This window comes from Mycolicibacterium grossiae, from assembly GCF_008329645.1.
Classification (GTDB): Bacteria; Actinomycetota; Actinomycetes; order Mycobacteriales; family Mycobacteriaceae; genus Mycobacterium; species Mycobacterium grossiae.
On sequence record NZ_CP043474.1, the window covers coordinates 2,117,104 to 2,232,446 of the forward strand.

At 69.5% G+C, this 115,343-nt stretch carries 83 protein-coding genes, 2 tRNA genes, 4 pseudogenes and 1 riboswitch (2 of these 90 only partly in view); of the genes and pseudogenes, 43 read left to right on the forward strand and 46 right to left on the reverse strand.

The genetic code is table 11. The annotated features are described in order from the left end of the window. A pseudogene (locus tag FZ046_RS10230) lies at positions 1 to 3,371 on the forward strand (HAD-IC family P-type ATPase); its annotated part reaches 931 nt to the left of the window's first position; the annotation flags it as partial. Here the strand turns inward: FZ046_RS10230 and FZ046_RS28300 are convergent. Then, entirely contained in the window at positions 3,344 to 3,496 is a 153-nt protein-coding gene (locus tag FZ046_RS28300) for an Rv1535 domain-containing protein (RefSeq protein ID WP_407664478.1), read from the reverse strand. The pseudogene FZ046_RS10230 and the gene FZ046_RS28300 sit on opposite strands and share 28 nt — an antisense overlap. Positions 3,497 to 3,526: 30 nt before the next feature. Here FZ046_RS28300 and FZ046_RS10235 point away from each other — a divergent pair, with 30 nt between their 5' ends. After that, entirely contained in the window at positions 3,527 to 3,796 is a 270-nt protein-coding gene (locus tag FZ046_RS10235) for a hypothetical protein (RefSeq protein ID WP_070353582.1), read from the forward strand. A gap of 76 nt (positions 3,797 to 3,872) precedes the next feature. Here the strand turns inward: FZ046_RS10235 and FZ046_RS10240 are convergent. The 4 genes and pseudogenes from FZ046_RS10240 to menJ form a co-directional block, all read right to left on the reverse strand. After that, positions 3,873 to 4,833, reverse strand: a pseudogene (locus FZ046_RS10240) (esterase family protein). 160 nt (positions 4,834 to 4,993) lie between these two features. Continuing rightward, on the reverse strand, positions 4,994 to 5,254 hold the full coding sequence (locus FZ046_RS10245; RefSeq protein ID WP_170292415.1) for a response regulator transcription factor: 261 nt from the start codon (positions 5,252 to 5,254) through the stop codon (positions 4,994 to 4,996). Next, entirely contained in the window at positions 5,179 to 7,758 is a 2,580-nt protein-coding gene (locus FZ046_RS10250) for an AAA family ATPase (RefSeq protein WP_083298271.1), read from the reverse strand. The genes FZ046_RS10245 and FZ046_RS10250 overlap by 76 nt, the downstream gene beginning before the upstream one ends. A gap of 91 nt (positions 7,759 to 7,849) precedes the next feature. After that, positions 7,850 to 9,079, reverse strand: coding sequence for a menaquinone reductase MenJ (menJ, locus tag FZ046_RS10255; RefSeq protein ID WP_070353583.1), 1,230 nt, complete (start codon positions 9,077 to 9,079; stop codon positions 7,850 to 7,852). A gap of 59 nt (positions 9,080 to 9,138) precedes the next feature. On the opposite strand from menJ, the gene grcC1 reads away from it, so the two are divergent. From grcC1 to FZ046_RS10270, 3 genes are all read left to right on the forward strand, one after another. Beyond that, complete coding sequence (grcC1, locus tag FZ046_RS10260; RefSeq protein ID WP_170292416.1) at positions 9,139 to 10,146, forward strand: nonaprenyl/(2E,6E)-farnesyl/geranylgeranyl diphosphat synthase; 1,008 nt, start codon at positions 9,139 to 9,141, stop codon at positions 10,144 to 10,146. 78 nt (positions 10,147 to 10,224) lie between these two features. After that, complete coding sequence (gene htpX / locus FZ046_RS10265; protein WP_070353585.1) at positions 10,225 to 11,103, forward strand: zinc metalloprotease HtpX; 879 nt, start codon at positions 10,225 to 10,227, stop codon at positions 11,101 to 11,103. A gap of 73 nt (positions 11,104 to 11,176) precedes the next feature. Continuing rightward, entirely contained in the window at positions 11,177 to 11,713 is a 537-nt protein-coding gene (locus FZ046_RS10270; RefSeq protein ID WP_070353586.1) for a hypothetical protein, read from the forward strand. 2 nt (positions 11,714 to 11,715) lie between these two features. Here the strand turns inward: FZ046_RS10270 and FZ046_RS10275 are convergent, their stop codons facing one another. Continuing rightward, complete coding sequence (locus tag FZ046_RS10275; RefSeq protein ID WP_070353587.1) at positions 11,716 to 12,741, reverse strand: NAD(P)H-dependent glycerol-3-phosphate dehydrogenase; 1,026 nt, start codon at positions 12,739 to 12,741, stop codon at positions 11,716 to 11,718. 100 nt (positions 12,742 to 12,841) lie between these two features. Then, a complete protein-coding gene (locus tag FZ046_RS10280; protein WP_070353588.1) occupies positions 12,842 to 13,333 on the reverse strand; it encodes a YajQ family cyclic di-GMP-binding protein in 492 nt (163 codons plus the stop codon). A 90-nt stretch (positions 13,334 to 13,423) separates the two neighbouring features. On the opposite strand from FZ046_RS10280, the gene FZ046_RS10285 reads away from it, so the two are divergent. Further along, positions 13,424 to 13,506: transfer RNA gene (locus FZ046_RS10285), tRNA-Tyr, on the forward strand. Positions 13,507 to 13,714: 208 nt separating this feature from the next. Here FZ046_RS10285 and FZ046_RS10290 read toward each other — a convergent pair. Further along, positions 13,715 to 14,137: a hypothetical protein gene (locus FZ046_RS10290; RefSeq protein WP_125939726.1), complete on the reverse strand. Its 423-nt coding sequence runs from the start codon at positions 14,135 to 14,137 to the stop codon at positions 13,715 to 13,717. Between the two features lie 489 nt (positions 14,138 to 14,626). After that, complete coding sequence (locus FZ046_RS27370; RefSeq protein ID WP_170292417.1) at positions 14,627 to 14,788, reverse strand: hypothetical protein; 162 nt, start codon at positions 14,786 to 14,788, stop codon at positions 14,627 to 14,629. A 206-nt stretch (positions 14,789 to 14,994) separates the two neighbouring features. Beyond that, a riboswitch (glycine riboswitch) is annotated at positions 14,995 to 15,095 on the forward strand. Positions 15,096 to 15,145: 50 nt separating this feature from the next. On the opposite strand from FZ046_RS27370, the gene FZ046_RS10295 reads away from it, so the two are divergent. Further along, positions 15,146 to 16,516, forward strand: a complete 1,371-nt coding sequence (locus tag FZ046_RS10295) for an L-serine ammonia-lyase (protein WP_070353590.1) — start codon at positions 15,146 to 15,148, stop codon at positions 16,514 to 16,516. Between the two features lie 6 nt (positions 16,517 to 16,522). Here the strand turns inward: FZ046_RS10295 and FZ046_RS10300 are convergent, their stop codons facing one another. The 4 genes from FZ046_RS10300 to FZ046_RS10310 all read right to left on the reverse strand — a co-directional run bounded on the left by FZ046_RS10300 (position 16,523) and on the right by FZ046_RS10310 (position 20,164). After that, a complete protein-coding gene (locus FZ046_RS10300) occupies positions 16,523 to 17,017 on the reverse strand; it encodes an SEC-C domain-containing protein (protein ID WP_070353591.1) in 495 nt (164 codons plus the stop codon). Between the two features lie 45 nt (positions 17,018 to 17,062). Further along, the gene (locus FZ046_RS27375) at positions 17,063 to 17,218 is read right to left on the reverse strand and encodes a hypothetical protein (RefSeq protein ID WP_170292418.1); all 156 of its coding nucleotides are present in this window, start codon (positions 17,216 to 17,218) and stop codon (positions 17,063 to 17,065) included. 78 nt (positions 17,219 to 17,296) lie between these two features. Further along, complete coding sequence (locus FZ046_RS10305; RefSeq protein ID WP_149484240.1) at positions 17,297 to 17,608, reverse strand: hypothetical protein; 312 nt, start codon at positions 17,606 to 17,608, stop codon at positions 17,297 to 17,299. Positions 17,609 to 17,695: 87 nt separating this feature from the next. Beyond that, a complete protein-coding gene (locus FZ046_RS10310; protein ID WP_070356205.1) occupies positions 17,696 to 20,164 on the reverse strand; it encodes a phosphoketolase family protein in 2,469 nt (822 codons plus the stop codon). 292 nt (positions 20,165 to 20,456) lie between these two features. Here FZ046_RS10310 and FZ046_RS10315 point away from each other — a divergent pair, with 292 nt between their 5' ends. Next, on the forward strand, positions 20,457 to 20,789 hold the full coding sequence (locus FZ046_RS10315) for a hemophore-related protein (protein ID WP_070356206.1): 333 nt from the start codon (positions 20,457 to 20,459) through the stop codon (positions 20,787 to 20,789). Positions 20,790 to 20,820: 31 nt separating this feature from the next. On the opposite strand, the gene FZ046_RS10320 is transcribed toward FZ046_RS10315, so the two are convergent. Together FZ046_RS10320 and FZ046_RS10325 are read right to left on the reverse strand one after the other, a co-directional pair. Continuing rightward, positions 20,821 to 22,233, reverse strand: coding sequence for an NAD(P)-binding protein (locus FZ046_RS10320; RefSeq protein ID WP_070356207.1), 1,413 nt, complete (start codon positions 22,231 to 22,233; stop codon positions 20,821 to 20,823). Positions 22,234 to 22,289: 56 nt separating this feature from the next. Beyond that, positions 22,290 to 23,126 (reverse strand): LLM class flavin-dependent oxidoreductase, encoded by an 837-nt coding sequence (locus FZ046_RS10325; RefSeq protein ID WP_070356208.1) that lies wholly within the window; start codon positions 23,124 to 23,126, stop codon positions 22,290 to 22,292. A 111-nt stretch (positions 23,127 to 23,237) separates the two neighbouring features. Here FZ046_RS10325 and FZ046_RS10330 point away from each other — a divergent pair, with 111 nt between their 5' ends. Both FZ046_RS10330 and FZ046_RS10335 read left to right on the forward strand, forming a co-directional pair. After that, positions 23,238 to 24,026 carry an SDR family NAD(P)-dependent oxidoreductase gene (locus FZ046_RS10330; protein WP_070356209.1) on the forward strand — a complete coding sequence of 263 codons (789 nt, stop codon included), beginning with the start codon at positions 23,238 to 23,240 and terminating at the stop codon, positions 24,024 to 24,026. 8 nt (positions 24,027 to 24,034) lie between these two features. Beyond that, positions 24,035 to 24,982: a phosphotransferase family protein gene (locus FZ046_RS10335; RefSeq protein ID WP_070356213.1), complete on the forward strand. Its 948-nt coding sequence runs from the start codon at positions 24,035 to 24,037 to the stop codon at positions 24,980 to 24,982. A 156-nt stretch (positions 24,983 to 25,138) separates the two neighbouring features. On the opposite strand, the gene FZ046_RS10340 is transcribed toward FZ046_RS10335, so the two are convergent. From FZ046_RS10340 to FZ046_RS10350, 3 genes are read right to left on the reverse strand one after another with little or no spacing between them, the layout of a single operon-like run. Next, complete coding sequence (locus FZ046_RS10340) at positions 25,139 to 26,437, reverse strand: acyl-CoA dehydrogenase family protein (protein ID WP_070356210.1); 1,299 nt, start codon at positions 26,435 to 26,437, stop codon at positions 25,139 to 25,141. Positions 26,438 to 26,464: 27 nt separating this feature from the next. Beyond that, on the reverse strand, positions 26,465 to 27,235 hold the full coding sequence (locus FZ046_RS10345) for an enoyl-CoA hydratase/isomerase family protein (protein WP_070356211.1): 771 nt from the start codon (positions 27,233 to 27,235) through the stop codon (positions 26,465 to 26,467). A 1-nt stretch (position 27,236) separates the two neighbouring features. After that, positions 27,237 to 28,445: an acetyl-CoA C-acetyltransferase gene (locus FZ046_RS10350; RefSeq protein WP_256277904.1), complete on the reverse strand. Its 1,209-nt coding sequence runs from the start codon at positions 28,443 to 28,445 to the stop codon at positions 27,237 to 27,239. Between the two features lie 215 nt (positions 28,446 to 28,660). Between FZ046_RS10350 and stpK7 the strand changes: the two genes are divergently transcribed. Genes stpK7 through FZ046_RS10370 form a run of 4 tightly spaced genes read left to right on the forward strand, consistent with a single transcriptional unit; the run spans position 28,661 to position 33,356 of the window. Further along, on the forward strand, positions 28,661 to 30,469 hold the full coding sequence (gene stpK7, locus FZ046_RS10355) for a serine/threonine protein kinase StpK7 (RefSeq protein ID WP_149484241.1): 1,809 nt from the start codon (positions 28,661 to 28,663) through the stop codon (positions 30,467 to 30,469). After that, positions 30,459 to 31,085: a rhomboid-like protein gene (locus FZ046_RS10360; protein ID WP_070355837.1), complete on the forward strand. Its 627-nt coding sequence runs from the start codon at positions 30,459 to 30,461 to the stop codon at positions 31,083 to 31,085. Before stpK7 ends, FZ046_RS10360 begins: the two co-directional genes overlap by 11 nt. Positions 31,086 to 31,143: 58 nt before the next feature. Continuing rightward, entirely contained in the window at positions 31,144 to 32,292 is a 1,149-nt protein-coding gene (locus FZ046_RS10365; RefSeq protein ID WP_070355836.1) for a glycosyltransferase, read from the forward strand. Continuing rightward, positions 32,289 to 33,356: a glycosyltransferase family 4 protein gene (locus FZ046_RS10370; protein ID WP_211372270.1), complete on the forward strand. Its 1,068-nt coding sequence runs from the start codon at positions 32,289 to 32,291 to the stop codon at positions 33,354 to 33,356. Before FZ046_RS10365 ends, FZ046_RS10370 begins: the two co-directional genes overlap by 4 nt. On the opposite strand, the gene FZ046_RS10375 is transcribed toward FZ046_RS10370, so the two are convergent. Then, positions 33,316 to 34,383, reverse strand: a complete 1,068-nt coding sequence (locus tag FZ046_RS10375) for a glycosyltransferase family 9 protein (RefSeq protein WP_211372271.1) — start codon at positions 34,381 to 34,383, stop codon at positions 33,316 to 33,318. The genes FZ046_RS10370 and FZ046_RS10375 overlap by 41 nt on opposite strands. A 1-nt stretch (position 34,384) precedes the next feature. On the opposite strand from FZ046_RS10375, the gene FZ046_RS10380 reads away from it, so the two are divergent. The 3 genes from FZ046_RS10380 (at position 34,385) to FZ046_RS10390 (ending at position 39,268) form a co-directional block, all read left to right on the forward strand. After that, positions 34,385 to 36,196: a glycosyltransferase gene (locus tag FZ046_RS10380; RefSeq protein ID WP_211372272.1), complete on the forward strand. Its 1,812-nt coding sequence runs from the start codon at positions 34,385 to 34,387 to the stop codon at positions 36,194 to 36,196. Between the two features lie 2 nt (positions 36,197 to 36,198). Further along, positions 36,199 to 37,944, forward strand: a complete 1,746-nt coding sequence (gene asnB / locus FZ046_RS10385; protein WP_070355834.1) for an asparagine synthase (glutamine-hydrolyzing) — start codon at positions 36,199 to 36,201, stop codon at positions 37,942 to 37,944. A gap of 61 nt (positions 37,945 to 38,005) precedes the next feature. Then, a complete protein-coding gene (locus FZ046_RS10390) occupies positions 38,006 to 39,268 on the forward strand; it encodes a sensor domain-containing phosphodiesterase (RefSeq protein ID WP_070355833.1) in 1,263 nt (420 codons plus the stop codon). 6 nt (positions 39,269 to 39,274) lie between these two features. Here the strand turns inward: FZ046_RS10390 and FZ046_RS10395 are convergent, their stop codons facing one another. Then, entirely contained in the window at positions 39,275 to 41,053 is a 1,779-nt protein-coding gene (locus FZ046_RS10395) for a thiamine pyrophosphate-requiring protein (RefSeq protein WP_070355832.1), read from the reverse strand. Positions 41,054 to 41,166: 113 nt separating this feature from the next. Between FZ046_RS10395 and FZ046_RS10400 the strand changes: the two genes are divergently transcribed. The 3 genes from FZ046_RS10400 to FZ046_RS10410 are packed head-to-tail and all read left to right on the forward strand — an operon-like array spanning position 41,167 to position 44,555. Beyond that, entirely contained in the window at positions 41,167 to 42,156 is a 990-nt protein-coding gene (locus tag FZ046_RS10400) for a DUF3533 domain-containing protein (RefSeq protein ID WP_149484242.1), read from the forward strand. A gap of 28 nt (positions 42,157 to 42,184) precedes the next feature. Then, positions 42,185 to 43,564, forward strand: coding sequence for an alpha/beta hydrolase domain-containing protein (locus FZ046_RS10405; protein WP_070355830.1), 1,380 nt, complete (start codon positions 42,185 to 42,187; stop codon positions 43,562 to 43,564). A 55-nt stretch (positions 43,565 to 43,619) separates the two neighbouring features. Then, positions 43,620 to 44,555, forward strand: a complete 936-nt coding sequence (locus tag FZ046_RS10410; protein ID WP_070355829.1) for an NAD(P)/FAD-dependent oxidoreductase — start codon at positions 43,620 to 43,622, stop codon at positions 44,553 to 44,555. Here FZ046_RS10410 and FZ046_RS10415 read toward each other — a convergent pair. Further along, positions 44,540 to 45,013, reverse strand: coding sequence for a DUF5994 family protein (locus tag FZ046_RS10415; protein WP_083298546.1), 474 nt, complete (start codon positions 45,011 to 45,013; stop codon positions 44,540 to 44,542). The genes FZ046_RS10410 and FZ046_RS10415 overlap by 16 nt on opposite strands. Before the next feature lie 379 nt (positions 45,014 to 45,392). Between FZ046_RS10415 and FZ046_RS10420 the strand changes: the two genes are divergently transcribed. Then, positions 45,393 to 45,596, forward strand: a complete 204-nt coding sequence (locus FZ046_RS10420; protein ID WP_070355828.1) for a cold-shock protein — start codon at positions 45,393 to 45,395, stop codon at positions 45,594 to 45,596. A gap of 108 nt (positions 45,597 to 45,704) precedes the next feature. Here FZ046_RS10420 and FZ046_RS10425 read toward each other — a convergent pair whose 3' ends face one another. The 4 genes from FZ046_RS10425 to selD are packed head-to-tail and all read right to left on the reverse strand — an operon-like array spanning position 45,705 to position 50,338. Beyond that, positions 45,705 to 47,795, reverse strand: a complete 2,091-nt coding sequence (locus FZ046_RS10425; protein WP_070355827.1) for a xanthine dehydrogenase family protein molybdopterin-binding subunit — start codon at positions 47,793 to 47,795, stop codon at positions 45,705 to 45,707. Next, positions 47,795 to 48,784 carry an FAD binding domain-containing protein gene (locus FZ046_RS10430; protein WP_070355826.1) on the reverse strand — a complete coding sequence of 330 codons (990 nt, stop codon included), beginning with the start codon at positions 48,782 to 48,784 and terminating at the stop codon, positions 47,795 to 47,797. The genes FZ046_RS10425 and FZ046_RS10430 overlap by 1 nt, the downstream gene beginning before the upstream one ends. Then, positions 48,781 to 49,296: a 2Fe-2S iron-sulfur cluster-binding protein gene (locus FZ046_RS10435; protein ID WP_070355825.1), complete on the reverse strand. Its 516-nt coding sequence runs from the start codon at positions 49,294 to 49,296 to the stop codon at positions 48,781 to 48,783. The genes FZ046_RS10430 and FZ046_RS10435 overlap by 4 nt, the downstream gene beginning before the upstream one ends. A 40-nt stretch (positions 49,297 to 49,336) precedes the next feature. Next, on the reverse strand, positions 49,337 to 50,338 hold the full coding sequence (selD, locus tag FZ046_RS10440; RefSeq protein ID WP_246182958.1) for a selenide, water dikinase SelD: 1,002 nt from the start codon (positions 50,336 to 50,338) through the stop codon (positions 49,337 to 49,339). Between the two features lie 38 nt (positions 50,339 to 50,376). Here selD and FZ046_RS10445 point away from each other — a divergent pair. The 3 genes from FZ046_RS10445 to FZ046_RS10455 all read left to right on the forward strand — a co-directional run bounded on the left by FZ046_RS10445 (position 50,377) and on the right by FZ046_RS10455 (position 53,530). Then, positions 50,377 to 50,468, forward strand: a tRNA-Sec gene (locus tag FZ046_RS10445). Positions 50,469 to 50,546: 78 nt separating this feature from the next. Then, the gene (selA, locus tag FZ046_RS10450) at positions 50,547 to 51,827 is read left to right on the forward strand and encodes an L-seryl-tRNA(Sec) selenium transferase (RefSeq protein WP_149484243.1); all 1,281 of its coding nucleotides are present in this window, start codon (positions 50,547 to 50,549) and stop codon (positions 51,825 to 51,827) included. Next, complete coding sequence (locus tag FZ046_RS10455) at positions 51,815 to 53,530, forward strand: selenocysteine-specific translation elongation factor (RefSeq protein ID WP_070351247.1); 1,716 nt, start codon at positions 51,815 to 51,817, stop codon at positions 53,528 to 53,530. Before selA ends, FZ046_RS10455 begins: the two co-directional genes overlap by 13 nt. On the opposite strand, the gene FZ046_RS10460 is transcribed toward FZ046_RS10455, so the two are convergent. Continuing rightward, positions 53,524 to 54,534, reverse strand: a complete 1,011-nt coding sequence (locus tag FZ046_RS10460; protein ID WP_070351248.1) for a TerC family protein — start codon at positions 54,532 to 54,534, stop codon at positions 53,524 to 53,526. The two genes, FZ046_RS10455 and FZ046_RS10460, sit on opposite strands and share 7 nt — an antisense overlap. A gap of 121 nt (positions 54,535 to 54,655) precedes the next feature. Between FZ046_RS10460 and fdh the strand changes: the two genes are divergently transcribed. The 5 genes from fdh to FZ046_RS10490 all read left to right on the forward strand — a co-directional run bounded on the left by fdh (position 54,656) and on the right by FZ046_RS10490 (position 61,876). Continuing rightward, positions 54,656 to 57,919, forward strand: coding sequence for a formate dehydrogenase (fdh, locus tag FZ046_RS10470; RefSeq protein ID WP_246182959.1), 3,264 nt, complete (start codon positions 54,656 to 54,658; stop codon positions 57,917 to 57,919). Then, positions 57,916 to 58,827 carry a 4Fe-4S dicluster domain-containing protein gene (locus FZ046_RS10475; protein WP_070351250.1) on the forward strand — a complete coding sequence of 304 codons (912 nt, stop codon included), beginning with the start codon at positions 57,916 to 57,918 and terminating at the stop codon, positions 58,825 to 58,827. Before fdh ends, FZ046_RS10475 begins: the two co-directional genes overlap by 4 nt. A gap of 5 nt (positions 58,828 to 58,832) precedes the next feature. Further along, positions 58,833 to 59,846 (forward strand): NrfD/PsrC family molybdoenzyme membrane anchor subunit, encoded by a 1,014-nt coding sequence (gene nrfD, locus FZ046_RS10480; RefSeq protein ID WP_070351251.1) that lies wholly within the window; start codon positions 58,833 to 58,835, stop codon positions 59,844 to 59,846. Positions 59,847 to 59,868: 22 nt separating this feature from the next. Next, positions 59,869 to 60,414, forward strand: a complete 546-nt coding sequence (locus tag FZ046_RS10485; RefSeq protein ID WP_070351252.1) for a YceI family protein — start codon at positions 59,869 to 59,871, stop codon at positions 60,412 to 60,414. A 172-nt stretch (positions 60,415 to 60,586) separates the two neighbouring features. After that, positions 60,587 to 61,876: a threonine/serine exporter family protein gene (locus tag FZ046_RS10490; protein ID WP_070351253.1), complete on the forward strand. Its 1,290-nt coding sequence runs from the start codon at positions 60,587 to 60,589 to the stop codon at positions 61,874 to 61,876. Between the two features lie 6 nt (positions 61,877 to 61,882). On the opposite strand, the gene FZ046_RS10495 is transcribed toward FZ046_RS10490, so the two are convergent. Together FZ046_RS10495 and FZ046_RS10500 are read right to left on the reverse strand one after the other, a co-directional pair. After that, positions 61,883 to 62,344 (reverse strand): hypothetical protein, encoded by a 462-nt coding sequence (locus FZ046_RS10495; RefSeq protein WP_246182960.1) that lies wholly within the window; start codon positions 62,342 to 62,344, stop codon positions 61,883 to 61,885. Between the two features lie 57 nt (positions 62,345 to 62,401). Next, positions 62,402 to 62,638 (reverse strand): hypothetical protein, encoded by a 237-nt coding sequence (locus FZ046_RS10500; RefSeq protein ID WP_070351255.1) that lies wholly within the window; start codon positions 62,636 to 62,638, stop codon positions 62,402 to 62,404. Positions 62,639 to 63,013: 375 nt separating this feature from the next. Between FZ046_RS10500 and FZ046_RS10505 the strand changes: the two genes are divergently transcribed. Together FZ046_RS10505 and FZ046_RS10510 are read left to right on the forward strand one after the other, a co-directional pair. Further along, positions 63,014 to 64,756, forward strand: a complete 1,743-nt coding sequence (locus FZ046_RS10505) for an ABC transporter permease (RefSeq protein WP_070351256.1) — start codon at positions 63,014 to 63,016, stop codon at positions 64,754 to 64,756. A gap of 10 nt (positions 64,757 to 64,766) precedes the next feature. Beyond that, positions 64,767 to 66,053 (forward strand): ABC transporter ATP-binding protein, encoded by a 1,287-nt coding sequence (locus FZ046_RS10510; RefSeq protein ID WP_070351257.1) that lies wholly within the window; start codon positions 64,767 to 64,769, stop codon positions 66,051 to 66,053. Here the strand turns inward: FZ046_RS10510 and FZ046_RS10515 are convergent. After that, positions 66,043 to 66,936 (reverse strand): cytochrome c oxidase assembly protein, encoded by an 894-nt coding sequence (locus tag FZ046_RS10515; RefSeq protein ID WP_246182961.1) that lies wholly within the window; start codon positions 66,934 to 66,936, stop codon positions 66,043 to 66,045. The genes FZ046_RS10510 and FZ046_RS10515 overlap by 11 nt on opposite strands. Before the next feature lie 95 nt (positions 66,937 to 67,031). On the opposite strand from FZ046_RS10515, the gene FZ046_RS10520 reads away from it, so the two are divergent. Further along, positions 67,032 to 68,039 carry a VWA domain-containing protein gene (locus tag FZ046_RS10520; protein WP_070351365.1) on the forward strand — a complete coding sequence of 336 codons (1,008 nt, stop codon included), beginning with the start codon at positions 67,032 to 67,034 and terminating at the stop codon, positions 68,037 to 68,039. 8 nt (positions 68,040 to 68,047) lie between these two features. Here FZ046_RS10520 and FZ046_RS10525 read toward each other — a convergent pair whose 3' ends face one another. The 4 genes from FZ046_RS10525 to FZ046_RS10540 form a co-directional block, all read right to left on the reverse strand. Continuing rightward, complete coding sequence (locus FZ046_RS10525) at positions 68,048 to 69,517, reverse strand: LCP family protein (protein ID WP_070351259.1); 1,470 nt, start codon at positions 69,515 to 69,517, stop codon at positions 68,048 to 68,050. Then, positions 69,514 to 70,506 (reverse strand): VWA domain-containing protein, encoded by a 993-nt coding sequence (locus FZ046_RS10530; protein ID WP_070351260.1) that lies wholly within the window; start codon positions 70,504 to 70,506, stop codon positions 69,514 to 69,516. Before FZ046_RS10530 ends, FZ046_RS10525 begins: the two co-directional genes overlap by 4 nt. Positions 70,507 to 70,536: 30 nt before the next feature. Beyond that, positions 70,537 to 70,815 (reverse strand): hypothetical protein, encoded by a 279-nt coding sequence (locus FZ046_RS27380; protein WP_070351261.1) that lies wholly within the window; start codon positions 70,813 to 70,815, stop codon positions 70,537 to 70,539. Between the two features lie 150 nt (positions 70,816 to 70,965). Beyond that, on the reverse strand, positions 70,966 to 71,322 hold the full coding sequence (locus FZ046_RS10540) for an ArsR/SmtB family transcription factor (RefSeq protein ID WP_083297950.1): 357 nt from the start codon (positions 71,320 to 71,322) through the stop codon (positions 70,966 to 70,968). 26 nt (positions 71,323 to 71,348) lie between these two features. Here FZ046_RS10540 and mgtA point away from each other — a divergent pair, with 26 nt between their 5' ends. After that, entirely contained in the window at positions 71,349 to 73,994 is a 2,646-nt protein-coding gene (gene mgtA, locus FZ046_RS10545; protein WP_099045797.1) for a magnesium-translocating P-type ATPase, read from the forward strand. A gap of 66 nt (positions 73,995 to 74,060) precedes the next feature. Here the strand turns inward: mgtA and car are convergent, their stop codons facing one another. Beyond that, the gene (gene car / locus FZ046_RS10550) at positions 74,061 to 77,582 is read right to left on the reverse strand and encodes a carboxylic acid reductase (RefSeq protein ID WP_149484244.1); all 3,522 of its coding nucleotides are present in this window, start codon (positions 77,580 to 77,582) and stop codon (positions 74,061 to 74,063) included. Positions 77,583 to 77,875: 293 nt separating this feature from the next. Next, positions 77,876 to 79,309: an APC family permease gene (locus FZ046_RS10555; protein WP_070351263.1), complete on the reverse strand. Its 1,434-nt coding sequence runs from the start codon at positions 79,307 to 79,309 to the stop codon at positions 77,876 to 77,878. A 106-nt stretch (positions 79,310 to 79,415) separates the two neighbouring features. Here FZ046_RS10555 and FZ046_RS10560 point away from each other — a divergent pair, with 106 nt between their 5' ends. The 6 genes from FZ046_RS10560 (at position 79,416) to FZ046_RS10585 (ending at position 85,738) form a co-directional block, all read left to right on the forward strand. Continuing rightward, the gene (locus FZ046_RS10560) at positions 79,416 to 80,633 is read left to right on the forward strand and encodes an ROK family transcriptional regulator (RefSeq protein ID WP_211372274.1); all 1,218 of its coding nucleotides are present in this window, start codon (positions 79,416 to 79,418) and stop codon (positions 80,631 to 80,633) included. A gap of 25 nt (positions 80,634 to 80,658) precedes the next feature. Then, the gene (gene nagB / locus FZ046_RS10565) at positions 80,659 to 81,432 is read left to right on the forward strand and encodes a glucosamine-6-phosphate deaminase (protein ID WP_070351264.1); all 774 of its coding nucleotides are present in this window, start codon (positions 80,659 to 80,661) and stop codon (positions 81,430 to 81,432) included. Between the two features lie 205 nt (positions 81,433 to 81,637). Beyond that, positions 81,638 to 83,206: a serine/threonine-protein kinase gene (locus FZ046_RS10570; protein ID WP_070351265.1), complete on the forward strand. Its 1,569-nt coding sequence runs from the start codon at positions 81,638 to 81,640 to the stop codon at positions 83,204 to 83,206. A gap of 116 nt (positions 83,207 to 83,322) precedes the next feature. Further along, positions 83,323 to 83,607, forward strand: coding sequence for a WXG100 family type VII secretion target (locus FZ046_RS10575; protein WP_070351266.1), 285 nt, complete (start codon positions 83,323 to 83,325; stop codon positions 83,605 to 83,607). A gap of 3 nt (positions 83,608 to 83,610) precedes the next feature. Beyond that, entirely contained in the window at positions 83,611 to 83,907 is a 297-nt protein-coding gene (locus FZ046_RS28305; RefSeq protein WP_407664457.1) for a WXG100 family type VII secretion target, read from the forward strand. 1,207 nt (positions 83,908 to 85,114) lie between these two features. Continuing rightward, a complete protein-coding gene (locus FZ046_RS10585) occupies positions 85,115 to 85,738 on the forward strand; it encodes a PH domain-containing protein (RefSeq protein WP_125939647.1) in 624 nt (207 codons plus the stop codon). Positions 85,739 to 85,761: 23 nt separating this feature from the next. On the opposite strand, the gene FZ046_RS10590 is transcribed toward FZ046_RS10585, so the two are convergent. Then, positions 85,762 to 86,631 carry an aldo/keto reductase gene (locus FZ046_RS10590; RefSeq protein ID WP_070351369.1) on the reverse strand — a complete coding sequence of 290 codons (870 nt, stop codon included), beginning with the start codon at positions 86,629 to 86,631 and terminating at the stop codon, positions 85,762 to 85,764. Between the two features lie 569 nt (positions 86,632 to 87,200). Here FZ046_RS10590 and FZ046_RS28155 point away from each other — a divergent pair. After that, positions 87,201 to 87,798 (forward strand): annotated as a pseudogene (locus FZ046_RS28155) (DUF3375 family protein); the annotation flags it as partial. Between the two features lie 21 nt (positions 87,799 to 87,819). Continuing rightward, positions 87,820 to 88,067, forward strand: a pseudogene (locus FZ046_RS28310) (hypothetical protein); the annotation flags it as partial. Between the two features lie 157 nt (positions 88,068 to 88,224). On the opposite strand, the gene FZ046_RS10600 reads toward FZ046_RS28310, so the two are convergent. The 8 genes from FZ046_RS10600 to pglW are packed head-to-tail and all read right to left on the reverse strand — an operon-like array spanning position 88,225 to position 109,146. Beyond that, a complete protein-coding gene (locus FZ046_RS10600; protein WP_170292419.1) occupies positions 88,225 to 89,532 on the reverse strand; it encodes an McrC family protein in 1,308 nt (435 codons plus the stop codon). Then, on the reverse strand, positions 89,532 to 91,631 hold the full coding sequence (locus FZ046_RS10605) for an McrB family protein (RefSeq protein WP_125939648.1): 2,100 nt from the start codon (positions 91,629 to 91,631) through the stop codon (positions 89,532 to 89,534). The genes FZ046_RS10600 and FZ046_RS10605 overlap by 1 nt, the downstream gene beginning before the upstream one ends. A 9-nt stretch (positions 91,632 to 91,640) precedes the next feature. After that, positions 91,641 to 93,725, reverse strand: a complete 2,085-nt coding sequence (locus FZ046_RS10610; protein ID WP_070351269.1) for a DEAD/DEAH box helicase — start codon at positions 93,723 to 93,725, stop codon at positions 91,641 to 91,643. Beyond that, a complete protein-coding gene (gene brxD / locus FZ046_RS10615) occupies positions 93,725 to 95,005 on the reverse strand; it encodes a BREX system ATP-binding protein BrxD (protein ID WP_070351270.1) in 1,281 nt (426 codons plus the stop codon). Before brxD ends, FZ046_RS10610 begins: the two co-directional genes overlap by 1 nt. Then, positions 95,002 to 97,683, reverse strand: a complete 2,682-nt coding sequence (pglZ, locus tag FZ046_RS10620) for a BREX-2 system phosphatase PglZ (protein ID WP_070351271.1) — start codon at positions 97,681 to 97,683, stop codon at positions 95,002 to 95,004. The genes brxD and pglZ overlap by 4 nt, the downstream gene beginning before the upstream one ends. Beyond that, on the reverse strand, positions 97,680 to 101,348 hold the full coding sequence (locus FZ046_RS10625) for a DUF6079 family protein (protein ID WP_070351272.1): 3,669 nt from the start codon (positions 101,346 to 101,348) through the stop codon (positions 97,680 to 97,682). The genes pglZ and FZ046_RS10625 overlap by 4 nt, the downstream gene beginning before the upstream one ends. Then, on the reverse strand, positions 101,345 to 104,914 hold the full coding sequence (pglX, locus tag FZ046_RS10630; protein ID WP_070351370.1) for a BREX-2 system adenine-specific DNA-methyltransferase PglX: 3,570 nt from the start codon (positions 104,912 to 104,914) through the stop codon (positions 101,345 to 101,347). The genes FZ046_RS10625 and pglX overlap by 4 nt, the downstream gene beginning before the upstream one ends. After that, positions 104,914 to 109,146 (reverse strand): BREX system serine/threonine kinase PglW, encoded by a 4,233-nt coding sequence (pglW, locus tag FZ046_RS10635; protein ID WP_070351273.1) that lies wholly within the window; start codon positions 109,144 to 109,146, stop codon positions 104,914 to 104,916. The genes pglX and pglW overlap by 1 nt, the downstream gene beginning before the upstream one ends. A 364-nt stretch (positions 109,147 to 109,510) precedes the next feature. On the opposite strand from pglW, the gene FZ046_RS10640 reads away from it, so the two are divergent. Continuing rightward, a complete protein-coding gene (locus FZ046_RS10640; RefSeq protein WP_070351274.1) occupies positions 109,511 to 113,308 on the forward strand; it encodes a GTPase in 3,798 nt (1,265 codons plus the stop codon). Further along, entirely contained in the window at positions 113,305 to 114,906 is a 1,602-nt protein-coding gene (locus FZ046_RS10645; protein ID WP_170292420.1) for a GTPase, read from the forward strand. Before FZ046_RS10640 ends, FZ046_RS10645 begins: the two co-directional genes overlap by 4 nt. Before the next feature lie 147 nt (positions 114,907 to 115,053). Here FZ046_RS10645 and FZ046_RS27385 read toward each other — a convergent pair whose 3' ends face one another. Both FZ046_RS27385 and FZ046_RS10650 read right to left on the reverse strand, forming a co-directional pair. Next, positions 115,054 to 115,200 (reverse strand): hypothetical protein, encoded by a 147-nt coding sequence (locus FZ046_RS27385; RefSeq protein WP_170292421.1) that lies wholly within the window; start codon positions 115,198 to 115,200, stop codon positions 115,054 to 115,056. Between the two features lie 59 nt (positions 115,201 to 115,259). Further along, on the reverse strand, positions 115,260 to 115,343 hold the 3' end of the coding sequence (locus FZ046_RS10650) for a protein NO VEIN domain-containing protein (protein ID WP_125939650.1). 408 nt of this gene lie beyond the right edge of the window; 84 of the gene's 492 nt are visible here — the last part of the coding sequence; its start codon lies off the right edge, out of view; it ends in the stop codon at positions 115,260 to 115,262.

Genomic DNA, 115,343 nt, shown 5'->3' on the forward strand with positions numbered 1-115,343 from the left:
TCAACGGTGCCGCCACCACCGCGCTCGTCGCGGCGCCGAAGGCGGCCCGCAACTCCCGCGAGGCCTTCGCCGGCACCCTCGGCCGCGGGCTCGCCGAACACCACGGCGTGCTGCCGCTGAACTCCGACGCGCTGCGCATGCTGGACCGCGTCGACGCCGTCCTGGTCGACCCCCGGGCGCTGTGCACCGACGAGTTGCGGGTCGGCCGCATCCGCGGCGTCGCGGACCACCGCCGCGCCGAGGCGTGGCAATGGGCGCAGGACCGACTCGACGCGCTCGGCGCCGGCTGGCACGACGTGCCCTGGGCCGAGGGTCGGGTGCTGATCCGCCACGCCAACCATCCGCTCGCCCCGGCGCTGCTGCGCGAGGTGCGGCGCAGCGACGCCGCCGTCGTCTCGGTGGACGTCGCGGGCCTCGACGATCTGCGGCCCGCCTTCGACGACCTGCACGCCCACGACGGCGACCTCGACGCCGGCCTGGCCGACGCCGTGCGCGCGCTGCAGCGGGATGGCCGCACGGTCGCCGTGGTCTCCGTGGACGCCGCGCAGGCGATGGCCGACGCCGACGTCGCGATCGGCGTCACGGCCGACGGCGCCTGGTGGCACGCCGACCTCGTCGCCGCCGACCTGGCCGGTGTGTGGCGGATCCTGCACGCACTGCCGGCCGCCCGCCGGGCCAGTGAGCGCGGCGTCCAATTGGCTACCGGCGCTTCGCTTCTCGGCGCTCTTCTGATGGTTCCGGGTGTCCGCGGACGCGGTCCCGGGCCGGTGACCGTCGGCGCGGGCACCGGTGGCTGGATCGGCTACCGCATGGCGCGCACGGTGCTCGCGGCCGAGGTTCCGGCCGAACGGCCGACGCGGGAGTGGCACGCGATGTCGGCGGAGCAGGTGCGCGACCTGCTCCCGGCGAGCGACCCGTCGGACCGGTTGCGCGACGCGCCGCGGCCGTCGCGGGTGCATCGCGCGGCGCGCGGCGTCGCGCCGGTGCGCGACAACCTGGCCGACTTCGCCTCGGCCATACGCGAGGAGCTGTCCGACCCGCTGACGCCGGTGCTGGCGATCGGCTCGGCGGCCAGCGCGGTGCTGGGCTCGCCGATCGACGCGATCCTGGTCGGCTCGGTCCTCACCGGCAACGCCGCGCTCGCGGCCGTGCAGCGGCTGCGCGCCGAACGCCTGCTGCACCGGCTGCTGGCGGTGCAGGACCCGCCGGCCCGGCTCGTGCTGGGTGACGACGGTGACGACTACGCGACCGCCGACGCGACGGCGCTGCGGCCCGGTGATGTCATCGAGGTCCGCCCGGGCGAGGTCGTGCCCGCCGACGCCCGGCTCGTCGAGGCGACCGACCTCGAGGTGGACGAGTCGTCGCTGACCGGTGAATCGCTGCCGGTGCCCAAGCGGCTTGCGGCCACGCCCGCGGCTGCGGTCGCCGAACGCGCGTGCATGATCCACGCGACGACGACGGTCGTCGCGGGCACCGCGGTGGCGATCGTGACCGCGGTGGGCGGGCAGACCGAGGCGCGGCGCGCCGAGCTGACCCCGGGTGCGCAGACCGACGCGATCGGCCTGCAGGCCCAGCTGAGCGAGCTGACGAACAAGGCGTGGCCGGTGAGCCTGGCAGGCGGCGGCGTCGTGACGGCGTTGAGCCTGCTGCGCCGCGGCAACCTGCGCCAGGCAATCAGCAGCGGCGTCGCGGTCAGCGTCGCCGCGGTACCGGAGGGGCTGCCGCTGGTGGCCACCCTCGCCCAGCAGGCGTCCGCACGGCGGCTGTCGGGGCTCGGCGCCCTGGTGCGCAGTCCCCGCTCGGTCGAGGCGCTCGGCCGCGTCGACGTCGTCTGCTTCGACAAGACCGGCACGCTCAGTGAGAACCGGTTGCGCGTGACGTCCGTCGACGCCCTCAACGGCGAGGACCGCGACGGCGTGCTGCGCGCCGCCGTCCGGGCGACGCCCAGGGCCAACGGTGACGGGCACGAACACGCCACCGACGCCGCCGTGGCGGAGGCCGGTATCGACGTCGACGGCGTCGACGTGGACGCCGACGCGCACCTGCCGTTCCGCTCCGGCCGTCCGTTCTCGGCGTCGATCCACGGCACCCAGCTGACGATCAAGGGTGCCCCCGAGATGCTGCTCGGCGCGACCGACGCCGACGCCACCGAGCGCGTCGCGGCGATGGCCGCGGACGGACTGCGCGTCCTGGCCGTCGCGACCCGCGAGCTGACCGACGCCCAGGTGCGGGATGCTCGCGCGGACGCCGATGCGTTCGACGAGCTGTGCCGTGGCGGCCTGCACCTGATCGGTCTGCTGGGCCTCGCGGACACCCCCCGTCCGGAGTCGGCGGCGGTGCTGGCCGGGCTCGCCGCACACGGCATCGAGGCTCGGCTGATCACCGGCGACCATCCCGTCACGGCGAGCGCCATCGCCGCCGAACTCGGTCTGCCCGTCACCCTCGACCAGGTCATCACCGGCAACGACTGGGAGGCGCTGTCGCGGCGCGACCAGGAGCGCGCCGTGCGCGAGCGGATCGTGTTCGCGCGGATGTCGCCCGAGCACAAGGTCCAGATCGTCGAGACGCTGCAGCGGCTGGACCGCGTGGTGGCGATGGTCGGCGACGGCGCCAACGACGCTGCGGCGATCCGGGCCGCCACCGTCGGGATCGGCGTTGCCGCCCGCGGCAGCGACCCCGCCCGCACCGCGGCGGACGTCATGCTGCTCGACGGCCGCATCGGAGCGCTGCTCGACGCGCTCGACGAGGGCAGGCAGCTGTGGCAGCGGGTGCAGGCCGCGGTGGCCGTGCTGCTCGGCGGCAACGCCGGCGAGGTCGGCTTCGCCATCCTCGGCACCGCGCTGACCGGGCGGGCGCCGCTCAACACCCGCCAACTGCTGCTGGTCAACATGCTCACCGACGCCTTGCCGGCGGCGGCGCTGGCGGTGAGCCGGCCGACGTCGTCGGCGTCCGGGGCGGGCAACGGTCCCGACGAGCGTGCGCTGTGGCGGACGGTCGGCGTGCGGGGCGCGACCACGGCGGGCGCGGCGACGGCCGCGTGGGCGATGGCCGGCGTGACCGGCCGCCCGCAGCGGGCGTCCACGGTGGCGCTGGTGGCTCTGGTGGCGACGCAGCTCGGTCAGACGCTGATCGATTCGCGCAGCCCGCTGGTCGTGGGTACGGCGCTGGGTTCACTCGCGGCGCTCGGCGCGCTGGTCAGCACGCCGGGCGTGAGTCAGCTGCTGGGCAGCACGCCGCTGGGCCCCGTGGGTTGGGCGCAGGCGCTGGGCACCGCGGCCGGCGCGACGGCGATCGCGGCGGTCGCCCCCCGCGTCCTCGCCCGGTCGGGCAGCGAAGCAGCGGGTCAGTCGTCGACTTCGAGCACTCCGACTCGCCAGAGCACGGCGTACAGCTCGCGCAACGGCCACGTCAACGCCGTGGTGACGACGTCCGTCAACGGATCGGAGCCCGCGGAAACAGCCACGTCTGCCACGCTGGGAGAAGCAGGCGACCGCACGTCGAATACGCCATGACGAGGAGATGACGAATGGTCGAAGTGTCACGGCCCGACAGTCACCGCGACGCCGTCGAACGGGTCCGCGAGGCCAGTGGCTTCGCGGTGAATCTGCCGCTCGTCGGTCGGGTCACCGTGCCCCGCCCCGAGCACCTGGCGTACTACGGCGCGCTCGGCGCGCTGGTGGCGCTGGAACTCATCGAGTGGCCGATCGCCCTGGCGATCGCCGCAGGTCACGTCCTGATGGAGAACCAGCACAGCGAGATCGCCCGCGATCTCGGCGAGGCGCTCGAGGACGTTTGACCCGTCGACGTCGGCCCCCGAAACGCCGGCGAGCCGGGCCCGCGACACGTCGCGAACCCGGCTCGTCGGATGTACGTCAGGCGCCCAGCGTGCGCTGGATGTCGCCCTTCATCGCGTTCAGCTGTGCCCCCCAGGTACCCCCAACCGTGGGTGCCGTTGGGCGGGAAGTTGAACGTGGCGTTGCTGCCGCCATCGGCGGTGTAGGCCTGCTGGAACGCCCGGTTGCTGTCCTGGGTGATGGTCTCGAGCAGCTGGCCGGGGATGTCCCCGCCGCCACCGAGGTCGCCCGGGCGGCCGTTGCCGGTGTAGACCCAGATCCGGGTGCCGTTGGAGACCAGCCGGCCGGCCTGCAGCGTCGGGTCATTGCGCTGCCAGTCCGGGCCGCCGCCGGGACCCCACATCGCCGTGGCGTCGAAGCCGCCCGCGTCGCGCATCGCGAAGCCGACCAGCGTCGGCCAGATGCCCTGGCTGAGGTTCAGGAAGCCCGAGAGCGACGCCGCGTAGGCGAACTGGTTCGGGTGGTAGGCCGCCAGAATGAGCGCGGCGCTGCCGGACATCGACAGGCCGACGACGGCGTTGCCGCTCGGCGAGATGCCCTTGTTGGCCGACAGGTAGGCCGGCAGCTCCGAGGTGAGGAACGTCTCCCACTGGTAGTTGTAGGTCTGGCCGTTGCCGACCGCCGGGTTCTCCCAGTTGGTGTAGAAGCTGGACATGCCGCCGACGGGCATCACCACGGACACGCCGGACTGGTAGAAGGTCTCGAACGCGGCGGTCTCGATGTCCCAGCCGCTGTTGTCGTCGCGGGCGCGCAGACCGTCGAGCAGGTAGACGGCCTTGGGGCCGCCGCCCTGGAAGCGCACGGGGATGTCGCGGCCCATCGCGGCCGACGGCACCATCAGGGTCTCGACCGGCAGACCGGGGCGCGAGTAGGCGGCCGCGGTCGCGGACCCGCCGGCCACGGCCACCAGGCCGGGCAGCATCAAGCCGACCGCGACGGCGGCGAACAGCCGACGCAGCCAGGTGGATTTTGGAGTCATCAGTTCTTGCACATCCTTTGCGGCGTGCGCCCGCGGCGCTGCCGGATTGATTCGGTGGATCGCCGGCACGGTTCGATACCTGGCCGCCGGACGAGGCGCTGCCTGCTCAGCGCCTCAACCATGACGTCGGGCTGATAACCGCTTTCGTTACGGTCAATCCTTACGATTCCGTCATGTCCTCGCGGAAGCGCAGCGCGAGCTGGGCGCGCGACCGGATGCCGAGCTTGCGGTAGATCTGCGTCATCCTCGCCTCGACGGTCTTCGGGCTGACCAGCAGCGTCTTCGCCACGTCCCGATTGGTGAGCCCGCGGGCCACCAGTTCGGCGATCGCGCGTTCCTGCTCGGTCAGTCCGCGGTCCGTCGCGGGGTGCAGCCGTTCCCGCTCGACACGGGCGCGGTCGGCCCATGCGGTCGCACCCATGCGCTCGAACTCGGCGAGGCACGCCGCCAGCGTGTCCTCCGCCTCGGGGTGACGCCGGCGCCGCTGCAACTCGCCGAGCAGCAGCTGCGTCCTGGCCCGTTCGAAGGGCAGCGGCAACCGGTCGTGCACCGCCATTGCGTCGGTCGCGACGTGACGTCGCCGCGCGCGGCGAGGCACATCGCGCGGGCCCGCAGGCCGGCGGCCACGAGCCGCGGCCGGGACAACCGGTGACCGGCGCGCTCGAGCGCGACGATCAGCGGCTCGGCCTCCGACGTACGACCCAGTCCGATCAACGCCTCGACCGCGTCGGGCACCCACCACAGGTTGGGGACGTCACCGCCGCCGGGCAGCTGCGCGACCATGGCGAGCAGCGGCGCGTGCACGGCATGGGCGGCCGCGTAGTCCGCCACCGAGACGTCGGCGAAGGCCCGGAGCAGGGCGGGCCACGCCGCGAGGTGCGGTGTCCTACCACGGTCGGCCAGCTCCATGGCCTCGGCGGCGTCGGCGCGGACCCCGGACAGGTCGCCGGTATGGGCGGCCACCATGGCGCGCAGCGTCAGCGCGATGATGCGGATGAGGTCACCGCCGGCCATCTCGGCGCGGACCATGTTCTCCTCGGCGGTGCGGCGGGCGCGCGCGAAGTCCCCGCGCCACACGTCGATGAGCGTCGCGTGCCCCGCCATCGCCATGACGTCGTTCTCTGCGCCGCGCGCGACGCAGCGCCGCTGCAGGTCGGCCGCCGCCGCGGACGCCTCGTCGAGGTCGCCGATCCAACCCCGGATGAAGACGTTGACCGCGCTGGCCCGCAGCCCGAACAGCACGTCGGCGTCCGGGTCCTCCGCGTCCAGGGCGCGCGCGAGGGCGGCGGTGTCGACGCCGCGGCCGAGGTGGAACTCGGCGGTGACGCGCATGGCCAGGGCCTGGCTGAGGAGCGACGGCTCGCCGACGTCCTCGGCCAGCCGAACCGCCTCGGTGATGCAGTCCATCGCCGCGCCGTGCGCACCGCTCTGGAAGTGCGCGAAGGCCAGCAGGGTCATGGTGGCCGACCGGGTGGCGGGGTCCGCGGCGCCCTCGGCGAGCGCCCGTTCGACGAGGCGCGCGGCGGCGGCGAACGAGTCGGCGTAGACGTACACCCGTGCGAGCTGATTCAGTGCCCGGGCGCGCACCGGCCCGGCCGGCAGGTCGGCGATCACGCCGTCCAGCAGCCGTTCCGCGCGGTCCAGGCTGCCGGCCCGGAAGTGGTGGTCGGCGGCGAGCAGTCGTCGCTCCGGATCGGTGCCGTCGAAGCCGATGGCCAGGTCGAGCAGTTCGGCGGCGGCCGCGGGCGCGCCCCGGGCGCGGGCGCTCGCCGCCGCGTCGTCGAGCGCCCCCACGATCGCGGTGTCCGCGGTGGTCGACGACAGGGCCAGATGTCGGGCCCGCGGTTCCGGCGCCTCGACGATCCGGGCGAGGCGCGCGTGCAGTGCCCGACGGCGGTCGGCACCGGCCAGGTCGTAGACGCCGCGCGCCAGCAGGGGATGGGTGAACCGGATGCGGTCGCCGTCCAGGGCGACGACGCCGTCGTCCTCGGGTTGGGCGAGCAGGTCCTCGACCTCGTCGGCGGTGCGGTCGCCGACGGCGGCCACCAGGTCGATGGTCGGCGCATGGGCGGTCGTGGCCGCCAGCAGGACGTCACGGGTGGCGGCGGAATAGGCGGTGAGGCGCGTCGCGACCAGCTCGGCGAGCGACGGCGGCAGCTCCGCATCGCCGGACGCGTCGTGGCCGGCCATGGAGCGCGCGAGTTCCAGTGCGTAAAAGGGGTTTCCGCCGGACAGCTCGGCGATGCGGGTGACGGTGGCGTGCGAGAAGCGCCCGCCGAGATGCGCGACGAGCACCTCCCGCAGCCCGACCGGACCCAGGGGACGGACCCGCAGCCGTGTGGTGCCCGGCGGCCCGTCGACCTGCAGGCCGGCGGTCGCGCGGGTGCGGTCCCCGTCGGTGCGTTCGGCTACCAGGACGCCGACCCGGCCGCGGAGGCGGCGCACGCCGAAGGCCACCACGGCGCGGCTGGAGGCGTCGAGCCACTGCGCGTCGTCGATCGCGACCAGGACAGGCGCATCGGCCGACAGGTGCGCGGCGAGGGCCAGGAACGCCGAGGCGAGCACGCGCTCGTCGGTGGCCGGACCGGTGTCACCCGCACGCTCGAGCACGCGGTGCAGTGCCATGCGTTGAATCGGAGTCAGGTGTTCGACGTCGACGAGGTCCACGCCGAACTCGAGGTTCTCGAGCAGATCGGCGAGCACGCCGTAGGCCAGCCGGCTGCGCGTCTGCTCGGCCCGTGCGGTCAGGACGCGGAAGCCGCGGCTGCGCGCCTCGGCCACCGCATGCTGCCACACCGTGGTCTTGCCGATCCCGGCCTCGCCCTCGACGACGAGGACCGCCGGGCGCATGGTCGCGAGCTGGAGGAAGTCCTCGACTGCGCGGGACTCGACCGGCCGCTGCGGCATCCCCAGGTGTTGCGCCATCGATCAGCTCGGCAGACGATCTCGCGTGCCTACCCCCACCCGTCCCCCTTCACCCGCACGAACCCCGCGTTGCGTGTACCCCGTCGGCGGGTCAGCTGAACGGCGGCCGCCCGTCGAGCCGGGCCGACCCGGCCCCGGCGCGCCGCCACACCCGGGCGATCCAGTCGTCGTCCTCGTCGGTGACGAGGTTGCCCATCACCCGCACCGCGAGGCTCATCAGCGCGTGCGAGCGCATGCCGACCGGCCCGGCCAGCGGCAGGAAACGGGGGATGGTCAGCAGCAGCGCCAGCCGCCGCGCCACCGAGAAGCCGTGCGCGTAGTGCCGGCGCAGCTCGGCCGGCCAGGCGTCGGTGTAGTCGGCGCGGGAGGTGCCGCTGCCGAGCATCTCCGCGGCGAGCCGACCGGTCTCCAGGCCGTAGTCGATGCCCTCGCCGTTGAGCGGATTGACGCACGCGGCCGCGTCGCCGACGAGCATCCAGTTGGGTCCCGCGACGCCGGACACCGCGCCGCCCATCGGCAGCAGCGCGGACAGCGCGGCACGCGGCTCGCCGTCGAAGCCCCACTCCGCGCGCCGCAGCCCGGCGTAGTAGGCGAGCAGCGGCCGCAGCGCGGCGTCGGCGGGGCGCTTGGTGGTCGCCAGCGCGCCGACGCCGATGTTGGCCTCGCCGTTGCCGAGCGGGAAGATCCAGCCGTAGCCGGGCAGCACCTCGTCGGCGGGGGAGCGCAGCTCGAGGTGCGAGGTGATCCACGGCTCGGAGGCGCGCGGCGTGGCGACGTAGGCGCGGATCGCGACGCCGTACACCGTCTCCTGGTGCCAGGTGCGACCGAGCGCGCGTCCCAGCGTCGAGCGGGCGCCGTCGGCCACGACGAGGTCGACGCAGCCCACCTCGGTGCCGTCGTCGAGCGTCACCGAAGTCACCCGGCCCGACGAGTCATGGTCGACGGCAACGGCTTTCGCGCCGAGACGCATGGTGGCGCCGTCGTCGGCGGCGACCGACCGGATGCGGTCGTCGAGTTCGGTGCGCGGCACGGCGCTGCTCACCGGCGGGAACGACGGACCGGGCCAGGGCACCTCGACGTCGGCGCCGAAGCCCGACATCCGCAGTCCGTGGTGCCGGATGCGACCGTCGAGCCAGTCGCCCAGCCCGAGCTGCCGGAGTTCGGCGACTGCCCGTGGGGTCAGACCGTCGCCGCAGGCCTTGTCGCGAGGGAACCGCTGGCTGTCGACGACCAGGACGTCGCGTCCGGCGCGCGCCGCCCACGCGGCGGCCGCGGAGCCCGCCGGTCCGGCGCCGACCACCACCACGTCATGGGTCGTCATAGTCCGGTCACTCCGCTCCTACCTGCCAGCTTGCCCCCGGTCCACAGTATGTTGGTGCCATGAGGACACCGGCGACCGTGGTCGCAGGCGTGGACTTCGGCGATGCTGATTTCGCTGCGCGGGTGCGCGACGGAGTGGCACGCGTCGAGGACCTGATGGCCACCGAGCTGGGCAAGGCCGACGAGCTGATGGCCGAGGCCGTGCAGCACCTGTTCCAGGCGGGCGGCAAGCGCTTCCGGCCGCTGTTCACCGTGCTGTCCGCGCAGCTCGGCCCCGAGCCCGACGCGTGGCAGGTGACCGTGGCGGGCGCGGTGATCGAGCTGGTGCACCTCGCGACGCTGTACCACGACGACGTCATGGACGAGGCGCAGGTGCGCCGCGGCGCCGACAGCGCCAACGCCCGGTGGGGCAACAACATCGCGATCCTGGCCGGCGACTACCTGTTCGCGACCGCGTCGCGCCTGGTGTCCCGGCTCGGGCCGGAGGCGGTCCGCATCATCGCCGACACCTTCGCCGAGCTGGTCACCGGCCAGATGCGCGAGACCCGCGGCGCTGCCGACCAGGTCGACTCCGTCGACCACTACCTCAAGGTGGTCTACGAGAAGACTGCCTGCCTCATCGCCGCGTCGGGTCGCTTCGGTGCGACGTTCTCCGGCTCCGACGCCGAGCAGATCGAGCGGCTGGCGCGCCTGGGCGGCATCGTCGGCACCGTCTTCCAGATCTCCGACGACATCATCGACATCGACAGCGACCCCGACGAGTCGGGCAAGGTGCCGGGCACCGACCTGCGGGAGGGCGTGCACACGCTGCCGGTGCTGTACGCCCTGCGCGACACCGGGCCGGACGCCGACCGGTTGCGGACGCTGCTGGCCGGTCCGGTGGAGGACGACGCCGACGTGGCCGAGGCGCTGGCGCTGCTGCGGGCCTCGCGCGGCATCGCCCAGGCGAAGGAGACGGTGGCCAAGTACGCCGCCGACGCCCGCGCCGAACTGGAGCACCTCCCTGCCGGTCCCGGGCGCGACGCGCTGGCGGGGCTGATCTCCTACACCGTCACGCGCCACGGCTGAGCGTTCCGGAACCCGGACGCCCCCGTCGCGCGTTCTGATGAGCGAGTACCCGCACCCGAGGCGCCTAGGAGGTTGTCGATGACCTGGCATCCGCACGCGAACCGCGTCAAGACGTTCATGCTGCTCGTCGGCTTCTCCGCCCTGATCGTGTTCGTCGGTGCCCTGTTCGGTCGCAACGTGATGTTCCTGGCGGTGCTGTTCGCCGTCGGCATGAACGCCTACGTCTACTTCAACAGCGACAAGATGGCACTGCGCGCGATGCACGCCCAGCCGGTCACCGAGCTGCAGGCGCCCGCGATGTACCGCATCGTGCGCGAGCTCGCCAACGCCGCGCACCAGCCGATGCCGCGGCTCTACATCAGCGACACCGACGCCCCGAACGCCTTCGCCACGGGCCGCAACCCGCGCAACGCGGCGGTGTGCTGCACGACCGGCATCCTGCGCATCCTCGACGAGCGCGAACTACGCGCCGTGCTGGGCCACGAGCTGTCGCACGTCTACAACCGCGACATCCTCATCTCCTGCGTGGCGGGCGCCATGGCGTCGGTGATCACCGCGCTGGCCAACCTCGCCTTCTTCGCGAGCATGTTCGGCGGCAACCGCGAGGGCGGCACCAACCCGTTCGCGATCCTGCTGGTGTCGCTGCTCGGCCCGATCGCCGCCACCGTCATCCGGCTGGCGGTGTCCCGGTCGCGGGAGTACCAGGCCGACCAGTCCGGTGCCGAGCTGACCGGTGATCCGCTGGCGCTGGCCAGCGCACTGCGCAAGATCAGCCGCGGAGTGGAGGCGGCCCCGCTGCCGCCCGAACCGCAACTGGCGGACCAGGCGCACCTCATGATCGCCAACCCGTTCCGGGCCGGCGAGAAGATCGGCAAGCTGTTCTCCACCCATCCGCCGATCGCCGACCGCATCGCGCGGCTGGAGGCGATGGCCGGCCGCGATCCGGGGCACTTCTGACCGGTGGCGGTTAGCCGGTGGCGGGTGTGACGGTAGGGGTGCGCCCACCGAAGGCCTGCTCTACTCTGATCGCGTGCTGACCAGAATCCTGATCGGCCTGGTAGCTGCGGGGGCAGCTGCGTTCGGTGGATCCGCCGTGGCGGTCGCCGAGCCGGAACCAGCGCCGCCACCGCCCCCGCCCAACCCGAACGCGTTCGCGCCTGTGCAGCCGTCGGCGTACGCGATGCAGGACGGCGAGATCTACGCGTTCGCGATCCCCGGCGACATCGCCTGCATCATGAGCCGCGGCACCGGCAGCTATGGCTGCTCCGGCCCGATCCCCGCCGCCCCCGGTGGCGCGAACGCCGTCACCGGCGCCCAGCAGGGACCGCCGTCGTTCGCCGTCGCGGACCGTCCGCTGTACCTCTTCGACACGCTGCCCAAGCGCCTGGAGCCCGGCACGCGGATCAGCTTCCGCAACGTCACCTGCGGCACCGACGGCACGACGACGGTGTGCCAGAACAACTTCGATCAGGCGGGCTTCGTCATCAGCCCGGGCGGCAGCTTCATCCTGAACGCGGACAACCCGCTGCTCGACCGACCCGACGGCCGCAATCCCTACTTCAACTGACGTCAGAAGCCCGAGCCATGTACCTCGTGGCCGGGCTTCTCGGCGACCAGTCCGTGGTAGGCCTGCTCGACGGTCGAACCGTGGTTCACCACCCCGTCCACCTCGCGGGCGATCGGCATCGCGATGCCGTACTTGTCGGCGAACTCCATGATGACGCTGGCGGCCTTGACGCCCTCGGCGACCTGGTTCATGGCGGCGACGATCTCGTCGATCGACTTGCCCTGCCCGAGCTGCTCGCCGACGTACCGGTTGCGGCTGCGCTGGCTGGTGCACGTCACGATCAGGTCGCCCATGCCGGCCAGGCCGGAGAACGTCTCGCGGCGCCCGCCGATCGCCTCGCCGAGCTTCGACATCTCGTTGACCGCACGGGCCATCACCATGGCGCGGGTGTTCTCGCCGATGCCCAGCGAGTAGCCCATGCCGACGGCGATCGCGTAGACGTTCTTCAGCGCGCCCGCGATCTCGACGCCCACCACGTCGTCGGTGGTGTAGGTGCGGAAGCGCTTCGTGCGGAACAGGTCTCCGAGGTTTGCGGCGAGGTGCTGGTCGGGCATCGCCAGCACCGCCGCGGCGGCGTAGCCGTCGGCGACCTCGCGGGCGATGTTCGGTCCGGCGAGGATGCCGGCCGGGTGGCCGGGCAGCACCTCGTCGACGATCTGGCTCATCCGCATGTTGGTGCCTTGCTCCAGGCCCTTGACCAACGACACCACCGGCACCCACGGCCGCAGTTCCTTGGCGAGTTCGGTGAGGACCGCGCGGAAGCCGTGCGACGGGACGCCCATGACGATGACGTCGGCCGACTGTGCCGCCTCGGAGAAGTCCGTGGTGGCCTTCAGCGACTCCGGCAGTTCGACCTCGTCGCCGAGGTACTTGGTGTTGCAGTGCCGTTCGTTGATGTCGACGGCGGTCTCCTCCGAGCGCACCCACTGCAGTGTCGGCCCGCGCCGCGCGCAGATGGAGGCCACGGTGGTGCCCCAGGAGCCGCCGCCGAGCACGACGACCTTGGGTTCGCGTTTCGCAGAAGACATGCGCCTCAGCGTATGGCCGCCCGCCGCTCGTTTCGCCGAAATGACATTCCCCGTGACCAAGCGCGTCGCCTGGCCACCGTCACTGCCGTCTCGGCGCGTCTCAGCGGTAGTTGACGAACTGCAGCGCCACGTCGAGGTCCGCACCGCGCAGCAGCGCCTGGACGGCCTGCAAGTCGTCGCGCTTCTTGGAGCTGACCCGGATCTCGTCGCCCTGGATCTGCGCCTTGACGCCCTTGGGTCCTTCGTCGCGGATGAGCTTGGTGATCTTCTTGGCGTCCTCGCTGCTGATGCCCTGCTTCAGGGTGCCGCTGACCCGGTAGGTCTTGCCGCTGGCCTGCGGGTCGCCGGCGTCGAAGGCCTTCATCGAGATGTCGCGACGCACCAGCTTCTCGGTGAAAACGTCGACGGCGGCCTTGACGCGCTCCTCGGTGGAGCTGACCAGTTCGATGACCTCGTCGCCCTTCCAGGCGATCGTGGTGTCGGTGCCGCGGAAGTCGAATCGGGTGGACAGTTCCTTGGCCGCCTGGTTGAGCGCGTTGTCGACCTCCTGACGGTCGACCTTGCTGACGACGTCGAAGCTTGAATCCGCCACTGGACTCCTCCTCGGTTGGGTGCGTTTTCGTCTTCGGACATCCTCGTTGTACCCTGCTAGTCGCACCAAATCCGGACAGGTGCGATACCCGGCAGGTTGCCCGAGCGGCCAATGGGAGCGGACTGTAAATCCGTCGGCTAACGCCTACACAGGTTCGAATCCTGTACCTGCCACACTCCGTCAGGCCCCCTCTCGAGGGGGCCTGACCGATTTCCGGGCGCCGACCCGATCCGCCTAGCGACACCCCAGCGTGTTCTTAGCTTCCGCTCAGCCCCACGGCGTAGCGTTGTCCGCGCGGGCGTCGGCCTACCCCCCCAGCGCCGCGCCCGCACGTTGGTCTCGCCGGCTCCCTTCCCCCCGGGAGTCGGCGAGTCACCATTATCAACATCCGCCGGCGATCTGTGGCCCGGTGATCGAGCCGAACACCAGAGCGATCCTCGTCGTCGCCGCGGACGGCGCCATCGCGATGCCCACGTCGGTGTTGCGGCAATCGACATTCGTGAACTGCGCCATCGACAGCGCCTGGGTGACGGCCTCGCCCACGGAGGCGGCGTCGGCGACGACGGGCCGGGTGGTGCCCACGTAACCGTGTGGGTCGACGGCGCCCCGGGCCAGCAGGTCGCCGGCTGCGGCGTCGAGCGCGCCCGACCGCACCAGCGCCGGGCAGCCGTCCCGGTCGCGCGCCGCCGCCAGCCGGTCCAGCACCTGATCGGTCGTCGACTCCGCACCCGCGATGCCCGCGCCTGGAACGATCGCCACACCGGCCGCCACGATCGCGCACACCGCTGTCGCCACTCGGTTCATGCCACTCTCCTCGTCGCCCCGACTCAGGCAGCGTCGCACGCGACCCGATCGCGGGAGCCCGAATTGAGCGGAACGTGTGCGCTGTCGACGACGGGGTACGCCGCCGCTAGCGTTCGCTCAGGTTGGTTGCGCTGGTGCGGTCGTCAGGTAGTCATGGCAGGCAACCCTGTCGTTCAGACCGAAGCGCAGTGCCGTGACCGCCGCACTCACGTGCCGTAGGCGAGCGCCGGCGCGGCCGTGACGAACCCGCGGCACGTGCACGGTCGCGGCGCGTGCTCCCGCGCGGTGTGGTCCTCGCAATCGATGCACGCCCCACAGGTCCCGAACGCCGAATGGTCCGGTTCGGCGTGGCCGCAGCGACACCGTTCGAAGTACTCCATGTGAACCCCCCTCGTCGACCCTAACCCCGCGGTGGCGGAGACGCGATCACGTAATCGGGGCATACCGAATGACGGCGCCGCGCAAACGGAACCGTGAGGCAGCCAACAGTCAGCGCACCCGACCGGGGGAGGGCGGTTCGTCGCGGCCGGGGCGGCGTCGCAGACGGTTCCGGACCCGCGCGACGACGCCGACGACGGACGTCAGCCCGCCGACCACGAGGGCCACCGGCCACGAGGGTTCCCTGCCGTAGTCATCGTCGTCGTCCTGCACGCGTCCAGTGTCCCCGGGCCGGCAGCCAACGTCGACCTCCTCGACCACCCGGCGCGCGAGCGCCCCGGGGTATACGCTCGCGGACACAATCGAACAAGCCGTTGACGCGTGGCGGGAGAACCTTCGCAGCCGGGATCCGAGGCCGCGACAGGCGCCGTAGGAGCAACGTCCTCCCCGGGAATCTCTCAGGCCCCATACCGCCGCGTCGAGGCGACTCTGGAGAAAGCGCGGCGCCGTCGCCGGGCTTACCGAAGGTGAAAGGCGCACGGGCGCCGCAACTCTCAGGTATCAGGACAGAGCGGGGAGGTGTCCAGTCCACGGTCCGGCTCTGCCCGGACCCGAGCCGGAGGCGCCTCGATGACCATCAGCGTGTTCGACCTCTTCACGGTCGGCCTCGGGCCGTCCAGTTCGCACACCGTCGGTCCGATGCGTGCGGCGGCGCGCTTCGTCGACGGCCTCGTTGAGACCGGTCGGCTCGCCGACGTGCGCCGCGTGCGCGTCGAACTGTTCGGCGCGTTGGCCGCCACCGGCGCGGGCCACGGCACGCGGGAGGCCGTGCTGGTCGGACTCGAGGGCCGGCATCCCGAGGACCTCGACCCCGACGACATGGCCGCCTGCCTGGACCGCATGCGGGCGTGCGGCGCCGTGCGTCTCGGTGGGCGCGTCGCCGTGCCCCTCACCGAATCCGACATCCTGCTCTCCCCGCAGACGGTGCTGGACCGCCACCCCAACGCGCTCACCGTCACCGCCGACGACGCCGACGGTGCGCGGGTCGCGGCGCAAACCTACTTCTCCGTCGGTGGCGGGTTCGTCGTCGCCGACGGCGAACCCGAGCCCGAACCGGCATTCGCGGGCGTCGACTTCGGCTCCGCCCGCGAACTCTTGGACCTCACCGCCGCGCGCGGGGCGTCGATCGGTGAACTCATGGGCGAACACGAGGCGTCGCTGCGCCCCGCCGACGAGGTGCGCAGCGGCCTGCTGCACATCCGCGACGTCATGGTGGCGTGCTTCCACCGCGGCATCACCCGTGACGGGGTTCTGCCCGGAGGTCTTCGGGTGCGCCGTCGAGCCCGGGCCTGGCACCAGCGACTGCTCGTCGAGGACCCGGAACGCGACCCGTTCTTCGCCGAGGACTGGGTGAATCTCGTCGCGCTGGCGGTCAACGAGGAGAACGCGGCGGGCGGCCGCGTCGTCACCGCACCGACCAACGGCGCCGCGGGCATCATTCCCGCCGTGCTGCACTATGCGACGCACTACTGTCCGGCCGGGCGGCACGACCCCGACGGCACGGCAGTGCGGTTCCTGCTGACGGCGGGTGCCATCGGATCGCTGTACAAGGAGATGGCGTCGATCTCCGGCGCCGAGGTGGGCTGCCAGGGCGAGGTCGGCTCGGCGGCCTCGATGGCCGCGGCCGGGCTCACCGAAATCCTCGGTGGCACACCGGCTCAGGTGGAGAACGCTGCGGAGATCGCGATGGAGCACAGCCTCGGGCTGACGTGCGATCCAATCGCGGGACTGGTGCAGATCCCGTGCATCGAACGCAACGCGATCTCGGCGGGCAAGGCGATCAACGCCGCCCGGATGGCGATGCGCGGCGACGGCACGCATCGCGTCAGCCTGGACGAGGTCATCGCCACCATGCGCGCCACGGGCCGTGACATGAGCGCGAAGTACAAGGAGACGGCCGCCGGCGGGCTGGCGGTCACCGTGAACGTCGTGGAGTGCTGAGGGCGGCTAGCGCGGAGCAGTGCCGTGGCAGCGCTTGTAGCGCTTGCCGCTGCCACAGAAGCACGACACCCGGCCCGGGATCGGCATCTCGTGCAGGAGTCCAGTGCGGGCCTTGTCCACCACCTCGGCGACCTGGGCGGGTGGCGCGGCCTCGTCGGCGACGACGTACAACGTCAGCAGCACGTTGATCACCGTGGTGAGCAGTGCGGCGACCGACGCTCCGCTGGTGCCGACGGGTTGGCGGTGCAGCCACGCCGCGAGGCGTTCCGACGAGGGCGCGACGGCGCCCGCGAGCGCGTCCAGCGAGGCGGCCGCGTCCGCTTGCGTCACCGCGGCGCGCAGGCGGTAGAGGTCGTTCGGCGTCAACCGGTAGAAGATCCCGGCGAGTCCCGCGGTGTTGATCGCCGGACCCATCCCGGCCGCGACATCGTCGTCGTCCACGAGATCCCCTCGATTGCGCCCGAACAGGTCGAGCGGCAGCGTGCGGGGATGGTCAGCCATTGATCAGGTATAGCCGATCGTTCAAATCGTGAAACGAGCGGTGGCTCACCTCACGTCGGCGCCAATGCAGGCGTGGCGCATGTGGCCGAACGGGTGGTCACAGATCGGGCAGGCCCCGTCGTCGGCCGGAACGGGTGCGTCGTGCAGCCGCCACCGGATGGCGAAGCGCGAAGCGGTGTGCGTGAGCAGCGTCGTGAACATGTCCGTCCCCCCAGACGTCCGATGTGTATCTTCCCCTGCGTCAGTTTATACCAAAGGTCCGACAAAGGGTGACGCGAATCACCTCGGGGGCGCGGGAGCGGGCGCCGGGGTCGGAGCCGGGGCTCCCGGCGCGGGGGCCGGAGCCCCGGGCGCGGGGGCCGGTGCGCCGGGCGCGGGCCCCGGTCCCAGGAGTTGGCCCTGCTCGGGTGGCGGCGCAAGCTGCTGCTCGGCGGCCGGCGGTGTCGGCGGCGCGGCCGGAATCCTGTCGACCTCGCTGCCCTTGACCAACAGCACCGTCAGCGCGATGAGGCCGGCGAGCGCGGCCACCGACAGCACTGCCAGGCCGTACCAGAGCACGGTCGGCGCCTTGTCCTTCTGCAGCGTCGTCATCGGATCACCCCTTCGCGTGGCCCGAGTGTAGCGATACGAAATGGGCACTGACTGTCAACCTCGCTGCAGAAACCGGCGCCGAGGCCCTCAGTCGTTGTCGCCACCAGTGGAGGACGCCGCGTCTCCGCTGAAGGTCGCGCCGTGCGAGGACGGCCACTGCCAGTCGCGCACCTCGGGGATGTCGTCGCCGTGGGTGCGGGTGTACTCGCGGGCGGCGATCCGCTTGTCCACCATCTGCTGGCGCAGCGTCGCGCAGGTCGAACCGAGGAAGGGCACGCGGTCGATGACGTCGATCACCAGGTGGTAGCGGTCGAGGTCGTTGAGCATCACCATGTCGAACGGCGTCGTGGTGGTGCCCTCCTCCTTGTAGCCGCGCACGTGCAGGTTCTCGTTGCCCGCGCGGCGGTAGGTCAGGCGGTGGATGAGCCACGGGTAGCCGTGGTAGGCGAAGATCACCGGCTTGGTGCGCGTGAAGATCATGTCGAACTCTCGGTTGCCGAGTCCGTGCGGATGCTCCTTCTCGTCCTGCAGCCGCATGAGGTCGACGACGTTGACGAAGCGAATCTTCAACTCCGGCAACTGCTTTCGCAGGATGTCGACGGCCGCCAGGCCCTCGAGCGTCGGCACGTCGCCGGCGGTGGCGATCACCACGTCCGGGTCCTCGCCGAGTGTCTCGGTGCCCGCCCACTCCCAGATGCCGAGCCCGCGGGTGCAGTGCGCGACGGCCTCCTCCATCGTGAGGAAGTTGGGGCTCGGTTGCTTGCCCGCCACGACGACGTTGACGTACTGGCGCGACCGCAGGCAGTGGTCGTAGGTCGACAGCAGCGTGTTGGCGTCCGGCGGCAGGTAGACGCGCACCACCTCGGCCTTCTTGTTGACGACGTGGTCGATGAAACCCGGGTCCTGGTGGCTGAACCCGTTGTGGTCCTGGCGCCAGACGTGGCTCGAGAGCAGGTAGTTCAGGCTGGCGATGGGTCGCCGCCACGGGATGTGGTTGCTCACCTTCAGCCACTTGGCGTGCTGGTTCACCATCGAGTCGACGATGTGGATGAACGCCTCGTAACAGTTGAACAACCCGTGCCTACCCGTCAGCAGGTATCCCTCGAGCCAACCCTGGCACTGGTGCTCGGACAGCATCTCCAGCACCCGGCCGGCGCGGGCGAGGTGTTCGTCGACCTCGGGGCCGAGGAACTCGGCGTTCCACTGCTTGTCGGTCGCGTCGTACACCGCCTGCAGCCGGTTCGACGCGGTCTCGTCGGGGCCGAAGATGCGGAAGTTGTCCGGGTTGAGTCGCACGACCTCGGTCAGCCACTGGCCGAGCACGCGGGTCGACTCGGCGATGGTCGAGCCGGGCGCGGGGACGTCGACGGCGAAGGTGCGGAAGTCCGGCAGCCGCAGGTCCTTCAGCAGCGAGCCGCCGTTTGCGTGCGGGTTGTCGCTCATCCGCAAGTGCCCCGGCGGCGCCAGCTCGGCGATGAACGGATCGAGTGCACCGTTCTCGTCGAACAGTTCCCCGGCGCGGTAGGAGCCGAGCCAGTCGGCGAGGACCTGCAAGTGCTCGGGGGTGTCGCGGGCGTTCGACAGCGGCACCTGATGTGCCCGCCACGAGCCGGTGGTCTTCTTGCCGTCGATGGCGTCCGGCCCGGTCCAACCCTTGGGCGTGCGGAACACGATCATCGGCCAGCGCACCGGACGGTCGTCGTCGGCGGGCCGGGCCTTGATTTTGGCGATCTCGTTGAGCACGGTGTCGAGGAGTTCGGCGAAGCGGTGATGCGCGGCGGCGTGGTCCTTGGCGTCGTCCTCGCCGACCTCGAAGAAGTACGGGTTGTGACCGTACCCAACGAACAGGCTGCGCAACTCGTCGGTGGGGATGCGGGCCAGCACCGTCGGGTTGGCGATCTTGTAGCCGTTGAGGTGCAGGATCGGCAGCACGACGCCGTCGTTGACGCGGTGGGTGAACTTGTTGGAGTGCCAGCTGGTGGCCAGCGGACCGGTCTCGGCCTCACCGTCGCCGACGACGGCGGCGACCAACAGGTCCGGGTTGTCGAACGCAGCGCCGTAGGCGTGCGAGAGCGCGTAGCCCAGCTCGCCGCCCTCGTGGATCGAGCCGGGGGTCTCCGGCGCCACGTGCGACGGGATGCCGCCGGGGAAGGAGAACTGCTTGAAGAGGCGGCGCAGCCCCTCGGTGTCGCCGGTGATGTCGGAGTACACCTCGGAGTACGTGCCGTCGAGGTAGGCGTTGGCCACCAGACCTGGTCCGCCGTGACCGGGACCGGTGACGTACATGGTGGACTGTTCGCGCTCGGAGATGGCGCGGTTGAGGTGGGCGTAGAGGAAGTTGAGGCCGGGCGTGGTGCCCCAGTGGCCCAGGAGTCGGGGTTTGACGTCCTCGCGCGACAGCGGCGTGCGCAGCAGGGGATTGTCGAGCAGATAGATCTGGCCCACCGACAGATAGTTGGCGGCGCGCCACCACCCGTCGACCTGGGCGACCTTCTGGTCGTCGATGCCGATGGCGTCCTGATGACGCCACGCGGTCGTGTTCCAAATACTGGTCATGGCGCTCCTCGCCGGGGCCGGGTGCGTGTCCGGCTCCCATGTAACCCGTATTCGCGGCCCCATGCAGAATGCACATCCGAATGTTCATCCGACGCTGGTTCGGGGTATTAACCGACGGGGCCGAGGCGGGACAAATCCGCCGGGGAATGGCTTCGCGCCGTTCGAGGTTGTCCTGTAACGCAAAGCGGCGACTGGACGATTTCCCAGGCAGTGTGATGGACTGATCGCACTGAATTGGCATGTCACCGCCAATTCCCAGACATTGAACGCAAGGGTCGGAAGGTAAGAGAGAATGCGACTTGCTACGAAGATGATGTTCGTTACCAGTGGCGTGGCGATGTCGCTGTTCGCCGGTAGCGGAATGGCGGCTGCAGCGCCCGACACCGAGGCGATCGTCAACTCGACGTGCACCTACCCGCAAATCATCGCCGCGGTCAACGCTCAGGATCCGGCGGCCGGGCAGCAGATCACCAGCAGCCCGATCGCGACCGGTTACCTGCAGAGCTTCGTGGCCTCGGGCCCGGAGCAGCGCCGCAACTACATCGCGCAGGCCCAGGCCGTGCCGGAGATCACCAAGTACTACGGGCTGATCAACACGGTGGCCGCCACCTGCAACAACTACTGAGCTCACCGCTCGCACGAACACCGGCCGTGTCTCACGGCCGGTGTTCGTCGTTTCCGGGGCTTTCGGTGAGGAAATCGGCCAGCCGGGCATTGCCGGCGCCGACCGTCGCGGCCATGACGCCGACGGCCTCCGCACGGGCCGTGGGCTCGATGGGCAGCTCGGCGAACATGCGGCGCAGCAGGTTCAACCGCGAGGACTCCAGCCACGCCGCCAGGTCGTCGTCGGCGAGCCAGCGCACCTGGGCATCGTGATCCGCCATGGCCACCCGCAGCCAATCGGCCGGGACGTCCGGATGCGGGACGGGACGGCACAGGTCGTTGCGCTGGTCGTCGTCGGACGCCGCGTGTTCGACGTGGGCGATGAGCGCTGAACTGAACACCTGCTGACAGCCGCGAATGCTCTGCAGCGTGATGCGGTCGTCGGCGAACACCGGGACCGGCGGGCGTCGGGTCAGGCCCGCGGCGGTGCAGTCGACGTAGAGGGTGCCCGGTACCGCGTCGACATCGCCGCCGTCGAGGCGCAAGCGGTCGCCGCCGACGTGGCGCACGTGGCCGCGCCGGACGACGTCGACGATGCTCCGCAGGTGGTCCAGTTCGGTCATCGACACGATGGCGCAGTGGTACATGCTCGGTTCGACGGCCGGGTCGATCCGCAACAGGATGCCGTCGGCCTCCAGCCGGGCGAACAGGTCCGCGCGCGACGTGGCCTCGAACGCGGCGCGGAGCTGCGCGCCCAGCGCGGCGCGCGTGCTTGCCGTGAAGCGCGCGCCGGGTTGCACGTTGGCCCGGTTCATCAGCCAAGAGTCCCGCGGCATGATCCAGCGCAGCCGATCCGGCGGAATTCCGTTGCGCAGCAACCACAGACATGAGTCCATGCCGGTCTTGCCTGCGCCGACGATGGTGAAGCGGTCGTGGCCGGCGGCGTGGCGCGGCAGGTCATTGGGCGGTACCACCGTGACGCCGTCGTCGACCGAGAACGGCGGCGGGCGCATCGCCGGCACCACGGTCCGCAGGTAGGTGGCATCGACGAGGCGGCGCCGGATGGTGACGGTGTGCTCGGCACCGTCGAGGGTCCGGAAGCGGTTGCCGCCCAGATGCCGTGTCGACGGCAGGTAGCTGAGTCGGCCGGTCGGCAGGAGTTGGTGCCGCAGGAGCTGGTCGTAGTAGGCGCACACCTCGTGGCCGGATGCCAGCTCGAAGAAGCCTTCGTTCCAGCCGCCGGTGTCGACGACGTCGTCGCCGAAGGCGCGGGAGTTGACGCCGTAGTACGCCGACGGCTGGTGCAGGCGGACGAACGGATACGCCGAATGCCAATGCCCGCCAGGCTGATGGCCCTCGTCGATGAGCGTGACGGTCGCGGTGGTCTCGTGCAGCATCGTGTCGACGAACGCCATGCCCATGGCTCCGGCGCCCACCACCAGGTAGTCCGTCTCGGATCCGTCCATCGGGCGACGCTACGCCGACCGCGCTCCCGCCGTGGTCGATCCGGCGCGGCGGGATCTCAGCCGCCGATCACCGTCTCCCCAAACTCGGCGATGGTCTCCGGCGGCGCGAAGTCGGCGAACCAGACGTAGATCCGTCGGGCGCCCTGCTCCTCGAGCATCCGGAAGTGCTTGGTCAGCTCGCCGGCATCACCGCACACCAGCCCCGGACCAAGGTGGCCGAAGCGACGCCGGGCCTTCTCGGTGACGGCCGCCGCGTCGTCACCGGCGCGGACGAAGCCGGTCATCTGCTGCACCGAGGCCTTGGCGTCGCCGATCTTCGGCAGGAATTCTGGCAGCCGGTCGACGTAGGTGGCGGGCAGGTTCCACCAGTCGGCGTACTCGCGGACCAGCGCGAGCATGCGCGGCCCGACGCCGCCGAGGACCAGCGGGATGGGCCGCGTCGGGGTGGGGATTTGCGCGCCGACGTCGGCGGGGTCCCAGTACCGCCGCAGCGCGGCGAGGGTGTCGCCGAGCGCGTCGACGCGGGCGCGCGGGCCGGCCGTCGTCAGGTCGAACTTGGCCAGCTCGTCGGGCATGGAGCCCGCGCCGAGGCCGAGTTCGAACCGCCCGCGGGAGGCTTCGGCGAGTGTCACGGCCTGCTTGGCGAGGACGGCGGGATGGCGGAACGCGTCGCAGAGCACCAGGTGGCCGAGCAGCAGGCGCTCGGTCTTCGCGGCCACCCAGGTGGCGACGGTCATCGCCTCCCAGATCGGGCTGCTCGGGGCCATCGGTGTCTCGAGGTGGTCGAGGAAGGCGATGCCGTCGAACCCCGCGGCCTCCGCAGCCAGGGCCTTCGCGACCAGATCGTCGAGACCCTGCCTGCTCTGCGGGACGTAGAGGAACCACTCGACCATGCGCGCTCCGAAACCCTCGATCGGTCTGCGCGAGCTGCCTATACTCGCGCACAGCGATGGTAACGGCATTCTCCTGTGCGGAGAGGCCATTCTCGGGCGAAGGTGGTCGACGTGGCAGGACGCTGCGAGGGCAGGGTGGCTCTGGTCACCGGCAGCAGTCGGGGACTCGGCAAGGCGATCGCCCAGGCGCTCGCGCGCGAGGGCGCCACGGTGGCGCTGACCGCCCGCACCATGGACCCGGACCCCAGATACGACGGCTCCCTCGCGCAGACGCGCGACGAGATCAACGCCGACGGCGGGCGTGCCGTGGCGGTTCGGGCCGACCTCTCCCGCAGCGAGGAGCGCGAGCGGCTGTTCGCGGCGGTGGTCGACGCGGTCGGTGCGCCGGACATCCTCGTCAACAACGCGGCGGTGACGTTCCTGCGGCCCCTCGACGGGTTTCCCGAGAAGCGCGTCCGGCTGATGCTGGAGATGCACCTACTCGGTCCACTTCAATTGTGTCAGTTGGCGATCCCGGCGATGCGGGATCGTGGCCGCGGGTGGATCCTGAACGTCACGTCGGTGGGCGGTGACCTGCCCGAAGGACCGCCGTTCTCCGACTTCGACCGGGAGGCCGGGTTCGGCGTCTACGGCACGGCCAAGGCCGCACTCAACCGGCTGACGAAGAGCCTGGCGGCCGAACTGTACGACGACGGCATCGCGGTCAACGCGGCCGCGCCGTCGGATCCCGTCGCGACGCCCGGGGCCGGCACCCTCGACCTCGCGAAGACCAAGACCGAGGACATCGCGCTGATCACCGAGACGGCGCTGACGCTGTGCACCGGCGATCCGCGCACCGTGACCGGGCGCATCGCCCACACACAGCCGTTCCTGCGCGGAACCGGTTGGCTGCGTGAGTGAAACGGACCGTGACTGATTCAGACTTCGAGGCGCTGCGGAACCGACTCGCGGCGCTCGGGGTCACGGAGGTCGCGCCGCTCGCCGGCGGGGCGTCGAGCCTGACGTATCAGGGCAGGTGGGACCGTCGGCCGGTGGTCGTGAAGGTCGCTCCGCCGGGGCACGCGCCGGTGGGTCACCGCGACGTCCTGCGGCAGGCCCGGCTCATGCGGGCGCTGGCGGCGACCGCCGTGCCGGTGCCGGAGGTGCTCGCCTGCGACGCCGGCGCGCCGCCCGACGTGCCGCCGCTGTTCGTCGCGAGCCGCGTCGAGGGCGAGGCGTTCGAGCCGCTGTTCGACGTCGACGCGCCGCCGGAACAGCCGGTGGCGCAACGCTTCCGGGCAGCCAGCCGCACGCTGACGGCACTGCATGCGGTGCCGCTCGGCGACCTCGGCGTGGCCGACGAGCCCGTCGTCGACGCCACCGCGGAGGTCGACCGGTGGTCGGCGACGCTGCGCACCGTCGACCAGGACACCGTGCCGGGCTGGCCGGAGGTGCGCGACGCGCTGCTCGCCGGCGTGCCTGCGCCGCTCGGGCCGTGCGTGGTGCACGGTGACTTCCGGTTGGGCAACCTGCTGGCAGTCGGGTCGTCGATCGCCGCGGTGATCGACTGGGAAATCTGGTCGGTGGGCGATCCGCGCATCGACGTGGGCTGGTTCCTCGCCAACGCCGACCCCGCGACGTATGCGCGACCGTCGGCCTACGTCGAGCAGGTCCCCTCCCGCGCGGAGCTGCTCGACTGCTACGGCGCCGTACCCGACGTCGACTGGTTCGTGGCGCTGGCATGCTTCAAGTCCGCGGCGACGTGGTCGCTGATCGTCAAGCACAATCGCCGCCGGGCCGCACCGCGGGCGGAGCTAGAGGCCATGGCTCCGGTGCTGCCGCGGCTGCTGCGCCGGGCCGAAGCGCACCTCGCCTGACCGCGCCGAGCCTGCCGCGGCCCCGAGCCTGACCGCGCTGACACTCCGCAAGATGACGCGACCGTCGGCGTGTCGCGTCATCTTCCGTACTCTCGGCGCACGCCACCCTGCACGCCGCCCCCGGGCACGCCCTCCGCGCACGCCGCAGCCAGAGGACTACCCCCGCGCAATCCCCGCCAGCCGGTCGGCGAACTTCGCCTCGGCGGCCTCGCGCAGCCGCAGCAGGTGCTCCGACGGGAACGCGTCCGGCGCGGGTTTCACGTCCTTGAGCAGTAGCCGGGCCAGCGTCACCTTGTGCACCTCGGTCGGCCCGTCGGCCAGGCCGAGCACGAACGACTCGGTGAGGTACTGCACGAACGGCATCTCGTGGCTCGTACCCAGCGACCCGTGCAGCTGCAGCGCCCGCGCCGACACGTCGTGCAGCACCTTCTGCATCATCGCCTTCACCGCGGAGATGTCGGCGCGCACGGCCTTGTAGTCGTTGAACTTGTCGATCTTCCAGGCGGTCTGCAGCGTCAGCAACCGATAGGCCTCGATCTCCATCCAGGAGTCGGCAATCATCTCCTGCACCATCTGCTTGTTGGCCAGCACCTCGCCCTGGGTGTACCGCGACACCGCCCGCTCGGTGAGCATGTCGAAGATGCGGCGCACCAGGCCGACCGTGCGCATCGCGTGATGGATGCGGCCACCGCCGAGGCGGGTCTGCGCGACGACGAACGCGCCGCCGCGCGGGCCGAGCATGTGATCGGCCGGCACCCGCACGTTCTCGTAGCGGACGTAACCCTCCCGCCCGCCGCCGCCGAGCGGCTGGTAGCCCAGCCCGACGTCGCGCAGCACGTAGATGCCCGGGGTGTCGCCCGGCAGCACGAACATCGAATACCGTTCGTACGGCGGTGCTTCCGGGTCGGTCATCGCCATGACGATGATGAACGACGCCATCGACGCGAACGACGAGTACCACTTCTCGCCGTTGATCACCCAGTGGTCGCCGTCCTGCACCGCGGTGGTGGTGAAGATCTTGGGGTCCGCACCGCCCTGCGGCTCGGTCATGGAGAAGCAGCTGACGATGCGGTTGTCGAGCAGCGGCTCGAGGTAGCGCTCCTTGAGTTCGGGGGTGCCGTAGTGCGCCAGGATCTCGCTGTTGCCGGAATCCGGTGCCTGGGAACCGAACACGATCGGCGCGCATTCGGAGCGGCCGAGGATCTCGTTGAGCAGCGCCAACTTGACCTGACCGTAGCCGGGCCCGCCGAGGTGCGGTCCGAGGTGCGTCGCCCACAGCCCGCGGTCCTTGACGATCTGCTGCAGCGGCGGGATGAGCGCCTGCCGCACCGGGTCGTTCAGGTCGTGCGACTCCTTCACGACGTAGTCGATCGGCTCGCACTCGGTGCGCACGAACTCCTCGACCCATGCCAGCTGCTCGGCCCATTCCGGGTCGGTGTCGAAGTCCCAGGCCATGGGCGTCCTCCTCGTCTCGGCGGTCCGTCACGCCCACGCCGCGCGCCGGGCGGCGGCGTCGTCGGTGGCGTGGGTCAGGACCTGGTTGCGGTTCTCGAGTTCCAGCGCGGCGTCGAGCGTCGCGGCGTCGGTGTTGACCTGCAGCGCGCGCTTCGTCAGCTCGACGCCCAGCGGGGCGAGCGCCGCGATCCGGCCGGCCAGCGCCACGGCGTGGTCGTGCAGGTCCGCCGGCTCGACCACCTGGCTGACCAGCCCGCGGCGGTCGGCCTCCTCGGCGGACACGGTGCGGCCGGTGAGCATCCAGTCCGCGGCCACGCTGGTGCCGACGATGCGGGGCAGGTGGTAACTCATCCCCATCTCCGCGCCGGACAGCCCCAGCAGGATCGCCGCGTTGCCGAATGTCGCTGTCGACGAACAGATTCGGACGTCGCTCGCCAGGCACAGCGCCAGGCCGGCGCCGACGCAGGCGCCGTTCACCGCGGCGACGACGGGTTGCGGGGCGTCGCGCAGTGCACGGGGGAGCGCGGCCATCGCCTCCTGGAACCGCATGCGGTCGATCGCCGGTGCGTCGGCGTCGAGCATGCCGGGACCGAAGTCGCGGACGTCGATGCCCGAGCAGAAGCCGCGTCCGCTGCCGGTGAGCACGATCGCCCGCACCGACCGGTCGGCCGCGAGCGTCGCAACGGTCTCCAGCAGTGCGTCGCGCAGCTCCTCGTCGATGGCGTTGAGCCGCTCCGGGCGGTTCAGCGTCAGCACCGCGACGCCGTCGGCGGGCCGGTCCAGCAGCAGGGTGGCCACGTCAGACCCGCTCGATGATCGTGGCCGTACCCATGCCGCCGCCGGTGCACATGGTGACCAGTCCGGTCGACAGGTCGCGGCGTTCGAGTTCGTCGAGGACGGTGCCGAGGAGCATCGCGCCGGTCGCGCCGATCGGGTGGCCGAGGGCGATCGCGCCGCCGTTGACGTTGACCCGTTCGGGGTCGAGGTCCAGGTCGCGAATGGTCTTCAGCGGCACCGCGGCGAAGGCCTCGTTGACCTCCCACAGGTCGACGTCGGCGGCCGTCATGCCGGCGCGGTCGAGGCACCGTCGGGCGGCAGGCCCCGGTGCCGTCAGCATGATGATCGGCTCGCTGCCCAGCGCGGCGGTGGCGCGGATGCGGGCGCGCGGCGTGACACCGTGGGCGTCGAGCCAATTGCGGGAGGCCACCGCGACCGCCGCGGCGCCGTCCACGACGCCCGACGAGTTGCCCGCGTGGTGCACGTGGTCGATGGCGTCGAGTCCGTACCGCTCCGCGCAGATCTCGTCGAAGCTCCTGGCCTCGCCGTCGGCCGTCGCGGCGCCCATGGCGGCGAAGGCGGGCCGCAGTCCGGCGAGGCGCTCGGCGGTGGTTCCCGGCCGCGGGTGTTCGTCCTGCGTCAGCAGTACCGCGCCGTCGTCGCCGGTCACGGCGAGGACTGACCGGTCGAAGCGGCCCTCGGCGATCGCCTCGGCGGCGCGCCGCTGGCTCTCGGCGGCGTAAGCGTCGACGTCGGCGCGGCCGAAGCCCTCGAGCGTGGCGATGAGGTCCGCCGAGATGCCCTGCGGCACGGTGGGGTAGCGGCGGCGCAAGGCGGGATTGCCGCCGTCTATGGTCGGGACGCCGACGCCGACGTCCCACCGCGACATCGACTCGACGCCGCCGGCGAGCACCAGGTCCTCCGCGCCGGCGGCGACGGCGGTGGCCGCCACGGTGACGGCCTGCTGACCGGAGCCGCAGAACCGGTTGAGCGTCATGCCGGGCACGGTCTCGGGCCAGCCGGCCAGCAGGACGGCCAGGCGCGCGACGTCGTCGCCGTGGTCCCCGGAGAGGATGCCGTTGCCGGCGATCACGTCGTCGACCTCGGCGGGGTCGAAACCCACCCGTTCCGCCAGCGCGGTCAGGCACTGCGCGAACAGGGCCTGCGGGTGCACGCCGTGCAGGGCGCCGTCCGGCCGACCCCGGCCCCGCGGCGTACGGACGGCGTCGATGATCCAGGCGTCGATGGCCGGCTCCCGTCGAAGTCGAGAATGGATGATCCGCAGAAGAGAACGGTATTCTCGCCGTGGGCTCCAGGTCAACGACGATCGACGGATGCCTCATCGGCGGGAGAAAGTGGCACCGACTGTCGGTATCCTCGCCGCGCCGGCGGAAGGTGCGGTAACTTCAGTCGACACACCGACGGGACGCAGCCGAGGAGTACGCGGTGGATGCGACACCTTTCGGTCCCTACCAGCTCGTCGAGCTGCTCGGCCGGGGCGGGATGGGCGAGGTCTACCGGGCCTACGACACCCGGACCGACCGCGTCGTCGCACTGAAGGTCCTGCCCCCGCACCTGGCGCAGGACGAGACGTTCCAGCAGCGCTTCCGCCGCGAGTCGCAGGCCGCCGCGGGCGTCAACGATCCGCACGTGGTGCCGATCCACGGCTTCGGCGAGATCGACGGCCGGCTCTACCTCGACATGCGCCTCATCGAGGGCCGCACCCTCGGCGCCATCCTCGCCGAGGACGCCAAGCCGCTCGACCCGGCGACGGCGGTGACCGTGGTCGAGCAGGTCGCCGGGGCGCTCGACGCCGCGCACGCCCAGGGACTCATCCACCGCGACGTCAAGCCGTCGAACATCCTGCTGACGGCGCGTGACTTCGCCTACCTGATCGACTTCGGTCTGGTGCGGACCGTCGGCGACGCGGGGATGACGACCGCGGGCAACACGCTGGGCACGCTCGGCTACATGGCGCCGGAACGCTTCGAGGGCGGCGCCATCGACGGCCGCGCCGACGTCTACGCCCTCGCCTGCGTGCTCTACGAGCTGCTGACCGGGGTCCGGCCGTACCAGGCCGACAGCCTCGAGCAGCAGATCGCCGGACACATGATGTCCCCGCCGCCCAAGCCGTCGGCGATCGATCGACGCCTCGGCGCGTTCGACGACGTGGTGGCCACGGGCATGGCGAAGAAGCCGGCCAAGCGCTACCAGAGTGCGGCCGAACTCGCCGGTGCGGCGCGGCGTGCGCTGACCGCACCGATCCCGCGCGGCCGGTCGGGGCGCACCAGCGGCAGGCACTCGGCGCGGCTGCCCAGCGGGCGGCGGACGCCGTGGCGCGCGCTCGCGGCGTCGAGCGCAGTGGTGGTGCTCGCCGGCGCCGGCGCCTTCGGCGCGTGGCAGCTCTGGGGCGTCGGCGATCGCGGCGCCACCCCGGCCGGGGTCACCGAGTCGACCGCTCCCGTCGCCGCCCCGGACGGCGCGGTGCCCGAGATCGCCGCGACGGTTCCGCCGGACGTCCGGGCGACCGGCCGGCTCGTCATCGGCGTCAACACGCCCTACGCGCCCAACGAATTCGAGGATTCCTCGGGCAGGATCGTCGGCTTCGACGTCGACCTGATGAACGCCATCGCCCGGGTGCTGGGCCTGACACCGGACTACCGGGAGACCGCGTTCGAGAGCATCATGGGATCCGTGGGCGGCGGCAGCTTTCACGTCGGCATGTCCTCGATCACCGACACCGCAGAGCGGGAGAAGACGGTCGACTTCGTCACCTACTTCCAGGCCGGCACGCAGTGGGCGAAGCGGTCCGGCGGCCACGTCGATCCGGACGCGGCGTGCGGGCTGCGGGTCGGCGTGCAGTTCGCGACGATCCAGGAGACCGAGGAGCTGCCGGCCAAGAGTGCGACCTGCACGGCCGCCGGCCTGCCACCGATCGACGTCGTCGTCTACACCCGCCAGGACGACCTGACCGCGGCGCTCATCGCCGGCGACGTCGAGGCGATGTCGGCCGATTCACCGGTCACCGGTTTCACGGTCAAGCTGTCCGCCGGCGCACTGGAGACGGCAGGCGAGATCTTCGACGTCTCGCCGTACGGCTGGCCGGTCGCCAAGGGCTCCGCGCTGGCCGAGTCGCTGCGGTTGGCGCTGAAGCACCTGATGGCGACCGGCGAGTACCGCACCATCGCCACCATGTGGGGCGTCGAGAAGGGCATGATCGACGAGCCCGCGCGCAACGGCGCCCGTGGCGGCTGAGCAGCGCGTGGCGGCCGGTGCGCCGCTGACGGCCGCGTGGCTGGCCGTCCTGTTCGTCACCACGCGCCGGCAGCGCGCGGCGGGTCGGCGCGGCGCGAACCGGTTGCAGCGCGAGCACTCGACGAACCTGCGCCGGCTGCGCAGCGAGCCCGTGCGGGTGCTCGTCACCAGTGCGCTGTGGCTCGACGGCCGCAGCTGGTGGCCGTACGTGCCGGTGTTCGCCGCGGTCGTCGGCCCCGCCGAGCGTCGGTTGGGCTGGGCGCGTTGGCTCGTCGTCGGCGCCGCGGCGCACGTGGTGGCCACCTACGTGGGGCAGGGTCACCTGTCGCGGCGCATCCGCCGCGGTCGTGCGCCGCGGCGGCTCGTCGACGCCCGCGACGTCGGGGTCAGCTACGTGGTGCTGGGGCTGGCCGGTGCCCTGACGGCCTACGTCCGGCCGCCATGGCGGCGGCGGTGCCGGCTCGCCGTGACGGCCGCCCTGACCGGCAACGCCGCGGCGCGCCCGACCGCCACCGAGGTCGGCCACCTCACGGCATTCGTGGTCGGGCTCGCCGCCGGCGCGCTCGCCCCGCACCGCGACGCGTTGCCGTACCCGGGTCCGATGCCTCGGGCATGACCGCCCGGAATCGGGGTATGGCCCCTCCTCGACGGACGATGAGGGGAAGGACGCATGGGTGCGGATCTTGCGGTTGTGTTCGGTGTTCGACCCGGTCGGCGTCCCACTGCGGACGCGCTTCGACCTCGTCGGAGGCATGCAGACCCACACCGGTGAACTGACCCGCGCACTCGACGCCCGCGGGGTGCGTCAGACGGTGCTGACGACGTGGCCGCCGGGGTCCCCGCGGGTCCTGCGGCTCGGCCGGGCCGCGGTCGTCGCCCGGCTGGGGCTTCCGGTGCCGGTGTGCCGCCAGTTCTACGCCGTGCCCGCGGCACGGCTGGTGTGGCAGCTCGCCCGCCGCCACGACCTCGTCCACGTCCACCTCGGCGAGGACCTCGCCATCGTGCCGCTGGGTCTGGCCGCGGCGCGTCGCGCCGGTATCCCGATGGTGCTGACGGTGCACAGCAGCCAGCGCCGCACGCTGCGGATCAGCGGCGTGCGCTCGGCGGCGCTCAAGGTCGTCGGCTCGGTCGTCGAGGACGCCGGCGAGCGGCGCGCCGACCGCATCCTGGTGCTGACCGACCGGCTGCGCGACCAACTCGCCGCCGACGGCATCGACCCCGAACGCATCCGCGTCGTCCCGTCCGGTGTGAATCCCACGCTGTTCGACGACGCCTCGCCGATCGCGCCGCACGGCGGGCAGTGTCTGCTCTTCGTCGGGCGGCTGCATCCGCAGAAGGGCGTCGACACACTGATCCGGGCGATGGCCGACCTGCCCACCGCCCAGCTCGCCATCGCCGGCGACGGCCCCGACCGCGCGCAGCTCGAGCGCCTGGCCGAGCGGCTCGGCGTGGCCGACCGCATCCGCTTCCTCGGTTTCGTCGCCCACGACGACGTCCCCGCCCTCATGCGTCGCGGCGACGTGTTCGTGATGCCCTCGCGCTACGAGGAACTCGGCACCGCGATCATCGAGGCGATGGCGTGTGGCCTGCCCGTCGTCGCCTCCCGCGTCGGGGGCATCCCGAACCTCGTCGCCGACGGCGACACCGGGCTGCTGACGCCACCGGGCGACGCGCCGGCGCTGGCCGCGGCGCTGCGGCGCGTCCTGACCGAGCCCGGGCTGGCCGGGAAGCTGGGTGCCGAAGCCCGGGCACGCACGGCGGCCTACCAGTGGCCGGCCCTGGCCGACAGGGTGCTCGAGGCCTACCGCGAGGTGGTGGCGTGACGGCGCAGGCGGACCTGCACGTCGCGGTCGTCGTGGACAGCGACGCCTTCGGCGGCGCCGAGGTCTACGCGCGGCGGCTGCTGCGGCACCTGCCGGCGTGGTGCCGCCGTTCGCTGGTGGTGAGCGAACCGGTGGCACGCCACTTCGGCGAGCCGGGTCTCGTCGACCACCTCGTCGTCGTCGACCTGCACCGGCACCGTGACCGGGCGCCGGCGGTGGCCGAGGCGTTGGCGGCCCTGGATCCCGACGTCGTGCACGTCCACCTCGTCGATCCGGCGAGCAACCTCGCGGTCCTCACCGCCGCGGTGGGCGTCGCGCCCACCGTCACCACCCTGCACCTGCAGGGGACGCCACCCGAGAGTGCCTTCCCCGCCGTCGATTACGCGATCGCACCGTCGGCCACCATCGCCGAGCAGCTGCGGGATCTCGGCGTCCCCGAGGAGTGGGTGGTGCGGGTGCGGCACGGCATCGAAATCCCCGACGCACCGGTCGAGGTGGTCGACCGGACGCCCGTCACGATCGGGACGGTGGCGCGGCTGACCGAGCAGAAGGGACTGGACCTGCTGATCGACGCCGTGCGGGAGCTGCACGACGAGGACCGCGCGCTGCGCCTCGTCATCGGCGGCGACGGCCGTGACCGGAAGACGTTGCAGGAGAAAGCCACCGGGCTGCCGGTGACGTTCCTCGGTCACTGCGACGACGTACCCGGCCTGCTGCGCACGCTCGACGTGTTCTGCCTGCCGTCCCGGCGGGAGGCGCTGTCGCTGGCGCTGCTGGAGGCCGTCGCGCACGGCCTGCCCTGCGTCTCGGCCGACGTGGGCGACACCCGCGAGGCGCTCGACGGCGCCGTGCTGATCGTGCCGGTCGACGACCGGCCGGCGCTGGTGGTGGCGCTGCGCCGACTGCTCGACGACGTCGAGCTGCGGCGCACGCTGGGGGCGACGGCGCGGCTGAGAGCCGAGGCCGACCTCGACGTCACGCTGATGGCGGAGCGCACCGCCGAGGTGCTGCGCCGGGCGGCGTTCAGCCGAGCAGCTCGTCGACTTGGCTCAGTACATGCGTGACGGATACGCCGCTGGCGCAGCGGAAGTCGATCGGACACGTGAGCAGTCCGCACGGATTGCAGCCGACGTCGACCAGCGCCGCACGATGCGTGGGCAGCGGGTGGGCCCAGCGGACGGGGTCGCCGGACAGGAACACCGTGACCGCCCGCGTCCCGGTCGCCGCGGCGAGGTGCGCGGCGCCGGTGTCGTTGCCCACCAGGACGGCGGCGTCCCGCAGCAGGGCGGCATACCCGCCGACGTCGGTGCGCCCGGTCGCGTCGACGGCGTCGGCGCGCATGGCGGCGCGCACCGCACCGGTCAGCTCGCGTTCGCCGGCCTGCCCCGCCACGACGACGCGCAGCCCGCGCTGCGCCAGTCCGTCGCCGACGGCGGCGTAGCGCTCGGTGGGCCAGCACCGCGTCGGTGCGCTCGCACCGGGATGCAGCACCGCGTATTCGCCTGCCCGCAGCCCGGTTTCGCGCAGCAGGGCGTCGTGCCGGTCGTCGTCGGCGGCCTCGAAGGGAAAGCTCATCGCGTGGCCGTCGGTGGGGACGCCGAGGTGCGCCAGCAATGCCAGATGCCGTTGGGTCTCGTGCACCGTGCGCGGATAGTCCAGGTACATCGACGCGTCACCGGCCGGCCGTGCGCCGGCGGCGACGAAGCCGCCGCCGTGGCGGGCGCCGAGGAGATCGGTCACCTCGTTGGCCGCGGGCCGGTCACCGTAGCACTGCAGCGCCACGTCGAATTCACGCTCGAGCGCCGTCGCGAGGAACGGCGCCCAAGCCTCGGGCTGCGGTGCGCGTTCGGGGATGCCGGGGAAGCCGGGGAACGGCAGCAGGTCGTCGACGCAGTCGCGCATCCGGTGCAGCAGCGGCGCCATCTCCGGCCAGGTGATCACGGTGACGTGCAGGTCCGGCCGGGCCGCGCGCAGCGCCTGCCAGGCGGGCAGCGAGCACAGCAGATCACCGAGACCCACGCGCAGCCGGACCAGTGCAACGCGGCGGACGTCGGGATCGGTCAGAACGGGCACGGCTGCTGAGATGCCCACTGTGAGCGTAATCATGCCGACCTACCGGCAGAGTCACTTCCTGCCCCGCGCGGTCCACAGCCTGCTGGCCCAGTCACTGACCGACTGGGAACTGCTCGTCGTCGACGACGGCTCACCCGACGACGTCGCCAGGGCGCTGCAACCGTTTTCGTCCGACACCCGCGTGCGGCTGCTGCGGCTGCCGGAGAACATGGGCCTGGGTGCCGCGCTCAACACCGGCCTGAACAGCGCGCGTTCCGGTCGCATCGCCTACCTGCCGAGCGACGACGTCTATCACGTCGATCACCTCGCCACGCTGTCCGCGGCACTGGACGACGGTGCCGCATGGGCACATTCGGGGGTGATCCACCACGGTGACGAGGTGGCGCTCAACGCCCCTCCGGAGGGGCTGCAGCTGGTGCAGGTGATGCACGGTGCCCGGCCGCTGCGCTGGGTCACCCGTGATGAGGGCGAGAGCGACGACCTCGACCTGCTGTTCTTCGCCGCCCTGCGCGGCACCGGTCCCGGCCGGGCGACGGGCCGGGTGACGTGCACGTGGACCGATCACCCGGACCAGCGGCACAAGGCGCTCAGCGAACGGCACGACGGCGGCGTCAACGTCTTTCGGCGCCGCTACCGCATCCGGCAGCCGCTGCGGATCCGCACCCGCGACGGCAACGCGGTCGACGAGCGGGCGTTGTACCGGAGGTTCCGCGAGACGCGGATGGGCCCGGCGCGCGACCCGCTCACGGTGCTGCTGGTCGGTGAACTCGCCTACAACCCGGAGCGGGTGCTGGCGCTGGCCGAGCGCGGGGCCCGGCTGTTCGGGCTGTGGACCGGCGACGGGCTCGGTTACAACACCGTGGGCCCGTTGCCGTTCGGGCACGTCACCGACATCGACGACGGTGACTGGCGCACCGCGGTGCGGGCGCTGTCACCCGATGTCATCTACGCCCAACTCGACTGGCGCGCCGTGCCGTTCGCCGCCGAGGTGCTGCATGCCACCGCGGGCATCCCGTTCGTGTGGCACTTCAAGGAGGCCCCGCAGCGCAGCATCGCGCGCGGCGAATGGTCGCAACTGGCCGCGCTGTGCCGCCACTCCGACGCCGTGATCCTCGGTTCCGAGGAGGAGCGGCAGTGGTTCCGGCTGGCGCTGCCCGACCTCGCCGACGCCGGACTGGTCGTCGACGCGAGCCTGCCGAAGGCGGACTGGCAGGACGCCCCGGCCGCCCGGCGGCTCTCGGCATCCGACGGCGCGGTGCACACCGCCGTCCTGGGGCGCCCACTCGGGCTTGACCCGAAGTTCGTCGGCGCGCTCGCCGCGGGCGGCGTGCACCTGCACTGTCACGGGCTGCGCGACGGGCCCGCGGCGCCGTGGCGGTCCTGGCTCGACGAGGTGCGGGCGGTGGCGCCGGAGCACCTGCACCTGCACGGACCGGTCGACGCGACGCAGTGGGTGTCGGTGCTGTCGCGCTACGACGCCGCGTGGATGCACCGGTTCCGCAGCCACAACGGCGGTGACCTCACCCGGGCGACGTGGGACGACCTCAACGTGCCGGCGCGGCTCGGCACCTTCCTCGCGGCCGGCCTGCCGGTGCTGCAGCAGCGCAGCCCGGGCAGCCGGGTCGCGATGGAACGGCTGGTTCGGGAGAAGGGCATCGGCTGGTGCTACGAGGAGGCCGACGACGTCGTGGCCGCGCTGCACGACACGGCACACGCCGAGCAGCTGCGCGCCGACCTGTGGCACCGGCGGCGCGAGTTCACCTTCGACCACCACGCCGACGATCTAATGGCGCTGTTCCGGCGGCTCGCCGGCCGGCCGACGAGGAGGTAGCCGTGTGCGGGATCGCCGGGGCGGCGGGGCCGGGGGCGACGACGGCGCTCGTCGAGGACATGTGCGCGGCGCTGCGGCACCGCGGTCCCGACGATCTGCGGGCCGTCGCGGTCGGCGATCCGCCCGTCAGCCTCGGCATCGCGCGGCTCGCGATCATCGACGTGGCCGGTGGTCGGCAGCCGATCGCCGCCGGCGACGTGACCGTCGTCGGCAACGGCGAGATCTTCAACCACGTCGAGCTGCGCGCCGAACTCGAGCAGCGCGGGCACCGTTTCCGCACCGGCAGCGACGTGGAGGTGGTGGCCCACCTCTTCGAGGAGTCGGGGCTCGCGTGCCTTGGCCGCCTCAACGGGATGTTCGCCCTCGCGATCCACGACGGCCGCACCGGCGAGGTGCACCTGGTCCGCGACCGGGTCGGGGTCAAGCCGTTGTTCTGGAGCAACGCCGGTGGGCGCCTGCGTTTCGCGTCGGAACTGCCTGCGCTGCTGCGGGATCCGGCCCTGCCGCGCACCGTGGACCTCGAGGGCCTCGCCTCGATGCTCGTCCTCACCCACCTTCCGGCCCCGCGCACGCCGCTGCGCGACGTCGCGAAGGTCGAGCCGGGCTGCGTCGTCACGTGGCGGGCGGGCGAGGTCGGCCACCGGCGGTGGTGGCACTGGCCCACCCCGTCGGGCGCCGCGCCGAAGGACGTCCGCGATCAGGTCCGCGACCTGGTGGTCGACGCCGTGCGGCTGCAGCTGCGCAGCGACGTCCCGGTGGGGGTGCTGCTCAGCGGCGGCATCGACTCGACGGCGGTGCTCTGGGCGGTCCGCGAACTCGGCAGCAGCGCGCCGGGGTACTGCGTCGACTTCGACGAACCCGACGGCGACACTGCCTACGCGCGCCTCGCCGCCGACGACCTCGGCGCACCGCTCATCACCCGCACCATCGACGGCGTCGACGCGCTGCGGGCACTGCCCGACCTGGCGGCACGGCTGTCCGAACCGCTCGGCGACCCCGCCGTGCTGCCCAGCCTCGCGATCTGCGAGACCGCCGCGCAGGACGTGACGGTCCTGCTGAGCGGCACCGGCGCCGATGAGATCTGGGGTGGCTACGGCCGCTACACGCTGCCCGGTGCCGACCCGGTGCAGCGCTACGTCGACGACCTCTCGGTACTTCCGGAGGCCGAAGTCCGCACCGCGCTCGGACTCTCCGGGCGTGAACCGGTCACGCAGCGGCTGCGCGACGGACTCGCCGCCGTGGGCACCCGGGACACCGGGGCGGCGCGGATGTACCTCGACGGCACGTTGAGCCTGCCGGCGGCGCTGCTGCCGCTGCTCGACACGTCGTCGATGGTGCACTCGCTGGAGGCACGCGTGCCGCTGCTCGACCACCGGCTCGTCGAACTGGCGGCAGCCCTGCCCGGCGACGCCCGGATGCCGGGCGGCGCCCTGAAGGACCTGTTCCGCTCGGCGCTGCGCGGATGCGTGCCGGACGCCGTGCTGGACCGGCCCAAGCGCGGCTTCGCCCCGCCGCTGAGCCGCTGGGACGCCGCCCGGTTGGGTACGGTCCTGCGCCGGCTGCAGGCCACGCCGGGCGGGATCGCCGACGTGCTCGACCCGGTGGTCGCCCGCCGGTGGCTGCGCGCCGACGCCGCCGATCCGGCACTGGTGGCGCTGCGGACGTGGGTGCTGCTGGTCGCCGACCTGTGGTGGCGCGCGCTGATCACGCGGCAGCCCCTGACCGGGGACCTCGCCACCGTCGCCTAGATCGGGGTACTGTTTGCTCATTCCGCGCCTGGGTAGTCGGTTCGGAACCGAGGGGGGTTCCGTGAGCAGTCCGGATCGACGTGCGACGGGGGCGACGGCACACGAGCAACTCGATGCTGCCGCGAGCGGTCGCGGTGTCATCTCCGCGTTCCAGCCGATCGTGTCCCTGCCCGGCGGCGAGGTCGTCGGGTACGAGGCGCTGGCCCGCTGGCCCTCCCTCGACGACCCGCAGCCCGAGGCGGTCTTCACCCACGCGGCCGCCAACGGGGGCGTCGACCACCTCGATCAGTCCTGCATCGCCGCCGCACTGGACGGAGCCCTCGGTGAGCATTCGACCGCCGGCATGCTGCTGCTGATCAACTCCGAACCCAACAGCCCCTACGTCGGCCCTTCGCACCACACGGCACTCGCCGTGGCGCGGGAACGCTTCGAGGTCGCCTTCGAACTCACCGAACGCAGTGTGCTCGCGCACCCGCGGTCGTTGCTGCGCAAGGTCGCCAGCATCCGCGACGACGGTTTCGCAATCGCACTCGACGACGTCGGTGCCTACACCGATTCACTGGCGCTGCTCGACGTCGTGCAGCCCGACATCGTCAAACTCGACCTCTCCCTGGTGCAGTCGGGCCCGACCCGCGAGCAGGCGCGGACCCTGTCGGCGGTGCTGGCCCACCACGAACGCACCGGCGCCACCATCCTGGCCGAGGGCATCGAAACCGACGAGCACCTCGAGCAGGCGCTGGCCCTCGGGGCCACGCTGGGACAGGGCTGGCGGTTCGGCCGCGCGCGATCGATCGCCGACGGCAGCCGCCCGGTGCGGTGGACGATGCCGAACCGCCGTACCTCAGTTCCGGCCGAGCCTCGGTCGCCGTTCGAGGTGGCGGCTCGGACGTGCGTACCGCGCACGGTGCGCAAGAGCACGCTACTGGCCTTCTCCGAGCACATCGAGTCGCAGGCGCAGCATTCGGTCGATCCGCCGATGGTCATGACCGCCCTGCAACGCGTCGAGTACTTCACGCCGGGCACGCGGACGCGGTACCACGGTCTCGCGCAACGCTGTCCGCTCGTCGCGGTGTTCGGTGCCGACCTCCCCGAGGACCTCGGCGGCCGGGTGCGCGGAGTGCCGTTGGATGGGTCGGACCCGGTCTGTCGCGAGTGGACCGTGCTCGTCCTCGGACCGCACACCGCCGCTGCGCTCATCGCCCGGGAACGCGGCACGGACGACGCCGAGGTCGACGACGCCGACCGCCGGTTCGACGTCGTGATGACCTACGACCGGTCCGTCGTCACCCGCTGCGCCCGCAGTCTGCTCGACCGGATGCGCTGAGAGTCCCTACTCCTCGGAGTCCGCCGCCCGCTGCCGGCGCACGCGGTCGACGACGGCGCCACCGCCGTCTTCCTGCTCGAGCGCGGCGTACAGCCCTTCGGCCTTGGACTCCGGCATGAGCGGCGGCAGCATCGGCGCGGCGGGGTCGACCATCGCCTCGATGACGAACGGCCGGTCCGCGGCGAACGCCTGTCGCCACGCGTCGGTCGCCTGGTCCGACGCGGTGATCCGCACGGCGCCAAGCCCCAGCAGCTCGGCGTAGTCCGCGTACGGGAAGGACGGCACCCGCTGCGAGGCGGGGAAGCGCGGATCGTTCTCCATCTCGCGCTGCTCCCAGCTGACCTCGGTCAGGTCGCCGTTGTGCAGCACCAGGACCACGAATCGCGGGTCCGCCCAGTCCCGCCACCGGTCGGCGAGGGTCACCAGCTCTGGCAACCCCGCCATCTGCATGGCGCCGTCGCCGACGAGCGCCACCACCGGCCGGTCCGGCGCATCGAGCTTGGCGGCGATGCCGTACGGCAGCCCGCATCCCATCGACGCCAGGTAGCCCGAGACGTGTGCGGGCACACCGGCGGGCAGCCGCAGGTGCCGGGCGTACCAGTACACCGTCGACCCGACGTCGACCGCGACCCGTGCGTTCGGCGGCAGGTGGTCCGACAGTTCGCGCACCACGAATTCGGGGTTGGCGGCGTCGTAGGTCTCGCGGCAGCGCTCGTCGGCCAATCGATGCCACTGCGCAGTCCAGCCGTGCACCCGCTGCTCCCAGCTACGGTCGGCCGTACGCTCCAGCAGCGGAAGCAGACCCGAAAGGGACAGCGCCGCATCGCCGCTCACGGCCGCCTCGATCGGGTACTTGGCGCCGAGTACCCGCGGTTCGATGTCGATCTGCACGGCCCGCGCCTGTCCGGGTGCCGGGTAGAACTCCGTCCACGGGTCGTTGGACCCGACGATCAGCAGGGTGTCGCACTCCGCCATCAGCCGGGCGCTGGCGGTGGTGCCGAGGTGTCCCATCACCCCGGTGTGCCACGGCTGCGTCTCGTCGAGCACGGGCTTGCCGAGCAGCGACGTCGTCACTCCGCCACCGACGGCGTCGACGACGGCCGCCAGGTGCTCGGCGCATCCCGCGGCGCCGCGACCCACCAGCACCGCGACCCGGTCCCCGGCGTTGAGCACGTCGGCTGCCCGGCGCAACTGCTCCTCGGGCGGCGCGATCCGCGGCCGCGCGGCGATCGGGGCGGACGGAACGACGCCGTGGCTGTGCGGCGTCTCCTCGGGCATTGACGCCTTCTGCACGTCGTGCGGGATGATCAGACACGTCGGGGTCGAGGTCGCGATCGCGGTGCGCATGGCGTTGTCCAGCGCGGTCAGCGCCTGCTCGGGTGCGAACACCGTCTGCACGTACTGGCTGCACACGTCCTTGAACAGCGCGTGCAGGTCGACCTCCTGCAGGTAGCCGCTCCCCAGCGCCGTCGACACCACCTGTCCGACGATCGCGACGACCGGCCGCCGGTCCAGCTTCGCGTCGTACAGCCCGGCGAGCAGGTGGATCGCGCCCGGACCCTGGGTGGCCAGGCACACGCCCACCTCGCCGCTGAACTTCGCGTGGCCGCACGCGGCGAACGCGGCGAGTTCCTCGTGCCGCGTCGACACGAACTCCGGGCTGCCCGAGCGTTGCAGCGCACCCAGCAGCGAGTTGATGCCGTCCCCGGCGTATCCGAAGATGCGCGTCACGCCCCACGCCCGGAGGCGCTCGACGATTGCGTCTGCGACCAACTGTTCGCCCATGTCGTCCTTCGCTCGTTCGCGTCATGAATCATCGCGGGGCTACCCGGGATGGCACGGGCAAACCAGAGTGCCGGGCGTTTCGCGGGCGGGCCTCTCGGGTAAGCGCCCGGGTCATGGCTCTGTCCGGCGCAGTGCGACGTCGTCTGGCGGCCATTCCGCTCGAGTGGCGCAAGGTCGCGACCGTGCTGACGATCGCCATCGTGATGACGTCGGCGTTCGCCGCGGCCTACACCGTGGCGCTCGGCCGGCCCTTTCCCCACCACCTGCCGGTCGGGGTGGTCGGCGCACCGTCGGCACAGCTGCTGGGCGAATTACAGGTCCGTGAGCACGAATTCGACACCCGCACGTATCTGACGCGCGCCGCCGCGATCGCTGCGATCGACGAGCAGCGCGTCACCGCCGTCATCGACGCGGGCGCCACGCCACCGGAACTCCTGGTGTCCAGCGCCAGTGACCCGTCCTCGTCGCGGGCGCTGACGCAACTCGTCCAGGCCGCGCCGGAGCCGTACCGGTTGCGGGTCGTCGACCTGCATCCGCTGCCCCCCGAGGATCCGGCCGGCCTGGCGACGTTCTACGCCGTGATCGCCGCGACCATCCTCGGCTTCGTCACCATGTTCCAGCTGCGGGCGAACGTGAAGACGCTGACGCTCGGCAAGTGGCTGGTGTGCGTGGCGGTGCTGACCGTCGTCGGCGGGCTGGCGCTCGCGCTGATCGCCGGCCCGGTGCTGCATGCGCTGGGAGCGCCGCTGCCGATGCTGTGGCTGCTGCTATCGCTGCAGATCGCCGTGGCGGCGGTGTTCAACTCGACGATGCTGATCCTGGTGCACCGCTGGGCGATCATCCCGACGTGGCTGACCTTCATCCTGCTGGGCAACACGTCATCCGGCGGTGCGGTGTCGGCGTCGCTGCTGCCGCAACCGTTCGCGTTCCTCAACCACGCGCTGCCCAGCGGCGCGACGGTCAGCGCACTGCACTCGGCGACGTACTTTCCCGACCACCAACGGATCCTGCCGTTCCTCGTCCTCGGCGGGTGGCTCGCGGTGACCTTCACCGTGCTGGTGGTGGTGTCGCGCAGACTGGGTACTTCTCCGGCGCAACGCTGACCCGACCCCCGAGAGGATTCCTGCCGCCATGGCGCCCGACCTGACCCCGGTGGACGGCCCGCCCAATCTGCTGCTCGGCGCATACGACGTCGCCGACCTCGACTACACCGTGCGCGAGTACTTCGTGTCCGGCCGCGCGACGCGCTACGTCCCTTCCCCGGACGGCGTCTCTGCCGACCGTGTGGCTCCCGACGGCGCGGCGGACTACACCACGCGGATCGTGGTGCTGACGCCGAACGAGGGCTTCAGCGGCACGGTGGTCGTCGAATGGCTCAACGTCAGCGGCGGCCTCGACGCCCCCGCCGTCTGGTTCATGGCCCACCGCGAAGTGGTGCGCGCCCGGCACGCCTACGTCGCGGTGTCCGCGCAGCGCGTCGGCATCGAGGGCGGCGCCAGCCTCGGCATGGACATGTCGCTCAAGACGCAGTCCCCGCAGCGGTATTCAGATCTACACCACCCCGGCGACGCCTACGCCTACGACGTCTTCACCCAGGTCGGGCGGCTGCTCACCGAGCGGCCCGGCGACGTGCTCGACGGCCTGGCGCCGCAGGCCGTCCTGGCCGTGGGGGAGTCGCAGTCGGCGCTGTTCCTCACCACCTACGTCAACCGGATCGATCGGCTGGCCGGGGTGTACGACGGGTTCCTGGTGCATTCCCGGTTCGGTCCGGCCGCGCCGCTCGACGGATCGTCGATCTTCGCCGACACCGTCTCGACGGACCCGGTGCCGTTCATCGACGACCTGCGCGTGCCGGTGCTGACGGTGATCACCGAAACCGACCTCGTCGGCGGCGTCCGTGCCGGATACCACGCCGCCCGCAGGCCCGACGACGCGCGGCTGCGGACCTGGGAGGTCCCCGGCACCGCGCACGCCGACAACTACACCATCGGCGTCGGGTTCATCGACTCCGGCGCCGCGCCGCTGACCGACCTGGTGGCGGCGTGGCGCCCGACGCGGTCGCTGATGGGCCGCGAGCTGCCGCACTACGTCAACTTCGCGCCACAGCACCACTACGTCCTGCAGGCCGCGCTCGCCGCACTGGCGCATTGGGTGCGCACCGGCGAGCCGGCCACGACCGCCGCGCCGATGGACCTCACCGACGCCGACCCGCCGCAGCTGCTGCTCGACCGGCACGGCCTCGCGACCGGCGGCGTGCGCACCCCGTGGGTCGACGTGCCGGTCGCCCGGACGTCGGGCCTGGCCCCGGGCGACGACGTCATGGCGCTGCTGTTCGGCTCCGGGGAGCCGTTCGACGCCGCCACCGTGCGCGAGCTGTACCCGTGCGGCCTCGACGACTACGTCGAACGGTTCACCGCCGCGCTCGACGCGGCCATCGACGCCGGCGTCCTGCTGGCGGCCGACCGTGCGGAGATCGTGGACCTCGCCACCGCGACGTATCCGATGGTGTGACACAGCCGTTCGTCTGGTGGCTTTTCGGCGTCGGCGCGGCGGGAACACCGGACCGATGCGCGACGAATGGGAATGTGCGGTCATCGGCGGCGGTGCCGCCGGGTTGAGCGCGGCGCTGGTGCTCGGCCGGGCGCGGCGGCGCACGATCGTCCTCGACGACGACGACCAGAGCAACCGGGCGGCTCCCGTGATCGGCGGCTTACTCGGTTTCGACCGGCGGCCACCGGCCGAGCTGTATGCGATCGGTCGCGAGGAGCTGACGGCCTACCCGAGCGTCGAGTACCGCGGGGCGCACGTCGCCGGCGGGCGTCCGGTGGACAACGGGTTCGTCCTGGACCTCGACGACGGCGACACGGTCGTCGCGAAGCGCGTGCTGCTGACCACCGGAATGAGCTACTGCCCGCCGACGCTGCCGGGGCTGGCCGACTTCTGGGGCATGTCGGTGTTCCAGTGTCCGTTCTGCCACGGCTGGGAGATGCGGGACAAGCAGTTGGCGGCGCTGGCACACGGCGCGGAGGCGGTGCACACCGCGTTGATGCTGCGGGGCTGGACCGAGGACGTGGTGCTGCTCACCGACGGTCGGTCCGAACTCGCGCCGGACGAGCGTCGGCTGCTGCAGTCGGCCGGAGTCGTCGTCGAGGACCGGCGCGTCGTCGAGCTGCTCGGCGAGGACGGCGCCCTCGCGGCGGTCCGCTTCGCCGACGGTCACCAGATCGAGCGGGACGGCATCCTGGTCGGGGCGCCCTTGTTCCCGCGGTCGGCGCTCGCCGAACAGCTCGGCGGCGACCTCGCGCCGGGTCCCGTCGGAGAGGCGATGCTGGGCGTCGACCACCTGCACCGCACGCGGGTGGGCGGTGTCTTCGCGGCGGGCGACGTCTGCACGAAGAGCCCGCACGTCGCCGGGGCGATTGCGTCGGGGTCCGAGGCGGCGATGATCGTCGTGCAGAGCCTGCTGGCCGACGAGTTCGGGCTGCCCTACCCGCCGACGTGACCCGATGTCGCGTTCTGCCGCCGGGCGGCCGCGACCAGGTCGGCCGCGATGCGGCATTCGTCGGTGTCTCGGTGCAGCGCCGTGATCGGCAGGTCGGCGGCGTGCCGGAGCACCATCGTGGCCAGCAGGCGGCTGGTCCGTGCGGGCACGACCATGATCTTGGCGCATGCCGCGTCCCCGGTGACGGTGATGACGTGGTGGTTGCGCACGGGCCGGAACGTCCCGGGGAGCGAACTCGGGACCCGGGCGTCCAGGTTCGGGACGCCGTCGAGTGCCGACCAGTTGACGCTGACGTCCAGCACCCCTCCGACGCGGTTGCGGAGCGCCTCGACGAGGCCGGCCAGTTCGTGTGCCACGGAATTGCCGTAGGGCCACCATGCGCCGTCGATGGCGCCGCCCAACTCCGCCGCCAGGGTCAGGCGCAGCGCTCGCAGCGGTCGCCCCTTCGGAGCGCTCATGCGAGCCCGCTGCGGTAGCGGCCACGCGAGACGCGTTGTCGCCGAACGAGATCGGTCATCGAGGAACTCCATCCGTGTCGGTGCTGGGCGGTGGTACCGGCACGCATCGACGACGAGCTGGACCCGAGAGGGACATCGCTCGCCGAGGCGTCGCGGCACCCGGAGTGACTCACCTGGTCGCGGGTGCGACGGCGAACGATGGACGGTTCTCCCCGAACGCTACACCGGTGCCGGCGTCGTCCGGCTCCGTCGACGGATCGTCCGCCCGACGCACGAATCGATGCGGATTCCGGCTAGGGGCTGGTCTGAGCGTCGAAGACTGTTACGCTCTTCGCGGATGCTCTCTGCATTCAATTCAAGATGGAAGAAGTAGAAAAGTATGGCACAGGGAACTGTGAAGTGGTTCAACGGCGAAAAGGGCTTCGGCTTCATCACCCCCGACGGTGGTGCAGAGGATGTCTTCGTCCACTACTCGGCGATCACCGGCTCCGGATTCCGGTCGCTGGATGAGAATCAGCGCGTCCAGTTCGAGGTCGAGCGTGGCGCAAAGGGACTTCAGGCGGTGCAGGTCTCCGCGATCTAGAGCGGACCTCAACGCAGAACGTGGGCTGGCGGGTGTTCCCGCCAGCCCACGTTTCGTTCGACGGCCTCCGGGCCGGACCATCCCCGGCCCCGACGCCGTCGAGGGCACTCAGCCGCCCAGCAGCGCGTCGCAGTGCACCGGCAGGTCGCGAACACGGACCCCGGTCGCGTGGTGGATCGCGTTGACCACCGCGGCCGGTGAGCCGACGATGCCGATCTCGCCGGCACCGCGCGACCCCATCGGGTTCGAGAACGGGTCGGTGCTGTCCAGCCACAGCGCCTCGATGTCGGGCACGTCCGCGTGGCTGGCGATGTGGTAGGTCGCCAGATCCCGGGTCACGACGTGACCGAACCGGTGGTCGCGGACGCTCTCCTCGTGCAGCGCCATCGACAGCCCCATGGTCATGCCACCGATCAGCTGTGAACGCAGCGTCGTCGGGTTGATCACCCGGCCCACCGAGAACACCCCGAGCATCCGGGATACGTGAATCTCGCTGGTGTAGCGGTTGACTCGCGCCTCGGCGAAGTGCGCCCCGAACGAGTACATCGCGTGCTCGTCGGCCTCGGGGTTCTCCGGCGCGTCGGCCGTGGTGGCCGCACCGGTCGCCGGATCGGCGCCGTGCTCGTCGCGGAATGCCCGCGCCGCCGCGACGATCGCCCGCCCCCACGAACTGGTACCCGACGAGCCGCCGGCCACCGACGCGGTGGGCAGGTCGCTGTCGCCGATGCGGAGATCGATCGCGTCGACGTCGCCGTCGAGCGCGTCCGCGGCGATCTGCGTCAGTACCGTCCACGCGCCGGTACCGATGTCGACGGCGCCGATCGACACGGCGTAGCGCCCGGAGCCCAGGTGCTCGATGCGCGCGCTGTTGCCGGGCTGGATCATCGCCGGGTACACCGCGGAGGCGACGCCGGTGCCGACCAGCCACTCGCCCTCGGTGCGTGCACGCGGCTCCGGATCCCGTGTCGCCCAACCGAAGCGCTCGGCGCCGGTGCGCAGACACTCGACCAGGCGGCGGTCGGACCACGGGTGTCCGGTCTCCGGGTCGACGTCGGGCTCGTTGCGGATCCGCAGCTCGATGGGGTCGATGCCGCAGGCGACGGCGAGTTCGTCCATCGCCACCTCGAGCGCATAGGTGCCGGGGCACTCACCGGGTGCCCGCATCCAGAACGGCACCGGCACGTCGAGCTTCGCCAGCCGGTGGCTGGTCCGGCGGTTGGCGCCGGCGTAGAGCATGCGCGACGGCACCGCGGTCTGCTCGGCGAACTCCTTGACGGTGGCGGTCTGTTCCACGACGTCGTGGCTCAACGCGGTGATCGTGCCGTCGCGGTCGGCACCGAGCCGGATGTGCTGAATCGTCGGCGTGCGGTAGCCCACGAAGTCGAACATCTGCTGGCGGGTGACGGCCAGCTTGACCGGCCTGCCGTCGGCACGCTGCGCGGCCATCACCGCCAGCACGTTGTGCGAGTGCGGGGCGCCCTTGGAGCCGAATCCGCCGCCGACGTTCTTCGCCACCACCCGCACCTGGTCGAGGTCGAGGCCGAACAGCGTCGCCATCTGCTTGCGTAGGACGTGCACGCCCTGGGTCGAGTCGTACAGCGTCAGCGCGGGCCCGTCGGGGTCCCACACCGCGATCGTGGCGTGCGGTTCCATCGGGTTGTTGTGGTCGTGGCTGGTGGTGTAGGTCTGGTCGATCTTCACCGCGGCGCTGCGCAGGGCCGCCTCGGCGTCGCCCTCGGAGGTGTCGGTGGGGAAGGACGGGTTGACCTGCTCGGGGGCGTACAGGCCGGGGTGGTCGACGCGGATCTCGGTGTCGTGGTCGGCGGCGTCGTAGTTCACCGTGACGAGACCGGCTGCGTGCCGGGCGGTTTCGGCGCTCTCGGCGAGCACCGCACCGATCAGCTGTCCGCGGTAGTGCACGGCGTCGTCCTGCAGGATCGTCAGGTCGCCGTCGGAGGTGTCGGCGAGCGCGGGCGCGTCGAACACGGTCAGGACGCCGTGCACGCCCTCGACCGCGTCGGCGGCGGCGGTGTCCATGGCGGTGACGCGGCCCTTGGCGATGGTGGTTTGCACGGGGTGGACGTACAGCGGCGCCTCGACGGGATACTCGAAGGCGTACGCGGCCGCGCCGGTCACCTTGGCGGGGCCGTCGATGCGGGTCAGCCGGGTGCCGATGGCGCGGGGGTCCAGGCTCGTCATCACCGGTGTCCTTCCGCGAGGTCGAGCAGGGTGGCCAGCATTGCGCGCTTGGTCAGTTCGACCTTGAACTCGTTGCCCGGCAACGGGTCGGCCTGGTCGAGTTCGGCATCGGCGGCGAGCCGGAATACGTCCTCGGTGGCGGATCGCCCGACCAGGATGTCCTCGGCGCGGTGTGCGCGCCACGGCCGGTGCGCCACGCCGCCGAGCGCGATGCGCGCCGAGCTGACGGTGTCGCCGTCGAGGACGAGTTCCGCGGCCACCGAGGTCAGTGCGAAGGCGTACGAGGCGCGGTCACGGACCTTGCGGTAGGTGGACCGGGCCGCATCCGGCGGCGCGGGAATCTCCACGGCGGTGATCAGCGCTCCGGGCGGCAGGGTGGTGTCGCGGTCGGGCCGGTCACCGGGCAGGCGGTAGAACTCCGAGAGCGGCACGCGGTGCTCGCCGTCGGCGTCGACGAACACGACCTCCGCGTCGAGGGCGGCCATGGCGACGGCCATGTCGGACGGATGTGCGGCGACGCAGTGCTGCGAGGCGCCGAGGATCGCGTGGTAACGGACGTAGCCGCCGATCGCCGAGCAGCCCTCGCCGGGGGTGCGCTTGTTGCACGGGGTCGTGAGGTCCTGAAAGTAGACGCAGCGGGTGCGTTGCAGCAGGTTGCCCGCGGTGGTGGCGAGGTTGCGCAGCTGACCGGACGCCGCAGACAGCAGCGCGCGCGCCAGCACGGGGTAGCGGCTGCGGACCACCGGGTGGGCGGCCAGATCGCTGTTGCGGACGTCGGCGCCGACGCGCAGGCCGCCGTCGGGCAGCGGGTCGACGTCGGTGAGCGGTAGGTGGCCGACGTCGACGACGAGGCCGGGGGTGACGACGCCGAGCTTGAGGTGGTCGACGAGGTTGGTGCCGCCGGCGAGGAAGACGGCGTCGTCGCGGTCGGCGACGGCGGTCACGGCGTCGGCCACGCTCGTCGCGCGGTGGTACTCGAAGGGGTTCACCGCGCGGCCTGAGCGATCGCGGCGACGATGTTCGGGTAGGCGGCGCAGCGGCACAGGTTGCCGCTCATGCGTTCCCGGATCTCGGCGTCGGTGAGGTCACCGGCGCCCTCGAGGTCGTCGCTGACATGGCTGGGCGCGCCGGCCTTGAACTCGTCGAGCATGCCGACCGCCGAGCAGATCTGCCCGGGCGTGCAGTATCCGCACTGGAAGCCGTCGTGGTCCAGGAACGCCTGCGCGACCGGGTGCAGTGCGTCCTCGGTGCCCAGCCCGGCGGCGGTGACCACCTCGGCGCCGTCGTGGGCGACCGCCAGCGCCAGGCACGTGGTGGCGCGGCGGCCGTCGAGCAGCACCGTGCACGACCCGCACTGGCCGTGGTCGCACCCCTTCTTCGGGGCGGTGACGCCGAGGTGTTCGCGCAGCAGGTCCAGCAGCGTGGTGCGGTTGTCGATTCGCGCCGTGTGGTCGGCGCCGTCGACGCGCACGGAGATGTCGGTGAAGTGGGCTGACTCCATGAGCGGGAGGTACCCAGGGGCCCCGGTGCGAAACGGCGGTTCAGCGCACGACGATGGCGTGCTCGCCCGCGGCAACCAGCTCGCCGATCACCGGCGCGCCGGGGATCTCGCCGGCGATCAGCAGCCCACCCGAGGTCTGGGCGTCGGCCAGCAGCAGCGCCTCGTCCTCGCCGACCGCGGAGACGTCGACGTGCGGGGCCACCCACTCGAGGTTGCGCCGCGTCCCGCCGCTGACGTAGCCGGCGGCCAGCGCCTCGCGGGCGCCGTCGAGGTAGGGCACCGCGGCGGCGTCGAGGACCGCGGTGACGCCGCTCGCGCGGGTCAGCTTGTACAGGTGACCCAACAGTCCGAATCCCGTGACGTCGGTGGCACATTCGACACCGGCGGCGAGCGCGGCGGCCGACGCGTCCCGGTTGAGCGCCGTCATGCTGGCGATGACCTGCTCGAAGCGTTCGCCGGTAGCCTTGTGCCTGCTGTTGAGCACGCCGACGCCCAGCGGCTTCGACAGCGAGAGCGGGATGCCAGGGCGGCCGGCGTCGTTGCGCAGCAGGCGCTGCGGGTCGGCGATGCCGGTGACGGCGAGGCCGTACTTCGGTTCGGGGTCGTCGACGCTGTGGCCGCCGGCGAGGTGGCATCCCGCCTCGGTGCAGACGTCCAGACCGCCGCGCAGGGTCTCGGCGGCCAGCTCGTAGGGCAGCACGTCGCGCGGCCAGCCGAGCAGGTTGACCGCGACGACCGGTCGCCCGCCCATGGCGTAGACGTCCGAGAGCGCGTTCGCGGCGGCGATGCGGCCCCAGTCGTACGGGTCGTCGACCACCGGCGTGAAGAAGTCGGTGGTGGCGATCAGCGCGGTGTCGCCGACGCGCACGGCCGCGGCGTCGTCGCCGTCGTCCAGCCCGACGAGCAGTTTGCCGGGCGGGTTGGCCGGGGCGGCGGAGGTGAGGCCGCGGACGACGTCCTCCAGCTCGCCGGGCGGGATCTTGCAGGCGCAGCCGCCGCCGTGGGCGTACTGGGTCAGTCGATACGTCTGTCCTGTGGTCACGCCCTCCATGCTGCCTGCCATGATGGACCGTGGGCTAGGGAGGCGTATCTGGTCTGGTGACCGGCACGGTCTTCAAAATCGCTGAGCGGCAGTTGCTGTCGCTGGCGGGTTCGATTCCCGTCCGCCTCCGCCCGCCCGATCGCGGTGCGAGGAGCGGTCCCGGCGGTGGTCATGATGGGCGCTGTCATGATGAAGAACGTGGTCCGCGATGACTGATCCCCGCCGCAGGGTGCCCCGCACCGACGCGCTGCTCGCCGACCCGCGCCTGGACGAGGCGCAGGCGCGGCTCGGGCGGACGCTGGTCAAGGCCGTCGTCGCCGAGGCCCAGCAGCGCGCCCGCGACGGCGTTCTCGCCCCCGAGGACGTCGCCGACCACGCGGTCGCCGCGCTGCCCGTCAGCGCCGCCAGCCTGCGGCCGGTCGTCAACGCGACCGGCGTCGTCGTGCACACCAACCTCGGCCGCGCTCCGCTGTCGGCGGCCGCGGTCGACGCCGTCGTCACCGCCAGCGGCTCCACCGACGTCGAATTCGACCTCGCGACCGGGCGGCGCGCCCGCCGCGGCCGCGGTGCGCTGGCCGCACTGGCCGCCGCCGTGCCGACCGCCGATGCCGTGCACGTCGTCAACAACAACGCCGCGGCGCTCCTGCTGACCGCGTTGACGCTCGCGCCGGGGCGGGAGATCGTCGTCAGCCGCGGCGAACTCATCGAGATCGGCGACGGCTTCCGGCTGCCCGAGCTGATGCAGTCGACCGGCTCGCGGTTCCGGGAGGTCGGCACCACCAACCGCACGCACCTGCGGGACTACGCCGACGCGATCGGCCCCGACACCGGCTTCATCCTCAAGGTGCACCCGTCGAACTACCACGTCAGCGGCTTCACCTCGGCGGTGTCGATCCGCGACCTGGCGACGCTGGACGCCACGGTGGTCGCCGACATCGGCTCGGGCCTGCTGACGCCGCACCCCCTGCTGCCCGACGAGCCCGACGCGACCACGGCGCTGCGCGACGGCGCCGACGTCGTCACCGCCAGCGGCGACAAGCTGCTCGGCGGCCCGCAGGCCGGGCTGCTGTTCGGAACGGCCGAACTGATCGAGCGCTTGCGCCGCCATCCCGCCGCCCGCGCGCTGCGGGTCGACAAGCTGACACTCGCGGCGCTCGAGGCGACACTCGTCGGGCCGCCGACGCCGGTCGCCTGGGCGCTCGACGCCGACGTCGCGGACCTGCGCGCCCGCGCCGAGGCGCTGGCCGCGCGGGTGCCGGGCGCCGCGGCGGTCGACTGCATCGCCGCGGTCGGCGGCGGGGGCGCACCCGACGTCGCGCTGCCGAGCGCCGCGGTCAGCCTTCCCGAGCACTACGCCGCCGCCCTGCGGACCGGCACGCCCGCGGTGGTCGGGCGCATCGAGGACGGCCGCTGCCTGCTGGACCTGCGGACCGTCGCGCCGGAGGACGACGACGACCTGCTGCGGGCCGTGCTGGCGTGTACGTCGTAGCGACCGCGGGCCACGTCGACCACGGCAAGTCGACGCTGGTGCACCGGCTCACCGGCAAGTGGCCGGACCGCCTCGCCGAGGAGCAGAGACGCGGGCTGACGATCGACCTGGGCTTCGCGTGGACCAGGCTGGCCGGCCGTGACGTCGCGTTCGTCGACGTCCCGGGCCACGAGCGGTTCGTCGGCAACATGCTTGCCGGCGTGGGCCCGGTCCCGGCCGTGCTGTTCGTCGTGGCCGCCACCGAGGGGTGGATGCCGCAGTCCGACGAGCACCTCGCCGCGTTGGACGCGCTCGGCGTCCGGCATGCGCTGGTCGTCATCAGCAAGGCCGACCTCGCCGACCCCCAGAACGCCATCGACGCTGTGCGACAATGCTTCTCGACGACTGCGATGGCCGACCCGCCCGTCGTGCTCGGCACCGACCTCGACACGGTCCGCGCGCAGCTGCTCGCGCTCGTCGACCGGCTGCCCGCGCCGGACCCGACCGCCGACGTGCGGCTGTGGGTCGACCGGTCCTTCACCGTGCGCGGCGCGGGCACCGTCGTCACCGGCACGCTCGCCGCGGGGACGGTGCGGGTGGGCGACGAGCTGGAGGTGAACGGCCGCCGCGTCACCGTCCGTGGTCTGCAGTCGCTGGAGACCGACCGCGACGAGGTCACCGCGGTGGCGCGGGTCGCGGTCAACCTGCGCGGCGTCGACCGCCAGCACGTGGGCCGCGGCGACGCCCTCCGCACGCCGGAGGCCTGGCGCGACACCGCCGAGGTCGACGTGGCGTTGCGGTCGCCCGACGCGCTGCACGAGCAGCTGGTGCTGCACGAGCAGCTGGTGCTGCACGTCGGGTCGGCCGCGGTGCCGGTGCACGTCCGTCCGCTCGGGGCGACGGCGGCGCGGCTGCGACTCAGCCGCCCGCTGCCGCTGCGCGTCGGCGACGTCGGGCTGCTGCGCGATCCCGGTGAGCACCGCATCGCCGCCGGCATCGAAGTGCTCGACCCGCGCCCGCCGGCACTGCGCCGTCGCGGTGCGGCGCGGGCGCGTGCCGAGGAGCTGGCCGAGGGGCAGGCACCGCCGCCAGTGTGCGAGCGCGTGACGAGCCTGCGCGCCATGGGCTTTCGCGTCGAGGGCCGGCGCGTGGGGGAGTGGGTCGTGCAGCCGGCGTGGTGGGACCGGCGTCGGGAGGAGGCGCTCGCGGTGGTGGCGGCGTGGTCGGCCGAGCACGACATCGCGGCGGGCATGCCGCTCGAGTCGCTGCGCCGGCAGGTGGGGCTACCGGCCGCCGAGCTGGTCCGCCCGCTGCTCGACGGCACCGGGCTGACGGTGGCCGACGGTCGCGTCGCCCGCCCGGGCGAGCGCCTGCCGCCACGCGTCGAGGAGGCGGTCCGCACCGTCGAGGGCCGGCTCGCGGCCGAACCGTTCCGCGCTCCGGAGGCCGACGAACTCACCCAACTCGGCCTGGGCGCCAAGGAACTCGCCGCTGCGGTGCGGCTGGGCCGGCTGACCCGTATCACCGACGGCGTCGTGCTGGGAGCCGACGCTCTCGACCGCGCCGCCGAGGTGCTGCGTTCCGTGGATCAGCCCTTCACGGTCGCCGAGGCCAAGCGCGCATTGGGTACCACCCGCCGCGTTGCCGTCCCCCTACTCGAGGCGCTCGACGCCCGACGCCTCACGCGCCGCCGCGCGGACGGGACACGCGACCTCGCTCAGTGACCGGTGTCGGCGGCGTCGTCGCGCTTGCTCGCGCGCAGCGAGCCGGGGTGCGCCTTGGCGGACGGATCGCTGCGGGTCTTGACGAGGCTCGCGACGGTGACCACCACCAGGATGCCGACGATCACGGCGAGGCTCACGTAGGTGTCCACCTCGGGCACCCGCGGGTCGATGTCGACGTGCGCCCAGTGCAGCACCAACTTGACGCCGATGAACGCCAGGATGATGGCCAGGCCGGTCGAGAGGTACACCAGCCGGTCGAGCAGACCCTTGACGAGGAAGAACAGCGCGCGCAGGCCCAGCAGCGCAAACGCGTTGGCGGCGAACACGATGAACGGTTCCTCGGTCACGCCGAACACCGCGGGGATCGAATCGAGGGCGAACAGCAGGTCGACGCTGCCGATCGCGATGAGCACCGCGAGCAGTGGCGTCACCATGCGCTGGCCGCCGACCCGGGTGAAGAGCTTGCCGCCGTCGTAGTCGTCGCTGATCGGCAGGATCCGGCGGGTGGCGCGGATCATCACGTTGTTCTCGACGTCGGGGTCCTCGTCGCGGTGCCGGAAGAGTTGCACCGCGGTGAAGATCAGCAGGATGCCGAAGATGAGGAACATGAAGGAGAACAGCGACAGCAGCGCGGCGCCGACCGCGATGAAGACGGCGCGCATGATGAGCGCGAGAATGATGCCGAAGGTGAGCACCTTGTGCTGGTGTTCCTCGGGGACCGCGAACGTCGCCATGATGATGACGAACACGAAGAGGTTGTCGACCGACAGGCTCTTCTCGACGATGTAGCCGGCGAAGTACTGCGTGCCGAAGTCGCCGCCGTAGGCCGAGGCGAACCAGATCCCGAAGGCGATCGCGACGGCGATGTAGAACACCGACCAGGCGGTGGCCTCCTTGAAGCCCACCCGGTGTGGCCGCAGCGCGGCCAGGATCAGGTCGACGGCCAACAGCGCGACGATGATCCCGATCGTCACGCCCCAGGTCATGCCACTGATCTCGAGCATGACACCTTTGTACCTGAGACCGTGGTGTGAACCCGCTGTCGACGGGCGCGCACCGGCTCGGCGGTGGTTTGATGGACGGCGGGCAGGGTAACGGGTCGGCAGCGGTGAGAGGAGGCGGCGGATGGACATTCGCAAGCTGATCGAGTCCTGGCCGGTGTACCGCCAGCTGACCGGTGACGACCCCCTGGGCCGCGGCAAGGCCGCCCAGTCGAAGCGCTCGCTCACCCTGACACCGCGCACCGCCGAGGCCGACCACGTCGCGCACTCGGTGTGCCCGTACTGCGCCGTCGGCTGCGCCCAGAAGGTGTACGTCAAGGACGAGAAGGTCGTCCAGATCGAGGGCAACCCGGACAGCCCGATCTCGCGAGGCCGGTTGTGTCCGAAGGGCTCTGCGAGCAAGCAGCTCGTCACCGGGCCGCAGCGGCTGACCAAGATCCGCTACCGCCCGCCATACGCCACCGAGTGGCAGGACCTCGACCTCGACACGGCGATGGACATGGTCGCCGACCGCATCCTCGACGCCCGCGAGCGGGGCTGGCAGCAGTTCGACGCCGACCGCAACACGCTGCGGCGCACGATGGGCGTCGCGAGCCTCGGTGGCGCGACGCTCGACAACGAAGAGAACTACCTCATCAAGAAGTTGTTCACCGCGCTCGGCGCCCTACAGATCGAGAACCAGGCGCGTATTTGACACAGCGCCACGGTTCCCGGTCTGGGAGCCTCCTTCGGTCGCGGCGGGGCGACGGACTATCAGCAGGATCTCGTCAATTCCGACTTCATCGTCATCATGGGCTCGAACATGGCCGAGGCGCACCCGGTCGGGTTCCAGTGGGTGATGGAGGCGAAGGCGCGCGGCACCCGCGTAGTGCACGTCGACCCGCGGTTCACCCGCACCAGCGCCGTCGCCGACCGGCACGTGCCGCTGCGCGCGGGCAGTGACATCGCGTTCCTCGGCGGGGTGATCAACTACATCCTGAGCAACGAGCTGGACTTCCGCGAGTACGTCACCGCCTACACCAACGCGTCGTTCCTCGTCGACGAGCGCTTCCAGGACGCCGAGGACCTCGACGGCCTGTTCTCCGGCTACGACGACGCGACGGCGTCCTACGACCCGTCGACCTGGCAGTACCAGACCATGACTCCCGAGGGTGGCGGCGCGGCGGCGAAGGAGCACGCGTCCCCGGACCAGCAGGGCTCGGGCGGTGCGCCGATCCAGGGCGCCGCCGACATCCCCAACGATCCGACGCTGCAGGACCCGAACTGCGTCTACCAGATCCTCAAACGGCACTACGCCCGCTACACCCCGGAGATGGTCGAGCGGGTCTGCGGCGTGCCCGCCGAGCAGTTCCTCGACGTGGCGCGGGCGTGGGCGGCGAACTCGGGGCGGGAGAAGACCGCCGCGCTGGTGTACAGCGTCGGGTGGACACAGCACACGCTGGGCGCGCAATACATCCGCGCCGGGTCGATCATCCAGATGCTGCTGGGCAACATCGGCCGGCCGGGTGGCGGGGTGTTCGCGCTGCGCGGGCACGCCAGCATCCAGGGGTCGACGGACGTGCCGACGCTGTTCAACCTGCTGCCGGGGTACCTCGCGATGCCGCGGGCCGGGCAGGAGACGCTGGCCGACTACCTCGAGGCCATCACGAGCCGCAACCAGAAGGGGTTCTGGCACAACGCCGATACCTACATGGTGTCGCTGCTCAAGGAGTACTGGGGCGACGCGGCGACGCCGGAGAACGACTTCTGCTTCGGCTACATGCCGCGCATCAACGGCGACCACGGCACGTACCGCACGGTGATGGACATGGTCGACGGCAAGGTATTCGGCTACTTCCTGCTGGGGCAGAACCCGGCGGTCGGGTCGGCGCACGGCAAGCTGCAGCGCCTCGGCATGGCGAACCTCGACTGGCTGGTGGTGCGCGACCTCGTCGAGATCGAGAGCGCGACGTTCTGGCGAGACGGCCCGGAGATCGAGACCGGGGAGATCTCGCCGGAGACCTGCCGCACCGAGGTCTTCCTGTTCCCCGCGGCGTCGCACGTCGAGAAGGCGGGCACGTTCACCCAGACCCAGCGCATGCTGCAGTGGCGCGAGCAGGCCGTCGAACCGCCGGGCGACGCGCGCAGCGAGCTGTGGTTCTTCTACCACCTGGGCCGGATCCTCAAGGAGAAGCTGGCGGGGTCGACCGACGAGCGCGACCGGCCGCTGCTCGACCTCGCGTGGGACTACGCGATGGAGGGCGACGAGCCGTCCGGCGCGGACGTGCTGCGACGCATCAGCGGCGTCGACCTGACGACGAATCGGGCGGTGAGCGGCTACACCGAACTCAAGGCCGACGGGTCGACGATGTGCGGCTGCTGGATCTACAGCGGCGTGTACGCCGACGAGGTGAACCAGGCGGCGCGGCGCAAGCCGCACACCGAGCAGGGCCCGTACGACAACGAGTGGGGCTGGACCTGGCCGCTGAACCGCCGGGTGCTCTACAACCGGGCGTCGGCCGATCCCCAGGGCCGGCCGTGGAGCGAGCGCAAGAAGCTCGTCTGGTGGGATCCGGACGCGGGGGAGTGGACGGGCTACGACGTTCCGGACTTCGAGAGGGACAAGCCGCCGGACTACCGCCCGTCCGACGACGCGGTCGGCGTCGAGGCGCTGCGCGGCGACGACCCGTTCGTCATGCAGGCCGACGGCAAGGCGTGGCTGTTCGCGCCGAACGGCGTGCTCGACGGTCCGCTGCCGACGCACTACGAGCCGCACGAGTCGCCGGTGCGCAACGCGCTGTACGCGCAGCAGGGCAACCCGGCGCGCAAGGTGTATGGGCGCGAGGACAATCCGTCGAACCCGTCGCCGCCGGAGGCGCACGGCGAGGTGTTCCCGTTCGTGTTCACCGCCGCGCGGCTCACCGAACATCACACCGCGGGCGGCATGAGTCGGCAGCTGCCGTACCTCGCCGAGCTGCAGCCCGCGCTGTTCGTCGAGATCTCGCCGGCGCTGGCCGCCGAACGCGGGCTGCAGCACATGGACTGGGCGCACGTGGTGACCAGTCGTGCGGCGGTCGACGCGCGGGTGTTCGTCACCGACCGCATGCGGCCGCTGCGCATCGACGACCACGTCGTGCACCAGGTGTGGATGCCGTATCACTGGGGCAGTTCGGGTCTCGTCGACGGCGACGTCGTCAACGATCTGCTCGGCGTGGTCGCCGACCCGAACGTCTTCATCCAGGAGAGCAAGGTCGCGACGTGCGACATCCAGCCAGGCCGCCGCCCGCGCGGGCCGCTGCTGCTGGAGTACCTGGCGCTCTACCGGGAGCGCGCGGGCATCACGACGGCGACGGGCACCGACCTGGACACCACCAAGCGGTCGACCGACCACACGGAGGAGACCTCATGAGCGGCAACAGCTTCTACGGTCCGCTGGAGGATCCCGCCGCCGACGCCGGGTACGACGAGCACCCGCCGCGGGTAGGGTTCTTCACCGACACGTCGGTGTGCATCGGCTGCAAGGCCTGCGAGGTGGCGTGCAAGGAGTGGAACCAGGTCCCCGTCTCCGGCGAGGGGGACGGCTTCAACCTGCTGGGCATGTCCTTCGACAACACCGGCAACCTGGGCGCGAACTCCTGGCGGCACGTGGCGTTCATCGAGCAGCCCGGCAAGCCGCCCGTGGACCTGGGCATGCCGGACATCCAGGCGCAAGCCTCCGAGACCATGGTGGAGATGGTCGGCGAGCTGCCCGACTTCCGCTGGCTCATGGCGTCGGACGTGTGCAAGCACTGCACGCACGCCGGATGCCTCGACGTGTGCCCGACGGGTGCGCTGTTCCGCACCGAGTACTCGACCGTCGTGGTGCAGCAGGACATCTGCAACGGCTGCGGCTACTGCGTGTCGGGCTGCCCCTACGGGGTGATCGAGCGGCGCGAGGGCGACGGCCGGGCGTGGAAGTGCACGCTCTGCTACGACCGGCTGCACGACGGGCTCGAACCCGCCTGCGCCAAGGCATGTCCCACCGACTCCATCCAGTTCGGTGTGCTCGACGAGCTGCGCGAGCGGGCGGCCCAGCGCGTCGAGGCGCTGCACGAGCGCGGCATCACCGAGGCGCGCCTGTACGGCGAGGACCCCAACGACGGTGTCGGCGGTGACGGGGCGTTCTTCCTGCTGCTCGACGAGCCGGAGGTGTACGGCCTGCCGCCGGACCCGGTGGTCCCGACCCGCGACGCCGGGGCGATGTGGCGCTACGCCGGGGTGGCAGCCTCGGCGCTCGTCGGCATGGCGGTCTCGGCGTTCCTCGGCAAGCGAAGCTAGCCCCGATGCGCGAAAAGCTCAGCGACACCGACGCGTCCGACCGCAACGCACAGACCCGGCACCGCCGCGGCGGCCGCGAGGACATGGCGGTGCCGCCGGCGGACTTCCGGTCGTACTACGGCCGGCAGATCCTCAAGACGCCGGTGTGGAATTGGATGATCGCGGCGTACCTGTTCTCCGGAGGACTGTCGGCCGGGTCGGCGCTGCTGGCCGCCGGGGCCGACCTCACCGGCCGGACCGAGCTGCGCAAGGTGACGCGGCTCGGCGCGCTGGTGAGCCTCCTGGCGAGCATGTACTTCCTCATCGCCGACCTCGGCCGGCCCGAGCGGTTCCACCACATGCTGCGGGTGGCCAAGCCGAGTTCGCCGATGAGCATGGGCACCTGGCTGCTTGGGGCGTACGGCCCGGGGGCGGGGCTGGCGGGCGTCGCGGAGCTGATGCCGGCGCGGGTGCGGCGGACGTGGGTCGGCCGGCTGGTCGACTGGGCGGCTCGGCCTGCCGGTCTCGAGGCGGCGGCCGTCGCCCCCGGTGTGGCGTCGTACACCGCAGTCCTGTTGTCGCAGACCGCGGTTCCGGCGTGGCGGGAGGCGCACCCGTTCCTGCCCTTCGTGTTCACCGGGTCGGCGGCGGCGAGTGGGGGAGGGCTGGGCATGCTGTTGGCGCCGGTCGACGAGTCGGGTCCGGCGCGGCGGATGGCGGTCGTCGGCGCGGCGGTCGAGGTCGCCGCGTCCCGGACCCTGGAGCGGAAGCTGGGCCTGTCGGCCGAGGCGTACATGACCGGCCGCCCGCACCGGCTGCGCCAGGCGTCGGAGATCCTCACCGTGGCAGGTGCCGTCGGCGCGGTGGTGTCCGGCCGCCGCCGCTGGGCCGTCGCGGCCTCCGGAGCGGCATTGCTCGCGGGCAGCGCGCTACAGCGCTTCGGCGTCTTCGAGGCGGGCGTCGCCTCGACGCAGGACCCGAAGTACGTCGTGGTCCCGCAGCGCGAGCGGCTCAACGCCCAGCAGCCCGCCCGGGGCTGAGCGCGTCGCTACCCTCGGGCACATGGCAGCCGACACTCGGGACCTCGACGCGTCGGACGGGCAGCTGCTCGTCACCACGGGTGTCGAGGGCCCGGCCGCGAAGATGGGTCACCGGCTGCGTCTCGCCTTCCCCTGGCGCGCGACGGTCCGCTTCGCCGACGACACCCCGGTGTCGGTCGAGCTGATCGCCGACGTCGCCGATCTCGAGGTCCTCGGCGGCGAGGGCGGGGTCAAGGGTCTGTCCGGCCCGGAGAAGGCGATCGCCGCCTCGAACGCCACCAAGACGCTCGACGCGAAGAAGCACCCCCACATCACGTTTCGCGCCGACGAGATCGCAGCCACTGCGGTGGGCTACCGGCTGACCGGAACGCTCCACATCCACGGGACCGAGCGCCCCCGGGTCGTCGACCTGACCGCGGAGGACCTCGGCACGGCCTGGCGCCTGTCGTGCAAGGCGGTCGTCCGGCACTCCGATTTCGGCGTCAAGCCCTACTCGATGATGCTGGGGGCGCTGAAGGTCGCCGATGAGGTCGAGGTGTCCTTCACCGCCGAGCACACCACGTCCTGACTCCCGCGCGGGTCTCCCCAGACCATGTGGGGCCACGACTCGTCAACCTCGGTTGACGCCGTCAACCCATGTTGACGCTCCCCGGTCGAATAGTGCTCCCAACATAGCCGCCAGACGCCGTCACCGCGGGCCACGTCCCCGTCCGGACCCGACCACCGTCACAATCAGCGGTATGAGCAACGACGCACGCCGCGACTTCCTGCGCTCGCTGCGCAAGGAGACACCGCAGGCACTCACCGGCGGGCGGCGCGACGACCACGCCGAGGTGGCCGCCATGCTCCGCGAGCTGGGCATTGCGCTCATCGAGTGCGAGCAGCCCACCCACCTCGTCGAAGCCCGCCTGCTGGCGATCGCGCGCAACTACACCGACGAGACGGTCCGCGTCGTCGTCTTCCCGACCGCCCTGGTCGTCCAGGTCGGCACCGCCGCCTACGAGGTCGAGACCGTCGTCAAGCCCACCACCCAGCTCGACCTCGCCGGCCGCGTCGACGCCGTCGCCGAACTCGCCGAGGTCGGCGCCATCACGGCCGCCGACGCCGCCCGCGAGGTGGCCGCCGCCCGCGCGATGCCGCCGCGCTTCGGTCCGGTCACCACCGTCGTCGGCTACACGATCACCACCCTGGGCTTCGGCATGGTGATCAACCCGACGTGGGCGTCGCTCTGGGGGTACGTCTTCCTCGGCGCCGTGGTCGGCGCGATCGTCATGCTCGGCCGCCCGTTTCCGACGCTCGGCGCGGTCCTCCCGACGCTCGCCGCGGCGGTCGTCACGCTGCTGGCGACCTGGTTCGTCGCCGACGCCGCCAACGACGGTCTGCTGCGCGTCATCAGCCCACCCCTGGTCGCCATGCTGCCCGGCCTCGCGCTCACCATCGGCGCCATGGAACTGGCCAGCTCTCAGATGGTCAGCGGCGCAACCCGTCTCATCTACGGCGTCACCCAGCTCATGCTCCTGGTCTTCGGGGTCGGGCTGGGCATCCACCTCGGCGGAGCCGACCTCGAGCCGCAGCAGCCGTCCGCGCAGATGGGCAGCTGGTCGCTGTACGCCGCGATCGTCGTCATCGCAATCGGGCTGTACGTCTACCTGTCCGCGCCGAAGGGGTCGTTCGTCTGGCTGCTGCTCGCGGTCGCCGTCGCGCTCGTCGGACAGAAACTCGGCGGCCTGGTGCTGTCCGCGACGCACTCCGGTGCCGTGGGCGCGTTCCTCGTCGTCCCGTTCGCGATGCTCGGCGCGCGCATCAAGACCTCACCGCCCGCGATCGTCATGATGCTCGCCGCCTTCTGGGCGCTGGTGCCCGGCGCGCTGAGCTTCGAGACGCTCGGCGAGGCCGTCGCCGGCGAGGGCGACGTCATGACGCTCGGCAGCACCGTCGCCGCGATCTTCTCGATCGCGCTCGGCACGCTGGTCGGGTGGAGCGTCTTCGCGACGATCAACACCCGACTGCGTGCCGCCCGAAAGGCATAGCCAGCCTTACCCCGCTTGGATCGCGTCGTCCTGACGCTGCCCGTAGTCGATCACCAGGTCATTGGGCACCGGGTCGTTCGGGCCGCCCTGGAAGGCGATCTCGGCACTCGTCGCGCCGCGGGTGAAGAGCAGCACCGTCACCGCGTGCGAGCCGTCCGGCGAGGTCCCGGTGATGACGGTGCCGTTCTCCCCGACGGGGACCGGGGTCGACGTCTGCCGCACCACCATGGACGCGGCGTCTGATCGGTTGGCCTCCAGCGACGCCACCGCGGCCTGCGGATCGGCCAGCATGACGATGGTGTCGGTGATCTGACGGCTGCCGTCACGGTGGGTGAAGGTCTGCTCGACGCCGCGCTGGCCGTTCGGGTCGAGGATCGGCTGCTGCGCGATGTAGGCCGTCGAGTCGGTGACCACGTTCGGGTCCACGGGCAGCGTCGCGGGGTCGGCGACTGCGGAGGCGGCGGTCATGACGGTCAGGACACCGACGAGCGCTGCCGCGCAACCGGATACGAGAGTGCGCATGGCTCAGCAGGGGTAGCAGCCGAAGCCGCGCCAGCCGTCGCGCCAGAAGAAGCCGGCGCCGCATCCGTAGACGCCGGTGCCGCCCTGGCAGTCGAGCAGTTGGATCGTGTCGGTCGCGACCGGCGGTCGGGGCGCCGGCGAATCGTTGGTCGCGGGCGACGCCGCGTGGGCGGCGGGCAGGGAGGAGAGGAACCCGGCGAGCATCAGGCTCGCCGCTCCCATCTTCACGGAACGGCGCATTGGCGGACCCTTCTGCTGTCGGGGCCACAGTATGCGTCCGCCCATCAGCTGCCGTCCTCGAATTGACGAAGCTGTGAATATCGGCGTACGCCAGCCCGAGATCGGGGAGGGGGCTGACGACAGCCACGTCGACGCCGACAGTCACTCAAAGGATCATTTGACAGTTGAAGGCAAGTCGGCTGTACTGGGCGCAGCAGAAGGGAGGTGGCCTCGTGATCGAGGGAAGTACGCGTCGCCTCTGCCCTGCCGTCCTCCTGCGCTGAGCGACGGTGTGCGCGGAGGCGTCTGACCCGTTCCCCGCGTCGCCCCGCGAGTGCACCACGGCTTCTCGCGCCGACGCGTCGTCTCCCGTCTCGTCCACCGAGAGGACGCATCGTGACGTCACTTTCCTCCGTGCGCGGATCGGCCGCACTGATTCCGCGCCGTCGCAGTCAGGCCGCCGACGTGGCCGTCTTCGTGGGCGTAGCCGCCGTGCTGTGGCTGGTGGTGCGCACCGCGAGCGGCGCGACCGTGCCGTGGACCACGGCGACCGCCGCGGCGTCGGTGTCGACCGACCCGTCTGCGCTGCCCTACTTCGCCGCCCGCTCGCTGCTACGGATGTTCGTCGCGCTCGGGCTGTCGGTGGCGTTCGCGCTCGTCTACGCCACCGCTGCCGCCCGCATCCCGGGTGCCGCGAAGGTCCTGCTGCCGCTGCTCGACGTACTGCAGTCGGTACCGATCCTCGGGTTCCTCTCCGTCACCGTCACCGGCTTCATCGCATTGTTCCCCGGCTCCCAACTCGGCCTCGAGTGCGCGTCGATCTTCGCGATCTTCACCTCGCAAGCGTGGAATCTGGCGTTCGCCCTGCATCATTCGCTGACTACGCAACCCCGTGAACTCGACGAGGCGGCGCGACTGCTGCGGCTCTCGCGCTGGCAACGGTTCTGGCGGGTCGACGTGCCGTCCGGCATGATCCCCCTGGTCTGGAACGGCATGATGAGCTTCGGCGGGGGCTGGTTCTTCCTCACCGCATCGGAGGCGCTGAGCGTCAACGGCCGGCAGGTGGCGCTGCCGGGCATCGGCGCCTACGTCGCGGCGGCCGGCGACGACTGCGACCTCGGTCGGGTGTCGCTCGCGGTCGGCGTCATGGTGGTGATGATCGTCGCCGTCAACGCCCTATTCTGGCGCCCACTCACGGTGTGGTCGGGGCGGTTTCGGATCGGCGACGCAGTACCGGCCGACGCACCCGGCAGTGCGCTGCTGACGGTCCTCCGACGCTCCCACCTGCCGCGGCTGCTGCGCGCACCGCTGACCGCGGCCTGGTATGCCCTGGACCGCGTGGCGTCGGTATCCGGCGTGGCCGACCGCGCACCGCGGCCGCCATCGACGGCGGTGGTGGTGCAGCGACGTGCGGCCGGAACCGTGCTCTCGGTCGTCCTCGCCTACGGCGGCTACCGGGTGCTGGCCTTCCTCGAGATGCGGCTCGGGCTCGCGGAGGTGGGTCGGGCCGCGACGCTCGGCCTGCTGACATTCGGTCGCGTCATCGTCGTGATGCTCGACGCGACGCTGCTCTGGGTGCCGGTGGGCGTGTGGATCGGCCTGAACGCGCGGGTGACCCGACTCGCCCAGCCGGTCGTGCAGGTGCTCGCGTCCTTTCCGGCCAACTTCCTGTTTCCGCTGGTGACCGCGGCGCTCATCGCCACGCACGTCGGCCTTGGCATCGGCGGAATCCTGCTCATGGCGCTGGGTTCGCAGTGGTACGTGCTGTTCAACGTCATCGCCGGCGCCAGTGCCATCCCGTACGACCTGCGGGAGGCCGCCACGATCCTCGGCCTGTCCCGGCGGGCCCGATGGCGCACGCTGATCGGCCCCGCGGTGTTTCCGAGCTACGTCACCGGGGCCATCACCGCGGCCGGTGGCGCGTGGAACGCCTCGATCGTGGCCGAAGTGGTGTCCTATCACGGCTCGACCTTGACCGCCCGCGGTCTGGGTTCCTACGTCGCCGACGCGACCGCCGCGGGTGACGGTGCGCGCACCCTGCTCGGCGTCCTGGTGATGAGCGCGTTCGTCGTTGCCACCAACCGCCTGTTCTGGCGACCCGTTCACGCACTGGCCCAACGCCGCTACGCCCCAACCTGAGGAAGTTGCCATGTTCCGCGAAGAAGAGCCGCTCATCGCCCTGCGCGACGTCAGCCTCGGCTTCGGGCCGCCCGGTGCCGAGCGGCTGGTGCTCGACGGCGTCGATCTCGAGCTGCGACGCGGCGAGATCGTCGCACTGCTCGGCCGGTCCGGTTCGGGGAAGTCGTCGCTGCTGCGGATCGTCGCCGGCCTCATCGCCCCGAGTGCCGGGTCGGTGCGCCACCGCGGTGCAGAGGTCGACGGCGTCGACCCCGATACCGCCATGGTGTTCCAAAGCTTCGCGCTCATGCCGTGGTTGACGGTGCAGGACAACGTGGAACTCGGTCTCGTCGCCCGCGGAGTGGCACCCGCCGAGCGGCGAGAGCGGGCCCTGCGCGCGATCGACGTCATCGGGTTGGACGGGTTCGAGTCGGCCTTCCCGCGCGAGCTGTCCGGCGGCATGCGCCAGCGTGTGGGCTTTGCGCGCGCTCTCGTTCTCGATCCCGAGGTGCTGCTGATGGACGAGCCGTTCTCCGCGCTCGACGTCCTGACGGCGGACAACCTGCGCGACGAGATCGAAACCCTGTGGGCCGAGCCGGACGCGCGGGGCCGGGCGATGTGCCTGGTGACCCACAACATTGCCGAGGCCGTCCAACTCGCGGACCGCATCGTGGTGCTGGAGGCCGACCCGGGGCGCATCCGTGCCGAGGTGAAGGTGGATCTGTCCCGCCCGCGGGACCGCCGCTCGCGGGCGTTCACGGCGCTGGTGGACGCCGTCTACGGCGTGCTCACCGGCACGGGCCAGGAGCCGCGAGCCGCGGTGACGCCGACGAGCGACCCGTTGCCTGCGGCGTCGGTCGAGGGGATCGCCGGGCTCGTCGACATCGTCGCGGCCAACGGCGGGCGCGTCGACCTCCCCGACATCGCCGCGCGGCTCCACTTCGACATCGACGACCTGCTGCCACTCGTCGACGGTGCCGCGATGCTGGGCTTCGTGACGGTCGCGGCCGCCGACGTCGAGATCACCCCCACGGGACGTGATTTCACCACCGCGGACATCCAGGACAGCAAGCAGATGTTCGCCGGTGCGGCGCGGCGGCACGCGGTGCTGGTGCGCTCGGTGTGCAGCACCTTGGACGCCAGCGACGAGGGTCGCATCACGTCGGCGTTCTTCGTGGACCTGCTGCGCCGCCGCTTCGGCGAGGCCGATGCCCGCCGGCAGGTGGAGACGGCGATCGCGTGGGGACGCTACGGCGAGCTGTTCGACTACGACGCCGCGTCCGACGTGATCAGCGATCCGGACCGGCTCAGCGCCTGAATCGTTCACGCAGGTGCGGGTCCTGCTCCCACCACAGGGCGGTGCCCTCCGTCGAGGTCGAGTCCGCGACGCCCCGCTCGGCGTCCAGAGCGGCATCCACCCGCTGTGCTTGGGCACGCTCGTGCCGTCCGAGCGCGCGCAACAACACCAGCAGGAACGGAATGCCGAGCACGTCGCCGAGCAGCCACAGGATGCCGGCTCCCAGCGTCTGGTCGGTCCTGGGATCGGGACCACCGCTGCGGTGCAGGGCGCCGTAGTACTCCGTGGCGATGACCGGACCGAGCCACAGCACCAGGCCGAGCACGCCGTCGGCGAGCGACTCGACCGCGCTGATGCCGATGGCGAGCAGCGGCGTGTAGCGCCGCGGCACGGGGTCGACCTGCAGACGCGCGTAGAAGTACGCGAAGCCGACCACTAGCAGCGCCACAGTGGTGGCGACGCCGACGGCCGGGTTCGTCAGGGCTGCGGCGTACCAGCCGGTCAGGTACAGCAGCCAGGGCAGCGCCAGCATCGCGGCGGAGGTGACCGGGGGCGCACACAGTCCGCGCAGCGAATGCGAGGCGAGTGCGCGGGTCAGGCGCGTGCGGGCCGTCGGCGTCAGCGCGTCGCGCACCACCGTGAGCGGTGCGCCGAGGGCGAGGCAGAGCGGCGCGAGGTAGAGCAGCACGACGACCTGCACCGCGCGTGCCCAGAACCATTGCACCGCCACCGTGGCGAATGGATCGACGGCGACGGCCAGCCACGCGGCCAGACCCGTCGCGAAGCACAGGGCACGCGCCGTGCTGCCGGACGTCGAGCGGCGTCGGCAGACGGCGTAGCCCCCGCCGAGCGTGGCGCAGGCGAGCACCGCCGACACCGACGTCGAGGCGACGACCAGGTTCACGACACCTCCCGGGTGATGGCGACGCATCCGGCGCCCGTCGGATTCACTTGTAGTATCGCTTGAGTGTTTGACCGGTTGTCGAGTGGGGCGTGCCCGTGACCCTTCCCGTCCTCGGTGCGCTGTCGCTCACCGCCTTCGAGCACCCGTGGTTCCTGCTGAACCTCGGTGCCGTCGCGGTGCTGCTCGCCGCTTACGTGGTGCTGCAACGCAGGCGCGGACGTCGGGTGCTGAGCTTCCCGAACTTCGCGGTCCTCGACACCGTGGCCCCGACCCGGCGCAGACCCCTGCGCCACGTGCCCGCGGCGCTCACGATCGCGGCGCTGGCCGCGCTGACCGTGGCGATGGCGGCGCCTCGGGCAACCGTGCGGATCCCGCAGAACCGGGCGGTGGTCATGCTGGTGATCGACGTCTCGGAGTCGATGGCCGCCGTCGATGTGGCCCCGAATCGCTTGGCGGCGGCGAAGGCCGCGGGCAAGGCGTTCGCGGAGGGCCTGAGCCCCGGCATCCACCTCGGGCTGGTTGCCTTCGCCGGAACCGCCACGGTCCTGGCGCCACCGACCACCGACCGGCAGACCGTCGAGGCGGCGATCGACGGATTGCAGACCGCGGAGCGCACGGCGACGGGCGAGGGCATTCTCACGGCGCTGCAGGCGATCTCGGCAACCGACGCACTGCTGGCCGACGACGGCGGACCACCACCGGCACGGATCGTGCTGGAGTCCGACGGCGCCGAGACCGTGCCGAACGATCCCGAGGCCCCGCGCGGGGCGTTCACCGCGGCCCGCACGGCGCGCGATCAGGGCGTCGCGATCTCCACGGTGTCCTTCGGTACGCCGCGGGGGGTGGTGGACGTCAACGGGGAGTCCGTGCCGGTGCCGGTGGACGACACGACGCTGCAGAAGATCTGCGACATCACCGGCGGCAAGGCGTATCACGCGGCCAGTGAGCGAGAGTTGGAGAAGGTGTACGACACACTGCAGACGGTGATCGGCTATCAGACGGTCCCGTCCGATACCGGCGCCGGGTGGACGCGCCTGGGCGCGCTCGTGCTGGCCGCCGCTGCGCTCGCGACGGTCCTGATCAACCGGCGACTGCCGGCCTGACCGAGAGATCAGTCGACGCACGGGATCCCGGTGCCGGACGTCACCGCGTCGGTGGCGGGCGTCGGCGAGGACGGGCGCGCCGGTGCCCCGGCGACCGGCGGCGCGTAGCCCGGACCGAGCGTCACCACCACGTGGCCGGCCGGGATGCGGTCGTCGGAACTCACCGAGTCGATGCCGACGAGGTCACCGATCGTGGTGGCGTCCTGGCCCGTGCCGGGCCCGTAGACGATGGCCGTCGTCGACGAGTCGTCGGGAAGTGCCGAACGCGTCTCTCCGCCGACGAATCCGCGAGCGGTCAGCAGCGCGGAGGTGCGTCCGGCGAGGCCCTCGACCGAGGACGCATTGATGACGTCGACGGTCGTCGTCGCGGGCGCCGTCGGGCCGTCGGGCGGTGCGGCAGCCGAAGTCGCGGCTCTGATCTGGCTCTTGATGGCAGCGGCGTCGACGATGTTGACGTCGCTGCCGTCGATCTCGTCGTACCGCAGCACGGGCAACGTGTGGTACTCGATGGCGCGGGTGCGCGCGATGTCGCCGATGCGGGCGAACATCGCCGTGTCCCATCCGGCGGAGAGCACGACGTTGCGGCGCACCACGTCGAGCAGGGGACCCAGCTTGGCGAGGTCGGCGAAGGTGCCCGCGCGGTTCAGGTCGTCGAGCACCGACACCAGGAATGCCTGCTGGCGGTGGGTGCGGTCGATGTCGCCCTTGGTCAGGCCATGGCGTTGCCGCACGAAGGCCAGTGTCTGTGCGGCGTCGAGGCGTTGGCGCCCGGCGGGGAAGTCGGCGCCCGAGTAATCGTCCTGGACGGGTGCGTTCAAGCAGACGTCGACGCCGCCGAGTGCCGCGGCGAGGTCGTAGAAGCCGGCGAGGTTCACCTCGGCGAAGTAGTCGGGTGTCACTCCGGTGAGGTCGCGGACGGCGGCCAACGTGGCAGTGCGCCCGGCCTCCCGGCCGCGGCGTTCGAGATCGGCCCGGTCGGTGTCGCCGGCCGCGACGAGTCGTTCCTCGGCGTCTGCCTTGGCCAGGCCGTACGCCTCCTTGATCTTGATGTGACCGTAGCCGGGGACGTCGCTCACGGCCACGTAGTCGTCGCGCGGGATCGAGAAGGCCACGACTCGGTCGTCGGCGTTCACGTGCACCAGCAGCAGCGTGTTGGTGTTGTAGCCGCCGCTCTCGGAATCGCCGGCGTGCAACTGGTTCAGGATCGCCGGCGGCAGGTCGTTGCCGTCGAGGTCTCGACGTGAGTCGAGCCCGATCAGCAGGACGTCGATAGGTCCGTCGGCGTGCGGGTGCGCCGTGGTTCCGAGAGCCTGGGACACCCGGAGGTCGCCGAGCATGCTGCGGCCGGTCCACCACAGCGTGCCCGAAACCGCCACGACCACGGCCGAGGCGAGGGCGAGGACGGGGCGCAGGATGCGACGGGATGCGTTGTGGCCGTGACCTGGCGGGCGGCGCGTCGGCGCTCGGTGCGACGTCATGCGGGGAGCCTCCGGTTGATCGCCAGGCCACCGGCCGCCGCGAGGATGGCCAGCACCGTCGCGCCACGCAGCCAGCGCGTGCCGTCGGGCACCCGGACGGTCTGATAGCCGATCTCGTCGGTGATGCCGTTGTAGTCCCGCGCCAGCGACGCCGTGTCATCGGCGTCATAGGACCGGCCGCCGGACAGTGCGGCGATCTGCCGCATCGAGGCGGCGTCGACGGGAACCGGGGTGCTGTGGTCGTCGACGACGACGTGACCGTCCGGCGTGCCGATGCTGATGGTGGACACCGGGACGTGGCGTTGCGCGGCGAGTCGGGCCGCGGTGTAGGCGCCCTGGGGCGCGTCGAGATTGGTGGGGACGTTCTCCTCGCCGTCGGACAGCAGCACGATGCGGGCCGGCGGCGGTGGGGATCCCGTCTGCGCCCACACCGATCCGAGGGTGTCGATGGCCGACAGGGCGGCGAAGATGCCCTGCCCGGTGGCGGTGTGGTCACCGGTCGACAGCGCATCGAGTGCCCGGGTCGTCGCGTCGTGACGGGGGGTCGGCGAGACGACGACGTCGGCGTTGCCGGAGAACGCGACCAGGCCCAGGTTCACTCCGGCGCCAAGGTTGTCGGTGAATGTCGTCGCCGCTCGCTCGGCGGCCCGCAGCCGGGTCGGGGCGACGTCGGTGGCGTTCATCGATGGCGAGACGTCGATGACGAGCATCACGACGGCCAGGTCATGCGGGATGCGGCGGTCGCGTTCCGGTTCGGCCAGGGCCACGGTCAGTGCGACGAGCGCGGCGACGAAGGCGATCACCGGCAGGTGGCGCATCCGGGTCCGCGGGGCGGCGGGTGCGGCCGCCCCGACGAAGCGCCTCAGGCGGCGATGGGTGTGGCGTCGCACCGCGGCGTAGCTGGCGAGGACGAGGACGGGGACCACGACGAACACCGTCCATGCCGGGCTGGCGAAGTGCGCCGTCGCCCACGTCACCGGATTCGGCACGCGGATGCCTGGGGAGCCGCGCGGCCGGGGTTAGTTCCCGGCCTTCGGGGGGACGGCCTTGGTCGTCGCGGGCAGCGACGGTGGCGTGGTCGTCGTGGTGGCGGTGTCCCCGACGTTCATGGCGGCAGCCGACGGTTGCGTCCACGGGGCCGTACTGGCGGCGTGGCCGGAGCCGGTCAGGGCGATGCCGGGGGACGCGGCGTGGCCGGCGTCGTGCAGGCAGACGCCGACCAGGGCGGCGGCGGCCAGTGCGCTCGCCGCGAGCCGGACGAGCGACGACAGGGATGACGGACGCGTGATGCGGTGCATGACTCCATGAGACCGCCAATCAGTCAAACAGTCAAACGATCACTTGACCGATAGGTCGTGGATCGGCGGCGTCGTCTGACAACGAGTGCACGGGCGGCGGACAGCCGTGCCACAGCGAGTTCACCGACCATCGGGGTCGTGCACCGCCGATCAGGCGCGGCGACGCCGCGGCCTCTCGACCGCCGACTCGCCGCGTCGACCACGCACCCCGGCATGCAGCAGGTCGATGACGCTGGGGTCCTCGACGACGTACACGCGACGCTTGCCGTCGCGCTGATCGCGTACCAGCCCCGCCAGTTTCAGCTTGTTGAGGTGATGACTCACGGTGGCGAGGCTCTGTCCAGTCTCCTCGGCCAGGGTGCCGACGTCGCGGGCGTCCTGGGCCAGCAGCCAGAGGATGTGGACCCGCACCGGCGTCGCCAGCATGGCGAACATCCCGGCGACGTCCTGCAGCAAGCGGGCATCGGGAACGTCGTCGTCCGACCGTCGACTCCTGCTCACCGACATCACTCGCCCTTCTCGCGTCGACCCCAGTGTGCGACGTCGTCGCCGCCGGCGCACGTCCCGCACCGCGGTGCGCGGTGAGCGGCTCGGCGCGGGCGGTCTCCGGGTCACCGTCCGCCGACGAGCGTTTCCGGGCGCTGGCGCTGTCCACCGATTTCGCACTCTACAAGCAGAACTCGTCGACACCCCGCGGCCTCACCGAGGACGAGGCGGCCGAACGACTCGCCCGGTTCGGCGAGAACCGCGCGCCCGACGGGGATGACGCGTCCCTGCGCGTCCGCGCCGTCGTGGCCGTCCGCAGTCCGTTCGTGGTGCTGCTCGCGGTGCTCGGCGCCGTCTTCGCGACTCTTGGCGATCTCCGCGGCACCGTCATCGTCGCGCTGGTGGTGCTCACGGCCGTCACCCTGCGCTGCTGGCACCACGGACGGTCGTCGCGGGCCGTCCGCGCACTCCGCGACCGTCAGCACCGTACGGCGACGGTCCGCCGGCGGTGGAGCGCCGACGCCCAGCCCGCTGCCCGCGAGGTGCCGCTCGAGGACGTCGTGCCCGGCGACGTCGTGATCCTCGAGGCGGGCGACCGGGTACCGGCGGACGTGCGGCTGGTGGCGGCGGTCGGGCTGTCGGTGGATCAGTCGGTGGTCAGCGGCGAGAGCCGGCCGGTGGACAAGCATCCCGGCGAGGACGACACCGCGCCGACGGTGCCGGCGTTGTCGCGGCTGTGCCTCGCGGGCAGTGCCGTCGTCACGGGGACGGGAACCGGGGTGGTGGTGGCGACCGGCGCGGCGACGTACGCGGCCACCGTGCGCCGCGAGGTGGCCGTGCTACCGCGTCGGTCGAGCATCGATCTCGGCGTCCACTCGGTGGTGTGGACGCTGGTGCGGGCCATGCTGGTGATGGCCGCCGTCGTATTCGTCGTGCGCGGCGCGATCGACGGCGGCTGGACGCAGGCGGCGGTGCTCGCGGTGGCGGTCGCAGTCGGGCTGACTCCGGAGATGTTGCCGGTCATCGTGTCGGCGGCGCTCGGCGTGGGTGCGTCCCGGTTGGCCCGCCGTGAGGTGATCGTCGCGCGACTGGACGCCATCGGCGACCTCGGCGCCATGGACGTGCTGTGCGTCGACAAGACCGGCACGCTTACCGAGGACCGCGTGGTGTTCGCGCAGGCGATGGATGCCGGTGGCCTGCCCGATGCCCTGCCTGCGCGGTACGCCGCCACCGCCGTGCGGCTGCGTCAGGAATGCCACGGCCGGTTCGACGATGCTATCGCCGCGGCGGCGGACGGGCTGGTTCGGCATCCCGACGGCTACGGGCACGTCGACGAGGTGCCGTTCGCGCATCACCGCCGACGCGCCAGTGTCATCGTGCGCGAGCCGGGTGGCCGGGACCGGTTGATCTGCCACGGTGATCCCGACGTGCTGTTGGAGCGCTGCACGGCGCTGCGGACGGCCGGTGCAGTGACGGCGCTGACCGCCGAGCGACGGGCCGAGGCGCTGGCAGTCGTCGCCCGGGCCCACGCCGCGGGGCGTCAGGTGCTGGCGGTCGCGGTGCGCGCGACGGCGCCCCGCGTCGCCCGGTACGACGCCGACGACGAACGGGACATGGTGCTCGTCGGTTTCATCACCCTCGTCGACCCGGTGCGCACCGATGCGCCGGACGTGCTGGCCGAACTCGGCGGTCTCGGGGTGTCGGTGCGGATGCTCACGGGGGACGCACGCGCGGTCGCGGTGGACGTCGGACGCTGCGTCGGCATGCCCGTGGCGGGTGCGCTGTGCGGCCGGGACCTGGACCGCATGGCGGACGACGAACTCGGCGCCGCGGTCGAATCGGTGGCGGTGTACGCCGAACTCACCCCCGCACACAAGCGGCGGATCGTCGACGCGCTGCGTGCCCGCGGCCTGGTCGTCGGGTTCCTCGGCGACGGTGTCAACGACATCGCGGCGCTGCGCGCGGCGGACGCCGGCATCGCCGCCGACACGGCGGGCGAGGCGGTGAAGGACGTCGCGGACGTCGTGCTGGTGCGCCCCAGCCTCGCCGTGCTCGCCGAGGCGGTGCGCGAGGGGCGTCGGACGCTGGTCACGGTGATGACGTACGTGAAGATCACGGCGAGTTCGAACCTCGGCAACGCGATGTCGATCGTCGCGGCCGGCGTGCTGCTGCCCTTCGTCCCGATCTTGCCGGTGCAGCTGCTGGTGCAGAACCTGCTCTACGACGGTGCGCAGCTCGCCCTGGCCTGGGATCGGGTTGGCGATCACCGCATTCGCGCGCCGCGGCGGTTCCGGCCGGACGGGCTGCTGCGGTTCATGGTCACCTTCGGCGCGCTCAGCTCGGTCTTCGACGTGGTGACGTTCGTGGTGCTGTGGCGGATGTTCGGTGGTGCGCACGATGCGGTGGCGTTCCGCACCGGGTGGTTCCTCGAGGGCCTGCTGTCTCAGCTGCTGGTGGTGCAGGTGCTGCGGCGCGGCGCGGGTGCCGGCCGCGCGCGGCGGCCGGCCGGCGTCGTGGTACTGGCCGCCGGCCTCGCTGCGGTGGTCGGGTGTCTGCTGCCGCTGAGCCCGCTGGCGAACCCGTTGCGCATGCAGCCCATCAGCCTCGGGTACGTGGGCGTCCTCGTCGGCATCCTGCTCGCGTACGGCGCGACCGCCGCGCTGGTGCTGCGCCTCTACCGGGAGCCCGCGTGACACCACGGACAGCCCACTGCGGTGGGGCCGCGCCGTGCGCGATCCCACCGCAGTGGTTCTCGAGGATCAGAGCAGGCCCAGCAGCTCCAGGTCGGTGACGTACTTGACGATCACCGGGGCGGACAGGTGCGGAATGTCCTTGTCCGGGCCGATCTTCGCCTCCTGCACGGCCGCGCGGAAGTGGTCCGCGGGCGCCAGCGACCCGTTCACCGGGTGCTCGGGACGCTGGTAGTTGTGCAGCAGCGGGATCAACGACGCCTGGCGCTGCTTCTCCGGCAGCGCACGCAGCGCCGTGGAGAACCGGTCCAGCCACTGGTCGTATCCGGGCACCCGGGTGATCGGGTAGCCGGCGTCGACGAGCCAGTCGACGAACGTGTCCATGCTGATGCCGTCGTCGTACGGGTTCATCACGTGGTAGGTCTCGAAGCCCTCGGTCACGTTGGCGCCCAGGGTGGAGATCGCGTCGGCGATGAACTCGACCGGCAGGCCGTCGTAGTGCGCCCGCTGCCGGCTGCCGCCGGCGTCCAACTCGTAGAACGAGTTCGGCGCGATGCCCGTCGCGACCAGCGAGAGCATCATGCGGGTGAACATGTCCGGCACGTTGAGCTGTCCGGCGTAGGTGGTGTCCGCCATGATCATGTCGCAGCGGAACACCGAGGCCGGCAGGCCGTAGTGCTCGTTGGCCTCGCGCAGCAGGACCTCACCGGCCCACTTGCTGTTGCCGTAGCCGTTGGCGTAGCCGTCGTTGACTGGGCGGGTGGCGCTCATCTGCCGGACGTCGGTCTCCTCGACGAAGGTGCCCGGCGTGATGCTGTCGCCGACGCCGATGGTCGAGACGTAGACGAAGGGCTTGATCCGCGTGGTCAGCGCGATGCGGATCAGCTCGGCGGTGCCGACGACGTTGGGGCCGAACAGCTGGCTGTAGGGCAGTACGTGGTTCACCAGGGCGGCCGGGTCGACGATGAGGTCGACGGTGTCGGCCAGCCGCTGCCAGTCCTGCTGCGACTGGCCGAGATTGGCCTCTCCCTTGTCGCCGGCGAGCACCTCGAGGTGGTCGGCCGCCAGCTCCCGGTAGTGCGCCAGCAGCGTCGGGTCGCCGCTGTCGAACGTGGCGTCCAGCCGGGCGCGGGCAGCGTCGTCGTCCTTCGCACGGACCAGGGCGATGACCTTGCCGTCGACCAGGTCCATCCGCTCCAGCCACTGCAGCGCCAGGTAGCGGCCGAGGAAGCCGGTCGCGCCGGTGAGCAGCACGGTGCGGACCTCGCGGGCCGGGCCGGGCAGCGACGGTGCGGCCGCCAGCGTGGCCTCGTCGAGGAACTTGTCTAGCGTCAGCTCGGAGGCGTGCACCTCGGTGGCGTCGCGGCCGTGCACGGCGTCATAGGTGGGCCGCTTGGACCCGCCGCCGAGCTGCGCCTCGACGTAGGCGGCGATCGACGCGAGGTCGCTGGCCGGGCTGACGATCACGCCGACCGGCACGTCGACGGCGAAGATGTCGTTGAGCAGGTTCGCGAACGTCAACGCGGACAACGAGTCTCCGCCCAGATCGGTGAACTGGGCGTCACCGGCGAGGTCGGTCGACGCGGCGCCGAGCAGCGCGCCCGCGGCCTTGGCGACGGTCTCGAGCACCGGGCGGTTGGCGCCGTCGGCGCGCAGCTCGCGCAGCACGTCGGCCTGGCCGTCGGCGAGGTCGATGTAGAGCTGCTCGAGTTCCGGTCCGTAGCGCGCCTTGAGCTGCGGCCGGGCCAGCTTGCGGATGCCGGTCAGCAGACCGTTCTCCAGCGTGAACGGCGTCGTCTCCACCAGGAAGTCACGGGGGATCTCGAACGACTGCAGGCCGGCCTCGCGAGCGATGCTCTGCAGCGCCTCGGCCAGCACCGGCTTGACGGCCTCGACGTCGCCACCTACCGACGCGAGTGCGTCGTCGGTCGGGACGATGACGGCCAGCACGTAGGAGCGAGCGCTGTTGCCGTGCACGAAGATCTGCCGAATGGCGGGGTGTCCGCCGTAGGCCGCCTCGAGCTTGGAGACGGTGACGAACTCGCCCTGGGACAGCTTGAGCACGTTGTTGCGGCGGTCGACGTAGGTGAGCTGATCGGGTCCGATCTCGGCCATGACGTCGCCGGTGTGGTACCAGCCCTCGTCGTCGAACAGCTCGGCGGTGATCTCGGGGCGCTTGTAGTAGCCGGGGATCAGGTCGCGCGACTTGAGGTACAGCTCGCCGCGGGGGTACGGCCGGTCGGTGGCGTAGTAGCCGAGTTCGGGGACGTCGACGAGCTTGTAGTCCAGCACCGGCGGGCGGCGCAGGGTGTCGTCGACGAGGACGACGCCGTCCTCGGTGGAGCCGTAGCCGTTGATGAGGTGGATGTCGAGGAAGTCCTCGGCCCAGGCGCGCAGCTCGGGGGAGATGGGCGCGGAACCCGTCATCGCCGAGAACTGCCGTCCGCCGAGCATCTTCTCGCGCTGCTCGGCGAGCACCTGCTGCTCGACCTCGTCGCGGTCCGCGCCGTCGGTCAGGCGGCGGTCGACCATGCTCTGGATCTCCTGGAACAGCATCTCCCAGATGCGGGGGACCAGGTCGAGCTTGGTGGGACGTACCAGGGCGAGGTCGTCGAGCAGCGTGGAGAGGTCGCTCTTGGCGGCGAAGTAGGCGGTGCCGCCCGCGCCGAGCGAGGAGTAGAGGATGACGCGGCCCATGACGTGGCTGATCGGCATGAAGTTGAACGTGATCGCAGGCAGCTTGCCCTCGGTGTCCCACTCGGGGGCGAACCAGCCGCGCCAGCAGTTGGCCATCAGCCGGTCGGTGTACATGGCGCCCTTGGGGGTGCCGGTGCTGCCCGAGGTGTAGATGAGCAGGCGCAGGTCGTCGTCGTGGCTGCGGACGATCTCCGGGCCGTCGGTGTGCTTGGGGCCGGCGGCGATGACGTCGGCGAGCGCCTCGACGGTGACCTGCTTCTCGGCTAGGCGGGCGTTGGCGGCCTCGACGGCCTCGCGGTGGTCGGTGACCTGCGGGTGGTAGTCGAAGACGATGACGCGCTGCGGCGCGTAGGCGGTGAGCGCGAGTTCGACGGCGTCGGCGAGGTGGTCGACGCTGGAGAGGATCACGACGGGCTCGGTCTCGACGAGGATCGGGTGCAGCTGCGCGACGGGGGCGCTGGTCTGCAGGGGGACCGCGACGGCGCCGGCGATGGACAGCGCCATGTCGACGATCGCGTAGTCGGGGCTGTTGAAGCCGAGCGTGGCGACGCGGTCGCCGGGCTGGACGGGGTTGCCGGCGAGTGAGTCGGCGAGCGCCTTGATGCGGGTCCAGGTCTGGCCGTAGGTGATGGTGTCGAAGCGGGGCTGGTACTCGACGACCGTGCGGCCGTCGGCGTCGGTGACGAACTCGACCGCGCGCTGGCCGAGGGCCGGGCGGTCGGCGTAGCGGGTCATGACGGTTCGGATGACGTCGGCGAGGACGGTGTCCTCGGCGTTGAGGGCGGCGGTGACTTCAGCGTCGGGTGCAGCGGCGATGAGTTGCGCGTCGCCAGAGGTCAATCGCTGGAAGCGGTCCTGAAGTCGCGCCTCGCGATCAGTGGCGGGAGCTGACATGTGATGTCTCCTCTGACAATCGATATTCAGTTCGGGTGCAGTGAGCACGACGCTGTGCCCTACTCATCGAAAGTAAGATAGAGAACCTATGTATTCCTGTGAGTCTGCTGTCAGCGCAGGCTCACCGACGGCGGCGACGGTGCCGTCGGCAACGCGCGGAGGCCGCGCCCACGCGACGCCGACCCCCTCACCAGGGCCGGACGCGGGCACTCGTCGAACCCGGCAAACACCGACGGGAGGCGTTCCCGAGCACCGATCGCCCGGGTGACGTTGCTCACCGCACCGGTCGGCGGCTACGCCGGCCGCGGCTCGCTCACCGCGTCGGAGGCGAAGGCCTCCTTGATCTCCTTGGGGCCGAACGGCCAGGTGCGCTCGGTCCGGGCGTAGACGAGGAACGCGACGCACCCGATGGCGACCCAGCCCAGCGACAGGCCGATCGACAGCCACGTCGCCGAGAAGTAGACGTAGACCCAGCCGAGGCCCGCGACGATCGTCGGCACCGGGTAGAGCCACTGCCGGTACGGGCGCACCAGGTTCGGCTGCCGGCGCCGCAGCACGACGATCGCGGCGACCTGGGCCAGCGACTGGATGATGAGCAGCGTCGCGACGGCGGCGTTGATGATGGTCGTCAACGTGAACAGCGAGCCGATGATCGTGATGACGCCCATGGCCAGGACGCCGTAGGTGGGCAGGTGCAGCCGGGGATGCAGGCGGCCGAAGACGGGCAGGAAGACCTTGTCGAGCGCGGCCTCGTACGGCACGCGCGACCCGCCGAGCAGTCCGGCGAACACCGAGCCGACGGCCGCGACGACGATCAGGCCGGTGATGATCTGCGCGGCGGTCGAGCCCCACGCCTGTTCCAGCACCGTCGAGGCGACCGACGTCGCGGTCTTGAGTTCCTCGAGCGGGATCGAGCCGAGCACGCCGATCTGCAGCAGGAAGTACAGGCTCATGATGCCGAGGATCGCGGCGACGATGGACCGCGGGATCGTGCGGCCGGGGTTGCGCATCTCGCCGCCGAGGTAGGCGGTGGTGTTGTAGCCGAGGTAGTCGTAGACGGCGATGATGAGGCCGGCGCCGAGCCCGGCCCAGAAGGTGCCGTGGCCGCCGAAGGCGCCGGGGGTGAACGCGAACGCCTGCGCGGCGCTGAAGTGGCTGAAGGCGGCGACGATCGTGCTGAGCACCGCGACGAGCATCACCACGAACAGCACCGTGGTGAGCTTGCCGATCTGACCGATCTTGCGGAACAGCGCCACCATGATCAGCAGTGTGATGCCGACGCCGATCACCTTGCCCAGCGCGGTGTTTCCCGACGCGTCGGTGACGCCGGGGATCAAATAGCCGAGGTACTGGACCAGGCCGATGATGCCGGTGCTCATGATGAGCGGGATGAACAGCACCGCGCTCCACACGAAGAGGAACGGCATCAGCCGGCCGGTGCGGTACTGGAACGCCTCGCGCAGGTAGATGTAGGTGCCGCCGGCGCCGGGCATCGCGGCGCCGAGTTCGGCCCAGATGAGGCCGTCGGCGAGGGACAGGATTGCCCCGATGATCCAGCCGAACATCGCCTCGGGCCCGCCGATGGTGGCGACCATGGCGGGGATCGTGACGAACGGACCGATGCCGCACATCTGCGTCATGTTGATCGCGGTGGCCTGCAGGGGGCCGATCTGTCGTTCGAGCGTGGGCTGCGCGGACGCGTCGGCACCGGTCGAGGGTGAAGTCACGGCGCACCTCCTCCGAAGTTTCGTTTGTTAGGAAAGTTTCTTAACATACTCGGCGCGAGTGTGCGAGAGTTCGGACGACGAGGTCCGCGGGCGAAAGCGACGGGAGGTGACGGTGGACGGTCGTGCGGCACCCCAGGCCGGCACCCCGGCGAACATGCGTGCGCTCAACCAGCGTCTCGTCCTGGACCGGCTGCGCGAGCACGGCAACGCCACGCGTCCCGAGATCGCGGCGAGCACCGGCCTGTCGAAACCCACGGTGGGGCAAGCGCTCCTGGACCTCGAGCAGCACGGCCTGGTGCAGTCGGTCGGACGGCGTGCCGACCGCCCGGGGCGCGCGGCCGTTGTCTACCGTTCCGCGCCGGAGGCGGGCCACATCGTCGGCGTCGACATCGGCCGTCGGGTGCTGCGCGTCGCGGTCGCCGACCTCGACGGGACCGTCGTGTCCCGGGTCGAGCAACCCAACCGCAGCCGCTCGGGGACGATGCTGGTCCGGCTCGTCGGCGAGGCCGTCGGCCGCGCCGTCGCCGAAGCGGGCCTCGACGCCGCTGACATCGTGGTGACCGTGCTGGGCACCCCCGGCATCCCGGACCTTGCAACCGGCAGCGTGCACCGCTCGCCGAACCTGCCCGGCTGGGAACGGCGCGGCCTGCTCGGCGAGCTGACTGCGCTGCTCGGTGCGAACGGGTCGACGGTGCTCGTGGAGAACGACGCGAACCTGTGCGCGGTCGGCGAGCACGCCGGAGGTGCCGCCCAGGGAGTCGACGTGGTGGCGTGCCTGACCGTCGGTACCGGCATCGGCATGGGGATCCTGGTGAGCGGCAGGCTGTTCCGAGGGGCTCATGGCGCGGCGGGGGAGATCGCCGACCTGCCCTACGGCCGAGTGCCTGCAGGTGTCACGGCGCACCGTCCCGGCCCGGTGGAGGTGGTGGCCGCCGGCGACGCGGTGGTGGCGGCCGCGCGCGTGGCGGGACTGGACCTGCCGACGGCCAAGGCGGTCTTCGACGCGGCGCGCGCCGGCGACACCCGTGCGGCCCAGGTGGTCGCCGACGAGGCGTCCACGCTGGCGCGGGTGGTCGCCGTGGTGACCGCCGTGCTCGATCCCGGGCTGATCGTGTTGGCCGGGGGCATCGGCCGCAACGTCGACCTGCTCGCCGAGCCCATGCGCCGCGAACTCGCCGAGACCATCCCGTTGGTTCCCGACGTCGTGGGTGGGCATCTAGGGGATGACGCCGTGCTCGTCGGGGCCATCGCCACCGCCATGGGCACGGCGTGGGATCTGGTGTTCGACCGCCGCGTGCTGGGCCGCTCGGCCGGCGACGCCTGAGCCGCCGTAGGAGAGGAAGAGGACCTTGGACGTCATCATCGAGCCCGACGACGCCGCGTGCGGCGTCACCGTCGCCGAGGTCTTCGACCGCGCCGTCCGGTCGGGAGCCCGGACGCTGGGGTTGGCGACGGGGTCGTCGCCGCTGTCGGTGTACGGCGAGCTGATCCGCCGCCACCGCGAGGAGGGCCTGAGCTTCGCCGACGTCCAGGCGTTCCTGCTCGACGAGTACGTCGGGCTGCCGCCCGAGCACAACCAGTCGTACGCGTACTTCATCCGGACCCGGTTCAGCGAGCTCGTCGACATCGATTCCGCGCGGGTGCACGGTCCGGACGGTGTCGCTGACGATGTGTTCGCCGCCGCCGACCGCTATGACGCCGCGATCGCCGAGTCCGGGCCGATCGACGTGCAGCTGCTGGGCATCGGCGTGAATGGGCACATCGGATTCAACGAGCCGGGCTCCTCGCTGGGCTCGCGGACGCGGGTGACGACGCTGACCGAGCAGACCCGCCAGGACAACGCGCGATTCTTTGACAGCATCGACGAGGTGCCGCGGCACGTCATCACCCAGGGGCTGGGCACCATTAGCTCGGCCCGCCACCTGGTGCTCATCGCGACCGGCCAGCACAAGGCGGCCGCGGTCGCCGCGGCGGTCGAAGGGCCGCTGACGGCGAGCTGCCCGGCCTCGGTGCTGCAGCTGCACCCGCGCGTCACCGTCGTGGTCGACGAAGCGGCCGCGGTCCGGCTGGAGAACGCGGATTTCTACCGGTACACCCAGGAGTACAAGCCGACGCGGGGCTAGTTCTTCGCTCTCGCTGGTCACCACCTTCTCACTCGTCTTGTGTAGCGTGGCACCGAAGCAATTGGCTTGCGCTGCCGCGACTTCGGCGTCGTCGCAGGTCGCCCGCGTCGGGGGCGGGTTTATTACGGTCGGATGGGGAACACCATCATGATCAGCGCGATGTGGCGTGTGTGAGTGCCGTCACGAACGAGTGAAGGGAAGGACTATGGGCTCCCCGGGTGTCGACTCGCGTCTGGGTTCGCGGTTCGGTCCCTACGAGCTTCAGGCCGTCATCGGGATCGGCGGGATGGGCGAGGTGTACCGCGCCTACGACACGGTGCGCGAACGGGTCGTGGCGCTGAAGCTGCTGCGGCCCGACGTCGCGGCTGACCCAACCTTCCGCGACCGCTTCCGCCGCGAGTCGCGCATCGCCGCGCGGCTGCACGATCCGCACGTGATCCCCGTGCACGACTTCGGCGAGATCGACGGTGTGCTCTACATCGACATGCGCCTGGTCGAGGGCGCGAGCCTCAAGGACGAACTGCGCAACCACGGGACGCTGCCGCACGGGCGGACGGTGTCGATCATCGGCCAGGTGGCAGCGGCGCTCGACGCCGCGCACGCCAACCGGCTGGTGCACCGCGACATCAAGCCGGAGAACGTGCTGCTGACGCCAGACGACTTCGCCTACCTCGTCGACTTCGGCATCGCGTACGGCGGTGGCGAGGCGTCGGTGACGAAGACCGGGCTGGTGATCGGGTCGTGTGCCTACATGGCGCCCGAGCGGCTGAACGGTGAGCCCGGCGGTCCGGCGTCGGACGTCTATTCGCTCACCTGCATGCTCTACGAATGCCTGACCGGGCGCGCGCCGTTCGAGGCGGGCGACCTGCGGCAGGTGATGAGCGCGCACCTGTTCTCGGTGCCGCCGCGGCCGAGCATCATGCGCCGCGGCGTGCCCCCGGCGTTCGACGACGTGATCGCCAAGGGGATGGCGAAGGATCCCCGGGGCAGGTACGCCTCGGCGGGGGAGCTGGCGCGCGCAGCGGGTGGCGCCGCGTCCGGACGGGTGGCGGCACCGCCGCCTCCGGTCGTGCCACCGCCGAGCGGGCCGCCCCGGACGCGTCAGTTCGCGGCGAGTGACCAGCGGGCGTACGTGTCGCAGCCGTCGCTGCCGCTGCCGCCCCCGCACGCCGCGCCGCCGAAGAAGGGTCTGACCCGCACGCAGAAGGCGCTGCTGCTGAGCACGTTCGCGATGTTCGCCCTGGCGGCCGTGCTGGCCGCGGTGATCGTGACGACCGGCGGCGGGTCGAGCGAGTCGGCGCCGCGCACCCCGCTGGCAGTCCCGCCGACGACGTCCGCGGAGGAGGCGACGCCGAGTACGTCCGACTCCGAAACTGCCACGTCCTCGACGACGTCTTCCCGCACCTCCACCACCACGTCGACGTCCACCTCGGCGAGCGCGTCAACGATCTCCGGGGTGTCCGGCGCGGACGCGCAAGGCTTCGTCGGCCATTCGGCGCGCTGCGACGCCGGCAGCGAGCCCGCAGCGATGATCCGGACGGCGAACTCGCTGGCGATCATCTGCCAGACGGGGCCGTCGAGCTACTACTACCGCGGCGAACGGCTGAGCGACGGCGCGCAGTTGGTGCTGCAGAACGCGGTGCCCGCCGGTGGCGGCTTCGACGCGGTCAACCCGGCCGACGGCTCGCGCTACCAGGTCCGGCCCGACATGCTGACGATCTCGAGCAGCCGGGGGTCGGAGGCGGATCCTGCGTTGGAGTACGGGGCGCGGTAGGTCGCCGCGCCGAAAGAAGTGTCATCGAGGGTGGTGACGTTCTCGCATACTCGTAGATGCGACGTGCCGTAGTGGGGGGCGGTCGCCTAGTCGGACGAACGCGAGCGGGGGCGAGCATGCTGGTCGATCCGGACGTACTGCGCGCCTTCGCCGGCCAGGTCGACGTCGCTGCTCGAGAGATCGGCGCAGGCGGGGTGGCCGAGAAGCTCTCGTCGGCCGGCGACGCCCTGCCGGGGTCGACGACGCAATGGGCGGCGCACACGGTAGGCGAGCACTTCACTCACGTGCTGGAACAGTTGTCACAGAACGTCGTGAAGATGGGGACGGCCGTCCGAGGTGCCGGAGACGCCTACGAAGTGGCCGACGACGCGCTGGCAGGACAGTTCGACGGGCTCTTCTGACCGATGTTGCCGTCTCGGACGACTCTGCAGAGCTGGAACCCCGATGCGTTGTCCGCATCCGCTTGGGCCGTGAGCGCTGCGGCCGAGTTGGTTTCTGATGCGGTGCGCGGGATCGACACCGCGTGCCAACGGATGCCGGAGACGCGAGCGTGGTCCGGTCGTTCGCACGACGCGGCGAGCGCGATGTTCGGCCGCGCCAACGCCGACGCGTCGAAGGTTGCCGAGTATGCCGAAGCGATTGCAGCAGCACTGCGCGAGGGTGCGTCGGCTCTCGGGCAGTTCCGGCCGCGCTGCTGGTGAAGGCAGATCAGGTCGACGCCGGCCCGCTCACCGTCAGCGACCAGTGGGCGGTTCTCATCGATCCGCTGCGGATGTCCGCGGACGTTCTCGCGCGATTGCAGAAGCTGGCGGCCGAGGAGCAGAGCGAGATCAACACGCTGCTGACCGCCGTCGGCGATACCGACCAGAATCTGGCGAACGCCGTTGCTGCGGCCGGTCAACACTTCGGCTTTGTGGAAGCGGAGCCGTCCGGGGACCCCTTCGCGATTCCGACGGCGGCCGGACGGCCGCGCGACCAGGTCCCCGACCCACGAGACCCGATCGGACTGCTCGACCAACAGGCTCTGCGCAACGGCGACATGGCGATCTCGGTGCGCGAGGTCATCGAGTCGGAGAACTCGTACGGCGAAGAGGTGACGACAGTGGTCATGCAGGACGGCAGCAAGCAGGTGATCACGAAGAGGGACCCGTTCGACTGGCCCAGCAAGCAGAACTTCATCTCCGTCGAGCAGTACGACGAGGACGGCAACGAGATCTCCGAGTCCAGCTCGTGGCATGACCTCGGAACCGACTGCGACTACACGTCCGTCACGTGGCCGGACGGGTCGAACTTCACGATGTCGATGGACCCGACGGGGTACCGCACCGCCGGGTTCACGACGGCCGGCGGGCGACATCGATCGGTTCCGGTGGAGTTGATCGACAACATGTCGCTGGGAGCTGGATCGGCATTGTCGGGCCTCGAGAAGCACGTGGCCAACGGGGGTAGCCTGCCGATGTTGACGGATGAGACGGTTGAAAAGGTCGGGAGAGCAGCCAAATTCGGTGGGCCGGCCCTCGGCGTCGCGACGACCGTGTTCGACATGGTGATGGCGGAGTCGGGCCGGGACGCGTGCATCGCCGCATTCGGTGGTGTCGGCGGCGGAGCTGGGGGATGGTCGGGTGCCGAGGGAGGTGCCGCGATGGGCACCACCTTCCTTCCGCTGGCTCCGGTCACCGTTCCGGCCTTCGCGGCGGGCGGGGCCCTGATCGGCGGATACGGCTTCGGCGAGTTGGGCAAGAAGCTCGGGGATGTCTTGTGTCCGTACTGAGGATGCCGGAGCCGCCTGGATGGGCGCGGGCTGAGCGCCGGGTCCTGCTCGCTACGGTCGCCGGGCTGTGCCTCTCCGTCCCCCCGGAGGTCTACGCGGTGTGTCTAATGGTCCGCGGAAGTTATCCGACTGCCATCATGCTCTTTGGATTCGGATTGTTCCCGTTGATCGTTGTCGTGGCTCTGCAATTCGTCCACCGAGGTTGGACGACGCTCCGAGCAGAACATGCGTCCACGGGCACGGTGATGTTGCTGGACCGCTGGGTGGCAGGGACCTTCGTCTTCGGACTGGGGGTCGGCGCCGCGACGATGCTGGCGATGGCGGTCGCCATCCGTTTCGGGACCTTGGATCTGCCCATGTCGCGAGGGCAAGCCATCTGGGCCTTCTGCCTGACGGTCTTCGCGGGACTATTCAACTTGGCAGCGTTGTACACGCTGTGGCAACGCGGGGGTGTGGCGTACGTCGAGTTGGCGCCGGATGGGGTCGAGATGGCGAATGTCGTAAAGACCGAGTTCGTTCGGTGGGACGAGGTCGTAGAGGTGACGGACAGGACCGAAGAGCAGAAGACCATCAGGGCGGTCGTGCTCCGCTTGCGGGAGGGCGACGAGAAGGTTCTCGACGGCTTGGACTTCTACGTCCCCGGCGGGGCGACGCTGTACTGGATGGTTCGCCACTACTGGTCGCATCCGGAGGACCGGTCCGAGTTGGTCGATGGCCGAGCGATGGAACGACTGCGCAACGGTCAGTTCGAGACGGCTTAGGGCTGCCCCAAACCGGCTGGGCGTTACGAGCCGCCGGTCGCGGCGTCGATGGCCTGGAACTCCTCGTCGGTGAGTTCGATGCCCGCGGCGGCGACGTTGGGTTCGAGGTGGTCGACGCGTGAGGTGCCGGGAATCGGCACGATGACGGGCGAACGCTTGAGCAGCCAGGCCAGCGCGAGCTGCGACGGGCTGGCGCCGTGGTCGGAAGCCAGCAAGCCAAGCGGGCCGTCGGTGTCGGCGAGCGGGCCCGCCGCCAACGGAAACCACGGGATGAACGCGATGCCCTGCTTCTCGGCTTCGTCGAGCAGCGGTTCGGCGGTGCGGGTTGTGAGGTTGTAGAGGTTCTGCACCGAGACGATCGGCGCGACCTTCTGGGCGGCCGCGAGTTGGTCGACGTCGACTTCGGAGAGTCCGATGTGCCGAATCTTGCCTTCTTCCAGCAGCTTCGCCAGCTCGCCGACCTGGTCCTCGAGAGGGAAGTTGGGGTCGACGCGGTGCAGCTGATGCAGGTCAATGCGGTCGACGCCGAGCCGCCGCAGACTCATCTCGACCTCCTGCCGCAGATAGCTCGGGTTGCCGAGCGGCACCCAGACGTCTGGCCCGGTACGCAGGAGCCCCGCCTTGGTCGCGATGACGAGGTCGTCGGCGTAGGGGTGCAGGGCTTCGCGGATCAGCTCCTCGGCGACGTAGGGGCCGTAGGAGTCGGCGGTGTCGATGAAGTTAACGCCCAGTTCGACGGCGCGCCGCAGCACACGGATCGCTTCATCGCGGTCGTCCGGCGGACCCCACACGCCCTTGCCAGTAAGCCGCATCGACCCGAAACCGAGCCGGTTGACGGTCAGGTCGCCGATGGTGATGGTCCCAGCGGCTGCCGCGGTCGTCGTGTCCGTCATGGTGCTCCGATCGTCGTGGGGTGTGTCCACGTCGAGCCTTGCACCGGTGGAGATAGCTGTCGAGAGTTGAAGTGGACGTGAATGGATCGGATGCGAAGGCACCGGCCTCGACGCGCGAAGCCGGCGCCGCCGCCGCGGCGTTCATGCAACATACGGACGTACGCGGCGCCGGTCGGGGCGAGTTTCTCGATTTTCGAGCTGTCCGAGCATCGCAAGCCTGCGATGTCCAATGCCCTCGGTGATCGACGGCGCGATGAGAAACGGTGTGACACAGGCGCTGCTGGGCGTTGACTCCGGCCGCGAGCCGGGTGCGCACGGGCCCGGTTCCATGACGCACCTCGGTATAGACAACCCCGAAGAATACGGATCTATACCGACGACCCGGAGTCGCCGCGGCTGTCCAAAGCGAACGAGCGATGTCACGCCGGCATCAGCTTGAAGGCGGCCATCTTTCCATCCGCCGGTAGAGTCCGCGAACGCCCATAACTGGGCTGAAGCGTCGATCGCCGAACGGTTCGTCGCGGGGATGCGAAACACGACGTTGTCGACCCGACTCTTTACGCTCATGGCTGTGGATCACGACGCGATCACCGCGGTCGGGGCGGACACGCCTGGTCCTGCCCTTCCTCGGCCACTTCTTCGTCGAGGGCAATCGAGGAGCGTGCTCGGCCGGTGCTGTCGCCGACGCCCTGGATGACCACGTTTGTGCGCTCACGCCGACGAGGTTTGATACCCGAAGGTCCCGCGCGCATACCCGGAGGGCTGGGCGGCCAGCGACGCCGGATACCTGCGGCGCTTATACCCGCCTGGTGACGAAGAGGCGGCACCGGCCTTCGAGAAGGTCTACGCCTGGATACTGGGCCTGCAGGGCTGGTCACTCGTCGGCACCGAATTTCGATTGCACACCGTCATCAACTGCTGCGCCAGATCGTGAACGGCACGGAGGTGAACCCGAGGTTCGGTTGGCAGAATGCACCGCTGCCGGGCCGAACTCCACGCCGAGATCGCCGCTTAGGATCCGGCGATGTGCCGATGCTTCACGCGACCGGAGTGCGGGACCGCTACCAGCAGCTGTCATCGACCGCGCGGAAACTGTTCTCGGACTTCCGGGAAGTCGAGGAGGACTTCGAGCTGCTGGACCGGGCGGCCCGGGAGAAGGTCGCCGCTTGAGAAGACTTTAAGGGTGACCGCACCACCGGTTCGCCCATCTTGCTGTTTGTAAGCGGAACCGAGAATTCTGTGTACGGCGACGGTCCGCCGTACATAATCTTGGGCCCGGCGGACTACGTGTCACATGAGGGGAGCAGCCGATCGCTACGGACACCGTCACCTGGCGACTGCCGAGGCCGATGCCGGCAGAGGTGTACCTGGGTACGCAAAGTGACTGTGGCGTAGACAAGCAAGAAGAGCAGCCCTCCGGGCCCACCTGCCATTGAGTGTCACAATTCGACGTTCTCCGTTGGTGCGATGCAGGCAAACAACTATCGAGCGATCAATTACACGAGAACCGTTGCCGTGCAGAACAGTTCGGAGGTGCGTGGCGAGCCAGCCCTCGCGGATCGTTGGCTCACTGGCCATTGCGGCTCAATGCGATCACGTTGTGAATCCGGTGATTGTGAGTATCGCGGAAACAATGTTCTCCCGAAGCGCTGGCTCGTCGGTACCGCCCAGCGTATCGAGTGCAGATGGGACGTCCAGGCCGAAACCACGAATGTGTGCGAGGCCTGAGCCGGCCGTGCGGTTGACACGAAGTCCAGGACCGTCTGTCATCCTGGTCGACGGGTAGATCAGGCCGGCGCGTGCATGCTCAGCATCTGTACTTAACGCGTATGCGTAGAGGAAGGTTTGGTATATGTCGGCGGGGCTGAACTTCTTCGTGCTGTACAGCTTGTACTTGATGTCGATGGGCACTGTTCTGCCACTGTCAATCTCGACGATGACCAGATCCGGCCGGATTCGGGTGTAACTATGTCCGTTGACGTCATCTGTAGCGACCGAGCCAAATGACTCCTGCGCAGACACCCGTAGTCCGCTGCCTGTCAATGAATCGGCAACCAGGCGTGAGACAAATCGTTCAAATACGACATTCATATTCAGCATGAATGCTGATGCCGACCCAGACGACTGGCTGAAGAGATCGGTGAGGGCCAATCCGTCCAATACCAGCGTTGCGAGCGCATGGGCAGACCGATATCGATCGTTGCGGCGCCCATACTGAATCCTGCGGCGATACCAGGCTGTGTCGCGAGCGGATGGCTCACATGCCCCGGCCAACATATGGGTTAGAACATGAGTCTCAGACTTCAACTCTGGATCGCGGATCCGCCTCGATGCAGCTGATAGCGCCGCGGCCAGTAGCTGGTTTTCGGGGATATCGCCGTCATACTCATCGAACTGACATTCAAGTCTGTGAAAACTCCCGTACCGCTGGAGAAATTGTTCGCGTATTCGCAGGCGGCCGCGCATGACTACCAAGGCGTCATCGACGCTGCGGTAGTCACGGATCAGCCCGTCTCGAATCAGCGTTTGGGTCTCCTGTACGAGGAGCATGACGATCAGTTCGAAGAGATCTGAACCGTGTGCGGGCAACCTACGCTCGATGGGCAGCTGCGCCAAAAGTCGCACGCCTCCGGAGTATTCCAGCATTCTCAGGACTCGGAGTGGATCACCGACGAGCTTAGGTACGACTCGGATCTCTAGGTTCGTGAACCGAACAACTCCGATCCAGGACGATGCTGCAATATCTACGAAGCCGCCGGCAAGCCAGCGCACTGTGATCCGAGCATCCAAATCGCCCCGAGGTGCGAGGCGTTCAGCTAGTGCCAGATCGTCGGGCGATGGTGCAGCTGTTCGAACCCTCCGAGACTCGTACTCCACAAGTTCAACGGTCTCGAACACCACTAGGCCGATGCTGATCCGAATTTGACCGCCAACTCGGCACAGAGTGCGTCAGCGTCGCTGGCGATTTCAGCTATCCGCTGAGCCTCTGCATCGATCACTCCGCCAAGTAGATCGGCCAGAGCTCGATAGTCGTCGTAGAGGTACTCTTGCAGTAGCGGCAACAACTCATATCGGAACATCGACGCGAATTGTTCTGGTGTGTCGACGACCTGGCCGTCCTGGTAGAACATCGAGTGGCCGATCTGCTTCTCCCTGCCGAAGCGCTTTCGCACTTCGTTGTTCAGTCCGTCGAGGAAAGCATCGAGTGCTAGCGCGCCGACCGTTGTGCCCTCTAAAAGGTCGCTGTTGGGCATGAGTTCGATGAATTGGAACCGCCGCCGCAATGCCGTATCCAACAGGTGGATGCTGCGGTCGGCGGTGTTCATGGTCCCGATGATGAGAACATTTTCGGGAACCGAGAATTGATCCCCGCTTTGAGGTAGCTGTACGGTCAGGCCGCGTTTGTCCTTTTCGATCAGGGTGATGAGTTCGCCAAAAATCTTGGGGATATTGCCACGGTTGAGCTCGTCGATCAGCACGATGTACCGGTTCTTTAGATCAGACCTAGCGGCTTCGCATACTTTCTTGAATGTGCCGTCTGTAAGGACGAGTTGCATAGTGCCGTTGTCTGATTGCTGCGGACGGAAACCTTCGATGAAGTCTTCGTAGGAGTAGGAGGGATGGAAGGTCACTCTGGTTAGCCGGGCCGCCGTAGTTCGCCCGGCGGGTGTCCTGCTAAGCGCTGCTCGGCGCGCGGCGATTTCGTGTTCGTCGCCTAGCATCGCGTTTGCGGTTTCGCTTTCTTTGCCGCCTTCGAGTAGCCAGATCGCTGCGCGATCAGCAAGGTATGTCTTACCGGTCCCAGGTGGACCAAAGAGCACGACCTGGCCGCGCCGCCGGAGAGCATCCTCGATGTCAACGTATTGCTGATCAGATTCGACAGGCTTAGTGACGACTCTTGTGCCCAAAATCTGTCGAGACAGGGTGGCGGGCACTTTGGAGACTGTGGTGGTCGCCCAGGCTTTCACCGGGGCGATGGGGCCAGCCTTGGTGGTGTCCCAATCGACCCCGAGCGTGTGTCGAAACACTTCACGGTCGGTCCGCCAGACGTACCCGACGTCGTTGACGGTGCCAATGCCGAGAACTTCGGTGGTGCCGCGGTTTGCGATCACTCGATCGCCGGGTTGTAACTCCCTGAGTGTCCATAGTTCGTTGGCTTTGCGGCTGACTTGTTGTTCGACGCCGTTGTACGGGTAGTGATTCCGGAACTCGTCGCGGAATGTGTCTTTGCTCTCGAACTGGGACAGGTCGCCGACGTCGTCCCACCCAACACAGATGTAGCCATTGTTGTGACACTCATCCCAGAACTTGCCCAGTTCGCCAGGCGCAATCTTCACCACTCTGCTGGACTGGCGAGGGCTGTTCCAGTGATACAAAAAGAATCCCAGTTCCAGAGTAGACAGACCTGACAGTTCCGGGATTGAACGAAGGCTGTTCAATAATTGCAGATTTGCTCGGACAACCGATGCAGCAGGCGTATCTTGGCCAACCGCACGGAGGTGGTAGTCGATATCAGCCTTAGATGAGACGGGCACAAGATCATTCGGAAAGTAGGTGAACAGCAGCTTTGTCCGTAGCGCAGGAGCTCCAGTGAGGACCTTGATGTCGTCGGCATCTTCGTACTGGCCCTGAGTGGCGAGGTCGAGCATCTGAGCAAAGCCTTCACGAATGGCGTTCCACGCAGCCTCTACTGAATCGTATTCATTGGGGAAGTTCCACGATCCGTTCCTGGAACGGAACATCAAGTGCTTGTGGGCAGAGCCGCCTTTCATGCTTGGCGCGAGGCCGGGCTTGTACTCCATCCACCAGCAGACCGTGTCCTGAGTGTTTTGGCCAAGCGCGTAGTCGGCCAACGGCATCTCATGCCAGCTAGCAATGGGAAAGCGGTCCAAAAATTTTGTACGCAATCGTTCGGAGTCGGCTACGCGCTGTGCAACGGACTCACGGTTCCATGAGTTCAGCGCGTCGGCGATACTGGCGCGCACGTTCTTGTCAAGCAATGCAGCTCCTTAGCTTCTGACGATCGATTGTCTCTCTGCGGCTGTGGCGATCGCGGACACCGTGTCACCGAGGCGGGTACTGAGGGTCATCCGTGCCAACTCTGCTGGTAGGGCTGACGAGAACTTCAGCCCTCGAAGCGCATTCGCGTCAACGGCTGGCTCCTGCCACTGCACTTGACCAACCGCTGCGCTGAACTCTTCGACTGTCACACCGGCAATCAGCCGTACCGACTTTTCGTCGATTCGCTGTCGCGGGTCAACGATCGTGGGCAGCGAAGCCTGCAGCGTGTGATTCGCTGCAGTGCCGGCCCACGTCCACCAACGACCGGCTGAATCGGACGGTAGGAAAGCTATCAACTTGTCCCTATCGGCAGCGTCGCCGTAGCTCTGTCGGAGACCCCCGAGGGCCGAAGCGGCGCGCCCTGTGAAGGTCACGCCGGCCGGGCTCCCGCCGAGAATCACCTCACGCATGCCGCGGGTAATGTTGTATGACAACCCACCGCCGGAGCCAGACCATTTCGCTTTACCACCACCATCAGCGGGCTCCACGAAACAGCGCCGCCGCTCCCAGTCGACGTGTGTAACCTTCCAAGACCGACCGCCCAACAGCAGGGTTCGAGGTCCGTCGACCTGATCGGTCAGCAGGTCGGTCCCAATGGTGCCGACCTCCACACGGCCGGCTAGGACAAAAAACTCCGGCGGCGCCGTGAAGACCGCGGTGAGGTCGGAGAAGTACCGACGGCCGAACCGCCGTTCGGCCTCCTGACCGATATGGAAGAACGGACCGTCAGCCTCGAAATAACCTTCTGCAACCAGATATTCGAAGATCTGGCCCGCGCTGTCGTCGAAGACCGCCAGATCACCCCACGACGACACTGCGTCGGCGGCGATGCGGTGCTCCTGTAGGCAGAGTGCCATCAACTGCTGAGCCGCGATGTGCCGCGGGTGCGCGGGCGGCTGAACCGGCTCGACCCAGCCGTCCGACCACCGCTTGAGCATCCCCGCCGCTAGCAGCAACGATTCATCATCGACACACAGAAACAGACAGTTCCGGGAGGTTCCGGCGCGCCGGCCAGTCCGTCCCAACCGCTGGAGGAACGACGCGACCGTGCGGGTGGACCCGATCTGAATGACGCGGTCCAGATCGCCGACATCGATCCCGAGCTCCAACGTGGAAGTCGCCACAATCACCGTGTCCCGCGCATCGGCGAAAGCAGCCTCCGAGCGGCGCCGCTCGGCAGCCGACAACGATGAGTGTGAGATGTAGGTTTCGATGCCGTTGTCGCGCAGCATCGCCCCGATCTCCTCGGCCTGCCGGCGACTGTCCACGAACACAAGGCGCTTCTCCCCGGCATGTAGAGACGCAATCACCCTCGCCGCGTTGAAGAGCGACCCGACGAAGTCGACCGTGATGTCTGGTGCCGTGGCTGAGGGCGGCGCTGCGGGCGCCACAACAACCGACTCGCGACCGTGAAAGCTGCCCTGCAGCCACCTCAACAGCTCATCGGGGTTGCCTACTGTCGCAGACAGCCCGATCCGCTGCAGTTCACGGTCGGCGACGCGTGCAAGCCGCTCCAATACCGCGAGGAGGTGCCACCCTCGGTCATCACCGGCGAAGGCATGGATTTCGTCGACCACTACCGCGCGGAGACCGGCGAACATCACCCGTGGATCGACCTTCGTCGACACCAGCATCGCTTCGAGGGACTCAGGCGTGGTCAAGAGAAAATCGGGGCGTTCGACCAGAATGCGTTGCCGCTGCGGCTGTCCGACATCGCCGTGCCAGACCGCGGCAGCGCGCCCGAGCCAGCGGGCGTAGCCGTCGATGCGTGGCTGGAGGTTGTTCAACAGTGCGCGCAGCGGGCACACGTACAACACCGATACGCCTTGCCAGTCCTCGGAGGCCATCCGGGACAGCAGCGGGAACACGGCGGCCTCCGTCTTGCCCCCGGCGGTCGGCGCGAGCACCAGGGTGTCCTGACCAGTCAGTATGGGTTCGACGGCGTCGGCTTGGGTGGGGCGTAACCCGTTCCACCGCAACGTGTTCGCCAGGTGGTATTGCACGCCGGGGTGTAGTCGATCGAACGCGTCCATCAGAGATCCAGCGGTACGTCATCCGCGGTCAGGGCAGCCCGCTCGGAATCTGAGAGCTCGGCCGCGGCAATGCGCACTTCGTAGTCCTTGTACGGGTCGAAGTCGGCGAACTGTTCGATCTTGTCCAGTACGTCGACCAGCTTGCGCAGAAACAGCCGGGGCGCGATGCCGGCCTTGCCGCCCAACTCGCCGGCCACGGCCCCGGCGAACTGGCTCACGAAGGTATCGTCAGCGACACTGGTCACCCGTTCGGGATCGGGAACACCGCCGACGTAGAGATCGCGCACCCGTGTGCCGAGTTCGATCAGCCGGTCCTGGTCGAACCCGGTGAGGCGCAGTTGCGGTGCGCGGGGGTTGTCGAACCGCGGGTCCTTGGCGAACTCGGTGTGCAACCGGTCCGCCAAAGGCGGTAGTAGCGGAATGCCCTGTCGCCCTTCGAAGAAGGCCGGTGTGCCGGTGATCAGCAAATAGAGTCCCGGGAAGTGCCCGTCGTGGACTTCGTCAACCAACTGCCGCAGCGCGTTCAACGCCTTGGCGCGGGCGTCGCTGCGCACCCGCTGCAGCGTTTCCACCTCGTCCAGCACCAGCAGCAGGCCAGGATGTCCGGCATCGGCCAGCACGGCGAGCAGCCCACGCAGAAATCCGAGCGCCAAGTAATGATCGAGGTCGCCCTTGATGCCAGCCCGACGCTTCACCGATGCGGCAACGTGCGGCTGTCCACCCAACCAGGCCACCAGACCATCGGCGCCGTCGTTATCGCCCTCGGCCACCATCCGCCGATAGGCCCGGATCGCCATGGGGAACACCGGTGCATGGGCAGCGACATCGGTGAGCCGGCGCTCCAGGATGACGTCGACCTCGACGCCCTGCTGCTGAGCGTCGTCCTCGACGGTGAACAACCATGCGTCCAGGATCGGACGCAACGCGCTGGGCTGGATGGAGGCGGTGCGCAAGGATTCGATGCTGCGCCGATACACCGTCTCCAGTTTGTGCAGCGGAGTGTCGATTTCATTGATCTGGACCTCGGCAACTGCGAAGCCCTTTTTCATGGCGCGGTCACCGAGCCAGCGCGCGAAGAAGGTTTTGCCGGAACCGTACTCGCCGCGCACGGCCTTGAACACCGCACCCCCGGCGGCCACCACATCGAGCTCGGCATCGAGCTCGGTCTCGAAACGCCCCAGCCCGACGGCGAGCTGATCGAGCCCATTGGACGGCACCGTACCTCGGCGCAGGGCGTCGAGGACTTCGCGGCGGCGCCGCGCCGAGACCGGCGACGTCATTCGGTGACCCCGAACTGCTCTTTGAGTGCCTCGACGTCCAGCCGCACCACACCGCCACCGACGCGCAGCACCTCGTAGCCCTCCACATCCAGGAGCCGCTTCGCCTGCATCAGGGCGCCGTTGACGCTGACCGTCGCGACACCGAGTGCCCCGGCTGCCTGGGCGAGGGTGATCTCGCGCGCCGAGGCACCGAGCAGTGCCCGCAGAAGAGCCTGGATCTGGGCCTTCTGCAACACGATTCGGCCGGCAACGGAGAGTTGTTCGGAGAAGACCTTGCTGCGAACGACAGCGGCGGGCAGGGAACTCGACTCGACAGTAAGCACGTCGTCGAACAGCCCTGGACCATCCTGGGCAGCCTTGCGGCCCTTCTTCGGGGTCGGCGGTTGCGGCGGGTTCTCCGGTACAGCGGTCGTTCCGGCGTACCACCAGGGTGGCTCGGCCCCGACTACCCGCGACGCACCCTCGGGTAGCTCCCCGGCGACCAGAGCGATGACCGGGACGATGGCTTCGGCGGGGGTGGCGCCGCCGTGATAGCCGGCATTGCGGGCGCCATACCGGATGGTTTCGTCGACCGCGAGGACGACCTGCTGGGATTCGGTGAGCACACGCGGGCCCCGGACCACAACTTCGCGGTCTGGGTCTGCCTGCACCAGGTCACCGTGTGCGCGTTGGCCGTACGTGTTGGCGCGGTCCGCCTTGACACTGGCGCCGTACTCAATGATGTGGCCGTGATCGGAGGTGATGACGACGGCGCGGCCGGCGTTCTTCGCGGCCGTAAGCAACGGTGCGAGGTAGGTAATGGTCTGCAGCGTCCAGTCGGTGCCGCCGGGGTCGGTGTGGTGCAGCGTGTCGTCAACGTAGTTCAGCACCACCGCGACCAGCCGTTGCCGGTCGATATCGGCGATCGCATTGCGTACTTCGGTGGCCAACTGGGCCCCACTGATCACCGCGTCGAGTGCCTTTTTGTGGAAGATCGGATCGGCTACGTCGCCGGTCGCCTCCAGCTGCGACTCTCGCAGCAGCGAAAGGAAGCCGGAACGCTCCACCGAGCTGTCGCCCGACCGAAGTTCACCGCAGAGCAGCGAGCAGCGGCTGCGCTGCGTGAGTGTCGGCAGCACGGCGAGGGCGCTGGCACGGCGCGCATCGTTGTTCGCGGCGATCTCGGTCCACCCGTTTTGCTGGGCCGATCGTACGAGATCGTTTGCGGCGGCGACCGAGAGCGCGTCGACGACGAGCAGCAGGGTGGGTGTCTTCTTCGCGAGCGGGATCACCTGGTCGCGCAGGACATTCTCGATGGTCTGCACCGGTGGGTCCGGGGCATCGGCGAGTGCAGTGGCGAATGCGCGGTCTTGGCGGGCGCGCCGGGCCAGCGTGGTATCGATGATGGCTCGCAGCGCCGCCGCCGGAATCGGATTGTCGGCGCCGCGACGGGCAACCACCAGCGCGGAGTCCACCCAGGAGTCGGTGCGCACGTACCCGTCGGTCAGCGGCGCGAGGCCCTTCTGTCGGGTGGTGTCGGTCGCCAGGTGCCGGGCGAGACGAACCGCCCCGCCGAACGCATGGCAACTGCGATCGGCGGCCGACAGGAAGTGGTGCTGCACGTGTTCCCAGCAGGTTTCGATATCGCGCAGTGCCGCGCCGGACACCAACGGGGCCTCGAGATCCGCTGGCAGAGGACTGGGCAGTGCCGCCGTAATGGCGCGGGAGAGCTGCACCAGCCGTGCGTCCAGGCCGTGGGGGAGTAGGTCGGAGGACGCGGCGGCATCGCCGATGCCCAGCTCGGTGACCACCGCGGCCGCGGCCGCCAGGACCGCCTGCTGTTGTTCGGGCTTCAACGAATTGATGACCAGCCCGTAGGTGTCCTGATACCAGAACCGCAGATCGTCATCGGGAAGGTTGGGCACATTACTGCGCAGCAGGAACTTTCCCGCGGCCTTACTCTCGGTGTCATCGAGCACTCCCGCGACGATGCCGAGCGGCACCAGATCCGCGATGCGGCCGTTGCCCAGCAGCGCGGCGACCGGTGCGTGCAGGCGACCGCTCCGCGCGGCGAGCCATCCCTGAAACGCGCCGAATAGCTCCGGCCCGCCAACGGATCGAAGCGATTCGAGCCGTTGAGCGACATCCGAGGATCGGCTCCACTCCAGCACGGCCAGGGTGTCGATCTCGACGCCGACGTCTTTGACGATGCCGAGGGCATCCCGCGCGAGCGCGGACATGGCGTGGTCCCGGGTGAGGACGCCGCCCGGCGCGGGGATGTACGCATCGGCGGACAGCGCTGCCAGCAGACCGTTGGCGATCGCCCGGTCATTGGTGGTGCGGTACAACGCCGGTTCGATAGTCGTAGCGGAAAAGTTGCTGCCCAACGCATCCCACGGGTCGGGGGTGATGAGGCGGCCATCGAGTAGATGGGCCAGTACCGTGTCACCGAGGTCGTCATCGTCGACGCTGGTGAGCACGACGGTCCAGCCGCTCGGATCACGACGATCGATGGCCTCCCAGATGGCCAGCACCGAGGGGCAGGGTGCGACGGTGACGGGTGTGCCGAAGTAGTCGAAGTCGGCGCCGTCATAGGAAGGTTTGGCGCGCAACCCGAGTACCCCGTGGGTGTACTTCTTCTCCTGCGCCTTTTTTAGCCGGGCGCGGATGACGGGTTCGGTGGCAGCGACCGCGGTCATTCCACCCACCAGCGCACGTGGACCCGCTTGCCGTGTTCGGCGATGGCCTTCTCCAGGTCGGCCGTCAGGCCCGGGATATCGGCGGTGTTTCGGAGTGTGACGTCACCCTTGGCCGTCCGCGGTGTGGTGCGGGGCGGGGTCACGGGCTGGTCGTCGACCACCCAGGCGACCAGTTTGTTCTCGACGGAGGTGAGTTCGTCGCTGAGTGAGCGGCCGGGCACCGAGATCGCCTCATGCAGGGCCTTTTCGATGGCGCGGGCGTTGTCGCCGGTGGCATCGGCCCGCTCGACACCCTGATGCAGCTTCTCAACGAGCTTCCACTTGAAGTTGCGCAGCGCTGCCGTGTCGCGTGCAGCGTCGTTACGGATCTGCCCCGCCGTCTCGGCCGCCACCGGCAAAGCTGCGGCGGCTGTCTTGTTGATCACCGGCACGGTGCCTGACGTGGCGTGCAGCTGTTCCATGAGCGTGCGCAGGGCCGCGGCGGCGCTGAGGCGGTCACCGCCACCGGCGGTCATCCCCAACTGCGCATACCGGCTTTCCAGCTCATCGATGAGGTAGGCCAGCTGGCTGGTGCTTTCGGTGGCCTTGGCGCGAACCTGGGTGGCGAAGTCGGCGGCGTTGGCCCCGGTCAGATAGGTGCGGGGCGTGGTGTAGCCGAACAGCTTTGACGCCGTGGTCCGGGCGTCGTCCCAGGCCCGCTGCTCAGGCAACTCCTCGGCCCGCAGTTCGATATTGGGTCGTAGCCGGCCCAGCGCGGGCGGCGTCATCGCTTGCCCGGCCTCGAACCACGCCCGCTTGCGCAGCAGGGCCCAGGCGCTGATCACCAGGTCCCGCGCCTCGGGGCTTAGCCCCCACGCCGGGGTGAGCCCGTCGATGTGCTGCTGCAGCCCGCCGATGGTCACGGGGTCGGCGGCGTGGGCGGCACGGTCGAGTTCGCCGGCCCAATACGCGAACGACTCCTCGCCGAACAGGTAGTGGTCCTCGGTCGCCTTGCCGAGACCCAACGGGGCAGCGACGCGGCGGACGGCTTTCCGGTCGGCGCCCGGATTGGTGGGGACGCGGCCATCGCGGTGGGCGGAGGCCTGCTCCACGTAGTCGCGGACGGTTTCGTAGTTGCGTGCGGTGACCTCTTCGTCGCCAGGGTCGAAGGCGGGGTGGCGCGGGTAGGTCGCCGCGAAGGCCTGGTCGACGAGTTTCAGGAGCGCGTCTTCGAGGCTGGCTGCCGGCGGCATCGCCGGGCTGAAATCGCGGGACAGCGAAGTCAGGACGTCGAATTGGGTTGACTCGTCGGTGATGCGCTTCGGATCGTGTGGTTCGGTGCCGTAGGCCTGCTTGAGCACATTTTCGATGCTGGTCCGGGTACCGCTGAGCAGGTTTTCCAGGATGCCGCGGGCCTGGGCGCGGTCGGTCGCCGGGAGGTGGTCGGAGTTCTCCTCCCAGCGGTCGCCGCTGCCGGTGAACAGCCAGTCGAGTTTGACCAGCAGCGCCAGATCCTCCATTGCGGATTCGGTGAAGAACCGTGGCAGCCACACCAGGGTGTTGCGGTCACCGTGGGACAGCAGCCGGTCGATGCGGCTCACGTCGTCGGCGCTGGTGAAACCGGCCTCATCGAAGGGATAGTCGACGACGACCCGCCAGGTGCCCGGCCGGTGATCGAAGGTCTGCTCGGGCAGCGAGCTGGCGTCACGGACGTTGCCGAACACGATGTCGACTTCGCGGCGCGATCCGCGCCAGATGACGGTCCGGCTAGCGGCACCGCTCAAATCGTCCTGCCCTGACACGCCGAGCGCCTTATGGATGAGCCGACGCAGTAGAACACGCCGCCGTCCCGAATTATCTTCACCACGAACACGTTCCAGGATCGATTGGTAGTCGACGTCGGCGAGCTGCACCCGGATAACGGGGTTGGCGGCATCGGAGACGTTGATCTCCGGCACTTCCTTGGATGACCAATCCCGGACGATGGCGAGCACGGTGCGGGCCTCACCGCCGGCCATCCGCGATTTGATCGAACCGTGGTTGAGTGCCGCGAGCCGGGCTGCGGTGATATCGCGTAGCGCGGGGACCTTCGGGGCGATCGCCGACAGCAGCAGGGTCTTGGCAACCCGCTCCTGCCCGCGGAAACCGGCCGGCACCGACGTTGGGTCGGTGTTGAGTTGCTCCCTGCTCACCGAATGCTTCTCCAGCAGCGCGGGCAGTAGCCGGTTCTTGTACAGATCGTTGGCGGACTTGAACATGGCGCCGGCGTGCCCATCGATGGGGTCACCGCCGTCGACGATGTAGTCGTAGGAGTCACCGACCGGAATCAGATCCTCGACGGTCAGGGTGTCGCGGCGGTCGACGAGCATGCGCTGCATCACCTTGAGCGCGGTCCGTTCCCGCTGCATCACCGAGGACAGGTTGCGCAGGGTGGACACCAGCGCCGGGGAGAACGGATAGGTGAGCCGGAAGTCTTGAGCAGAGGCCCCGCGATGGTGTTCATCGGTGTTCAGGCTGTCCTGCAACACATCCCAGACGTCCTTCGAGCGGGTGAGGTTGGCGAACGCCTCATCGAGGATCGCGCGGGCGGCCTCGTCCTTCGGTTTGAGCAGCCGGGCGTGCGCGACCTCGGCGAGGTTGTCATCACCGAGTTGGATCTCCCGGAAGCGGCCCTGCTGGTATTGGAAGGCCCGGTCGAGGGCTTCCTGCTCGGCCCCGGAGGCTCCGGCGTCGGCGAACCACTTGCGCAGATCCATCTGCCGGGAGATGAAGGAGATCAGCGGGACGGCGCGGTTGCGTCCGGAGGATTCGACCAGCTTGGTGATCTTCTGGGATTCGCGGGCGAAGAACTCGGTGTCGCGGACCGAGAACGCCAGCCACAGCACCAGCTCATCGAGGAACAGCACCACCCCGTCGTAGCCGAGGGACTTGGCGTGTTCGGTGATGACGACCAGTCCCCGGTCCAGGTCGACATAATCGGCGGTCTCGGTGAAGGACTTGAAGTAGCCGTTGACCAGTGCGGACACCAGCTCGCGGCGTTCGCTGTCCTCGGCCGATGCCTGGCGGGCCGCTTGGTAGCGCGGCAGATCCCAGGCACCGTCGACCAGATTGCCCCAACCCCCGCCGCCACCGGAGCCGCCGCCGAGCCCGGCGAGAAACTCCTCATCACCCATGCGGTCCCGGAGGTTTTCGGCGTCGGCGAGCAGGCTGTCGGAGAGGTGTACTGCGGGAAGCGGTGCGTCGGGGTGCAGCCGGGTGATCTGGTCGACGTAGCCGCGGAGGACGGCCTGTTCCAGGCTCTTGGCGCCGAGCAGGTGGTAGGTGAGCCGCAGGATCTTCTTACCGGACAGTTCCCCGTCGTACCGGCCGGTGAGGTCCCGGAACTTGGTGCTGCGGATCGCGGGGTGGTTGCCGAGCAACGCGTACAGCACGGCCATGAAGTGGCTCTTACCGGAGCCGAATGATCCAGTGAGATAGGCAGCCCGGGAGGTGTTCTTGTTCAATGCGTCGGCGACGAGATCGATGGCCGCGGTGAAGTTGTCGCGCAGCGATTCGGTGATGACGTACTCGTCCAGGGTGGCCTGGATGTGGGCTTCGTCGTTGGTGCTGTCGGTGAGGCGCAGCACGTAGTCGTCGCTGCCGACGCGTTCGGGAATGGTGATGACGTCGCGGAGCAGTGTGGTCATGACGTCTTCCTGGTGCGTGGTTTGCGGGTGGGTTCGGGGCGCCACGCGGTGAGTTCGGTGACGGTGAGGTGATTTTCGGCGAGGCGGGTGGTGAGTTCATCGGCGATGGTGTCGGCGACGGACTCGCCGTACTCCGGGTCGATCTCGTTGTGCCACTGCTGCACCCAGGGCAGCAGTTCGTGTAGGCCGGCGAGCATGGGGATGAGTTTGGGGGTGTCCCAGCCTTCTTCGATGCGTTGGCTGATCAGCCCGGCCAGCGCCAAGGCTTGGTCGGCGTGGTCCCAGCCGGCCCAGCCGAGCAATTCGGTGGTGTCGGAGTCACGTCCGGCGCCGGGGTAGGAGACGAAGCGTTCCTTGGGGACGTCGAGCTTGCCCCGATGTGACCAGTACGAGGCTTTGGCGAAGTCGGCGGGCTTGTACTTCGGCGGGACCGGAATGGGAGCTTCGAGTTTCTCGCCGCGGTCCTCGCGGCGCTGCAGCTCCCAAGTTTGCCCCCACACTGCCCGCTTCTCGAGCCCCGCGGGCTTGTATCGGTGGGCGGACAGGAAGGGAACCGATTCGTCGGCAAGCAGTTTCGCGAGCGCCGTTCCGGTGGCGATGTTGTCATCGCCTGCCCACAGTTGCAGCACGTTACGGAAGTCGTCGTTGCGGTCGAGCACATCGGCGAGCTGGGCGACCGACATGGGGGTGGGTCGGCCGTCGCGGTCAAACCACAACGACTTGTCTTCAACGCGGTCGAGCAGCCAATCTCGAAGCGCGGACTGCACTTGCTTATCCCACGGCTCGACAGCCCAGCGCCGCTTGTACTCGGGGCGCTCCAAGAGTCGAATGTGCGGATTCGACTCGATGGCGTCCAGGCGCCGCTGCATAAATGCTTGGTAGTCGGCGGGCAGGTGGTTGGGGATCTCGGTGATCGGCGTCGACGAGTGTCGATCGAACCAGGCGGTTTCCTCGCCGTCCTTCATTCTTCGGGCAAGAGCGATCTCGAAAGTTCTCTGCCCGAGGGCGATTTCGGGAACATCGCCTGCGTAGGTGAGGTCATCTTCGATCAGGCCGTAGATGCGATAGTAGTCCCAGTCGAGTTCTTCTTGCTGGGCGATCATCAGGCGACGAAGGCGTTCGTATTCAGTCTGAGCGGCCGACAATACGGATACCGAGGGGAGCTCGTTCGACGCGACATTCCGCGGGGTCTGCCGTGTCAGAGCCTGCGCGAGGTCATCGAGCGTCTTGGGACGCTCGATCGGTGTGGCCGTCGGTAATGGGAAGTCTTTGAGTGTTGTACCCGTGTACTCATAGAAGTTCTCCCAGGCATCGAGAGTGGTCCTAGCACCCGAGGTATCGACCGTGCTGCCCTTGTTGTGGCTGTTCTGCTTGAGCCAGAAGCACGCCACCGACGAGTTCAGCACCCCGAGCAGCCGCAGATGATCCTCGACCGACGCGCCCTCGGGCAGCTTGATCACCGGCGCGGACTGCTTGAAAACCTTGCCCCCGCGGTCCAGCACGAAGTGGTTGTGGGTCGCGACGAAGGCGAAGGTGATGGAGAGGGGTGAAAGGCCCTTGTCCGCCGGAAGCTGATGCCACTCGTACCAGGGTCTCCCGTCAGAAAAATAGGTACCGCCACCGAAAGTCGCTCGTTGTCCGAGTTCTGTGCGAAATGACCAGAGCCTTCTCTCATCGGCTGGAAATGCTGCGAGTTCGCGAAGGGCATGAGCTTTGTCGTAGGGGAAGAACGCACGGTTCTGTGGTGAGGTTGCGAAGTCTCGGACTTCGTCGCCCTGGACTAACGCGGGATACGATGCCGTGTCGAATCTTCCGCTTTCGAAAATGTCAATCGGTAAAGTGAGAGCGTCATCTGCGCCCATAACCCCGAAGAAGCCGATTCGCGACACCAACGCGTTCAGGGATCCCGCGCTGGCCGTCGAGATTGCTTCGCCGAGTTCAACAGCACCACCACCAGAGAGGCTCCAGGGATGCTGCGACAGGGTGGAACGGTCCAGGTCAGCAACGCTGATGTACGTGTCCTCGTAGCCCTGGTCATTGATGTGTTGGGTGATCGCCGTCCACACAAGACCCTTAGCGGCCTCTGCAGGCCGGCCAGGTTCGCCCCGGATCCCAAGCACGGCCCGGATGGCGTCAGTTGTCGGCCGTTGATTGCGGCCAATGATGATTGTGGTCGGGGTTCCGTGCCCCGGAATGTATGCGCCCGAGGTGTCTATCACCGTCCGCAAATTGACAGTGGGTAAGAATTCCTCGATGAGCTTCGAGCCAAACTCTCGCTTCATGAACGCATTTGATGTGATCTGTCCGACCCATCCGGTAGCACGGTCGTTCGAGCGGGGACGTGCCAATCGGAAGAATAGCTCCATGAACGGAACAGTTAGCGCGTACTTGCGGTGCGGCGTCTTGTAGAGCTGCCGGTAGGTCGCGTTCAGCGCAGCGTCCTTGACCGTGATGTATGGCGGATTACCTACCACCACATCGTGTTCCCGTTGCAGGATCTCGGTCAGCGCGTCGGCATCTTCGGTGGTGTCGGCACGCACCGAGGGTCCACTCGCGAGCAGATCGTCCGGCAGCAGTTGTTGATTCGCGCCCCAGAGCAGGCTATCGCCGGCGGCGAGGTGCGGGTTGTAGGCGATTCGCTGTTCGAGGCTGGTATCGCCGGCAGCTTGCAGCGCGGCGACGAGGAGTCGGAAGCGGGCGATTGCCACGGCGAACGGGTTGATGTCGACGCCGTAGATACCGTCGAGTGCCTTCTCCACGAGTTCACGCGGGCCAAGTGCAGGCGCGTGGCGCTGCCACTGCTCGTGCAGGCGGTGGAAGGCGCCGAGCAGGAAGTGCCCCGAGCCGCACGTCGGATCGACGACGGTGAACCCTTCCAGCGACCGGTCGGCGAGGGCGGGTTCCATCGTCTGATCAAGAATGAATTCTTCGACGAATTCTGGGGTTTGGAGCAAGGCATAGGTCTTCTTGGCGTGCTCGGACAGATCCTGGTAGAGGTCGCCGAGGAAGCGGGTGTCCATGCCGGCGAACGAGAACATCGGTGCGCCCTCGCCGTCCTGCTGCCACCAGAACTCCAGTAGCTTGCGCGCGGCATCACCGGAGGGTGCGACCAGGTGTATGGGGGAGAACCGGTCCACCAGGCCCGCGGTGGCGGGAAACTTGGTGAAGTGGCTGCTGATCTGCGTGAGCCATTCCCGGTCGGTGTCTTCGGGGTGGGCTTGGAAGTAGGCACGGCGCGCATCGAGCGCGTGAGCCCGTTCGTCGGCGTCGGCGCCGGAGATCCAGCGCGGTGTTACCAGCGCGTTGTCCTCGCAGTAGCGAGCGAACACCGTCAACAGCACCCACGCCACGGCGGCCTGGGTCACCCGGTCATTGCGCCATTCCGGCCACGCCGCCGCGGTCCGGTTCGCCGCGGCTGCCTTCTCGTAGTCGCGCTTCCAAGCGTCGAACACGCCGTCTTGTCGGGAATCCGGGTCGTCGCCGTCGACCCGAGCCCGTAGATCGGCCTCCAGGTTCAGCATCAACCGGCGCAGTGCCGCCACCACATTCGATGGAGCCGAGGCCATCACCGATCTCCCTCATCATCACGCGCCGGCACCAGGTCCGGAGTCTGCTTCCACACCACGAACTGCCCACCCGGCGATCCCAACTGAATGGGTTTACGATCCACCAACGCGCCGAGCTGTCCACGCAGCTGCGGCAAAATCACCCACACCGGTCGACGCCGCGGTGCGGCGAGGTCGCTCAACTTGGCCAACACGTCCAGATGGCCGTAGCGGGCCAGCGGCGACACCTCGGTGAGGATCAGCGGCTCGTCGCGCGCATCGCCGTCGAAGACGTTCGCCTCCAAATCTTTGCGCAGCTGCGGCACCACCCGGTCGATCACCGCACGCAGGCCACGCGCATCCATCGGCGTCGCATCCGCCGCATCGGCACCGCGCACCAGATCCCACGAAATCCCCTGCTGTTCAGCAAGAGTGCGCATGGCCTCGATCAGGCGCGCCGTGACGTCGACCAACTCCCCGCCGAACGCTCCGGCGAGTTCAGCGGCGACACGCTCATGCTGGCCGGGTCGGTCCGCGGGAATGTGAACCCCCACGGCCAGGAAGCCGTGCTCGGCGATGCTACGGCGCAACACCGCCTGCTGATCGACACCATGATCCGTCTCATCGGACACCGCGGTCGTTGCCGTAGGAACCGCGGTCGGCTTCCGGGTGTGCAGCGTCGTCGCACTCGGCGGCTTGGCATCCCGGAAGCGATACGCGCCCGTGCCGGCGTCCCATTCCAGATTGAGCGTCGTTTGGGCCAGATAGGTATCTAGGTGCGGCGGGGCAGGTACCCGATCCAGTTCGGGAAAGCGGGCGCTGACTCGGCTGCGGATCTGCGAGGGGGACAACGACTCCGACTGCGCCAAACCGGTCAGCGCCGTTTGGATTGCGGCGGCCGGAGCGATATCACGGTTATGCAGTTCGCCGCGTCCCGACACTGCGGCATGCTTGGAGATGGCGGCCGCCAGTCGGATCAATCGGCTCTCACCCGGGAGCGCCGTGCGGGCGTCGGCATCGTCGTTGACGGCGCGATACCCGGCTTGGAAGGCGGCACCGAGTTCGCGCGCCGCGGTCGACGGCGGGATGATGACGTTGAGATCCGAGCTGACCATCTCGTCGGCGCGCTTTGCCGCGGACTCGGCGGCGGCGATCAGCAGTTCGTCGGTGGCGAGCAGCGCCAGCCGTCGGCCGTGCCGGCGTCGCACAAAGTCCTTGTTGCCGGTGGCGTTTTCGTGCTCGCTGACACGTTCCAGGGCCACCCGCAGCAGTCCGCCGGCGGTGCGGTCGGCCTGGGCCTGGTGGTAGAGATCGGGGGAGGGCACCGCGGCCTCGGGCAGGCGGGCCCGAATCTCGGCGGTGAGCGTGTCGATGGCCGCGACACCCCCGAAGTCGGAGAGCACCTGGCGGGTGATGTCACCGATCGCGTCGAGCAGGTCGCGGGTGTCCTGTCGCTGCGCCCAATCGTCCTGCAGCTCCTTGAGCAGTTGTGGCCCGCGTTGGGAGGCCTTGTCCAGGGCGGTGGCCAGTTCCGTGCTGCTGGCGAAGGCATCGAGCCCGGGCGTCACACCCAGGAGAAGCTCGGCGGCGTCCTTGCGGGTCGATGACCGTGCCCCCGACACCGCGGACAGCAGCACCGCCACCGCGTCGTCGAGACCCATGAGCGCGTCCCCGGAGGGGTGCTTCTTGTCCTTGCCGAGCCGTTTGGCCCAGGCCCGGTAGCGGGCGGTAATTTCTTTGCGGGTGTCCTTGGCCTCACGGGCTACCAGCCGGTTCAGCCGGGTCGAGTCCAAGGCCAGCAGCTCACCGACGGTGGTGACCTGAACGGAGGCGAGCGCGGACACTGCGCGTGCGGTTAGGCCGGCTGCGCCCAGCAGCGTTGCGGCAGTGGCCTTTTCGGCGGCCGTATCGTCTCCGGCATCGGCCGTCTTCGTGCCCAGCGTGGTGAAGACGGCGCGCCAGGCGCGCAGCATGTCCTCGGCGGTGTCGGGGCGGGCTGCGGCGTCGCGGGACAGCGCCGTCCGGAAGAAGTCCACCAACGCGGCGGCGATGCTCGACTCGAACATCTCGGGCAGTAGGGTTACGTCGTCGTCGACGGTGGCGGGGTTGGCGTTCTCGTCGGGCCCGTAGCAGGGGCGCCCGCCCGTCGCCATCTCGAACAGCACGACCGCGGCGCCATAGCGTTCGGCGGCGGTGTCGTATTGGCGGCGCCCGCCGATGCCGAGGAACGGATCCAGGTATGGCGGGGTGCCGGCCTCGACATTGCGGGCATCGACCCCAGCCATGGAGAAGTCGAACATCGTCAGATGCGTGTCGGCGCGGGAACTCGACTGGTAGACACCGAGGTTCGAGGGTTTGATATCGCGGTGGGTGACGCCGACCCGCTCCAGCGTCACGACGGCGGTCAACAGGTCGGTGCCCCAACGCTCCAGCACGTCGATGGACAGCCGGCCGCGGTTGTTGAGTTCCTCGGCCAGGGTGGTGCGTCCGGCGTAGCGCAGCAGGAGCGCGGTGCGGCCACCGACTTCGAGACGGTCGTACAGCGTGACGATGCGGTCTTCATTCTCCAGTTTGCCGAGCACCTGCGCTTCGGCGTACAGCCGCTCAGCTGCCTCGGCGTCCTTGGCGACCTTGAGGACGCGTTCGGCGTCACCGACCTGCTTGTCGAGGACGAGGATGCCGACGGCGGTGGACCCGGCACCCAGCTTCTGCTTGTAGACGAAGCGGCCGTCGAGCACGTCGGCGGGCAGCGCGTCGAGGGGGTCGGTGCCGGTGCCCTCGTTGAAGATCTCTTTGCGGGCCTGCCCGAGTTCGTCGAGGAAGGTGCCGACATCGGCGATCCGCTCGGCGGGGCTGGGATTGGTGGCGTCGAGCACCAGTTGCCGCAGTTTGGTGCGGATCTGCGGCATTTCCGCGGCAAGGTCCAGGCCGCGGTCGCGGCGCAGCCGGTCGATGAGTTCGCCGCGTTCGGTGGCCGGCGGTTGGCCGCTGAGGATGTAGAAGGCCAGTGCGCCGAGGCCGAAGATGTCGATGCGCGCCGGGTCGGTCGGACGTTGCCCTTCCGGGGCGCCGAACAGTTGCGCGGCATCACTGGGGCTGGCGGCCATCAGGCTCAGCGACCCCGACGACAGCCGGCTCACGGCGGTGTCCGGGTTGGCCGGCAGCACCCCGGCGCTGTCCCAATCGGTGATCTGCGGCAGCAACTTCGAGCCGCGTTCGCGGATCGCGACGGCCCGCGGGTTCAGCGTGCGATGCACCACCCGGTTGCGATGCGCGTAGTGCACGATGTCGGCGATATCGCCGATGAGGTCAAGCTGGCGCTCCAGTGGCATCGTGGCCTTGTTGTCGGCCAGCCACAGGTCCAGCGGGAGGTCGTTCTTGGGTTGCGGGAACACCAGGCCGATGCCCAGCTCCGGCTCGTCGACGATGTCCTCGGGCACCTGCAGCCCGTCGTAGCGCAGCCGGGACAGCAGGTGATATTCGGAGGTGACCGCGCGCTGGCGGGCATGCTTGTCTGCCGACGAGGCGCCCTGGCTGGTCAGGTAGAAGCGGATGCGGGCGTGGCGTTCGGCGTCGACATGGTGGAACGCCGGCCAGTCCTGCCAGCCTTCGCCGTCGGCCAGCGGTTGTTCGTCGATGATCCAGGAGCCGACCTCGCGTTGCCGGCGTGGTGCCAGGCCGATGGCCTTCATCAGGCCGGCAATGAGTTGGCTGTCGCGCTCGGGGATCAGCTCATGGCGCGCCGGAGCAAGCAGCGCCTTCGAGATGCCAGGAAGCCTGGTCCGACCCTCGAGGCCATCCAGGCCGTAGAGGTTGATCTTCGAGGTGTCGGAGAGTTCGCACTTGAATTCCTCGTGGTGCAGGAACACCAGTTCTTGGACGTAGGGGATTCTCCGGACAGCCTCATGGCCGCCGCGCTGGCGGATCGCGTCCTTCAGCAGTGAGGCGAAGTATTGGGCTTTGCGGCGGGCCAGGAGTAGCGGAGAGTCTTCCGACCGGCCGTTGCGCTGCCAGCGGTGGTCGTTGCCGGTGAGGATGCCGCGGTAGTGCTTAAGCTCGACGAGGTAGAGCGTGTCTTGGGCGAGGACCAGTAGGTCTACCTCATGCCAGCGGCCGCGGTTGTCGCGGAACTCGAAGTTCGCCCAGGCGCGGTATGGCGGGGCGTCCGGGAGTGCCTGCTTGACGAGGTCGAGGCCGGCTTGTTCGTGGGCGAACTGCGACTCGGCGATCTGGACCCAGCGGTCGTCCCTCACCAATCAATTCCCCCTTGGTCGTGCGCTTGGTAACTAACTTACTGAGTCGAGCTCTGCTCGGTGCGGATAGCTGAAGGTTTTGCACCCGCGCGTTGACGCCAGTGCGGAGCCGGGATGGGATTCTGCCTGACGTGTACGACAATATCTGGGAGGTTCGCTAGGTTTCGTCCAGCGGGCCCGTCGCACACGAGGAGAACCGCGGTCCTCGGCCGCTATCGTTCGGTCTGTACTGCCGGCTCTGTTGAGCCTGAGCGGACGTTTCAGTCCCGCGGTCCAAAAGCTGCCAGCTGTCGGTGCTGTCCGATAGCGTCTTGGATCACTCACTTTCCGCGGGGTCGGATTCGTAGCTAGGGGGCACGTACTGATGAGTGTCGATGACACCGATTTCGACCGAGCGGTCGCCGATGCGCTTGCCGCTGGCAGCGACGAGATGGCGCTGCTGGATGATTTGGCGGCGGAGACGATCGGTGGCTACACGATTTCCTTGCCCAACGCTGAGGGTCTCGGACCGCTCATCCAGGAAGTGACCGATGCGACCGAAACTTTCTCCAATAAAGTCCGCGCTCACCTCGCCGAACAACGCGACGTGCTGTCGACATTCAACGTGGCCTTCTTTGGGCGCACCGGCGCTGGCAAGAGCACCTTGCTATCGGCATTCGGCGAACTGGACGGCCATGACGTTTCGCCGGGCGATAGCGACTGGACGACGGACGTCCACACCATTCCGTGGCGCGGGTGCCGGCTGTACGACACGCCCGGAATCAACGGTTGGGGCGGTAGGAAGAGCCGTGCCAAACTTGAGGCCACAGCCCGGCGGGCAGTAGAAATCGCTGACGTCGTCTTACTGTGCTTCGACAGCCAGAGCCAACAAGCCAGCGAGTTCGCGAAGGTTGCGCAGTGGGTGCGTCACTACGGCAAGCCGACGATCGCGGTCCTCAATATTCGGAACCTGCGATGGCGCCACCCCGCGAAGGTGCCCAATCAGGCAGCTAGGAAGAACATCTCGGAACCGGTCCGCCAGCACAGCGACAACATTCGCACTGAACTGGCGAGTATTAGTCTGGCCGATACTCCAGTTGTCGCGATCCACAGCAGGCGAGCACTGTTCGCACGTGCCTCCGTGCCATTCCGTGGACCCGCCGAACGAGACTTCGCGATCGAACGCGAGCAGTACGGCGTTGAGTACCTGGCCCGTTGGTCGAACTTCGGGGCACTGGAGGCTGTACTGACGTCGGGGATCGCCGCCGGAGGGGCGCAGTTACGGCTGGCTTCGCTACGTGAGGGGATGCGCGCAATCCTGACAGACGAAGCGGACCTGCTCAGAGCGCTGGACCAGCGACTCGAAGAGCGGTTCGGTGAAGTCGACCGGTCGATCTCGCGGCACCTCGAAGTGCTTGGTTACCTCGAACCCGACGAACGTGGAGCCTTTCTGCATGACGACGCCTGGAGCGGTGATCTTCTCACTATCGCGGAGATGGCGCGGAGCAGCCCGTACGTCACCCCGGCGAACGGCGCGTTCACCCGGTACCTGCGAACGCTGCTCAAACCGCACCTGTCGGCACCCCGTAGCGACGCATTGAAGCGATTTAAGCGATTGGAGCGGGAGGCCTTCGAGAACCGGAAGGACGTCGACAAGGACACCTTCGTTAAAGAAGTTTTCGACGAGGCGGCGATTGCGGAAGCACTCGAACACGTATGGGTCGACTCTGCACAGTTCCTTGAACGCGAATTAGACATGGCTGCAACCGAATTGAAATACCGTGGCTTTTCCGACAACCGAGATGCGTCGGATATCGGTGGCGCCTCTGGGTCCAGCGCTGCGGCGTTCGAAACTGTTTTCCGGACAACTGGCCTACTGACTGGGGTTACTGCGGCTGTCGGGTTAGTGGCCCTCGCCAATGCGTGGAACCCCATTGGGTGGGCTGGCGGGCTTGTTGTCGCTGGAGTCAGCATCGCATCATCGGTGTTCGGCATTATTGGCGGTCAGCAGGGCGATTCAGCGGAACGCCAACGTGCCGAAGCGCATGCCAAGGCGGCCTATGCCGGTCGCACAGCGATCCGCACCACCTTCGACGGCATCGAACACGACTTCGCGCGCGATGCTCGTTCCGTGGCGTGGACCCAAGCGGCGCCCGGTGTCAAAACCCTGCTTCGTGAGCTCGCGGTGTTAGCGCGGTTGCGTCAACAAGTGGGGTCCATCGCCGATCAGCTCACCCACAGTGCGGCCAGAGTCGCCACAACTCCTCATGTGGATCTACTCGGCGAGGCATTGAAGACACTCGGTGACACGTCGACCGGTGGACAGCGGCGTGACATCCAACGAGTACTGCTCGGTGAGGACTGGTTCGAGGCCGCGCCGGAAGTGATGGATTCCGATCCCGATGAGCGTGAAGCGTTCCTGCTTTCGTGCCGTGCTCGGCACGAAGTCGACGCCGATAGTTTGCGTACGGCAGTGACCGACGGGCTAGTTCGCTCGGATCACAGCGCGATCGCGGACTGGACGCAGCGGCTTGCCAATGCTGCAACCACTGACGCGGCTTTCCGAGCGGCACTGGTCGCTGCAAAGCCGCCTCGAGGTGCGAGACCGTCGGTTGCCATCGCGGGCGACTTCAGTGCCGGCAAGTCCTCGTTTATCAAGCGACTGCTCGTGGAGTTGGGCGGAGAGATTCCGGAAACGCTCAGCATCCGCGCCGACCCCACAACAGACGACGTGCACGTGTATCAGTACGGAAGCGTCGACATTGTCGATACACCTGGCTTTCAAAGTGGACGCAGGGGCCATGATGAGAAAGCTATCGAAGCCACAACGAGCGCGGCGCTAGTGATTGTGCTGCTACATGTCAACTTGTTGATCGGTGACACCGAAAAGCTCGAAGGAATATTGGGAGGCACGGCGACGACGCCGGGCAAGTGGCCACGAGTCTTGTTCTTGATCAACCGGTGTGACGAACTGGGGATCGATCCGCTTCATGACGTCGAGGAGTACTTCAATCGACGTGACCGCAAAGCAGCCGAGCTGCACGCCGCGCTTGAGTCGCGCGGGATCAACATTGCCCTGAACCATATCCACGGAATTGCAGCAGACCCGTTCTCTGCGGTCGGAAGTCGTCAGTCGATCAACCGCGATGCGTACGACGACAACAGGAGCTGGGATGGTGTCGCGGCATTCCTTGAAGTACTGCAGTCCTTATCGCCGAGTCGCATCGCACAGGCCAATACCTTGGCGGCGCTGGACAATGCGGCAGCGGAACTGCTGCACCTGCACGTCGTCACCGAAGACGAGTGTGCGATCAGCCAGTCCGCGATCGATGGGCACGAAGCCTTGATCGGCGTGCTCGACGGCTGCCTGGGCGACGCTCTTCACCTGTCGGCCTCGCTAGAACACACCCTGTCCGAGATGGTTTCACGGCACACAGCTCGAGCCATCGAAAAAGTACGCGAAGTGGGCCGGGGTGATGAGGAGAAGTTAGCCGTCGCGATGAACTCGTGGAACAACGCCGACCTGCAGGCCGAGGTCGACGGGTTTTTGGTATCGGCGAGCGAACAGATTGACGAATGGTCCGCAACGCACCAGTCTGCGATCAATCGTGAATTAGCAGCCATGAGCTTCAGCGAGCATCTCGGGCAGCCAGCTACGGGCGTCGATGAATCCGCCAGCGATACCGTCTCAGACGTGATCGGGGTGGGAAAGTTCGTGACGGAGTCGGCGCAGAAGCTTGCGGCCGGAGCGGGCACACGAGATGCGGTCTACGCCATCGGCAAGGGGCTCGGTCGGAACTTCAAACCCTGGGGTGCAGTCAAACTGGGGCAGACGGTTGCGAGAGCTGGAGTAGTACTGCAGGTCGTTGCAGTGGCCTGGGATGCGTTCAGCTGGGTGCGCACGGAGGGTAAGCGCGCTAGCTGGGAGGAAACTATAAGCGGGGCAGTAGAATCCGTGGAAACGATCAGCGCAAAACACATTGCGGAGTTCCTGCGTGGCGATGATGCACCAATTACCTACCTGCAAGATCGCATTGCGGAAATAAGGAAAATCCGCGACGACCACGAAAGCCAACGCGTTCTTGCTCAGTACGACATGTCGCGCACGGGAAAGCGACTTGCGACGACTGCGGCGCTGCTGGACTCGTTTGATGAGCTTGGAAAGGAATCTGTATCACTGTGAGCGCACTCGATATTGCCGCAGCAAGGGCTTGGCTCGACTCTGTACCCGGCGGAAAGCTCGGTCAGGACGCCGACGGACAGTGGCAACGGCTCGCCAGCGTAAGCGAACCGGTCGTTACGGTGTACGGGGCGTACGACACGGGAAAGAGCTCGCTGCTTCGTCGGATACTCGTGGATTCCGAAGTAGATGTCCCGGAATGGCTTACGATCAGCGCCCGTCATGAGACGTTCGAAGTCAACGAGGTCACTGCTGCCGGCTGTCGGCTTCGGGACACCCCCGGGTTCGTCGCCGGCGCTGACGACGCCCGCGCCGATATGAACACTCGGCTGGCAAACGCAGCGGTCGACCTCACGGATGTCGCTGTAGTGACGGTCACTCCACAGTTGGCGACTGCCGAATTCCCGGCGTTACAGGAGCTGGTGCGACGAGACTGGGCGCCCGGATCATTGTGGTTCGTGATCTCTCGATTTGATGAAGCAGGGGTAGACCCTGAGTCAGATCTTGATGGCTACCGTGTACGAGGGGGGCGAAAGACAGAGGAACTGCGTCGTGCACTCGAGCTCGATGAGGACGTGCCGGTGTACGTCGTTTCGCAGGACTTCGCGCAGATGGCAGGGGCGGACCGAAATCCAGACCCGCAGATATGGGACGATTTTCGGAGCTGGGATGGAATCGCGGAACTGCGCGATGCGCTCGCTAATCTGGGCTCCCGCCGGGGCAGTTCATTGAGAGCTGCAGCTGCGCAGCGTTTCTGGCGACAGTCCGTCGCTGATGCTTTGGAGGGATTGCGCGCCGAGTTGGCAACGTACCTGGACCACCAGACGTTCTCGGAAGAAGGACTCCGACTCCGTCAGTCGTGGCTGGCGCAGCTGGATGCGCTCAAGAACTCGGCCGATGCCGACCTGCGCGGCCGGATATCCGAGACGATCGGCCAAGCCATCGATGACCAGCGTGACTCGGATGCGATACAGAACTCGCTGCAGGCGACGATCGAGTTCTGGTACGGGCTGCAGGAGCGGAACGTCGAGAAGCTGCTGCGTAGCGTCGATGACACGGTTGCGCTTGAGCGGCAACGACCGTCATGGACGCAACTCGAAGAACTTGCGGACTCTATCCGTTCCCAGTCGAATCGTTCGGCACCAACGGAGGATCAGTCTGAGTTCATCACTCCGGCGGTCAAGCAAATCGCTGCGGCTGCGGTAACAGCACTCAACGACTACCAGAAGCTCTCGACAGTACGAAAACCTGTGCAGGCGGCCACTTCGGTTATGAATCAAAGCAAGAGCGTTGCGGCCGCCACTGCTGTGGCGCCGCTGATCATCGAGATATCCTCAGTCGCTGAACGGTTCCTTAGGGGCCGCGCTGAGGGAGCCGAGCGAGACCGCCAGCGGAAGGCCATGGAAGCGAGCCTCGACCGTGCGGGCGCCGATACCGCGCAGATGGCCATGAGTGAGTTGGAGACACTAATCCGAGCGGCGCGACAGGCGATACTCGACGCCACCGCTGAACGAGTTGAGCTGAACGACGGGCTCGCTAGGCTGGTTGGCGAGCTAACGACACTCATAAAGGCAGGTGAGCAGCTGTTGGCGCCGTCGTAGGCGGTTTCGTGAATCGGTGCGGAGTTGCCGTGCTGCTTCGCGTGCGAACGACTATGGCCGCGCCTCGTGGATGGCCCGAGCGACCTCGCGACGCGAGGAGGTATCAGAATTCTTCGAACACAGCGACCTTACTTCCGCTATCCGCGATCAATCCGGCGCTTCCAAAAAACCAGTATTGAGCCAGTAGGCGGCTGACTGAAGCGGGATGGGCCACGTGATCGCTTCAATCTCAAGGCCGTCGGGATCGCAATTACGGCGAATCGATTTCACCAAGATTGAGATCGTCAGCTTCATCGTAATCGTGTTCCAAATCAACTCAATTCAATCATTTTAATAGGTGTAGGTTGTAAGAATCAGAACGGGTTCCGGCCAAGGTCCCAATAGTGATCCCAGGAGAATGTCTGACTCACAACACCAAAATCCCTGAGCCAGGACGG

Excerpts from the sequence above, each read along its gene's own strand:
- FZ046_RS10425 (WP_070355827.1), bottom strand. The coding sequence starts at position 47,795 with ATGACGAGCCTGGACCCCCGCGCCATCGGCACCCGGCTGACCCGCATC.
- FZ046_RS28305 (WP_407664457.1), top strand. The coding sequence starts at position 83,611 with ATGTTGCCGTCTCGGACGACTCTGCAGAGCTGGAACCCCGATGCGTTG.
- FZ046_RS10410 (WP_070355829.1), top strand. The coding sequence starts at position 43,620 with ATGCGCGACGAATGGGAATGTGCGGTCATCGGCGGCGGTGCCGCCGGG.
- FZ046_RS10570 (WP_070351265.1), top strand. The coding sequence starts at position 81,638 with ATGGGCTCCCCGGGTGTCGACTCGCGTCTGGGTTCGCGGTTCGGTCCC.
- FZ046_RS10325 (WP_070356208.1), bottom strand. The coding sequence starts at position 23,126 with ATGGTCGAGTGGTTCCTCTACGTCCCGCAGAGCAGGCAGGGTCTCGAC.
- FZ046_RS10405 (WP_070355830.1), top strand. The coding sequence starts at position 42,185 with ATGGCGCCCGACCTGACCCCGGTGGACGGCCCGCCCAATCTGCTGCTC.
- FZ046_RS10575 (WP_070351266.1), top strand. The coding sequence starts at position 83,323 with ATGCTGGTCGATCCGGACGTACTGCGCGCCTTCGCCGGCCAGGTCGAC.
- grcC1 (WP_170292416.1), top strand. The coding sequence starts at position 9,139 with ATGAGGACACCGGCGACCGTGGTCGCAGGCGTGGACTTCGGCGATGCT.
- FZ046_RS10400 (WP_149484242.1), top strand. The coding sequence starts at position 41,167 with ATGGCTCTGTCCGGCGCAGTGCGACGTCGTCTGGCGGCCATTCCGCTC.
- FZ046_RS10510 (WP_070351257.1), top strand. The coding sequence starts at position 64,767 with ATGTTCCGCGAAGAAGAGCCGCTCATCGCCCTGCGCGACGTCAGCCTC.
- FZ046_RS10495 (WP_246182960.1), bottom strand. The coding sequence starts at position 62,344 with ATGACCGCCGCCTCCGCAGTCGCCGACCCCGCGACGCTGCCCGTGGAC.
- FZ046_RS10540 (WP_083297950.1), bottom strand. The coding sequence starts at position 71,322 with ATGTCGGTGAGCAGGAGTCGACGGTCGGACGACGACGTTCCCGATGCC.
- FZ046_RS10310 (WP_070356205.1), bottom strand. The coding sequence starts at position 20,164 with ATGACCAGTATTTGGAACACGACCGCGTGGCGTCATCAGGACGCCATC.
- htpX (WP_070353585.1), top strand. The coding sequence starts at position 10,225 with ATGACCTGGCATCCGCACGCGAACCGCGTCAAGACGTTCATGCTGCTC.
- FZ046_RS27385 (WP_170292421.1), bottom strand. The coding sequence starts at position 115,200 with ATGAAGCTGACGATCTCAATCTTGGTGAAATCGATTCGCCGTAATTGC.
- selA (WP_149484243.1), top strand. The coding sequence starts at position 50,547 with ATGACTGATCCCCGCCGCAGGGTGCCCCGCACCGACGCGCTGCTCGCC.
- FZ046_RS10420 (WP_070355828.1), top strand. The coding sequence starts at position 45,393 with ATGGCACAGGGAACTGTGAAGTGGTTCAACGGCGAAAAGGGCTTCGGC.
- FZ046_RS10460 (WP_070351248.1), bottom strand. The coding sequence starts at position 54,534 with ATGCTCGAGATCAGTGGCATGACCTGGGGCGTGACGATCGGGATCATC.
- menJ (WP_070353583.1), bottom strand. The coding sequence starts at position 9,079 with ATGACGACCCATGACGTGGTGGTGGTCGGCGCCGGACCGGCGGGCTCC.
- FZ046_RS10295 (WP_070353590.1), top strand. The coding sequence starts at position 15,146 with ATGACCATCAGCGTGTTCGACCTCTTCACGGTCGGCCTCGGGCCGTCC.
- FZ046_RS10625 (WP_070351272.1), bottom strand. The coding sequence starts at position 101,348 with ATGACCACACTGCTCCGCGACGTCATCACCATTCCCGAACGCGTCGGC.
- FZ046_RS10640 (WP_070351274.1), top strand. The coding sequence starts at position 109,511 with ATGAGTGTCGATGACACCGATTTCGACCGAGCGGTCGCCGATGCGCTT.
- FZ046_RS10275 (WP_070353587.1), bottom strand. The coding sequence starts at position 12,741 with ATGTCTTCTGCGAAACGCGAACCCAAGGTCGTCGTGCTCGGCGGCGGC.
- FZ046_RS10290 (WP_125939726.1), bottom strand. The coding sequence starts at position 14,137 with ATGAACCGAGTGGCGACAGCGGTGTGCGCGATCGTGGCGGCCGGTGTG.
- FZ046_RS10245 (WP_170292415.1), bottom strand. The coding sequence starts at position 5,254 with ATGGGTGCGACCGCATGGGCCGACCGCGCCCGTGTCGAGCGGGAACGG.
- FZ046_RS10250 (WP_083298271.1), bottom strand. The coding sequence starts at position 7,758 with ATGGCGCAACACCTGGGGATGCCGCAGCGGCCGGTCGAGTCCCGCGCA.
- FZ046_RS10415 (WP_083298546.1), bottom strand. The coding sequence starts at position 45,013 with ATGAGCGCTCCGAAGGGGCGACCGCTGCGAGCGCTGCGCCTGACCCTG.
- pglZ (WP_070351271.1), bottom strand. The coding sequence starts at position 97,683 with ATGACCGCGGTCGCTGCCACCGAACCCGTCATCCGCGCCCGGCTAAAA.
- FZ046_RS10340 (WP_070356210.1), bottom strand. The coding sequence starts at position 26,437 with ATGGCCTGGGACTTCGACACCGACCCGGAATGGGCCGAGCAGCTGGCA.
- FZ046_RS10300 (WP_070353591.1), bottom strand. The coding sequence starts at position 17,017 with ATGGCTGACCATCCCCGCACGCTGCCGCTCGACCTGTTCGGGCGCAAT.
- pglX (WP_070351370.1), bottom strand. The coding sequence starts at position 104,914 with ATGGCCTCGGCTCCATCGAATGTGGTGGCGGCACTGCGCCGGTTGATG.
- FZ046_RS10485 (WP_070351252.1), top strand. The coding sequence starts at position 59,869 with ATGGCAGCCGACACTCGGGACCTCGACGCGTCGGACGGGCAGCTGCTC.
- FZ046_RS10585 (WP_125939647.1), top strand. The coding sequence starts at position 85,115 with ATGCTCTTTGGATTCGGATTGTTCCCGTTGATCGTTGTCGTGGCTCTG.
- FZ046_RS10435 (WP_070355825.1), bottom strand. The coding sequence starts at position 49,296 with ATGGAGTCAGCCCACTTCACCGACATCTCCGTGCGCGTCGACGGCGCC.
- FZ046_RS27380 (WP_070351261.1), bottom strand. The coding sequence starts at position 70,815 with ATGCACCGCATCACGCGTCCGTCATCCCTGTCGTCGCTCGTCCGGCTC.
- FZ046_RS10320 (WP_070356207.1), bottom strand. The coding sequence starts at position 22,233 with ATGGACGGATCCGAGACGGACTACCTGGTGGTGGGCGCCGGAGCCATG.
- FZ046_RS10315 (WP_070356206.1), top strand. The coding sequence starts at position 20,457 with ATGCGACTTGCTACGAAGATGATGTTCGTTACCAGTGGCGTGGCGATG.
- FZ046_RS10235 (WP_070353582.1), top strand. The coding sequence starts at position 3,527 with ATGGTCGAAGTGTCACGGCCCGACAGTCACCGCGACGCCGTCGAACGG.
- brxD (WP_070351270.1), bottom strand. The coding sequence starts at position 95,005 with ATGACGTCGCCGGTCTCGGCGCGGCGCCGCCGCGAAGTCCTCGACGCC.
- nrfD (WP_070351251.1), top strand. The coding sequence starts at position 58,833 with ATGCGCGAAAAGCTCAGCGACACCGACGCGTCCGACCGCAACGCACAG.
- FZ046_RS10500 (WP_070351255.1), bottom strand. The coding sequence starts at position 62,638 with ATGCGCCGTTCCGTGAAGATGGGAGCGGCGAGCCTGATGCTCGCCGGG.
- FZ046_RS10610 (WP_070351269.1), bottom strand. The coding sequence starts at position 93,725 with ATGGACGCGTTCGATCGACTACACCCCGGCGTGCAATACCACCTGGCG.
- FZ046_RS10525 (WP_070351259.1), bottom strand. The coding sequence starts at position 69,517 with ATGACGTCGCACCGAGCGCCGACGCGCCGCCCGCCAGGTCACGGCCAC.
- FZ046_RS27375 (WP_170292418.1), bottom strand. The coding sequence starts at position 17,218 with ATGTTCACGACGCTGCTCACGCACACCGCTTCGCGCTTCGCCATCCGG.
- FZ046_RS10305 (WP_149484240.1), bottom strand. The coding sequence starts at position 17,608 with ATGACGACGCTGCAGAAGGACAAGGCGCCGACCGTGCTCTGGTACGGC.
- car (WP_149484244.1), bottom strand. The coding sequence starts at position 77,582 with ATGTCAGCTCCCGCCACTGATCGCGAGGCGCGACTTCAGGACCGCTTC.
- FZ046_RS10475 (WP_070351250.1), top strand. The coding sequence starts at position 57,916 with ATGAGCGGCAACAGCTTCTACGGTCCGCTGGAGGATCCCGCCGCCGAC.
- FZ046_RS10490 (WP_070351253.1), top strand. The coding sequence starts at position 60,587 with ATGAGCAACGACGCACGCCGCGACTTCCTGCGCTCGCTGCGCAAGGAG.
- FZ046_RS10590 (WP_070351369.1), bottom strand. The coding sequence starts at position 86,631 with ATGACGGACACGACGACCGCGGCAGCCGCTGGGACCATCACCATCGGC.
- FZ046_RS10395 (WP_070355832.1), bottom strand. The coding sequence starts at position 41,053 with ATGGGCGAACAGTTGGTCGCAGACGCAATCGTCGAGCGCCTCCGGGCG.